Source organism: Sporomusa sp. KB1 (assembly GCF_007830295.1).
Lineage (GTDB): Bacteria > Bacillota > Negativicutes > Sporomusales > Sporomusaceae > Sporomusa.
In genome coordinates, this window is the sequence record NZ_VLKC01000002.1 from 1,242,887 (window position 1) to 1,358,229 (window position 115,343).

The 115,343-nt window shown below is 45.9% G+C and carries 91 protein-coding genes, 1 tRNA gene, 1 pseudogene and 1 riboswitch (1 of these 94 cut by a window edge); of the genes and pseudogenes, 11 read left to right on the forward strand and 82 right to left on the reverse strand.

Going from position 1 to position 115,343, the window contains the following annotated elements; translation table 11 throughout:
- Positions 1-453: 453 nt before the first annotated feature.
- The 7 genes from SALPA_RS09500 to SALPA_RS09530 all read right to left on the reverse strand — a co-directional run bounded on the left by SALPA_RS09500 (position 454) and on the right by SALPA_RS09530 (position 6,436).
- Positions 454-1,716, reverse strand: a complete 1,263-nt coding sequence (locus SALPA_RS09500) for a L,D-transpeptidase family protein (RefSeq protein ID WP_186451003.1) — start codon at positions 1,714-1,716, stop codon at positions 454-456.
- A gap of 167 nt (positions 1,717-1,883) precedes the next feature.
- On the reverse strand, positions 1,884-2,273 hold the full coding sequence (panD, locus tag SALPA_RS09505) for an aspartate 1-decarboxylase (protein WP_145092806.1): 390 nt from the start codon (positions 2,271-2,273) through the stop codon (positions 1,884-1,886).
- A complete protein-coding gene (panC, locus tag SALPA_RS09510; protein ID WP_145092809.1) occupies positions 2,273-3,121 on the reverse strand; it encodes a pantoate--beta-alanine ligase in 849 nt (282 codons plus the stop codon). Before panC ends, panD begins: the two co-directional genes overlap by 1 nt.
- Positions 3,122-3,185: 64 nt before the next feature.
- Positions 3,186-3,986: a 3-methyl-2-oxobutanoate hydroxymethyltransferase gene (gene panB / locus SALPA_RS09515; RefSeq protein ID WP_145092812.1), complete on the reverse strand. Its 801-nt coding sequence runs from the start codon at positions 3,984-3,986 to the stop codon at positions 3,186-3,188.
- On the reverse strand, positions 3,983-4,873 hold the full coding sequence (locus SALPA_RS09520) for a Rossmann-like and DUF2520 domain-containing protein (RefSeq protein ID WP_145092815.1): 891 nt from the start codon (positions 4,871-4,873) through the stop codon (positions 3,983-3,985). Before SALPA_RS09520 ends, panB begins: the two co-directional genes overlap by 4 nt.
- Before the next feature lie 359 nt (positions 4,874-5,232).
- Complete coding sequence (locus SALPA_RS09525) at positions 5,233-5,874, reverse strand: lactate utilization protein (protein ID WP_145092818.1); 642 nt, start codon at positions 5,872-5,874, stop codon at positions 5,233-5,235.
- A gap of 37 nt (positions 5,875-5,911) precedes the next feature.
- Positions 5,912-6,436, reverse strand: coding sequence for a hypothetical protein (locus SALPA_RS09530; protein ID WP_145092821.1), 525 nt, complete (start codon positions 6,434-6,436; stop codon positions 5,912-5,914).
- 260 nt (positions 6,437-6,696) lie between these two features.
- Here SALPA_RS09530 and SALPA_RS28905 point away from each other — a divergent pair, with 260 nt between their 5' ends.
- A complete protein-coding gene (locus tag SALPA_RS28905) occupies positions 6,697-6,867 on the forward strand; it encodes a hypothetical protein (RefSeq protein WP_186451004.1) in 171 nt (56 codons plus the stop codon).
- A gap of 25 nt (positions 6,868-6,892) precedes the next feature.
- Positions 6,893-7,054 carry a hypothetical protein gene (locus SALPA_RS28910; RefSeq protein ID WP_186451005.1) on the forward strand — a complete coding sequence of 54 codons (162 nt, stop codon included), beginning with the start codon at positions 6,893-6,895 and terminating at the stop codon, positions 7,052-7,054.
- Positions 7,055-7,057: 3 nt separating this feature from the next.
- On the opposite strand, the gene SALPA_RS09535 is transcribed toward SALPA_RS28910, so the two are convergent.
- From SALPA_RS09535 to nifB (SALPA_RS09590), 12 genes are all read right to left on the reverse strand, one after another.
- Positions 7,058-7,882 (reverse strand): homocitrate synthase, encoded by an 825-nt coding sequence (locus tag SALPA_RS09535; protein ID WP_145092824.1) that lies wholly within the window; start codon positions 7,880-7,882, stop codon positions 7,058-7,060.
- Positions 7,883-7,895: 13 nt separating this feature from the next.
- Positions 7,896-8,945: a hypothetical protein gene (locus SALPA_RS09540; RefSeq protein ID WP_145092827.1), complete on the reverse strand. Its 1,050-nt coding sequence runs from the start codon at positions 8,943-8,945 to the stop codon at positions 7,896-7,898.
- A gap of 5 nt (positions 8,946-8,950) precedes the next feature.
- Positions 8,951-9,568: a Fe-only nitrogenase accessory AnfO family protein gene (locus tag SALPA_RS09545; RefSeq protein ID WP_145092830.1), complete on the reverse strand. Its 618-nt coding sequence runs from the start codon at positions 9,566-9,568 to the stop codon at positions 8,951-8,953.
- Between the two features lie 19 nt (positions 9,569-9,587).
- Positions 9,588-10,835 carry a nitrogenase cofactor biosynthesis protein NifB gene (nifB, locus tag SALPA_RS09550; RefSeq protein ID WP_145092832.1) on the reverse strand — a complete coding sequence of 416 codons (1,248 nt, stop codon included), beginning with the start codon at positions 10,833-10,835 and terminating at the stop codon, positions 9,588-9,590.
- A 31-nt stretch (positions 10,836-10,866) separates the two neighbouring features.
- Positions 10,867-12,198 (reverse strand): nitrogenase component 1, encoded by a 1,332-nt coding sequence (locus SALPA_RS09555; protein ID WP_145092835.1) that lies wholly within the window; start codon positions 12,196-12,198, stop codon positions 10,867-10,869.
- Between the two features lies 1 nt (position 12,199).
- Positions 12,200-13,552, reverse strand: coding sequence for a nitrogenase iron-molybdenum cofactor biosynthesis protein NifE (gene nifE / locus SALPA_RS09560; RefSeq protein WP_145092838.1), 1,353 nt, complete (start codon positions 13,550-13,552; stop codon positions 12,200-12,202).
- 19 nt (positions 13,553-13,571) lie between these two features.
- The gene (gene nifK, locus SALPA_RS09565; protein WP_145092841.1) at positions 13,572-14,960 is read right to left on the reverse strand and encodes a nitrogenase molybdenum-iron protein subunit beta; all 1,389 of its coding nucleotides are present in this window, start codon (positions 14,958-14,960) and stop codon (positions 13,572-13,574) included.
- Between the two features lies 1 nt (position 14,961).
- Positions 14,962-16,575: a nitrogenase molybdenum-iron protein alpha chain gene (gene nifD, locus SALPA_RS09570; RefSeq protein ID WP_145092845.1), complete on the reverse strand. Its 1,614-nt coding sequence runs from the start codon at positions 16,573-16,575 to the stop codon at positions 14,962-14,964.
- Positions 16,576-16,610: 35 nt separating this feature from the next.
- A complete protein-coding gene (locus tag SALPA_RS09575) occupies positions 16,611-17,018 on the reverse strand; it encodes a P-II family nitrogen regulator (RefSeq protein ID WP_145092848.1) in 408 nt (135 codons plus the stop codon).
- Positions 17,019-17,031: 13 nt separating this feature from the next.
- Positions 17,032-17,358, reverse strand: a complete 327-nt coding sequence (locus SALPA_RS09580; RefSeq protein ID WP_021167799.1) for a P-II family nitrogen regulator — start codon at positions 17,356-17,358, stop codon at positions 17,032-17,034.
- Between the two features lie 33 nt (positions 17,359-17,391).
- Positions 17,392-18,219 carry a nitrogenase iron protein gene (nifH, locus tag SALPA_RS09585; RefSeq protein ID WP_145092851.1) on the reverse strand — a complete coding sequence of 276 codons (828 nt, stop codon included), beginning with the start codon at positions 18,217-18,219 and terminating at the stop codon, positions 17,392-17,394.
- Positions 18,220-18,716: 497 nt separating this feature from the next.
- A complete protein-coding gene (gene nifB / locus SALPA_RS09590; RefSeq protein WP_255451107.1) occupies positions 18,717-19,964 on the reverse strand; it encodes a nitrogenase cofactor biosynthesis protein NifB in 1,248 nt (415 codons plus the stop codon).
- A 404-nt stretch (positions 19,965-20,368) separates the two neighbouring features.
- On the opposite strand from nifB (SALPA_RS09590), the gene SALPA_RS09595 reads away from it, so the two are divergent.
- The gene (locus SALPA_RS09595; RefSeq protein WP_145092853.1) at positions 20,369-20,560 is read left to right on the forward strand and encodes a hypothetical protein; all 192 of its coding nucleotides are present in this window, start codon (positions 20,369-20,371) and stop codon (positions 20,558-20,560) included.
- Positions 20,561-20,598: 38 nt separating this feature from the next.
- On the opposite strand, the gene SALPA_RS09600 is transcribed toward SALPA_RS09595, so the two are convergent.
- Positions 20,599-21,360: a ThiF family adenylyltransferase gene (locus SALPA_RS09600; protein ID WP_145092856.1), complete on the reverse strand. Its 762-nt coding sequence runs from the start codon at positions 21,358-21,360 to the stop codon at positions 20,599-20,601.
- Between the two features lie 81 nt (positions 21,361-21,441).
- The gene (locus SALPA_RS30265; RefSeq protein ID WP_222427936.1) at positions 21,442-21,549 is read right to left on the reverse strand and encodes an endonuclease Q family protein; all 108 of its coding nucleotides are present in this window, start codon (positions 21,547-21,549) and stop codon (positions 21,442-21,444) included.
- Positions 21,550-21,722: 173 nt separating this feature from the next.
- Between SALPA_RS30265 and SALPA_RS09605 the strand changes: the two genes are divergently transcribed.
- Positions 21,723-22,280, forward strand: a complete 558-nt coding sequence (locus SALPA_RS09605; RefSeq protein ID WP_145092859.1) for a guanylate kinase — start codon at positions 21,723-21,725, stop codon at positions 22,278-22,280.
- A gap of 46 nt (positions 22,281-22,326) precedes the next feature.
- On the opposite strand, the gene SALPA_RS09610 is transcribed toward SALPA_RS09605, so the two are convergent.
- Genes SALPA_RS09610 through SALPA_RS09620 form a run of 3 tightly spaced genes read right to left on the reverse strand, consistent with a single transcriptional unit; the run spans position 22,327 to position 23,499 of the window.
- Positions 22,327-22,566 carry a DUF1653 domain-containing protein gene (locus SALPA_RS09610; protein WP_145092862.1) on the reverse strand — a complete coding sequence of 80 codons (240 nt, stop codon included), beginning with the start codon at positions 22,564-22,566 and terminating at the stop codon, positions 22,327-22,329.
- Between the two features lie 15 nt (positions 22,567-22,581).
- The gene (locus tag SALPA_RS09615) at positions 22,582-23,160 is read right to left on the reverse strand and encodes an ECF transporter S component (protein WP_255451110.1); all 579 of its coding nucleotides are present in this window, start codon (positions 23,158-23,160) and stop codon (positions 22,582-22,584) included.
- 45 nt (positions 23,161-23,205) lie between these two features.
- Positions 23,206-23,499 (reverse strand): hypothetical protein, encoded by a 294-nt coding sequence (locus tag SALPA_RS09620; RefSeq protein WP_145092865.1) that lies wholly within the window; start codon positions 23,497-23,499, stop codon positions 23,206-23,208.
- A gap of 216 nt (positions 23,500-23,715) precedes the next feature.
- On the opposite strand from SALPA_RS09620, the gene SALPA_RS09625 reads away from it, so the two are divergent.
- The gene (locus SALPA_RS09625; RefSeq protein ID WP_145092868.1) at positions 23,716-24,000 is read left to right on the forward strand and encodes an SH3 domain-containing protein; all 285 of its coding nucleotides are present in this window, start codon (positions 23,716-23,718) and stop codon (positions 23,998-24,000) included.
- A 359-nt stretch (positions 24,001-24,359) separates the two neighbouring features.
- Here the strand turns inward: SALPA_RS09625 and SALPA_RS09630 are convergent, their stop codons facing one another.
- The 20 genes from SALPA_RS09630 to SALPA_RS09735 form a co-directional block, all read right to left on the reverse strand.
- The gene (locus SALPA_RS09630; RefSeq protein ID WP_145092870.1) at positions 24,360-25,202 is read right to left on the reverse strand and encodes an LPP20 family lipoprotein; all 843 of its coding nucleotides are present in this window, start codon (positions 25,200-25,202) and stop codon (positions 24,360-24,362) included.
- Positions 25,203-25,278: 76 nt separating this feature from the next.
- Positions 25,279-26,301, reverse strand: coding sequence for an LPP20 family lipoprotein (locus SALPA_RS09635; protein WP_145092873.1), 1,023 nt, complete (start codon positions 26,299-26,301; stop codon positions 25,279-25,281).
- Positions 26,302-26,587: 286 nt separating this feature from the next.
- A complete protein-coding gene (locus SALPA_RS09640) occupies positions 26,588-26,851 on the reverse strand; it encodes a hypothetical protein (RefSeq protein ID WP_145092876.1) in 264 nt (87 codons plus the stop codon).
- 167 nt (positions 26,852-27,018) lie between these two features.
- A complete protein-coding gene (locus SALPA_RS09645; RefSeq protein WP_145092879.1) occupies positions 27,019-30,153 on the reverse strand; it encodes an efflux RND transporter permease subunit in 3,135 nt (1,044 codons plus the stop codon).
- 12 nt (positions 30,154-30,165) lie between these two features.
- The gene (locus tag SALPA_RS09650) at positions 30,166-31,302 is read right to left on the reverse strand and encodes an efflux RND transporter periplasmic adaptor subunit (protein ID WP_145092882.1); all 1,137 of its coding nucleotides are present in this window, start codon (positions 31,300-31,302) and stop codon (positions 30,166-30,168) included.
- A gap of 24 nt (positions 31,303-31,326) precedes the next feature.
- Positions 31,327-31,950 carry a TetR/AcrR family transcriptional regulator gene (locus SALPA_RS09655; protein ID WP_145092885.1) on the reverse strand — a complete coding sequence of 208 codons (624 nt, stop codon included), beginning with the start codon at positions 31,948-31,950 and terminating at the stop codon, positions 31,327-31,329.
- 182 nt (positions 31,951-32,132) lie between these two features.
- On the reverse strand, positions 32,133-32,714 hold the full coding sequence (locus SALPA_RS09660) for a hypothetical protein (protein WP_145092888.1): 582 nt from the start codon (positions 32,712-32,714) through the stop codon (positions 32,133-32,135).
- 61 nt (positions 32,715-32,775) lie between these two features.
- Positions 32,776-33,987 carry a nitrogen regulation protein NR(II) gene (locus tag SALPA_RS09665; RefSeq protein WP_255451112.1) on the reverse strand — a complete coding sequence of 404 codons (1,212 nt, stop codon included), beginning with the start codon at positions 33,985-33,987 and terminating at the stop codon, positions 32,776-32,778.
- Between the two features lie 101 nt (positions 33,988-34,088).
- Positions 34,089-36,596 (reverse strand): CheR family methyltransferase, encoded by a 2,508-nt coding sequence (locus tag SALPA_RS09670; RefSeq protein WP_145092891.1) that lies wholly within the window; start codon positions 36,594-36,596, stop codon positions 34,089-34,091.
- An 807-nt stretch (positions 36,597-37,403) separates the two neighbouring features.
- Complete coding sequence (locus SALPA_RS09680; RefSeq protein ID WP_145092896.1) at positions 37,404-37,964, reverse strand: GDSL-type esterase/lipase family protein; 561 nt, start codon at positions 37,962-37,964, stop codon at positions 37,404-37,406.
- Between the two features lie 226 nt (positions 37,965-38,190).
- A complete protein-coding gene (locus SALPA_RS09685) occupies positions 38,191-39,015 on the reverse strand; it encodes a MetQ/NlpA family ABC transporter substrate-binding protein (protein ID WP_145092899.1) in 825 nt (274 codons plus the stop codon).
- 17 nt (positions 39,016-39,032) lie between these two features.
- The gene (locus SALPA_RS09690) at positions 39,033-39,695 is read right to left on the reverse strand and encodes a methionine ABC transporter permease (protein ID WP_145092902.1); all 663 of its coding nucleotides are present in this window, start codon (positions 39,693-39,695) and stop codon (positions 39,033-39,035) included.
- On the reverse strand, positions 39,682-40,659 hold the full coding sequence (locus SALPA_RS09695; RefSeq protein WP_145092905.1) for a methionine ABC transporter ATP-binding protein: 978 nt from the start codon (positions 40,657-40,659) through the stop codon (positions 39,682-39,684). The genes SALPA_RS09690 and SALPA_RS09695 overlap by 14 nt, the downstream gene beginning before the upstream one ends.
- Positions 40,660-40,710: 51 nt before the next feature.
- On the reverse strand, positions 40,711-41,088 hold the full coding sequence (locus tag SALPA_RS09700; protein WP_145092908.1) for a cupin domain-containing protein: 378 nt from the start codon (positions 41,086-41,088) through the stop codon (positions 40,711-40,713).
- Between the two features lie 235 nt (positions 41,089-41,323).
- Positions 41,324-42,154 (reverse strand): helix-turn-helix domain-containing protein, encoded by an 831-nt coding sequence (locus tag SALPA_RS09705; protein WP_145092911.1) that lies wholly within the window; start codon positions 42,152-42,154, stop codon positions 41,324-41,326.
- 1,058 nt (positions 42,155-43,212) lie between these two features.
- A complete protein-coding gene (locus tag SALPA_RS09715) occupies positions 43,213-45,237 on the reverse strand; it encodes a methyl-accepting chemotaxis protein (RefSeq protein ID WP_145092914.1) in 2,025 nt (674 codons plus the stop codon).
- Positions 45,238-45,347: 110 nt separating this feature from the next.
- Positions 45,348-46,709 carry an MFS transporter gene (locus SALPA_RS09720; RefSeq protein WP_145092916.1) on the reverse strand — a complete coding sequence of 454 codons (1,362 nt, stop codon included), beginning with the start codon at positions 46,707-46,709 and terminating at the stop codon, positions 45,348-45,350.
- Between the two features lie 294 nt (positions 46,710-47,003).
- Positions 47,004-48,158 carry a uroporphyrinogen decarboxylase family protein gene (locus SALPA_RS09725; protein ID WP_145092918.1) on the reverse strand — a complete coding sequence of 385 codons (1,155 nt, stop codon included), beginning with the start codon at positions 48,156-48,158 and terminating at the stop codon, positions 47,004-47,006.
- Between the two features lie 41 nt (positions 48,159-48,199).
- Entirely contained in the window at positions 48,200-48,835 is a 636-nt protein-coding gene (locus tag SALPA_RS09730; RefSeq protein WP_145092921.1) for a corrinoid protein, read from the reverse strand.
- A gap of 34 nt (positions 48,836-48,869) precedes the next feature.
- Positions 48,870-49,673 carry a methyltetrahydrofolate cobalamin methyltransferase gene (locus SALPA_RS09735; protein ID WP_145092924.1) on the reverse strand — a complete coding sequence of 268 codons (804 nt, stop codon included), beginning with the start codon at positions 49,671-49,673 and terminating at the stop codon, positions 48,870-48,872.
- A 752-nt stretch (positions 49,674-50,425) separates the two neighbouring features.
- On the opposite strand from SALPA_RS09735, the gene SALPA_RS09740 reads away from it, so the two are divergent.
- Both SALPA_RS09740 and SALPA_RS09745 read left to right on the forward strand, forming a co-directional pair.
- Positions 50,426-52,117 (forward strand): sigma-54-dependent Fis family transcriptional regulator, encoded by a 1,692-nt coding sequence (locus SALPA_RS09740; protein WP_145092926.1) that lies wholly within the window; start codon positions 50,426-50,428, stop codon positions 52,115-52,117.
- A gap of 184 nt (positions 52,118-52,301) precedes the next feature.
- Positions 52,302-53,657 carry an MFS transporter gene (locus SALPA_RS09745; RefSeq protein ID WP_145092929.1) on the forward strand — a complete coding sequence of 452 codons (1,356 nt, stop codon included), beginning with the start codon at positions 52,302-52,304 and terminating at the stop codon, positions 53,655-53,657.
- A gap of 304 nt (positions 53,658-53,961) precedes the next feature.
- Here SALPA_RS09745 and SALPA_RS33220 read toward each other — a convergent pair whose 3' ends face one another.
- The gene (locus tag SALPA_RS33220) at positions 53,962-54,171 is read right to left on the reverse strand and encodes a transposase (RefSeq protein WP_222427937.1); all 210 of its coding nucleotides are present in this window, start codon (positions 54,169-54,171) and stop codon (positions 53,962-53,964) included.
- Positions 54,172-54,734: 563 nt separating this feature from the next.
- Between SALPA_RS33220 and SALPA_RS09755 the strand changes: the two are divergent.
- A pseudogene (locus SALPA_RS09755) lies at positions 54,735-55,019 on the forward strand (transposase); the annotation flags it as partial.
- A gap of 352 nt (positions 55,020-55,371) precedes the next feature.
- Here SALPA_RS09755 and SALPA_RS33225 read toward each other — a convergent pair.
- The 14 genes from SALPA_RS33225 to SALPA_RS28915 form a co-directional block, all read right to left on the reverse strand.
- Positions 55,372-55,476 carry a chemotaxis protein CheW gene (locus SALPA_RS33225; RefSeq protein WP_370516732.1) on the reverse strand — a complete coding sequence of 35 codons (105 nt, stop codon included), beginning with the start codon at positions 55,474-55,476 and terminating at the stop codon, positions 55,372-55,374.
- Between the two features lie 61 nt (positions 55,477-55,537).
- Positions 55,538-57,511: a methyl-accepting chemotaxis protein gene (locus SALPA_RS09760; RefSeq protein WP_255451119.1), complete on the reverse strand. Its 1,974-nt coding sequence runs from the start codon at positions 57,509-57,511 to the stop codon at positions 55,538-55,540.
- An 857-nt stretch (positions 57,512-58,368) separates the two neighbouring features.
- Positions 58,369-59,886 carry a 2-isopropylmalate synthase gene (locus SALPA_RS09765; RefSeq protein WP_145092935.1) on the reverse strand — a complete coding sequence of 506 codons (1,518 nt, stop codon included), beginning with the start codon at positions 59,884-59,886 and terminating at the stop codon, positions 58,369-58,371.
- A 231-nt stretch (positions 59,887-60,117) separates the two neighbouring features.
- On the reverse strand, positions 60,118-61,218 hold the full coding sequence (locus SALPA_RS09770) for a mandelate racemase/muconate lactonizing enzyme family protein (protein WP_145092938.1): 1,101 nt from the start codon (positions 61,216-61,218) through the stop codon (positions 60,118-60,120).
- Positions 61,219-61,323: 105 nt separating this feature from the next.
- Positions 61,324-62,613 carry an MFS transporter gene (locus SALPA_RS09775; RefSeq protein ID WP_145092940.1) on the reverse strand — a complete coding sequence of 430 codons (1,290 nt, stop codon included), beginning with the start codon at positions 62,611-62,613 and terminating at the stop codon, positions 61,324-61,326.
- 906 nt (positions 62,614-63,519) lie between these two features.
- Complete coding sequence (locus SALPA_RS09780) at positions 63,520-64,326, reverse strand: alpha/beta fold hydrolase (protein ID WP_186451007.1); 807 nt, start codon at positions 64,324-64,326, stop codon at positions 63,520-63,522.
- Positions 64,327-64,360: 34 nt separating this feature from the next.
- On the reverse strand, positions 64,361-64,729 hold the full coding sequence (locus SALPA_RS09785) for a hypothetical protein (protein WP_145092946.1): 369 nt from the start codon (positions 64,727-64,729) through the stop codon (positions 64,361-64,363).
- Positions 64,730-64,859: 130 nt separating this feature from the next.
- Positions 64,860-66,149, reverse strand: coding sequence for an MFS transporter (locus SALPA_RS09790; RefSeq protein WP_145092949.1), 1,290 nt, complete (start codon positions 66,147-66,149; stop codon positions 64,860-64,862).
- A gap of 316 nt (positions 66,150-66,465) precedes the next feature.
- Positions 66,466-67,656, reverse strand: coding sequence for a CaiB/BaiF CoA-transferase family protein (locus SALPA_RS09795; RefSeq protein WP_145092952.1), 1,191 nt, complete (start codon positions 67,654-67,656; stop codon positions 66,466-66,468).
- 116 nt (positions 67,657-67,772) lie between these two features.
- Positions 67,773-68,957, reverse strand: a complete 1,185-nt coding sequence (locus SALPA_RS09800) for an acetyl-CoA acetyltransferase (RefSeq protein WP_145092955.1) — start codon at positions 68,955-68,957, stop codon at positions 67,773-67,775.
- Positions 68,957-70,393, reverse strand: coding sequence for a hydroxymethylglutaryl-CoA synthase (locus tag SALPA_RS09805; RefSeq protein ID WP_145092958.1), 1,437 nt, complete (start codon positions 70,391-70,393; stop codon positions 68,957-68,959). The genes SALPA_RS09800 and SALPA_RS09805 overlap by 1 nt, the downstream gene beginning before the upstream one ends.
- A 153-nt stretch (positions 70,394-70,546) precedes the next feature.
- A complete protein-coding gene (locus tag SALPA_RS09810) occupies positions 70,547-72,160 on the reverse strand; it encodes a PucR family transcriptional regulator (RefSeq protein WP_145092961.1) in 1,614 nt (537 codons plus the stop codon).
- Positions 72,161-72,600: 440 nt separating this feature from the next.
- Positions 72,601-73,716, reverse strand: a complete 1,116-nt coding sequence (locus SALPA_RS09815) for an IS110 family transposase (protein WP_255451122.1) — start codon at positions 73,714-73,716, stop codon at positions 72,601-72,603.
- Between the two features lie 735 nt (positions 73,717-74,451).
- Positions 74,452-74,548 (reverse strand) — tRNA-Sec (locus SALPA_RS28915).
- A 357-nt stretch (positions 74,549-74,905) separates the two neighbouring features.
- Here SALPA_RS28915 and SALPA_RS09820 point away from each other — a divergent pair.
- Together SALPA_RS09820 and SALPA_RS09825 are read left to right on the forward strand one after the other, a co-directional pair.
- Entirely contained in the window at positions 74,906-76,321 is a 1,416-nt protein-coding gene (locus tag SALPA_RS09820) for an ammonium transporter (protein ID WP_145092967.1), read from the forward strand.
- Between the two features lie 132 nt (positions 76,322-76,453).
- Complete coding sequence (locus tag SALPA_RS09825; protein ID WP_145092970.1) at positions 76,454-76,825, forward strand: P-II family nitrogen regulator; 372 nt, start codon at positions 76,454-76,456, stop codon at positions 76,823-76,825.
- Positions 76,826-76,914: 89 nt separating this feature from the next.
- On the opposite strand, the gene ltrA is transcribed toward SALPA_RS09825, so the two are convergent.
- The gene (gene ltrA / locus SALPA_RS09830; protein ID WP_145092090.1) at positions 76,915-78,339 is read right to left on the reverse strand and encodes a group II intron reverse transcriptase/maturase; all 1,425 of its coding nucleotides are present in this window, start codon (positions 78,337-78,339) and stop codon (positions 76,915-76,917) included.
- Positions 78,340-78,581: 242 nt separating this feature from the next.
- Between ltrA and SALPA_RS30275 the strand changes: the two genes are divergently transcribed.
- A complete protein-coding gene (locus tag SALPA_RS30275) occupies positions 78,582-78,746 on the forward strand; it encodes a hypothetical protein (protein WP_222427939.1) in 165 nt (54 codons plus the stop codon).
- Between the two features lie 206 nt (positions 78,747-78,952).
- Here SALPA_RS30275 and feoB read toward each other — a convergent pair whose 3' ends face one another.
- The 22 genes from feoB to SALPA_RS09940 all read right to left on the reverse strand — a co-directional run.
- Positions 78,953-80,800, reverse strand: a complete 1,848-nt coding sequence (gene feoB / locus SALPA_RS09840) for a ferrous iron transport protein B (RefSeq protein ID WP_145092974.1) — start codon at positions 80,798-80,800, stop codon at positions 78,953-78,955.
- 51 nt (positions 80,801-80,851) lie between these two features.
- Positions 80,852-81,073, reverse strand: coding sequence for a ferrous iron transport protein A (locus SALPA_RS09845; protein ID WP_255451125.1), 222 nt, complete (start codon positions 81,071-81,073; stop codon positions 80,852-80,854).
- Between the two features lie 162 nt (positions 81,074-81,235).
- Positions 81,236-82,186 carry an ABC transporter substrate-binding protein gene (locus SALPA_RS09850; RefSeq protein ID WP_145092977.1) on the reverse strand — a complete coding sequence of 317 codons (951 nt, stop codon included), beginning with the start codon at positions 82,184-82,186 and terminating at the stop codon, positions 81,236-81,238.
- A 73-nt stretch (positions 82,187-82,259) separates the two neighbouring features.
- On the reverse strand, positions 82,260-83,021 hold the full coding sequence (locus SALPA_RS09855; protein ID WP_145092980.1) for an ABC transporter ATP-binding protein: 762 nt from the start codon (positions 83,019-83,021) through the stop codon (positions 82,260-82,262).
- Between the two features lie 11 nt (positions 83,022-83,032).
- Positions 83,033-84,091, reverse strand: a complete 1,059-nt coding sequence (locus tag SALPA_RS09860; protein ID WP_145092983.1) for an iron ABC transporter permease — start codon at positions 84,089-84,091, stop codon at positions 83,033-83,035.
- Entirely contained in the window at positions 84,088-84,810 is a 723-nt protein-coding gene (gene cobI / locus SALPA_RS09865) for a precorrin-2 C(20)-methyltransferase (protein WP_145092986.1), read from the reverse strand. The genes SALPA_RS09860 and cobI overlap by 4 nt, the downstream gene beginning before the upstream one ends.
- Positions 84,811-84,922: 112 nt before the next feature.
- Positions 84,923-85,109, reverse strand: a riboswitch (cobalamin riboswitch).
- A 157-nt stretch (positions 85,110-85,266) separates the two neighbouring features.
- Complete coding sequence (locus SALPA_RS09870; RefSeq protein WP_186451009.1) at positions 85,267-85,947, reverse strand: energy transducer TonB; 681 nt, start codon at positions 85,945-85,947, stop codon at positions 85,267-85,269.
- 5 nt (positions 85,948-85,952) lie between these two features.
- The gene (locus SALPA_RS09875) at positions 85,953-86,363 is read right to left on the reverse strand and encodes a biopolymer transporter ExbD (protein WP_145092992.1); all 411 of its coding nucleotides are present in this window, start codon (positions 86,361-86,363) and stop codon (positions 85,953-85,955) included.
- Positions 86,350-86,994, reverse strand: coding sequence for a MotA/TolQ/ExbB proton channel family protein (locus tag SALPA_RS09880; protein WP_145092995.1), 645 nt, complete (start codon positions 86,992-86,994; stop codon positions 86,350-86,352). The genes SALPA_RS09875 and SALPA_RS09880 overlap by 14 nt, the downstream gene beginning before the upstream one ends.
- Positions 86,995-87,150: 156 nt before the next feature.
- On the reverse strand, positions 87,151-87,888 hold the full coding sequence (locus tag SALPA_RS09885; protein WP_222427940.1) for a 4'-phosphopantetheinyl transferase superfamily protein: 738 nt from the start codon (positions 87,886-87,888) through the stop codon (positions 87,151-87,153).
- A 62-nt stretch (positions 87,889-87,950) separates the two neighbouring features.
- Complete coding sequence (locus SALPA_RS09890) at positions 87,951-89,339, reverse strand: MATE family efflux transporter (RefSeq protein WP_145093001.1); 1,389 nt, start codon at positions 89,337-89,339, stop codon at positions 87,951-87,953.
- A gap of 24 nt (positions 89,340-89,363) precedes the next feature.
- A complete protein-coding gene (locus SALPA_RS09895; protein WP_145093004.1) occupies positions 89,364-90,491 on the reverse strand; it encodes a Gfo/Idh/MocA family oxidoreductase in 1,128 nt (375 codons plus the stop codon).
- A 66-nt stretch (positions 90,492-90,557) separates the two neighbouring features.
- Positions 90,558-92,069, reverse strand: coding sequence for a condensation domain-containing protein (locus SALPA_RS09900; RefSeq protein WP_145093006.1), 1,512 nt, complete (start codon positions 92,067-92,069; stop codon positions 90,558-90,560).
- Entirely contained in the window at positions 92,066-99,979 is a 7,914-nt protein-coding gene (locus SALPA_RS09905; protein ID WP_145093009.1) for a non-ribosomal peptide synthetase, read from the reverse strand. Before SALPA_RS09905 ends, SALPA_RS09900 begins: the two co-directional genes overlap by 4 nt.
- Entirely contained in the window at positions 99,979-102,957 is a 2,979-nt protein-coding gene (locus SALPA_RS32430) for a salicylate synthase (protein WP_145093012.1), read from the reverse strand. Before SALPA_RS32430 ends, SALPA_RS09905 begins: the two co-directional genes overlap by 1 nt.
- Positions 102,958-102,979: 22 nt before the next feature.
- Positions 102,980-103,126: a hypothetical protein gene (locus SALPA_RS28920; protein WP_186451010.1), complete on the reverse strand. Its 147-nt coding sequence runs from the start codon at positions 103,124-103,126 to the stop codon at positions 102,980-102,982.
- Positions 103,120-103,881: a thioesterase II family protein gene (locus SALPA_RS09915; RefSeq protein ID WP_145093016.1), complete on the reverse strand. Its 762-nt coding sequence runs from the start codon at positions 103,879-103,881 to the stop codon at positions 103,120-103,122. The genes SALPA_RS28920 and SALPA_RS09915 overlap by 7 nt, the downstream gene beginning before the upstream one ends.
- A 16-nt stretch (positions 103,882-103,897) precedes the next feature.
- Positions 103,898-108,277 carry a non-ribosomal peptide synthetase gene (locus tag SALPA_RS09920; RefSeq protein ID WP_145093018.1) on the reverse strand — a complete coding sequence of 1,460 codons (4,380 nt, stop codon included), beginning with the start codon at positions 108,275-108,277 and terminating at the stop codon, positions 103,898-103,900.
- Positions 108,278-108,308: 31 nt separating this feature from the next.
- Positions 108,309-109,487 carry a class I SAM-dependent methyltransferase gene (locus tag SALPA_RS09925; RefSeq protein WP_145093020.1) on the reverse strand — a complete coding sequence of 393 codons (1,179 nt, stop codon included), beginning with the start codon at positions 109,485-109,487 and terminating at the stop codon, positions 108,309-108,311.
- Positions 109,484-111,808, reverse strand: a complete 2,325-nt coding sequence (locus SALPA_RS09930) for a bifunctional Gfo/Idh/MocA family oxidoreductase/class I SAM-dependent methyltransferase (RefSeq protein ID WP_145093023.1) — start codon at positions 111,806-111,808, stop codon at positions 109,484-109,486. Before SALPA_RS09930 ends, SALPA_RS09925 begins: the two co-directional genes overlap by 4 nt.
- Positions 111,805-112,905 (reverse strand): saccharopine dehydrogenase NADP-binding domain-containing protein, encoded by a 1,101-nt coding sequence (locus tag SALPA_RS09935; RefSeq protein ID WP_145093026.1) that lies wholly within the window; start codon positions 112,903-112,905, stop codon positions 111,805-111,807. Before SALPA_RS09935 ends, SALPA_RS09930 begins: the two co-directional genes overlap by 4 nt.
- A protein-coding gene (locus tag SALPA_RS09940; RefSeq protein ID WP_255451127.1) for an amino acid adenylation domain-containing protein crosses the window boundary here: on the reverse strand, positions 112,902-115,343 show its 3' portion. 1,248 nt of this gene lie beyond the right edge of the window; only the last 2,442 of its 3,690 coding nucleotides appear in the window; its start codon lies beyond the right edge, outside the window; its stop codon occupies positions 112,902-112,904. Before SALPA_RS09940 ends, SALPA_RS09935 begins: the two co-directional genes overlap by 4 nt.

The window sequence follows — 115,343 nt, forward strand, 5'->3', positions numbered from 1 at the left end:
CCCGTTCGCCACTAGGAGTTACAAGTAACTCCCCGTTCGACTTGCATGTGTTAGGCACGCCGCCAGCGTTCGTCCTGAGCCAGGATCAAACTCTCCAATAAATTATTATTGAAGCCATTTGTTGGCTCTATAAATCATAGTTAGAAATTGTTTTGGTTTTGTATGTCGCAAGCGACATACAACCGCACATCTGGCTTTTTGATGCATTACTTACATTGTTCAGTTTTCAGGGAACATTTTGTCGTTCGCATTCTTGCGGATTCGACATTTATATATGTTATCACGTTTGTTTCACCGTGTCAACAGTTTTTTATTCAATCCAACTAAGTTGTTAGCTTGACTTGGAATATTTCATCGCTCATCAAGGCGACTTACTTATAGTATCATGCCTTACCGGTTACGTCAACTGTGAATTTATGTATATTATCACCCTACATCCCAACCCAACCTTGCTCAAAGATATTCCTCATCAGGATCAAGGTACATCGAATAATCTATCATATATAACGGATAAGACAACTCCAACGTTTGTGTCTGACCATCCCAGTGGGCTGCCATATTAAATAATTGTCCCATATCATTGACAGTTATAAATGGCTGTCCGTCCACAATGATAATAGGAGCTGCTTTCCCGTGAATGAATAATTCCGGTGTATCTGGCTGCCATTTTAGACGTTCACCCAACACGGCAGCTACGGTCAACGCTGGCACCATCCAGACGGATTTTTGCTGGTAAATGTCGCTTGATAGTACCTGCCCTCCGAATTTGGCCACAGGCAAAATGAGTTCTAGGCAATTTTGACTGTCATTCCATACTTCCCTCCCACCAAATAATGCCGGTAAGTATTCCACACTAACATATATTGAATTACCACGCCTCTTGCCGGGAACTATCTTATTTTGGCGGGATACCGTTTGTTGGTGTTCATCCCATTTTACCGAAGTATTTAGACTATCAGCCAATGCCATAACCGGTATCTGTTTTTCACCAGCTATTGAAATTATGTGTTCTGTACGCATTGTTCCGTTTATCTTGAGCTTGTGAATTTGGGCAAATTCTATTTGTCTGTCAGGAACCTCCTGAATCAATGACTTCAAGAAGGCATCTTCGGCCAAACCATCTAAACCAGCCTTGGCAAGTGCCTGCTTAACACCAGTTAGTGTAATCCTCTGCCTGCCATAGACATCCGGATAAATGCCAATAGAGGCTCTTCCGCTGGCGTCAACCCGTACTTTAACCCGTTCATACTCTATCTTAACCGGCGTATCACAAGCAACATACTCAAATAACTCCTCCACATCTGCTTCCTGCATTCGTATACAACCATTCGATACAGCTCCCCCAATCGACCAAGGTGCGTTTGTTCCATGAATGCCGTACATAGGTGCAATACCCAGCCAGCGATATCCTAGGGGATTATTCGGCCCTGACGGCACTACAATTCCTTTGCCCGGAGGGTACCAGCAGGGATCCACTTCTTTTTCTATTATTGAAAACTCTCCCGTAGGCGTAGGGGAAGACGGTTTACCAATGGCAATCTGGTATTCCTTAAGTAGAGTATCCCCTTTGTATAATTCCAGTGTATGGCTGGGAAGATTGATGATAATCTGTGGTAACAAATCTGGTACCACGGCCTGTGCATTGCCAGGCAAAATAGTCATGATAAAACCAAGGATTACCCCAAAAACCTGTCTGTATACCCACTTTTTATCCATACAGCCATCCCCTTTTAGCAAATGCTTAAGACAATAACATATATGAGGTTGAAGCGGCTGATATGCGCTAATTTGTCGGACAAGCATAAAAAAAGAAAGGAACTGTGTTTTTCTCCAGCACCCTTCTCTATTGAGCAACTTAGACGGCATAGACTCTGGCGGAGGACTTACCGTGCGGCTGTTTGACCATGGAGTTCACCCTGCCTTATTTCCGCAATCCGATTAGCCTTGTCAACCATCACTATTTTTGGCCGATAATTTTTCTGCTTTGCTTCCGTCATCATCGCATAAGCAATGATGATAACCACATCCCCGGGCTGCACCAGCCGGGCGGCAGCCCCATTTAAACAAACGATCCCTGAATTTCTCGGCCCCATGATTACATAGGTTTCCAACCGGCTACCATTATTGTTATTTACAATCTGAACCTTTTCATTAGGTAAAATACCTGATGCTTCTAACAACGCCTCGTCTATCGTAATGCTGCCCATATAATTCAAGTTGGCTTCAGTGACAGTAGCACAATGAATCTTTGCCTTTAGTGAAGTCAATAACATCAGGTTGCCTCCAGAATGGTGTTATCAATCAGCCTGGTTGTACCAAACCTAACTGCAAGTGCTAACAATGCTTTTGTTGATAAAGTGCTGACCGACTCCAGCTCAGGATAGTTGTAAATTTCCACATAGTCTAGGCTAGCTAACGGTTGCTCAGTGATAACACTAACTACCGCTGTACGAATTTTCGCTATATCCCGCTCGCCATCATGAACAAGCTGCTGTGCCAGCGAAAGACTCTGTGACAAGACCATCGCCGCGCTGCGTTCCTCAGTTGATAAATATCTGTTGCGTGAGCTCATCGCTAAACCATCATCCTCGCGCACAATCGGTACCATTTCAAGCTGCACATTCATATTCAAGTCACGAACCATCTGGTCGATCACCAACACCTGCTGGGCATCCTTCTGTCCAAAAAACGCCTTATCCGGCTGTACAATGTTAAATAATTTACTAACAACAGTTGTAACGCCACGAAAGTGTCCTGGACGGGAAAGTCCGCATAACTTAGCTGTTATTTTTTCGACATGTACATAACTGGCATACCTGTTAGGATACATCTCCGCTGCAGTTGGATGAAAAATGGCATCCACGCCCACACCATTTGCTTTTTCACTATCACCTGTCAAGTCACGCGGGTAACATGCCAAGTCCTCCTGCGGACCAAATTGAGTAGGATTAACAAAGATACTAGTGATCACAATATCACACTGTGCTTTGGCCCGCCGCATCAGCGTCAAATGGCCTTCATGCAATGCCCCCATAGTGGGAACCAAAGCGATGCTTTTCCCTTGTCTCCTGGCAGCACTTACAAAAGCACGCATTTCTTGAATAGTTTCTATTACTCGCATTGCCTACATTCCTCTCCTTACCACAATTCAATCAGTACAATTTTTCCAGCATAGTGTCAGCCATTTAAAAGCTATACTCTGGTGCAGGAAATTGTCTTTCCTGCACCTCTTTGATATACCGTTGAACAGCAGCCCTGATTTCCTGGTGCAAATTTGCATATTTTTTAGCAAACTTCGGAAATCCTGCATGTAAACCTAATAAATCATGGCTAACCAGTACTTGTCCATCACAAGCGGCGCCGGCACCAATGCCGATCATGGGGATGGCAACCGCCTCACACACTCTCCTGGCCAGCCCATCAGGTATACATTCCAATACCAGCGCAAATATTCCCGCAGCCTCCAATGCCCGGGCATCATCCAACAGCGTTTGCGCGGTTTGCTCATCTCTGGCCTGTACCTTAAAGCCGCCTAATTGGTTAACTGACTGCGGCGTTAATCCCAGGTGACCTACCACCGGAATGCCTGCTGTCACAATTGCTTTCACCGTATCGGCCATGGCTGCGCCGCCTTCCAGTTTTACCGCCTGCGCGCCGCCCTCCTGCAGCAAGCGTCCCGCATTCTTGACAGCCTTTTTTATCGATACTTGATAAGACATAAACGGCATATCGGCAACCACCATCGCACGTTTAGTACCCCGGCATACGGCTTTAATATGATGCAACATATCGTCCATCGTTACCGGCACTGTAGAGTCATAGCCCAATATGACATTTCCTAATGAATCACCTACTAAAAGCATATCCACTCCGGCTTCATCCAAGAGCTTAGCCATGGAATAATCATACGCTGTCAGCATAGTAATTGCCCGGCCTTCACTTTTGTATTGACGCAAAACACTTGTCGTTATTTTGTTATGGCTCATATTTCCCTCCAGCATTTATCGCCCAGCATTTCGCCCATTGTCTCAAGCTGTGCTATTTCAAGACTGCCAATTTGTTGTACTAGCAGCAAAGTATGTAAACCTAATTGCCTGTATAATTTCTCACTGTTATTATCCTGTCGCGCCAACGCTTGGAGATGAGCAGCCACGGTATTGGCATCCCCTCTTACAATCGGCCCGGTCAGTGCTTTAGGAGTCCCCTTATTGACCAAATTATCCACCGTTCCCTGCAAAAGCGGCAACAATGCCGTTGTCGCTTCCTCTGCAGATAGTCCGAGTTGTTGCAACAAGCTAACCGCATTATGCACCAATACCACCAAATAATTTGACGCTATACAGGCAGCTGCGTGGTAAAGCACTCGCTGATCTGGTGGTACAAGAAAACTATCCCCGCCCATATCCCGCACCATAGTTTTAGCAAGATTAACCGCTGCGTGGTCACCGTCTACAGCAAAATATACGCCAGACAGGCAACCGGTTTTATTTTTTATGCATGCAAATGATTGCAATGGATGCAGGGCACCAATAAAGGCCCCTTGCCGTTTGGCAGCTGCTAAGGTATCGGCTGGCAAAGCCCCGCTGGCATGATACACATACTGTTCTTCATACCAACCGCCATTTTGTGCAATCTGCCCTGCAACATCTCCAATATACCTGTCTGATGTAGTGATAAAGACAACCTTTGCCTGTTGCGCAATTTCTACCGGATTTACCGACCACGGTACAGCAAAACGTTCAGCCAGCATCGCAGCTGACGCCGGGCTCCTACTCGCAACTCCGGTTAATCTGTAACCGCATTGGCACAAACTTGTCGCGAGCGCGTCTCCCACCTTACCTGCTCCAATAATCGCAAAACTTGGTTTTTCCATTTCTCACTCCCTCCCGCTTACGCCCACGCCGTAAAGAAGCAAGTAATATAAAAAGCCTTCCGGCACGTGTCCGAAAGGCATAACTCTCCCTTGCTACCTCCCGTCTCAGTCCTGCGGATCTAAGCGGATTATTTAACTATGAAAATTTGGCCACATCCATTTTCTTTGTTACTTAGTGTGACTCCTCTCGGATGCCACCTAAAAAATGATGGATGTAAAGCAATTTGATGATAGCATACTATGTAAAAAGAAAGCAAGCGTTTATTTATTTTCAAGGCATTTATATTATCGCTGATTGGCACTAAAAAAGCGTCCCGCAGGACGCTTAAAAAATTCAATTCTTACCCCATAAAAGATCATTAAAAACCTAATTCTTCCCCGATGATAATTATCTCAACATCGGTAGCTGATGGCTTTTTATGCATAACAGTAGTGACATTGCATATCCGGGTTGGCCCCTGGCAATCCATACATTCTCCTGTCACGGTACAAGGATTCGGGCGATTTAGCCGTTTATTATTAATAGGAGCAGCAACCAGCTCAATCCGGTCCATTGCAGCCTCAAGGTTTGTAACAATTTTATTAACACCAGTAATTACAATAACTTTCTTGGGCCCGAAGATCATCGCAGCCACCCGATTGCCTGCGCCATCAACGTTGACCAGCTCACCCTTTAGGGTCAACGCATTCGTGCCTGTTAAAAATACATCACTAGTTAGTTCCTTACGGCGCACCGCCAGTGACTCTTCCGGCGATAAACCCGGTTTATTATGATTAAATACGGTATTGCCCCGTTCCTCAAGCAGCGTGTCAATCCCAACTTCTTTAATTGTCCATGAGCCACCAATACCCACAGTAGCATCAATAGGAATAAGGGTAGCCAGTTTGTCTAATGCTTCTTGTTTGGTATTTACATAGCTGGCAGTAAAATGATTCTTTTGCAAAGCTTCAACCACTTTAGCTGCAATTGTTTGATTGTGCCAGGTTTTTAATTCGCTCATGATCATTTCTCCTCTCAATTAAACACGCATTATGGTATTAATTGCTGATATTCATATACGAGGTAGCCATTTCTCGCATTTCCTCAGCTGTAGACTGATTGTACACCATGTTTATATGCTTGGCATAGGATAAGCCGTTAAAACTACCATTGGCTTGGATAGTTATATACTCATTAAGTTGACTAGCAAATTCCGCAGTTAGTGGGATTTCCCGCACTGCTTTTACAAGACCATCAGTTGCCTCCACCAGCACAACCATAAGCGTATTATCCTTTAGAGCTTCCTGCGGATACACACGAATACCTGACGGCACAGTATGCCAGGAGTATGGCGCATCATTCCATTTGCTTGTTCCAAACTTAAAGAGCAAAAAAATAATAGGACCATCAATATATACGCCTAACTCAACTGCACCACTCTTGATATCCTCAATTTCCTGATCGGTAATTTTTGTTTTGACAATCAGCAAACTATGCCCTTCATTATCCAAGCGATACCTAATCTTTTCTTCCAGCTTACCTTGCCCTGGTATATATGGCTGCCCAACCTGGTCTGTTTGCACAACTTGTCACCACTTTTCGAATATAGCTCTATTTTTTATATTATATCATTATCCATATGGATAATCAAAGTAAGTAGCCTTTGTGCTGTAATTTAACCAAATCGTAAGGGAAAATATTCATTTATTCATTTGTAATAAATTGCTGCTGTTTGCGGGAAACTATCTACAACGCGTTAAGCCTTTACAAACTTCTTTGATGCAGGAATATATTGTACGTGTTGAAATTTTTACGTTCAATAATTTATCAGGAGGTGATTTTTGTGCTGCAGCACAAATCAAAGGGATGCGACGATTGCATCGAAAGCAGCTCTTGTGAATTTTCCTCAGAATTCTGCCCTAAAACCGTGCTTGATCACAATCTTGATAGCGATTTAACCGCAGATCCTGTATTTAAAAAATACCAGGAACTTTACCAGCGTCTAAAAAATTAGCAATTACTATACTAGGAGGTCTGCCGTGAAAACGAAAATAAAATATTCTCACGGTAAAGGATTTAGTAAAAATCTCTCCTCAGTTACCATCGTAACCGGTGCTCGCACCAGCCCGGAAATCCAGAAAAACATCGAAAAAGCCCGCCCAGAGCGACAGAGTAACGGGCAGGCTCACCAAGTATTTTAGATTCTATGAAAACCCACGTCTACTGCTTATGGCTGCCACTTGGCAGCCTATTTTTTTGGCCGCAGCTAGATTAGTACCTTCTGGTATAATGTCAGTCTCTTCAAGAACCGCCAGCACCTCTTCCAACGCAGCATTACCTGCCCGTTCACCAATACCAGTGGCAGTTACACTGGCAAATAATGCCCCACTTTGTAAGGCAGCTACCGTATTGGCTGTAGCCAGACCAAAATCATTATGGGCGTGAAATTCGATTGGCAGTGAACAGCGGGCAGCCAAATGACTCATTAAATTCCGCGTGGTAAACGGGTCTAACAGGCCGACCGTGTCCGCATAACGAATGCGTACAGCCCCCAAACGCTCACTTAATTCAGCCAATTCCAGAAATTGATCAGGATGGGCCCGCGAGGCATCTTCGGCCCCCACAGATACACGACAGCCATGGCTCTGGGCCAAGGAAACAGCATTGGTAAGCTGCTCGTACACCCATTTTCGGCTTCGCTTTAGCTTATGATAAATATGCAGGTCAGATACAGGCACAGAAATATGCAAAAACTCAAAACCACAAGCCACGGAAGCTGCAATATCTTGGTGACAAGCGCGGTTCCAGGAAAAGGCAACCGCCTTTAGTCCAGCATTCAGGATGAGCCGCATGGCCTCAGCCTCTTCCTGCCCCATCACCGGGGTACCTGCCTCTATCCAAGTAATACCGGCATTATCCAAAGCTATCGCAATTCCCAGTTTTTCCATAGCAGAAAATACAACCCCGGCCGCTTGTTCCCCATCTCGCATCGTAGTATCAATAAGAAATCCGGGTTTGAGTTCTGGCATAAATCGGCTCCTTTCAGCCTGATAGGTATAATCTCCGGAGTTCATCATCGCTTATGGCTGTTTTCTTACGAACAGCTAACGCCCGTACTGCGGCCAGCAAATGCTTACTCTCATCTTCCTCCAGACAAATACCCCAAGCCGCAAATTTTGTTCTAAGCGCCGCCGTTCCGGAGTGTTTGCCAACAATAAGCTGTCTGCTTAGCCCCACCAATTCAGGGGCAAATGGCTCATAAAGCTTCGGAGCTTTAGTAATGCCGTCAACATGCAGACCTGATTCGTGGGCAAAAATAGCGGGGCCAATAATAGCTTTGTTTACCGGCACTGTCAGACCCAGCATAGAATAAATCTGGTGACAGCCTATTGCAAGCTTAGGTGGCAGCTTAGTGTTGATCTCCAAAAGTTGTCTGGCAGCCAGAAGCACCTCTTCCCACGGAGCATAGCCGCCAATCCCGCCTACTGATTCCACCACTTGTGTGGCACCAGCCTTTAATGCTGCCAGAGTATTGGCAGTTGCCAAACCATAGGCATTGCCAGCTGAAATGCCTATGGGGCAAGCCAAGCTACTTTTCAGGAGAGTTATTTGATCAAATAAAGCAAACGGATTTCCCTTACCAGTTCTATCCTGGTATATGACGGCAGCAATCGGATATTGTTTTATACTAGCGATAAGGCCTGACAACGCTTCTACCGTAAGAACGTCTATCCCTTCAACAAACAAAGAAACTACCAAGCCCAGCGTGCAAGCCTCTTTCATAACCTCCCGTAATCTGGTGCCAAACTCCACTTGGTTTGTGGCATCACAAACCAGAACAACTTGCTTTATACCTGCTCGCTCGGCCAGTGACAGTTCACAGCCTAAAAGGTTGAGTAACCCATAAAGCTTAATCTGGGTTTGCACCTCAGCCAACTCCGGACGATCACACTGCCATTCATCAAGGTGAATAACTGCCTGTTGTATCCCCAAAGCAGTTAGCACACCAACAAAATCTACCAGCTTTTGCGCGGCAAACTGCTGTCTGATAGCGATATTCAAAGTCTGGTCTAACCACATAATTTTCTTCATATTGATCACCCGCAGCTTTGTTTTCTTATCACCAGCTTGACACCATTTTCCAAGCGCTCTGATTGACAGTCAAGACGGCCACTTTCCTTTTCGGCCTCCAGCCAAGGCGGGATATGACTGCACAGCACCTCCACCTGATAGTAATTTCCCGTTAATAATGGCTGCAATACTTGCTTGGAGGTTAACCCACTGCCATTTTGTTGAATATCCTTGAGCGACACCCTGAAACAACCCGGCCCAGTCTCAACAATAGCTGGAGCTGTAGGTTTACCTGTTTCACTCTCGCGGGCGGCCAACTCCTCCTGCACTAAAATGTATTCTAAAAAATCTGCCGGACGACCACTAAACTCCCAAATACTAAACCCATTTTGTTCTAATTCTTTGTATAACAGACCAACTACTGTCTGCGCGACAAATACACGGCATTGGCCCAACCATTGAATTATGTCCGCTATTTGCCGCCGTACTCCAGCCATACCGCTTGTACGGTCAAGTTGAAATGGCAAGGAGTCAGATAACCGCCACTTTCCCTGCTGACGGCGATAAACAACCACTTTTCCCGGTTCTTCCAAGGACGCTGCATTGCCTTTATCCCCAATAAACACCGCTATGTCCCGCGCCATTTTCCTTCCTCCTTCACCGCTACACGGCAGCTGCCTTTAATTCCAGCTGTTCAACAGCATAATACAGACCGCTCTCCACGGTATAGCAATATTCCACCGACATAATACCCCGCTTTAACAAACGTTTTTGGGCCTGATAACCGATCCGCATCGTCAATACAGCATCACAATCACTTAACGCTGTCATTATAGCCTCTCGTCGCTTATCTTCGCTATCACAGTCCTCATTACCAGTACAATATTTTTCCAGGCAGCGCGTTTCCACTAGCTCATACCGGCTATTATTTACCTGATAAATATCAAATTTATCGGCATGACCAAAGTGCAAATCAACCAGTTTCCCGGCTTGGGAGGTAACCGCCACTTTGTAATAACCGGCAAGCGGCAATGGTTTACTCTCAGCTGCTTCAACCAGCGTGGTAGCAGCACAGCTTCTAAACTCACTGTTACGATCCTGACTCAAAAGACCAATGGCATCTGCCCGGCACTGGCGGCAATGGGTCATCTGTTTCAGTTCAACATTACAAGCTACCCGCATGGCCGTAACATCGTGCATATTGGTTTGCGGCAACCCGGAAAACACACTGCCCTGTGTGGGAAGAAAGGGCATAATATTGGTCAGACTAGCACCCAATTGCTTAACTTTCTTGACCACAGTAGGTATATGCCTGTCATTCACCATTGTAATCATTACAATGTTTACCTTGACAACAACACCATGATCGGCTAAATACCTAATGCCTGCCTGTTGGTTGTTCAAGAGAATTTCTGCACCTTCTGCGCCAGTATAACGAGTACCTTGGTAGTTGACAGCTCCATAGATCTGAGCACCAATGACCGGTTCAGTACAGTTAACGGTCACCGTGACGTGATGTACACCAAGTTTAACTATTTCCGGGGCGTATTCGGGCAATAACAGCCCATTAGTTGACAAACAGAATAGCACGTCAGAGTCTGCTTTTTTTATAAGCTCAATGGTCTCACGGGTTTTATTCCAATCAGCCAGGGCATCCCCCGGACCGGCAAATCCAACCACACTCAGATTGGGGATGGCAGCTTTCACTTTTTCAAATTTTGTAAAAGCCTCTGCAGGTGACAGCACTTCACTAGTTACTCCAGGGCGGCTTTCATTAACACAATCAAACTTACGGCTGCAATAGTTGCAGCTAATATTGCACTGCGGCGCTACCGGCAGATGCATACGGGCATATTGATGTTGAGCTTCACTAGAAAAACAGGGATGTTTATCGGTAAGCACGCTCGCCATAGAGCGGTCACCTCCTTTCTTCAAGTAAGGGTTATGATGATTTACTATAATATTTCTGGTACATATTCTGACGGTAGTATTGATATTTTTCGGCTAGAAGGGTGTTGGTAATCCTGTCTAGCAAGTTCATAGAACCAGTATACCCTATTGACAACAGCCTCTGTCCACCCACTCGGTCATGAATGGGAAATCCTAAACGCACTAGGGGAATATGATCTCTTTCGGTAAGAAAGCGCCCGTCCGAATGGCCAATAGCAATATTAGCCGCGCCCGCCTTGGCCTGTTGCTGAACTAAATCAAAATCAGGGTCTGATAATACAACCGTTTCGGCTGACATCTCTGTTTTGGGCAAAAGCCGCGACAAGTTGCCGCTTTTATCCCCAGTTACTACTACTGGACGAATACCGTTTTCCAGGCAGAGCTGCGTCACAGCATAGACAAGTTCAGGATCACCAAAAATGGCACTGCGTCCGGCAAAATTATATTTATGAGAATCAATCATGGCATCAATAAGCCGTCCCCGTTCGTTCTCAATGTCCGCCGGTCGTTTCCTACCGTTAATAGCCTCGATCGCGCCCATAAAGGCATCCGTGTTTTGAATACCAATAGGCAATGGTACAGAATACAGTGGTACACCAAAGGTATCTTCCAGATACTTTCCGGGTGATACACTACCATCTAAGGTAACACCCATTTCAATGGTTGCCGGCGCACCGCCCATGCGGTAAAGATCCGCAATAGGCGTGCCGCCCGCAGGTAATTTACTATAGTTATTAGCAAGGTATGGCCGGTCAAGAGTGTCCGCAATATCAGGACACAACATATATTCCAAATCCATGGCAGTAAGCAAACGCTTCAGTTCTCGAATGTCGGCCGGACTAATGCTGGGTATAATAATATTTACTTTGTTATGGCGTTCGGTGGCGGTTGCCAGCGTCTCAACCAAACGCCTGACAGTCAGCCAGTAACCCTCACTATGATTGCCGCCATAACCGGGAGTGTTGGCTGTAACAATCGGCATAATAAGCTTGCGTTCCTGCCGATAGTCAGCTACTATCCTAGCTATGTCTTCCCCAATGGTTTCAGCCAGACAGGTGGTAACAACACCAATCAGTCCCGGTTGATAAACTTTATTAATATTATCAAGGGCTTGGCGCAAATTAGCCTCACCGCCATACACTGTCCCTTTTTCATTGAGCGAAGAGGACCCAACATCAATCGGCTCATTAAAATGTTCAGCAATATGTCGCCGCATATAGGTACTGCACCCTTGTGAGCCATGAACAATTACCATTGATCGTTCAATACCTTTAAGCGCCAATATTCCACCCATCGGCATGCACATGTGACAGGGATTTTCCATATCAGACACCTCCTTGACGAGCGGTATATTGCCATACTGGTGAGCACACGGTAGAGTATACTTCCTGAGCAAAGTTAACGGCGCCATCAAAACCGCTTAAAGGATGTTTACGGTTGTGATTGTGGTCAATGAACGCGAGTCCCAGCTTGTATGCCAGTGGTCGTTCCTTGACCCCGCCAACCAACAAATGCGCTCCTTGGCCGGTCATAAACCGTTCCAGTTCTGCCGGATTGGCATCATCTAAAATAACAGTACCGTCACTCACAAGCTCGTTAATGGTGTCATATTCCTCCGGGCGCCCGGTCTGCGTACCTACCATTACTACTTCAATGCCAATTTCCCGAAACTGCTTGATCAGCGAGATGGCCTTAAACCCGCCACCAACATAGACGGCTGCTTTTTTACCTGCTAGTTTTTCTCTGTACCCTTTAATAATGGGTGCCACCCGGTCAGTTTCCCGACGAATGAGTACTTCAGCCTTAGCCCTGAGTTCACCGCCGCCCATGGCCTCAGCAATATTGCGCAACGATTGGGCGGTATCATCAAGCCCCAGGAAAGACACCTGCTGGTACGGAATACCATACAGTTCCTGCAGCTTGCCTGCTAAATAATACATTGAACCCGCACACTGAACAATATTGAGTGAAGCCTTAGCTGCTCCCTTAATGGTGGCGCTAGTCGAATCACCGGTAAATACAGTGTTGACTTGCACCCCCATCTGCTGGAGATAGTCTTTAATAATCCAGGCTTCACCTGCCAGATTAAATTCTCCCAGGTAGTTGATGGTTCTACTAGCGGCTTCGCGCCGGTCAACCGGATCGATGAGCTTTAATAGCGCCTCACAGGCAGCCCGGTAACCAGCTGATTTATTGCCAATAAAGCCACTGGATTCCACAGGAATAACCTCAATATTATGACGGCTGGCCGCCGCTTTGCACACAGCCGTCAAATCATCACCGATTACCCCGACGATACAGGTCGAGTACACAAATACCAGCTTGGCTTGGTATTTAGCCACAAGTTCATCAATAATCCGGGCCAGCTTCTTTTCGCCGCCAAAAATAATGTCTTTTTCCCTCAAATCAGTAGTAAAACTGTTACGGTAAAGTTCGGAGCCACTGGACAGACTGCCGCGAATATCCCAGGTGTAGTTGGCACAGCCAACCGGGCCATGCACCAGATGGATTGCATCTGTAACCGGATTTAAAACCACTCTGGCCCCACAGTACACACAGGCTCGTTGACTGACACAGCCGGCAATACTGTCAGCATCGCACTTTATCGTGTTTTTTCTTCGTCCTTTGGTAGCTATAAATTGTTCCCGTTCCGAAATAGCCGCAGTCGCCTCGCTCATATCTTTACCTCCTGTCAAACTACATAACTAACTCAAAATCCGCATCAGCAGCATCCCTGTCCGCCCTGTCTAATAATGCATTGCTGATACTCTCAATCAGGCGCATAGCGCCGCGATAGCCAACAATCGGCAAATAGGAATGGACACTGCGATCCAATACGGGGAAACCAACTCGTACCAGCGGGATATCTTCCGCACGAGCTATATACTTACCGTAGGTATTACCAATAATCAAATCAACTGGTTCATTCTTGAGCCATTGATGGAAAGTAAATAGATCGCCACCTGACTTGATATTGGCTGTCACACCCGCGGATGCCAGCATAGCTTGAATCTCTTCTTCAAAACTTCCAGTAACTGATCCTTTGGCCCCGCCCGGTGTACCTGTTAAGATATGGACTGGCTTCATTCCCAGACTCAGAACAAGTTCCGTCAAACCGATAACAATATCCGGATCACCAAAGATACCTACCTGTTTGCCATGAAAGTGAAAGTGAGTGTCAGTCATAATGTCTACCAATTGACCACGTTCTTCTTCCAGTTCGTATGGTACTTCTTGCGCAAACGCCCGGCGCAAGGCTACAAGCAAAGCATCGGTAGCCTTAATTCCAATCGGTGTTTTCAAGGTAGTTGCCGGTACTTGACATTTTTGGACCAATAACTCGGCCGCATCACTTGAGGCAAAACGTCCGAGAGCCAATGTCAGTTTAGAATTTCCGCTGTCTTTGATCTGCGCCACAGTAGCACCGCCCTGGGGAAACATGGTGAACTTGCCTGTCATTGGCGCATCCAACACACCAGAGGTATCAGGGAACATGATTGACTTAATTCCCATGACCTTAACAATACGTTTAATCTCCCGCATATCGCCAGGATTAACGAAACCGGGTATGATATTGACCTGTTCTCTTTTTACCGGCAAAGTGGCTTCTGCCAGATAACTGACCATCCCCTTGGTCATGTTGGAAAAGCCGGTAATGTGTGAGCCTACATAACTCGGCGTATTGGCATGAATAACGATCTTGCCTTCAGGAACCTCGGTTGATTTAATAATATTGGGAATATCATCACCGATGGTCTCGGTCAGGCAGGTAGTGTGCACTGCCATAACCTCCGGGTTATAAATAGCAAATACATTTTTTATGGCGGTTTTTAGGTTGGCACCGCCGCCAAACACCGAAGCTCCTTCGGTAAAGCTCGAAGTAGAAGCCATGGCCGGCTCCCGGAAATGCCGGGACAAGTGCATGCGATGAAACGAACAGCAGCCTTGCGAGCCGTGACTGTGCGGCAGACAACCATGAATCCCCAGGGCAGCATACATGGCCCCAAGAGGCTGGCAGGTTTTAGCCGGGTTAATCGCGCCGCCGCTATTACGTTCTTTATGTTCTTTAGGTGTACAATCCAGCATATTAGGCCACTCCTTCCTCAGTTACAGTACCAGTTAACAGCGGTTCATCCTGCCAAGGCGGAACTATGAAGTTCCAGGTAGGAGAAGCAAACCCCATACTCACGTCACGGGCAAAATTAACTGCGCCGTTAAAACCGGCATAGGGACCACTGTAATCATACGAATGAAGCTGTTTGGCCGGGATACCCATTTTCTGAATTACGTATTTATCCTTGATACCGGAGGCAAAAATGTCCGGTTTGAGAATTTTAATAAACTCCTCTGTTTCAAAGTGGTTGAGGTCATCAACAATGACACTGCCGTCCTTCATGGTCACAGCCATACCTGCATAGTCGCTTAAAGGGATTTTCTGTTTAAGTTCTTCCATTTTTTCCGGAGACACTTTGAGGCGAAAACGCTGTTCATCTGCATTCACATGCAATTCGGGAATATTTTTCGAATCGGCATCTGTTTTAATTGTCGGGATAACCTGTCGGCCTTCATAATCGTCTCTGTGAGCAAATTCATAGCCTGCTAATACTGTTTCAATCCCTATCTCAGCAAATAGTCCTTGGTAATGATGGCCACGCGAACCGCCAACAAAACAAAACGCCGTCTTGCCATCGCAAATCTTCTTGTACTGCTCAATGAGTGGTTCTATTCGCGTCACTTCACGTGCAATTACTTCTTCCGTTTTAGCAATGAGCGCTTTATCACCAAAGTACAACGCCATGTTTCTGAGAGATTCACTCATGCCTTGAACACCAATGAAATTGACTTTGAGCCATGGCGTACCATACTTCGTCTCTAACATTTCCGCGATATAATTTATCGAACGATGACATTGAACTAAATTGAGTTCTGCCGTGTGGGCATTCTTTAGTTCTTCATACGAGCCATCACCAGTCATGACAGATACAATGGTATAACCGATCTCCTTCAAAACTCGCTCTATTTCCCAACTATCGCCGCCAATATTGTATTCCCCGAGAATATTGATGGGATATTTGCCAGCAGCCTTCTCGGTTTCGCTGGCCCCAATAACCCGCTCCATCAAGATGTTGTTGGCAATATGGTGGCCGGCCGACTGGCTGACGCCTTTATACCCTTCACAACTAAAGGCAAGAACAGGAACCCCATGGCGGGACTCAGCAGACCGGGCAACGGCACTAATATCATCGCCAATCAGTCCAACCGGGCAGGTAGCCGAAACCGTTATCGCCTTAGGATGAAAGATGTCCATCACTTCGTCAATGACCTTTGCAAGTTTTTTCTCGCCGCCAAAGACGATGTCGCTTTCCTGCATATCAGTTGATACACAATAGTTAAGGAAATTCTGGGTGGGGTCATCTGATTGGGCTTTATTGCGGCGAGTTCCCCAGGTATAGTAGCCACAGCCAATAGGGCCGTGGGTGATGTGAACCATATCTTTAAGCGGGCCGAGCACAACGCCTTTACAACCGGCGTAGGCACAGCCGCGATTAGTAATAATACCTGGAATCGTTCGGGTATTGGCTTCAATTACCTGCGCACTTTCTGCTCCATCTTTAATGAAGATGTGTTTTGTACGGTTTTTTTGGACTTTAGATGGATATTGGGCAAGTATCTCTTGTAACTCCTTTTCAGTAACAGCCATGCTGCTTTCCCCCTTTGCTTCCTAATTAATCAAGCTTATACTGCGTCTTCGCCGGCTTCACCAGTACGAACCCTAATAGCATCCAGCATGGGCATAATAATGATCTTTCCGTCCCCCACCTTATTTTCGGTGCGGTTGGCCGACATAATGGCTTCCACAATCTTAGGTACATCTTCATCATGGGCTAAAATCGTAAATAATCGCCGTGGGAACAACCGGTGTCCATCGAGAAAACCATCAATCAACATTTCAGCATCTGCCTCGTCAGCACCAGCCATACTCATCATTTTGTCTTTTCGTTCGGCTACAACGGCCGGATCATCAACCAGTTTACCCCGCCCCATGACTTTGAAGGCTGTGAATCCGGCTACCCCGGCTTCTACCAATGCTTTCTTGGTAGCACTTGTTTTATTCATGCGCACTATGGCTAGAATCTCTTGCATGGTACAGCCTCCTTTACAGTTCTTTCATGCCGCTTGACACGGTGTATACCTCAGAAACAGGCGTTATGAATATTTTTCCGTCGCCATAGGCACCCTTTTCTCCCGTTTTGGCCGCTTCCATTATTACCTTAATAATTTCCTGTTTGTATTCGGCCCGTACTGCCATTAAGAGCAGCGTTTTGGGGATTTCATCATAAACGACCCCACCAATTTTAATGCCTTTTTGTTTGCCGCGGCCCACAACGTCAACGACAGTAACAGCGTTAAATCCGGCTTGTGACAGTTCGGCCAGCACTTCATCTTTTTTATCTGGTCTAATAATGGCTCTGATTAATATCACAACATTCACTCCTTCATTTTTCGTCGTTTAAGCTTAGGCAATGGCGTCAAGGAAGCCATGTTGCATCATGAGTTCTTCCAAACGGTCTTGCGTCATGGGCTTAGGAATAACAAACATTTTATTGTCGTCAATGGCTTTTGCCAAAGCACGGTATTCATTGGCCTGATCGGCTTCAGGATCAAAATCAATGACTGTCTTTTTATGAATTTCAGCACGTTGAACCAGGTTATCCCTTGGTACGAAATAGATGAGCTGAGAACCAAGTTCTTCAGCGAACGCTTTCAAGAGCGGCAATTCATTATCTACCTTCCGGCTGTTACAGATAATGCCACCCAACCGAACCTTGCCTGTTGCTGCATATTTTTGAATACCTTTGGCAATGTTGTTAGCCGCATATAAAGCCATTAGTTCTCCGGAAGCTACAATATAGATTTCTTCGGCTTTGCCTTCTCTAATTGGCATCGCAAAACCACCGCAAACAACGTCGCCAAGTACGTCATAGAACACATATTCAAGTTCGGGTGTATAGGCTCCCAGCGATTCCAACATATTAATTGAGGTAATTATGCCACGGCCAGCGCAGCCTACCCCTGGTTCAGGACCACCGGATTCCACACAACGGGTATTTTTAAAGCCTTCTTTTAAAATAGCATCAAGTTCAATATCATCACCTTCGTCACGCAGTGTATCAAGTACTGTCTTTTGACAAAGTCCATTTAGGAGTAACCGCGTAGAGTCAGCCTTAGGATCACAGCCAACTACCATAATATTTTTTCCAGCTTCAGCTAACGCCGCAACTGTGTTTTGCGTTGTAGTCGATTTACCGATACCGCCTTTACCATAAATAGCAACCTGTCTCATTGTTAACTTCCTCCTCTTTTTATAACGATAATTTTGGCATGGCGGGTTTATCTGTTGAAAAAAGTTAGTGTGTAGAATATAATAATAATAGGCATGATCAATAAACCCTTGCTGCCCGCTTGGGATTGCGATTTGCTGTGGCTTCACGTGTATTAGTAGTACTCGTGAAGCCTTTTATTTGTATGGAAGATAATCACCCCCCTTCCTGATCCTGCTTTTAACAAAGTTAACCTTTTGGTTGGATAACAAGACAAGGCTTACCACAGTCAATAATTGTGGTAAGCCTCATTGCTTGTTAAAACTATTAAACTATCTGCAGAAATTTACGCTGCCATAAAAACATAAAAAGCTATAAGCAGAATTCTCTACTTCATAGCTTCATCGCTGAAAACCAATATCTATTAAACACACTATACCATAGATGCACCCCATCCGCAACACTTCCGAATAATGTTCGAAAATTAAGTTTTCTGCATGCAACAGTAGCTTCCAAACCTTTATCTGGCAGCTTCCTTTAATTCAAGTTGTTCGACGGCATAATAAAGCCCACTTCCCACGGTATAGCAATATTCCACCGACATGATACCCCGCTTCAACAAACGTTTTTGCGCCTGATAGCTAATTCGCATAGTCAATACAGCATCACAATCCCGCAGTGCCGCCAGCGTGGACTCCCACCGCTTCTCTTTGGCATCACAGTCCTCATCGCTAATACAATTTTCCTTCAAGCTGCGCGTTTCCATTAGCTCATACCGGCTATTATTTACCTGATAAATATAGAATTCCTTGGCTTGGCCGAAGTTCAAATCAACCATTTTGCCAAATTTGGTAGTAACCGCTACCTTGTAATGACCAACAAACGGCAATGCTTTGCGTTCAACCAATTCAACCGGAGTGGCAGCTACACAATTTCTAAACTCACTGTTACGATCCTTAGCTAGAAGACCAATGGCATCTGCCCGGCACTGGCGGCAATGGGTCATCTGCTTCAGTTCATCGTTGCAAGCCACTCGCATGGCCATAACATCGCGCATATTGGTTTGCGGCAGCCCGGAAAATACACTACCCGGCGTGGGAATGAAAGGCATAATATTGGTAAGGCAAGCACCTAATTGCTTGACTTTTTTGACAACAGCAGGCATATGCCAATCATTAACCATTTTAATCATTACAAGATTTACTTTGACAGCAACGCCATGCCCCGCTAAGTACATTATTCCTTCCTGCTGGTTATTCAAAAGAATCTCTGCACCTTCTGCCCCGACATAACGAGTACCTTGGTAATTAACAGCGCCATAAATCTGTGCACCAACAATTGGGTCAGTACAATTAACAGTTACCGTGACGTGACGAACACCAAGTTTGACTATTTCCGGAGCGTATTCGGGCAGCAGCAGGCCATTGGTTGACAGGCAAAATAGCATGCCCGGGTCTTTTTTCTTAATAAGCTCAATAGTCTCACGGGTTTCATTCCAATCAGCCAGAGCATCCCCCGGACCAGCAATCCCAATCACACTAAGATTGGGGATAGCAGCTTTCACCTGTTCAAATTTGGCAAACGCATCTGCAGGTGACAACAATTCACTAGTTACTCCAGGGTGGCTTTCATTAACACAATCAAACTTGCGACTACAATAGTTGCAGCTGATATTGCACCGTGGCGCTACTGGCAGATGCATGCGTGCATATTGATCCTGGGCTTGACTGGAAAAGCAGGGGTGTTTATCGGTAAGCATGCGCGTCATAAAACGGGCCACTTCCTTTCTCTAAGTAGGCTTATAATAAGAAAATTACATTTACACTCCATTAAAAGGCTTACCCCAGTAACTAACCGTGGTCAGCCTCATTACTTACTAAAAATAGTAAACTGTCTGCAGAAAATACTCTCCATAAAAACATAAAAAGCTATGAGCAGAATTCTCTACTCAATAGCTTCATCGCTAAAATTCATTATCTTTTGAATTAACTATACCATAGCTATAAGTTACCCGCAATAGTTCGGAGTATTTTGAAACATTTAATTTTTATGTAATTTCAGGTCAATTTTGACTTATTATTGCATTTGCATAAATATCGGGCTATACTTTTAATAAACTACAATCTACCCTCAATCAGTAGATTGCAAATCCCCGAAGGGAGACTTGACTTTATGGAAACTTCTAACGATGACGTACATGAACTGCTGGCAGCCTTAGTATCTTCCCTTAACAACACCCTTTACGATCTCTCAGCTGAGAGCGAAAGAAATAACAGTAAAGTAACTGCCAAACGCCTGGAGTATTCCCGGCAAAAGGTTATGAGCGCTTGGGAAGTGTATACCAAAAAACGTGCCAACAAATAAAAGAAGCTTAATGGACTCTCCTGTCCATTAAGCTTCTTTTACATTCTATCAAAAACTATGTCTTTTACTACTTCCCCCGCAATAATGAGGCCAGCCACTGACGGTACAAAAGCAATACTGCCGGGAATTTGGTGGCGCGATGTACATTTGCGCGTTGTTCCCTGCGGACAAATGCAGCCTTTGCTGCAGCTAGAACTCGCCGTCTCCACCGGGGTAAGCGGCACCTCTTTTGAATAGACTACCTTAAGCGAAGTGATGCCCCGCTTTCTTAGCTCCTGACGCATCACCTTGGCCAACGGACACACTGAAGTACGGAAAATATCAGTCACCTCAAACTGTGTTGGGTCCAACTTATTGCCAGCCCCCATGGAGGAGATCACCGGAATATTTTTAGCTTTGGCCCTGACAACAAGATCAAGCTTACCGGTAACGGTATCAATGGCATCTACGATATACGTATAATCGTCAGCAAGCAGTTTGTCTGCCGTATCTGGCAAATAAAATTCCTGAAAAACAGTGACTTCTGCCTTGGGATTTATCTCGAGAATACGTTCCCTCATAACCTCAACCTTAGGCTTCCCGATCGTTTTTCTAGTAGCATGCAGCTGCCGGTTAATATTAGTCAGGCAAATACAATCATCATCCACCAGCACAAACTTACCTACACCTGAGCGCACCAGACCTTCCACAACATATGTCCCAACCCCGCCGATACCAAAAACAGCCACCTTGCTTTTTGCTAATTTACTCAGGCCTTCTGTGCCGATTAATAATTCTGTCCGGGAAAATTCATGCAGCATCTATTGTCACCCTTTATTAACTAAAGTCTATGCATTTTATTAGTGTAGCAAAAATCCCCAGGACAGTCAACAAGTCCTCGCCTATTTACGGGATATACGGGGCTTAATGGTTTTACCACATTTCGGGCAAATATGATTGCCCTCTTGATCCACTTCCATTACGGCCCCACACTGAATATGCACCAGCATCCTGCCACCTCCTAAATTAGTACCACAATAAACAGTATATGATGTTTCTTAAAAAATAGACCAAAAAATATATCTAACATTGATATAGCTGTTTAGGCAAAGATCTTCTGGGAGTAAACTCAACGGCTTTTTTTTACGATATATTAGTATCAACACCGACAAGGAGGTCTTTTATGAACAAGGTCTATGCCCTTATTGGTCCCCCAGCTGCTGGCAAAAGCAGTATCTTGCATGAGCTTGCCCAATATGCCATCCCCGAAATGGTCAGCCATACTACCCGTAAACCCAGACCCGGTGAAGAGCATGGTGTTCACTATTATTTTGTTAGTAAAGATGATTTTCAAAAAACCGAGCTTATTGAGCGGGTAGAATACTCAGGAAATTTCTACGGACTGAGTAAAGCAGAGGTATTAGACAAAGTCAAACTTTACCCAGTAAGCTTAGTAGCTGTTGAAATGCAAGGGCTTACCCAGTTAAAAAAATTGCTGGCCAATCGCCTTGAATCCATATTTCTTATGACCGACTATGATACTCTCATAACCCGCATGCTGGCCCGCGGTGATGCTGACGCGCTTATCAACCGTCGTATTGAATACGCCAAAAGCACCGGTGAGTTCGATAAGTGGCAAACTGCCACTTATGTAGTAAAAAACACCGGTTCACTGGAAGTCGCCGTGCGCCAAATACTGGCAATCACCGGCAATGTCACCCTGCCGGACAAACGTGTATAGCAAAAGGCCGCTCAAATTGGCGGCCTTTATACCCTTATTCTTACACTTAATTGTCAACTTCTACTTCCAGGGCAAAGCGTGGGACCTCCTTGCCATCAAGTACAATATTTTCAAAAAACATAGGTTTCGGACGTACCCATAACCGGTATTCCCCATACAATGCCCGGTAGACAATCAACGTCTCCCTAGTTTCACTATGAATAGCCTCACCGACAACATGATACAGCTTTCCTTTATAATGACGATAAATTCCAGTCTTTACTCTAGGTGTCTTTTTTTCAGTCATCCTCTTCTCCTTATATTAATGCAAAATTGGGGAAAGCTTTTTGTAGACCAACAGGGTAATTAGCGAAATAATACTACCCTTGATTAAATTAAATGGCACAATAGCAAAAACAATAAAAGTCTTAAGATCAACAATTAATGGGTTCGCTACCCTCCCCATAGTAACTATAGCCTCAAGAGGAAGATGTAATGCTGATTGATATAGTGGAATTAAAACCCAATAATTTACTGCCGCCGCCATCAGCGTCATAGAAACTGTTCCGGCAGCAAGAGCCAGAATCGCCCCGGTACGATTCTTTTTTTGACGATAAATAACAGCTGCAGGTACAACAAAACCTGTCCCAACAAAAAAATTGGCCATCTCTCCAATACCTGCCGTTTGTGTACTACTTACATGCAGGATGTTTTTCAGCATCACAATCAAACACCCCGCCAATGGCCCTAGTGCAAAGGCGCCAATAATAGCCGGTATATCACTAAAATCCAGTTTCAAAAAAGGCGGCATAAAAATAATTGGCAGCTCCAGCAGCATCAAAATTGTGGCTGCACTTGCCAGGATTGCCACCCGCGTCATATAAACCATATTTATATGCACTTACTCCCCCTCCTACCAACTCGGTACAGCTATATTTCATTTACATCAATGCAGCACTTGTGGATTGTCTACTGTAGCGTTATGCAAGGCCGCAATAACAAATTCGACCAGCACGGTTTCTATTATCGTTTCATGAACAGCCATAACCTCTTCCATTTCTAAACCATGGCGCAGGTTCATATACTCAAACACCCGAGCTAAGCCTTCCGCATATACTTCCTGAACCTCGGCCGGCATCTTACCTCTAAGAACATCATAATAAAGTAACCCGTAACGCTTGCTGATATCCTCCAAATGCAAGGCAAACAAGTACTTATAATCCTCTATCATATCCGTCATTGGGCTTCTCTCCCTTTTTTAACTCTGTGAAGTTTCTCAGCAACACATTATAACATACTTATTTATTCGCAACCAAATGCCAAATCCCTACATGTTTTTTCAGATAATCCTCATCATAAATAAAATTGTCTACAAACTTAGGGCTGACACATAGGATTTATGTTTCAACTTGGTGAATTCTATTTTCATTAGACTTACCTGACTGGAGGAATTACCTTGAAAAAAATTCCCTTCTTCCCAAAACTACTCCTACTGCTTATGCTGGTTACTTGCATGGTTTTGCCTGTACAAGCTGTCTTCTCAGCAATAACCAACGTCGATCAAGTCAAAGTCTTCGCTGAGCCAACCCCCTCAGCGCCAGTTATCGAAACGCTAAAATTAGGCGACGTAGTCCGGGTGTATAGCAAATCGGACGATGGCCAATTCTGGCAGGTAGAACACAAAAACCACCGTGGCTGGATTATATTTAGCCAAATAAGCCCCAAAGATCACAGGTACTAGAGTTCCTAATCACAAAAGGGGCGGTTCTGATTAAAATGATAGCTTCATTCCAATCAGAACCGCCCCTACTATCCGTGATTGTAAACATCACCATTTGTCACTTCTAAATAAGTTATCAAATAAAACCCTAATGATACCGCTAAAGCACAGAATCAAAACACCAAAGGCACACAATGTAAACAAATAATCAAGCATTTGTCACAGCCTCCCCCTTATGCTTTAGTTTCTTACTTTAAGAATAACATACTATGTAAAACAGTTCCAGGGACAAAAGTCCTATTTCTAGCTACATACAATACGATGGAGCATTACAGCAAAGGATCCACGAATACTCGTGGATCCTTAAGTATTTATACTAGCTATTCAATAAATACTACTGAACAGTTACTAAGAAAACCAGTCGCTTGATTTTCAATTAGAACACGATTCGCATCTTCCACTGAAATAACCGGATTGCAATTTTGACCAGCTAAGCGCACAGCTTTCACTACTAGGGGATTACTTCCAGCCTGGGATAAATCATTAACACCATCTGCCGAATAAACAGCCATCCCACGACTAACTACTTTATCATAATCTAGATTTTTATGACCATAAATGGGTTTATCATTATTATCCAGAATTACCGGTGACATAACCCTTTCTAAACCGAAACCACGGCAATCAATGATAAGTCCCGTATATCCATGGGAAGATGCAGGTATGCTTGGTGTAGCAGAAATGGCCTTAGAATATGTTGGATTTACAGGTGCAGGAAATGGTTCAACTACACCCGTATCTTGCAGGACTACACCCGCCAGACTATCAGCTCCACCATACATAGGGATTTTTAATACCACCTGATAACTACCGTCAGAATTGGCTTGTTCAGATACCACTCTGGCACCCCTGACTAACGTTGACATTTTTGTTTTTACAACATCACTTTCCACGACCATGTCTTTTACGAAGGTTTCCGAATCAACACGTACGCCCTCCACAAATTCACCTAAGTTTCTGTAGGCATCAACAATAGCGGCTCTGCGTGCCAGGGCTTTTGCTTGTCCGGGATTTCTAGCTGTCGCTGGTGCCGCGCCATAACCTTCGGCTGTAATATCACCATTACCCCAATCTGCATTACCACTGGCAAATGCACCAGCACAAAAAATAACAGATAATACAATCGCCGAAATCATAACAAATAACATTTTACTTCTTTTCATCTTCTCTTCCCCCTTGTCTTTTTATGGTGCTTAATTTTTTACCACTACTTTAATGTATCAGCTGCCAATCCGAACATTAATCTTTTCTCCCTTGATGCCAGTTAAGTCCCCAATTATATGCATTATCCATTGCTTCATGTCCGCTGAAATAATCGCCCAGTTTAGTGATTTTATACTGACTGTCACCATTTTTTTCAATGACAGCAATCGCGCACATATTTTTTCCAGCATCAGGTTTATCTAAGCGAATAATGATATCTGGCTTTCCGCTTTGTTTTACGGTAACCACACCATCTAACTCTGACCACTGATTAATCCCCTTATAAATATAGGAATAAATCAATATTCGCTTAAAATTATTAATCCTCTGCCCATTTATCAATAAATTTTCTCCAGATTGAGCATTACCTGATCGATCATCAATATCAATACTGATATATGGTGTATTTTTATAATCGCCAAACTGCTTATTTAATGCATCCATGACATCTTTATGCTGATAAGTTTCATAGAAACAACCAATATCCAAATCGACCTTTTTCCCTGCAGCTACTTTATTTTTAGAGCCTTGATACCAATTTAAGTTCGTATTAATATCATCAATAACTAAGTTAGCCGTATCACCTGTATTGTCTAAAATAACACGTGATGTTTCGAGATTGAATTGTTCTGTATCAGGCACTATATTTACAATTGCTTGTAGCCCTTGAATTCCATATAGCGGCGCCCGCATAATGACACGATAAGAACCATCATATAACATATCAGCTTTAATAACTTGTGCCCCCTTGATAAAGCCGGAGACTTGTGTACGAATGGTATCATTTGCGACCATCATATCTTTAACTGTTGTTTTCGAATCTACTTTTACCCCGCTGACCATTTCCAACATATTTCTATAACAATCGCTTTTAGCAGCCCGCAATGCTAATAAACGTGCTTGCGCTGCAGAATGTGCCTGTTCAGCGGGTACTCCATAACCTTCAATTTCTACAAATCCAGCTCTCCAGTCTATACCATTTGCTAGCCCAGCAGACGCATTCGCCATTACAATTACTAATGTACAAAAAAGAATAGCATATTTTTTTAGCTTACACATTTCATCTAAACCTCCCCCATATAATCCAAAATTATAGGCATTACCAGGATAGCAATTCCTATAGTCTTATACAGTAAGCATCCTTGGCGATATCCATTGCAAAATTAAGTTCCCCCATTTGATCATATTTCGCAATTTTCGCTGCACTTCTATGAATTTCCTGCTATAATTAGCATAAAATTCATATCCTGACCCGGCTTGATAAGACAAAAACTACCAGGAACAGTCCTTAGCTGGCTGTTCCTGGTAGTTTTTCCGTGTCTTATGCCTAAAAACTCATCCCTATTTACCTTGTATCGTCCCGCCGGATAGCGTCTTCCATAAGTTCGCTCCACTTTTGATTATTCTCATCTTCCTGACAAAACCGCAAATATAAATCAGCTACAGCCATGGCCGCCTGCTGTTCACGTATCGTTAAGCCAGCTTTAGCTACCATTGCCGCCACTTCCATTCCGGCCCGTTCCACTAATGCCTGTCGTTTGGCTGCCAGGATTCCGATAATGGCCGGCACTGACTGTGCAAGTTCGATTTGCCTAGATTTTATCTCCATAGGAAGACCTCCTATCGCTCATTTAACGCCACCATCAATTCTCTTTATTCACTTTACTATTAAAATGTTTTTTTTTTGTTTGAACCAAGAAATCTACCCTCTTTTTATTGCAAATAAAAAGCCGCACAGATTAATTTTCTGTGCGACTTTATTATTTTACAATACTATCAATTGGTACGATTCATTTTAAAAGCCTTTATTCTAGCAGTCCCGTATTCAATTACCACAAACAATACAGGTACCAAAAAGATACTGAAACTAGTAGCAAACAGCATGCCACCGACAACCGTTGTTCCCAGTGCTGAACGGGCAGCAGAACCGGCACCTGTTGATACCGCTAACGGAATACAGCCTAAAACGAAAGCCAGTGATGTCATCAAAATCGGCCGTAACCTAAGCCTGGCAGCTTCCACTGCCGCTTGCACCGGTTCCATGCCTTTGTCTGTCCTGACTTTAGCATATTCCACAATCAAGATCGCATTTTTGGCTGCAAGACCGATGAGCATAACCAAACCGATCTGCATATAAATACTATTTTCAAATCCCCGGGCATAAATGGAAAGAGCTGCACCTAAGATGCCTGTGGGAACAGATAAGAGTACGGCAAAGGGGATATTCCAGCTTTCATACAAAGCAGCCAGGCACAAGAACGCAAACAGTAGCGCAAAGCCGAAGATAATCGGTGTATGCCCGCTGGAAAGCTTTTCTTCCCGACTTGCATCAGCCCATTCATAGGTAAACGTTTGTGGTAATACCTCGGCGGATACTTCCTCCAGTGCCTTCATTGCTTGACCGGAACTATAGCCGGTAGCCGCAGTCGCGTTAATTTGCATGGCCTGGTAACCGTTATAGCGTTTAACCAATGTCTGGCCGCTGGTTGAAACTGGTTTAACCAATGTGTTAAGCGGTACCATGGTACCGGCGGAGCTCCGCACATAGAAGAAGCGGGTTGCATCCACGTCGACACGGAATTCCGGTTGTGCCTGCAACATAACCTTATAAGTACGGCCAAATCGGTTAAAGTCATTTACCTGAACACCACCCAGAAAGGTTTGCAAGGCTGTAAATACATCCTGAACAGGAACTCCCAAAGCTTTCGCTTTTTCCCTGTCAACTTCGTAACGGTACGAAGGCGTATCAGCCCGGAAACTTGATTGAGCCATGCTGATTTCCGGACGCTTACGGGCAGCTGAGATGAACTGTTGGGAGACATCATTCATTTCTGCCATAGTCGCGGCACCTCTATCCTGAATAATAAAGGTTAAACCGCCAACAGTACCAATACCTGGCAAAGCAGGCGGAGTAAAGGCGAAAACAGTAGCTTCCGGTATATCGCTTACCTTAGCCATGGCTTGCCCAATAATAGCTTTCAATTGCGTATTAGGTGTTGTACGCTCTGCCCATGGCTGCAAGCCAACAATAACCATCGCGCCATTTGGCTTTTGCCCACCGGCCAATATATCATAACCGGCTACTGATCCAGTCATTTCTACTCCCGGCAGCGAATGAAAGATTTCGCCGACATGTTTGGCAACAGCCTTGGTGCGGTTCATGTTGGCGGCTTCCGGCAGACTAACAACAGATAACATAAAACCCTGATCTTCAGTAGGAACAAACGTGGAAGGAATGATCTTGAGCATCCCCCCGCACAATATAGCGATTATTACTAACCCTATACCCCATAGCCTGGCCCGGCGTATAGACTGCCGAACACCAGCGGAATATTTTTCAGTAATACGCTCAAACCAAGTGTTGAAGCGGCTAAAAAATCTTACCATCAATCCGGTACGTTTTTCATCAGTATACGGCTGCAGCAACAGGCTGCATAATGCCGGCGTCAGTGACAACGCCACAATAGCTGACAACATCATGGAAACAGCAATTGTCAGCGCAAACTGTTTATACAGAATACCAGTTGTCCCGCCAAAAAACGCAACTGGTATAAAAACAGACGCAAGCACGAAAGCAATAGCGATAACCGGACCGGACACCTCTTCCATCGCCCGAATAGTCGCTTCCCTGGGGTTGAGGCCTGAATGGCGCATATGATGCTCAACCGCCTCAACAACGACAATAGCATCATCTACTACTAAGCCAATGGCCAGTACCATGGCAAACAAGGTCAGGGTATTGATGGAAAATCCCAACACTACGAAAGCTCCAAACGTTCCAACCAGGGAGACCGGCACCGCCAGCATAGGAATCAAAGTGGCTCGCCAATTTTGCAGGAATAGATATACAATAACAAGTACCAGCGCAAGGGCTTCTACAAAAGTATGGAATACCTTTTCCAGGGATTCCCGGATATATTTGGTACTATCGTTAAGAATACGGTATTCCATGTCTGGTGGAAAACGCTTTGATGCACTCTCAATAACTTGCCGTACACCACTGATTGTCTCCAGCGCATTGGCTTCTGTTGTTAATTGGACTGCAAAAACAACAGCTTCCGCGCCATCAAAGCTACTCTTAAAAGTATTATCTTTGGCACTTAATTCAATTGTGGCTACATCACCTAAATGAATAGCCGAACCATCTGACTGCGAACGAACGATAACTTTTCTAAAATCTTCTTCGGTAATCAAACGGCCCTGGACACTGGCCGTATATTGGAATTCCTGTTTTGCCACCGACGGAAGTTGGCCAATTGTACCAGCTGGCGCTTGCACATTTTGTTCTTTTATAGCGCTAACAATGTCGGCAGCAGTAATTCCCATCTGTGCCAATTTATCCGGTTTGAGCCAAACACGCATACTAAAGTCAGAACCATATTCGCTAACATCACCTACACCCTTAACCCGGCGAATGTCATCAATAATATTGATACTGCCGTAATTCTTGAGAAACACACTGTCATAGCTGGCATTCGGTGAAACAAGACTAAAAAACAAAGCCGTATCGGGTGAAACCTTGCGGGTTGTTACCCCGGTAAGCTGCACATCCTGAGGCAAACCGGCATTAGCCTGCGCCACCCGGTTTTGAGTGTACATCGTCACCATGTCAGGATTTTGTCCCAGTTCAAATTGAACATTAAGTGAATAGCGGCCGGTATCGGCGCTAATTGAGGTCATGGATACCGCGCCTTCTACACCATTAACCTGTTGTTCGATGACTTGAGCTACTGTCTTTTCTACTACATCTGAGTTAGCACCAGTATATGAAGTACTAACGCTGACCTGTGGCGGCGTAATCTGCGGATATTGGGCAATTGGCAGGAAAAAAGCAGCAATACCACCTGCCAGCACAATAAGTATGGATATGACGATCGCGAAGATTGGTCGATTAATAAAAAACTTTGCCATGAATCCGCCCCCCTACTTCGTGCCTGGAATAGTCAGATCGTTAAGGCCGATCATGGTAATTTTGAGCGGAGTTCCCGGCTGGGTTTTGGCAAACCCTTCCACAACAACAACATCCTCGACGGTAAGGCCTTCTTCAACAATTTGCAAATTGCCAATTTTAGGTCCTAATTTTACTGGTTTAGTCACTGCTTCGCTATTAGCCCCCGCAACAGTAACAAAAGTTTTGCCAAGCAATTCCTGAACAGCACGCTGAGGAATAAGCAATGCCCCCTGCCTGGTTTCGCCGTTTGCCACAATCCTGGCAAACATGCCCGGTACCAGCAATTGCTGCGGGTTGCCGAAAGAAGCTTTCATCGCCAACGTACCTGTTTGGTTGGCCATTCCCCGGTCAACCTGCTCCAGACGGCCAGTAATCGGGTATTCACTCCCATTGCTGAGAACCAGCTTAAGGTTTTGTCCCCAGGCGTCAGGCGAATTGCCCATTTGGGCGAATTTTAGATATTCATTTTCACTCATACTGAAGCGAACCTGCACAGGGTCTACTGTGGAAACAGTTGCCATCACTGTACTGCCAGCCTGAACATAGCCGCCGACACTTAACTCACCTACACCAATCCGGCCATTTACCGGCGATACAACTACCGTATCTGACAAATCATTCTGGGCCTGGTCCAATTTGGCCTGATATGCGCTTACCTGCGCTGCAGCCTGTTCGGCCTGTGACTTGGACGTATCCAAAGTTTGAACAGCAATGCCGCCTTGATCAGCTAAATTCTGATACCGCACAACATCGCGTTGGATGTTGCTCAGCGAAGCCTGCGCTTGTGCGACCTGAGCCTGCGAATCGGCTACTGTCGCTACATATTTGCGCCGATCAATTTCATACAATGGTTGCCCGGCTTGAACCGTGTCGCCGCCATTGAATAGTTTGCGGGAAATATTGCCAGTAACCTGCGCTTTGATTTGGACTTCATCTTTTGCTACAATTTCGCCAACAAACTCATATGTAACAGGTGTATCCTGCTGCATAACCTGCATAGCCTTGACTGCTACTTCCTTCGGTTGACCGGTCGCCTGTTGTTTGCTGCAGCCTGCCGTTACAATTAGAAATAGTACAGCAAGGCATAGGATACTTTTTTTATTCACCATTTTCCCCTCCCATTTTTGCTGTTTTTAAGAGCGCTTGGCAACGCCATTTAAATAGATTTCAATGGCCTGTGACATATACTCCGCAGCAATATTTTGTTTGCTTGGCATCAATTCTTTAAAAAGATCCTGAGCCGTAAAGGATAAGTTCAATATTTTCAACAGCGACATGGCAGCAAGATCTGAATCAATATCTGATCTAAATTCACCATTACTTTTCGCTTCTTCAATACAACCCTGCAAAAAAAGATGCGAATGATGTGTAGCGCTTTTCACCAGACTGTCAAAATATTTGGTCGGACTGAATACTTCCGTGAAAAATAAACGGTCTATGTATGGATTTTTTTTATTAGTGACAAGCAGTATCTCCGCAAATCGTCTTAGTTTCGTAACAGCTGAAATCTCTTCTTTGCTGATAGCATCAATGGCATCTCTTAGTATCGCTAATTGGCTTTCTAGTACAAATGCATACAATTTATCTTTCCCGCCAAAATAGTATGAGATTAGTGCAATATTAACCCCGGCAGCATCAGCCAACTCTTTTACTGAAACAGCAGCTAACCCTTTAGTTGCAAATAAAGGAATGGCCGCTTCAATAAGTTTATTAACGGTTGGCTTATCTGTGCATATCTCTTTTTTCGTTATATTCACATCCTTTCCCTAACTTATTTAAAAATACATTTTAAACGTACTTTTAATTATATTATATAATATTTTCCCTGTCTACAATATGCAACCGGAAAAAGCATTGTTTAAACTGAAAAACACCTAATTATTTGTTCATAACTAGGTGTTTTTCAGTTTAAAGCCAAATTTCTCCATCTCTCGTCAAACTACACTCGCACTTCAAAGTGTTTTTCTGCTTTAGGTGCTGTCGTCTGTGGCGATACAACTATATCTAGGCCCTCTTTATTAGTTACCGTGGCTGTTTTCTTAGCATAGTCACTCAGCGTACACTGTTGTGTTGGTTTCTTTTTAAATAAGCGTAAACCCACTAAAATCACGGCAGTAATTGCTACTACCCCAATAAAAGGAAGATAGTTCAATCCAGACGGCTTGCTGCTTACCACTGGCGGTTTCGCCGGAACAGCAGTCTGCGCCAAAACCTCAGCCTGAGAATCAGAGCCTGCGGCGGGAGCTGCCTTTATACTATTTGTTTTGTTTGTCGTAGCTGCAGCAGGTGCTGACTTTTCGCCATCCTTAGCCGGTGCTGACTTTCCCTGAAAAGCCTTTCCTAATTCATCTAGTTTCTTGGCCGTGCCTGAAAGTTCCGTACTCACCGGTTTACCCGAATTCGGGGTTGAATTACCCGAAGAAGCCGGCGCAATATCAGACCCTGTATGGGAGCCTGTCGGAGTAAGCGTAGGTGCAATAGGCGGCGTGGGTTTTGTTGGCGGAGTAGGCGCTATTGGCATAACAAGACTCCTTTTTCTATGTTTACTATACTATTTGCCAGTTCACTCTTGTTGCAACATATCACGGTTGGTTACGCGGAAATTTTACCATAAAAGTAGTCCCGGAGTCTCCGGTCTTAACCTCTATTTTTGCATTATGCCGATTGGCTATGCTGAAACATATCGGCAACCCCAGTCCGGTGCCATTTTCTTTCGTTGTCACAAAGGGCGTACCTAATTTCTGCTCAATTTCCTGTGGAATACCGATACCCTGATCTTGGATATATAAGACCACCTGTTCAGCTTCCGCAAACGTGCCAATCGTCAATTGTCCTCCCGGCAACATGGCTTCCAACCCATTCCTGACAAAATTGAGAATTAGTTGACGCATTTCCTGGGCATCCAGAAGCAAATCAGGAATATCGACCGACAACTTCGTAACAATCCACTTCTCATTAAGCAGAGCATCTGACTCCAATAGTGGCAATAGCTTTTGGACAATCGTATTCAGATTCTGCAGCGACTGATCAAGCAGCTTATTCCGGGCTAGAGAAAGATACTCTGTAATGATGGAATTTGCTCTGTCCAGTTCGGTAATCATTAAATTGAGCCGCGAATCAAACTGGGAAAATTCGGCCTTTCGGAGGAAGAACTGTAGAAACCCCCTTACCGTTGTCAATGGATTCCTGATCTCGTGGGCAATACCAGCAGCCATTTCCCCAATCAGATTTAACCTTTCTATGCGGGACATCTCTTTTTCCATGAACTTACGTTCGGTGATATCGGAGATAACTGACCGATAATTTGATCCATAACCACCCACACCCGTCAGTGGCACACTGATAATTTGAGCATAGATAATCGCATTACTTTTTGATATTATTTCCAATTCGGTAATTACTTTTTTACCAGTCAGCCTGCATGAATGCAGATGATCAAAAAAAAGCTTATAACTACCTTTATCGAGAAAAACAGTCATCGGCATGCCTAGCAGGCGTGATCGCTCTATACCTAATAAAGCCGCGCCAGCAAGATTAATCTCTTTGATACAGCCTTTTTCGTCAAAAGTCACGTAACCTGTCGGTGCAAAATCATAAAGATCAGCATAGCGGTTGCGGGATTCCTCTAACTCCACGAGAGCCTCTTGCATCGCCTGGCACTGAATCTCCAAGTCCCATTCCTTAGCCTGCAATTTTGCTCTTAGCTGCTCTAGTTCTTCTGTTCCATCCGAAGATAGAACCGGTTTCTCGATAGCAAGGGCTCCCCGCTTTTCATTATCATCTGAGCTGGTCATATAGCTTCCTCCTGACCGGGTACATTGTTCCCCGGTTTTTCCAGGCATCCCTGGCATTATCCTGACATTTACTTGACGATTTTGTTTTACCGTTATCCTAACTATGAGACAACAATTTCAAAAGCCATCAGAATCAACTTGGTATTGTCGTGTGAATTTATAATCCGGCGGGCATTAATCAACATGGTACATTTTCCGCTATCAGGGAAGTCGCTGGTAACCGCAAAGTCTTCGAACGCTTTATCCTGATCCAAAAGTTCAGTCAATCGGGTACGCAGTTCTAACAAATTCCACTGGTTGTTTTTGATTTGGAAAATGGATTCACCAGTCAATTCTGCAAGCGTCATCCGAAAGGTATGACAAAAAGCCTTGTTGGCTTTTTGCAGGCGCATATCGCCGTCAAGTACCACCATAGGGTGCCTTACAGTTTCCACAATAGCTTCAACATACTCCCTGGATTCCTGGGCAACTCTAATGCTTTGCTTAATGACATCAATATCGGCAAAGGTGATAATAACACCATCAATTTTATTATCTGTAGTCCGATAGGGACGTATCAGCATAGAATACCAGTGCTCCCATCGATCCTGAACTTCTTGTTCTATACTGTTTAACGTGTCAATTACCTTGAGACTCATTTGCTCCAAATCAGGAACATCAATGTTCGGCTTAATATTGCTAATCGGCCGTCCGACATCGGTGCCAATCAAGTTAAATACCTTTTCAGCAGCCGCATTGAAACGCCTGATACGCAAATCACTGCTAAGTATCAAAACCGGAAGCTTGATACTACGCAGCAGATTGATCATATCATTGTTAACATGGTTTAATACCATATTGCGGGTTTCCAATTCTTCATTCAGGGTCATTAACTCTTCGTTGGTCGACTGCAGTTCCTCTTTGGATGTCTCCATTTCTTCATTCATGCTTTGCAATTCTTCGTTACTTGATTGTACTTCTTCGTTCGCATACCGAAGGTCTTCATTGGCCGCTTCATGCTGATCAATGATCGACTGCAAGTATTCCTTCGTGGCGGCAACTTCCTGTTGCAGACGCAGGATTTCATCGGCAGCCCTCGCCTGTTGTACCAATTCCGGTGCCGCAATGGCACTGTTAGCCCTATCAGGCAGTGGCTGTGATACACCATCCCGAAACAATACCAGAAAATATTCTCCTTTTGAAAACGGCCCCGTGATCGGAACAACATCAACGTTAACCGGAAATGACTGCCCGTTCTGGAGAACATGCAGGCCTTCCCTTTTAACCAGTATATTTTCTTTTTTAGCCTGATTCACAGCTGCCCGCAGTCCAGCAAACAAACCGTCCCGGGCCATCTTCAGCAGGTTTACGCTCGGTATTCCTGATGCCGGTTCAAGATAAACACCAGTCCGGCCCCGGAATTGAATAATATCCAGTTGGCTGTTGATAACAACACCGGCCGGAGCGTATTTGCTGAGAACAATCCTATCAGCCTCTTTTTGCACATCCAGCCAAGAACCACTGCTCAACCCGTCTGTCTCGTCCTTGCTGCGGTTTTGAAACGCTATCGCATGTTCAGCAGCCAAAAAATCCAACATCAGCGGTGTGGCTACCGATTTTTTTGTATAAATCCTGCATTTTTTATCCACCAGGTAAAACAGATCGGCAAATACACCGATAGATTCCGACGCTCCCAAAATTAGAAAGCCGTTAGGATTCAAAGCATAATGGAAAATCGGAAATATTCGCTTATGCAAGGCCAACCCAAAATAGATCATCACATTGCGGCAACTGACAAGATCCACCCTGGAAATAGGCGGATCTTGACCAATGTCCTGCCTAGCGAATACGCATATGTCACGAATCATCTTGCTGACCTGATAGCCCTGCTCCACTTCAATAAAAAAACGGCTAAGGCGTGCTGGACTAACATCGGTCATGATTGTCTTAGGGTAAATTCCAACTCGTGCTTTGTCGATAACCGTTTTATTAATATCGGTGGCAAAAATCTGGATTTGCCTATCAACATTGTTGTCCTCTAAAAATTCCAGCAAAGCGATAGCCAATGAATAGGCTTCCTCACCTGTTGAACAGCCAGGCACCCATAGTCGGATAGGCACGTTGGTTGCGGCCGCGCTTACAACAAATGGAAATACCGTCTTTTTCAAAGTTTCGAATGCCTGTGGCTCACGAAAAAATTTCGTGACATTGATCAACAGGTCTTGCTGCAGAGCGATAAGTTCTGCACCATTTTTCTGCAAATAAGCAACATAATCTTCAAGCTTGTCGAGCTTAAGCAAGCCCATCCGTCGCATGATCCGCCGTTTTATTGTTAGCTGCTTGTATTCAGAGAAATTAATACCACTGGTTTTGCATAACAAGGCAATAATTCGATTAAATTCCATGGTTCCGTCCGGGAACAACTCGTCGTCAGCTACAGGGCTTGCAATAATCCGGGATTTGTCTCCCCGCGAAAGTTCAGCAGTGATTGGACAATCCTGCCGCTGTTCTTGCTTACCGTCGGTATGTTCTGTTGTCAAGACAAGCCTAGCGGCTTTTGCCACTGATGCAGAAGATTCCCTTCCAGATTGCTGGTTATAATTTTTGTCGCCAGAATTATTCTCTTTCATTTTTCCTTCTCCTTCAATAACTAGAAACAGCAATATGCTTTATTTGCAATCTTGTAGTAGTCATTCCCAGCAACTAATACAATAAATGGCTATTTTTGTTACGTCTTCTATCATCTTACACCCTTTTCCTGCCGAAAACCTAATACAATTATCTAAACACCAAGTATATTACTTTTTGCAACATTCCTATACGCCATCACAAGAAAACCTTTCTGTCCCCCCAACCGCTTTTCCTGCCAAACATAGCAAAATCATAGCATACACCGAGCCATTTCTACAAATGAAAATGCATATACCATTCGTATGTCTGCAAGCTTTGGAATTGCTGAATATGTGTTTGGAGAAGATGTGGTCACATATACTATATTATTAGTTGGGATGAGGTGTCGACATGAACAAAATCTCACTTTCTAGAGCAGAGTCAATGATCAGTCCTGATATTGGCGACGAGCTCGAAATTTTTTTATATACCAACCTTAGTGCCCTAGTTTCGTCTAATCCGGATGTGGTATTAACACCCAGTTTTCAAGCAGCATTAACTTCCGCTTTAAATAGTATCGACGGTCGGCACAATATCACTACTTTACCAAGCGACCTTACTAATATATTGGAGGTGTTTATAATAATGAACGCAAGCAGAATCGTTTAACTGGCTCTGTAGCTTAGTCGATGAGCTAAGACTTCCGCCGCTATAGGCGGCGTTATTTCAGACGGGGTAGAATCCCCACGGAATATGAAACGCCCCCAATACTTTTAAAGCACCGGGGGCGTCTCTGCTATGTCTCATTTTTCCTCTGCTTTTTTGTATTAGGATTTCCTAGACATTTGCGTTTGTAATGCTTTGACAGCAATCCCTGCCATAACTTTATAACCGTGTTCGTTAGGATGTAGCACATCTGCGTAGAATTCCACTTGTGGTCGCTTACTTTTCAAAAAGGCTGTATAAAAATCAATTGCAGTTAACTTATTCATGAGCGCATACTCCCGCATGTCTTCGCGGTATAGCCCCAGAATATATTCATCTTGAGGATACATACAAGGTATTGGTAAACCAATCAGCGGCGTTATTCCATATTGCAAAGCTGTTTCTACCATATAACGAATATTATTATGTACTTCTTCCGCCTCAACTTTGGCGCAAGCATCGTTAGTACCACCCATTATAATTACATGGGATGGCAACTGGCTGATAACGTCAAAGTCAAACCGTTCCACCATTTGTGAACTAGTGTTGCCATTTACACCTTTGTTAATTATCGAAAGGCCTAACTCCTCACCGGCTAAATGAACCCATGACAAGCATGGTAAATAAGGAAACCCATAGGTGATAGAATCACCTATGGCAACTATCTTTTTCTCATCTGACATATTTTTAGCACTCCCGCCAGATATGTTTCCGTTCCGGCTATTTCACTTTGAAACTGCTTTTGAAAGCCATGTCTGGCTCGATCATATTTTTTATTATACCACCACGCATAGCTTGTAGTGAACTGCACCCTGTCAAAATTGACAGGGTGCAGTTCACTATAAAGGTTGAGACCTTTTTTCGCCGTTATCAGTGATACGTTCAAGCAAATATAATGTACGGAATATATTAGAATGCCGGAAGTACGGCACCTTGATATTTTTCTTCTAAGAATTTCTTAAGTGTTTCTGATTTCAAAGCTTTTTCCAATCTGGCAGCTATTGCTTCATTATGTTTGTCCTTGTTGAGAGCAATAACGATAGCATATTTATCGCTTTCACTGGGAGCTTCTGTAGCAATTGCTGATTTGGGATCCAGTTTTCCATTCGCCGCTACAACTGAAATAATTGTTGCACAATCAACATCTGCTAAAGAGGTAACCAGTTTTAATACATCCATTTCAACAATATTTAAATTTTTATTGTTCTCGACAATATCTAATTTTGTTGGCAGATCTACCCCCTCCTTAATTTTGATCAAGCCATTAGCCTGCAGTGCCTTTAAGGCCCTGCCCCGGTTGCTGGGGTCGTTAGGAACTGCTATTGTAGCTCCATCCTTTAATTCATTAACATTTTTTATTTTGCTGGAATAAATACCCATAAAATATTTTACGATACCGCCATTATATTTAACTAAATTTGTGCCCTTATTTTTATTAAATTGATCAAGATAAGGCTCATGTTGATAGAAATTGGCATCAATACTTCCTTCTTGCAGAGCAATATTAGGAGTTACCAAGTCATCAAACACCTTAACCTCTAAAGTATAGCCATCTTTATCAAATTCGTCTTTTACAGCTAGTAAAATATCTTTAAAAATTGGTGAAGTTCCTACAATAATGTTCTTTTTTTCCGGCTGCTTTGTACCGGCCTGATCTTGTGTCTTGCCGCAACCTACTAGTGATAACAAAGTTCCAATGACTAATACGAATACAATTATTTTTTTAAAATTCATCGTACATCCTCCATTTTTTATTTTAATACTTTGTATAAAAAATTACCCAACGATTGAATTATTTGGACGAAAATGATGAGCACAAAAACCGTCCCGTACATAATGGTGTTATCGAAATTTGCGTAGCCATATGTTATGGCTACAGCTCCCAGACCGCCGGCACCTACAGCCCCCGCCATGGCTGTGCAGCCTAGAATGGATATAATCGCTAAGGTTATGCCTGAAATCACAGAGGGTATGGCCTCTGGCAGCATGACCTTAAAGATAATTTGAAAATTACTGGCACCAAAAGACTTTACAGCATCAATAAGTTCTTTATCCACTTCCCGTAAACTTGCCTCAATAATTCTGGCAATAAAGGGGGCACCCGCGAGCGTCAAAGGAACGATGGCTGCTTTTTCTCCAATAGAAGTCCCTACAATGGCGCGAGTCACAGGAATAATCGCTACAATTAATATGATAAAAGGAAATGAGCGAACAACATTAATCACTGTAGTTAATATTTGATAGATATGTTTATTGGGCTTTAATCCTTCTTTATAGGTAACGATTAATATAATGGCTAATAAAGTACCAATGATTGACGACAGCAGCGTGGCAGCAACAACCATATACATCGTTTTTGAAAATTCAGGGATGAAGATTGTCGAAAAAAGTTGATACAGCTCACTGTGACTCATTGTTTAAAACCTCCCACCTGGCCCTTAAACCGGTTAAATATTCGCCGACAACCGGCACATTGGCTTCATCAACATTGATAATCACCCACCCTAAGACCATATCACGGTATTTTTCGGTTTTAGCCCAAACCAGAGAAAAGCCAATACCCAGCTTTTGCGCCATATCGGACAAGACTCTTTCATTGACACTCGCTTCGGTATAGGTAATTTTAATGTTGGTACCATTGAGAGGCAAAACTTCTTCCTCGTCATCACCTAAAAGGTTCTTTAAGGATTGCGGTCGCTTCATAAAAATCTCACCTACGGCCCCCTTCGCCGTAATTTCGCCATTTTCCAGAATACACATCTTGTTGCAGACCTGTCTTACTACCGACATTTGATGGGTAACCAAAACGACAGCTATTCCTAAGGTTTCATTAATTTTCTTAAGAAGCAGTAATATAGACTGTGTGGTTTTTGGATCCAATGCAGAAGTGGCTTCGTCGCAAAGCAGAATTTTTGGATTTAGTGACAAAGCTCTGGCAATAGCCACTCTTTGCTTTTGCCCACCGCTTAATGAACGTGGCCGTTCATTAATTTTATCTTCAAGGTCAACAATTTTTAATAGCTCTTTTACCCGTTTATCAATCTCCTTTTTAGGATAATTCCAACATTCCATCGGTAGTGCGATATTTTGATAAACTGTCTTTCTCTCCATTAACGAAAAGTGTTGAAAAATCATGCCAATATTTTTTCTAAACTGCCTTATTTCCTGAGCACTATGATCTTTAATTTCAAAGCCATTAATTTTTAAACTGCCAGAGTCATACTGTTCCAAGCCATTCATGCATCTTAATAAAGTCGACTTACCTGCACCGCTTCGGCCAACAAGTCCATAAATTTCGCCATCAAGAATGGTTAAATCAATATTTTTTAGAATTTTCGTATTATCATATGATTTTTGCAAATTATATATCTCGATCAAAATGGCCCTCCTCCTTCAGGTGCAACGATGAACTACCAATTCCTTGTAGATTTAGCCGCATTGACACGAAAATGTACGAGTACCTTTAGGAACGACACAGATAATATCCAAAGTCTCTTCTAATGAAGTGTTGATAATTTGATGCGGTTCGTTAGGCAACAGCAAAACAGCATCATTGGCCTTTATCGCCGTTTCTCCCTGTTCAGTTTTAACCTTTCCTGTACCTTTAACAACAAAAACTTCATGTTCCCACTGATGATCATGATAGACTGTATACGCGCCTACCGGAAAGGAAAGATAGCGTAATTCATAATTAGGTGCTCCTTCCGGTTCACCCAAAAGCCACTGTACCGATACAGGGATTTGATCTGCCTCTAGATTTGCCGGTGTAGCGGCTGGTTTTGTCTTTTGTAAGTTGGTAATATACATCTGCTTTTATTCTCCTTTTATTGATAGAATTTTCAAAATAAAAAATGAAGGTAAGAAATATCAATTGATATTTCTTGCCTTCATTTTTATGATCAGCTAAAATATTGATATTATTATCACACATGTAAACTACCTTGTCAATCATTAGTTGTAAATTTGACGGGTATAACAGTGAATTTTTATCAGCTATGGCCATATTTTTTGTTTTTGAGGAAAATCCACAATTCTGTACTTCTTAGGCTTCTATTTTTCTAGTAATTATGCTATTTACCGCATGCTGATGTGGTATTCCTGCCGAATTACAGTCTATAATTTGTTCCTCACACCAAAGGATTTCCCAGTCATAATAATACTTAGCAAGATCACCAGACAAATAGAAAAACTCGTTTTTTTCCCAATCAGGCGCGGTCTTTATAAACGGCTTTTCAACAAATAGTAAATGTGCGTTAAGTCCGCCAATATTCGTATACCGTTTATATTTGTCAAAATGATTCTGCCGTTGCTCCAACGGCAAAAATTGAAGTGAACCATGAGAATAAATTACGTCATAAGCAACAGCAAGCTCATATCCGATCATATCGGCCTGAAGAATATTGACCTCATAGCCAGCTGCCTGGCTATACTGCCTGATTTTTTGGGTACCAGGAGTTGAAAATTCCAATGCATCCACCTGGAAACCGCATTTAGCAAAATAGACAGCATCCCGTCCTTCACCGCTGCCAATATCTAATAAGCTCTTGTTTACCTTATCCTGCATGATTTTTACAATTTGCTCAGCAAGCAGGGAATGCTGAAGTCCCCAATAATATTCTTCTTTCTTATATTCACCATCATAGGGGCTTACTTTTTCCTTTAGGCTACCGCCTGTCAGCAAGCAATCAATTGATGTCCCAAGCACCTTCGCTAAAAGCGGCAGCAATGGGGTATCCGGCAAAGCATTGCCTTTTTCCCATTTGGAAACCGCTTGTGGTGTGACATTCAATGTCAAACTGATTTGTTCTTGCGTATAGCCCCGTTGTTTTCGTAACAAAGCAATACGCTGACCGATAGTATTATCATTAGACATAGTTTTTCTCCCTTTTCGATTCTATCAGACTGACACTACCATTGTATCGTTGGTTGCTGTCAAAGTCTACCTAGCCGTAGTTGCAGACATCTGAAAGAAATACAACCACTGGTTGATTTCACTACCAACATGTTTACACCCCTACTTTGTACTTGGTGACACAGATATTGGTACTGAACCTAATGAAGCCTTTCATTATTGGCAAACAACATAAAACAGGTAGGAAGTTTGACCTTCCTACCTGTTTTTACTCGCATCCATCCCTATAGCACTAAACTATACACGACAATCTCAAACAACCTATTCCAAACTTAACATGTTGATTCTTCCGTACCCTGTGAGATATAGACCAGAAAACCAGATAAACCACTACAAACCAGATGAAAAAACTTGTTTCAAACAGTCACTTACTCAACTTCAATACTTAGGGGTCAGATGATTAAATTGTAACTAAAAAACACAATCCTGAGCCAGATATACTAATCGCTTGCAACAACGAAACTGAAAGTTCCTACCTCTGCAATACTTAGCTGAATCTAGGTCGCTATAAGGATGGTGCTTGATTAGATAATAACATAATAATAATTATTATGCAACTCTTTTTTTGACCTATTAAGCAGTTTCATTTCTTTAAAAGCTCTAGGAAGCAACAGGACGTTCTTTTTGCTTCTTTGCTTATATCTTAAAAACTTAACTTTCGCAGAGGCAAAATCGTCCGAACACCTTGAGGTAGTTAACAGCAAGCCAATAAAATAATCATTCTTGACAATGGAAAAACACCCCAATGTCTGGTAAAGTGAAGTTTCTACTCAACACTACCATACAGAAGAGGTGTCTCCCATATGACAATAGAGATCGACTTTCAGATTCTAGTTGAGGCTGATTTCCTAGTGAATATCTTCGAAGATAATTTAAACCGGGTAGATACAAAGTATCAGAGACAAGTATTTTAAGACAACTGCGGGGAAAGGCTATTTGGATAGTATGTATGGCGGTGAGGCGTAAGCCGAGTGAATGCGCCTATGAAAGTGGCATAACCTTTTTATATATTTTGGTCTTTAAATCTTGAAACAGCTGACGGCTTTCTGCAAATCAGCCGCCATCTTAGCCAGCTCCTGACTGGAAGCGGCAATTTCCTCCATTGACGCGGATTGCTCCTGCGTGGCGGCTGAAATGGACTGGGTCTGGCCGGCGGTGTCTTTGCTGATTTCTTCGATTTTCTCCACGGCTGATACCATTTGTTCACTATTGCCTGCCATTTGCTGTATAGTAGCCGAGTTTTCCCTGATCTGTACCGATACGGCGTCGACTAGCGAGACAATCTCCTGAAAAGCCTGTCCGGCGTTATGAACAACTTCGGTGCCGGCTGCAACTTCAGATGTCCCTTTCATCATGGCCAAAACCGCCTGATCGGTATCGCTTTGAATATGATGAACCAAGTCAGCGATTTGTTTGGCCGATTCCTGGGATTGTTCTGCCAGTTTACGCACGGCTTCGGCAACCACGGCAAAACCACGGCCCTGTTCACCGGCCCGGGCGGCCTCGATAGCCGCATTGAGGGCCAGCAGATTGGTCTGTCCGGTAATATCGGTTATAGTTTCCACAATCAGTTCGATCTTTTTGGAATTTTCCCCCAATTGTTTAACAACCTCCGCCGAAGTGGTCACGGCCTGCTCAATAGCAGCTATCTGCATAATGGCCGATTCTATGGAATGAGTGCCGTTCTGAGCAGTATGGGACGCTTTTTCCGCCATATTTGCCACCGCATCGGCTTTATCGGCGACTTGGCGGATGCCGGTAGACATCCGTTCAACAGTCAACGTCGCTTCGGTCACGACATTGAGCTGATTTTCAGAACCAGCGGCTATGGTGTTTATTGTTCCGGCAATCTGCTGCGTTGCCTGGGCCGACTCGTCCGCATTGGCTGTCAGCTCTTCCGAGGCGGCGGCTATCTGTTCGGTTGTCTGGGCAATGTGGCGGACTAAATCGGCTAGACTTTTTGTCATGTCATTAAAAGCCGTCGTTACTCGCCCGACCTCGTCCTGGGATTTGGTTTCAATAAAATTGTTCGCCAAATTGCCGCCGGCTACTTCCTGAGTGTAGCCGACTAACGCCTTAAGCGGCTGGGACAAGCGCCTGGCCAAAAGCCAGATGACTGTCAAGAGTACGGCCATTACCACACCAAGGGCAATTCCCAACGTTTTCATAATGGTAGCCTGTGGTGCGAAGAGTTCGGTTTCAGACATAGTGGCGGCGATTGCCCAGCCTGTAACGGGGATCGGGTGATAGAAGGCTATTTTTTTCTCACTATTCACCGTATAGCGATATATGCCCGGACTACCGCCTAACATGAGCCTGCCTAGTTCACCGGTACTCTGATCCGTATCGGTTATTTTCTTTTTCATTACCATTTCTTTATCCGGGTGCTGAATAAAAGTCCCATCCGCTGCAATCATAATTCCGTAACCGGTGGTGCCAAATTTGAGGCTGTCCGCAATTTGCTGAACGGTTGTCAATGAAATGGCCGTGCCGACCACCCCCTGCGGGATGTTGTGCTCGTCTTTTATTGGCGCCGCCATAAATACGGCCGGCAGTCCTGTCGATAAGGAAATGAGCGGCGGTGTGATCTGAGTAGAACCACCAGCCATAATTGCCTTAAAGTAACCACGGTCTTTCAGATTGCCGGCTACAATCACATAGTCACTGCCTTTTTTCTGGGCGGTGTGAAAATCACCGCTGCGATTGACGGCATAAACATATTGATAAAAACCAGGATACTTTTTGTCCAGGAATTTGTACCAGTTCATATTTTGTGTATCAATCTGCGTAAAATCATTATTGATTGTGGTGGATGACACCAGTGTTGTGGCCATTGTTTCCGGCTCCAGCTTATGCGCTTCCAGCCAGGTATTAATGGTGGCCGCTGTTTGGCCGGTTGCTGTCAGCATACTTTTGCTCAATTCGTGTTCGATAAGATTGTTAATGCCCAGATAGGCAACGGTGCCTACGGTCAGCAGTCCGAGGACTACGGTTGGTATGATGGCCAGCATCATTTTTGCCTGGTAAGACTTAATTTTGAGCATAAATATCCCCCTAAATCAATGACTCTTGAATATTTTCGTACGACGCAAAAAGAGGAATACCTCGCCTGCGGCCAATCGTCGGCTGTAAGTGTTCTGTTGCAGGAAGTACTTTAACCCGATATGTTTTCCAGGGATTTTCCTTTGGTTTCTTCACCCAGTATAACTACCGCCACTGCCGCGACAGCGTAGCATACGGCGCCCAAGGCAAAGACTCCTTCGATACCCGTATGCGGCAAAATGACTCCCACCAGATAAGCGCCCACGATCGCCCCCAAGCGTCCGACTGCCGAGGCAAATCCTGACCCGGTTGCCCGGGCTCGCGTAGGATATAGCTCAGGTGTATACGCATACATACAGGACCACATACCTAGCATAAAAAATTGCATAATAAAACCAAAAATCACCAAACTGGTTAAGGTTGTCGCCGTCCCGTAGAGATACGACCCCAATGCCGCTCCAAACAAAAAGATAACGTTGGTGGGCTTGCGGCCCAAGGCTTCAACCAGATAGGCAGAAGTCAGGAACCCCGGAATGCCGCCAAATGAAATGGCCACCGTGTAGAAAACCGATTTTGTTACCTCAAAACCTTTCTGTTGTAATAATGTACCCAGCCAGGTGGTTAATCCATAATAACCGAGCAGGGCAAAAAACCATAAACTCCATATCATAACCGTGCGTTTGACATAACCCGGCGCCCACAAATCGGCAAAGGTGGATTGGACGGCTTGTTTGTCGGGCTCATACGGCCGGGGTTGGACAACAGGCAATTCGTGCCCTCCCAGGGCTTTTTTGACCCCTTCCTCAAAATCGGTGACTACCTTGTCCGCTTCCGCCAGCCGCCCCTTATCCTCCAGCCAGCGCGGCGACTCGGAGATATAATATTTGACCACAAAATAATACAGCACCGGTACGGCTTCTGCCAGAAACACCAGCCGCCAGCCACCGAAGGGAATCAGAAAATAGGCAAGAATGCCGGCACAAATAAAACCGATAGGCCAGAAGCCTTCCAGTATGGCGATATAGCGGCCCCGGTCTTTGCTGGGAATGAATTCGGACACCAAAGACATGGCCGGAGGAAAACCCGTGCCTAAGCCAAAGCCCACAAGAAAACGGAATATACCCAGTATTTCCGGCGTCTGGGCCAGAGCGCACAGGATGCTGGCGCCGCTATACACCAATATGCTATTCTGCAGCATCACCTTCCGTCCGAACTTATCACTTAAGATGCCGGAGACCGATGCGCCGACGGCCATGCCGATAAAGCTCATTGTGGCCAGCAAGCCTGCCTGCTGCGCTGACAGGCCAAAATCCGTTTTAATCGAACCCAGGATAAAAGTTAGCATGGCAAGATCTATAGAATCAAACAACCAGGCTGCGGCAATCAGTGCAAAAATTCGCTTTTGATAGCCAGTGAGCGGCAATCGTTCAAGCCGGTCGGGTACACTTACACGCAGTATCTTATTTTTATTCATACCGGAAATCCCCCTCTGTATAGTGTCTCTGTGCCAACCAAGGTGATCTGTTACCTGTCCACTATTTGCAAAAGAGGGGCAAGAGCCTCTTTTGCCTGCTTCTGCAAAGATATATCGCAATATAATAATTGTAGATAATTCAGATAATTTATGTTAATTTTGGATATCTTTGTAATGTTACTGTGGATGCAATTGACTCTCGGATAAATCTGTATAAGGCCAGTGATTATGAAGCGGGGGGAAGTCTCTCGACTTCCCCTGGTTCATAATCATCCAGTATTTTCTGAAAAATAATCAGTATTTGCAATTGGCCTGGAACGTTTCCCACATAGCAATGAAATTCTCAATAGGCACATCGTCCTGAATATTATGCACTGGCGAGAATACAAATCCTCCGCCCGGAGCGAAGATGTCAATATTCCGTTTGGTTTCTTCCCGGACTTGTTCAGGAGTTCCGTTTGGCAAGGTTGCCTGAGTATTAATGCCGCCGCCCCAGAAGGTAATCACCTTCCCGAATTCGTTCTTTAAGCGTTCAGGTTCCATATTGGCGGCGGCAATCTGTACTGGGTTCAGGCAATCATAGCCTGCTTCGATAATGTCACCAATTACCTCATATACCGAGCCACAGGTATGCAGCGTGGTTTTAATGCCCGGTTGCGATTTTTTTATAAATTCATTAAGTTTTTTATGATAGGGAAAAATCAGTTCCCGCAACACTCGCGGTGAACAGAAGGTTCCGCGTTGGGTGCCAAAGTCATCGGCTTCCGCGGTTACATCAAGCAGTCCGTCGTATTCATCAAAAAGATAGCCGTACCATTCGATTTTCTTTTCATATAGTTTCTCAATAAAAGCTGTACAACGCTCAGGTTCGGCAACCAGCATGGCAAGCCAATTTTCATAACCGTAGACCAATGGTCCGGTTTGCAGAAAGCCATTCCCAAACACCTGACAGGTTGTAGTTAGGAAGCCCGCTGCGCGGTAATCCTCAAGTTCTTTTCTCGTACCGGGCACAAGCCGGTTGGGACAAGGCCAGATATACTTGGCATCGTCTTCTTCGTCTTCCGCATTTCCCAGGGCAGTGTCATACAGGTCATAGTACAGACTGTGCTTGTGGGGCATGCGATAGGTTGTGCCAAAGTCATTCGTGAAATAAGTGTAACTTTCATCTTCCCATTCTCTGACATAAGGGCTTACATGATCTTTTACATATTTTACTCTGGCATTGCGGACATCGCAGCCGAGCAGGTCCATCACTTTATCCGACGCATAAACCAGCTGATAAGGTTTTTGAGCGATTTCAAGGTTGTCCTCTTTTAAGCCAAAGTAATCAAGCAACTTCAGATAAAAGTATTTTGTAAACTTACACGCATGGCCTGAACCTAAATCAAGCGGTATACGGTCCGGTTCCTGATGATTCAGGGCCATCTGCAGTCTCTCACGGGAATTCATATAGTAACCCCTCCCTGTATTGTTTGTGTTGCTTTATTTGGTTAAGCGATAAGTTTTTTGGAAATGCTTGCGGCCGAAGCTGCATTTTCCGCATAACCGTCGGCGCCGATTTTATCGGCAAATTCCTGGGTTATCGGCGCGCCGCCGACAATAATCTTAACCTGGTTTTTAAGGCCGGCTTCCGCGATGGCACTGACAGCGTCTTTTAAGGCCGGCATAGTAGTGGTAAGCAGGGCGGTTAAGCCGACTATCCGGCAATCCGGATTGGCTTTGATGGCATCAATAATTTTTGCCGACGGAACATCAACGCCTAAGTCAACCACTTCAAAGCCCGAGCCTTCCAGCATCATGCCCACGAGGTTTTTGCCGATATCATGCAAATCACCCTCGACCGTGCCGATAATGAATTTTCCCAAAGTAGCGGTTACTCCGCCGGCAAGATGGGGCTTAAGCTTTTCCACGCCCTTTTTCATCGCTCTGGCGGCAACTAACATTTCCGGAACATAGATTTGGCCGTCCTTAAACTGGTCACCTACAATACTCATCGCGGCGATCAGACCTTCATTCAAAATGTCAGTGGCGGCAATACCTTCCGCTAATGCTTCGTCAATAAGGCCACCAACAATTTTCATTTTGCCGCCCGCAACTGCGGTTGCGATTTCCTGAATCTTTGACATGTTTCATTCCTCCTGGTTTAATATTATCTATTTGTTATTTTTGTTGCCCGAATTTGTTTTCCCGATAGGCCCCGATATATTCGATGCAGTATTCGTCCATGCCCAGGAGCGCTTCGGTGGCATAAATCATACCCATCAAATCCCGGTTTAGCGGGTCAATGATCGCGCTATCCATACCCGCGTTCATTGCCAGGACGAGGAAAGCCTGATTTACCAGTTTTCTGGCAGGCAAATTAAAGGAAATGTTGCTGCCACCGCCGGTAACATGAATATCCGGATATTGTGTTTTGATGGTTTTAATTACTTCCGTAACGGTATTGATTCCGTCTTCCGAGGTGCAGAGCATTTGCACCAGGGGATCAATATGCAGGCGGTTCGGAGCAATATGGTATTCTTTTGCTTTTTTCATAATAGCGGCAAATACAGCCAGACGTTTTTCGGCATTCTGGGGCAATCCCGTATCGTCGCATAAGAGCGCGGCGCATTCCCATTCTGTATCGGCAATTAACGGGAAGATGACATCAATCTTGTCGCCTTCCATGGATACCGAATTAATAAGACCAGGCTTGTTGCAGAACTTCATCGCCGCGGCACAGATACGAACATTGGGGCTGTCAATGGCAATGGGGGTATCGGTAACTTCCTGCACCAGTCCGATAAGCCATTGCATGGTTTCTAGTTCGATATGGTTGTCAACCGACGCGCACACATCGATAAATGCGGCACCGGCATTTGCCTGCACTTTTGCAAGGTTACGGATAAAATCCGCATCCTTCCCGGTGATTGCCTTGGCTACGGAGGGAATGGATCCATTAATTTTTTCACCGATAATAATCATTTTTTATTACCATCTCCTCATGTGTGTTATTGCAGGACGTTATGCGTCAACAAAAAATCCGTAAGTTCTAACAGGCTTTTACTGTTTTCACCTCCTTTGGACAAGCTGCGCCACTCAGCCGTCTTAGCGACCTGGATACTGGATTTAAATTTTGGATTTTAATTCTGGATTGGATGATAAAATTTCGTTTTATGCCTAATGCAACATTTATGCCAATCTTCGCAAAATTAATAGATTATACACCTTGGATGTTTGGATATAATGGCATGGTCATTGCTTGTGATTTTAGTTAGGAAGTATTGAAAAACCGCTCAGCAGGATGCAATAACATTATTTTTGAGCTTGCGGCTGGAAATAGCCCTGGCTATACTTCTTGTATTGACAAAAAAACATTAAAATTTTAATAATTTTTTGATATTTCACTAAAACCGTCATTGCTTTGCGTTAAAAAATGACTGCTATGAGTTGTTTTTGCATCAGTTTTAACCGAGAATGCTGCCAATCAGTACGGTATGTAATATTTTCTTTGAAAATGACAAGTTGACATATATTTGATAGAGAGCTATAAGCATATGAAAAACAGCCTATTTTTATAGTGATTCATTTATGATTCGGTACGGTGAAACATTTATTGGCAATGTTTTAAAAACACGTATACTTTAAAGTAATTTGAGCGTATTATTAGAGTGATTCAATAGTGAATCATAAAATTTAAATATTGCAATAATTTCATAAACAAGGAGACTGAGTGGGTGAAAACGTTAGATAAGGCAGAATACGTTATCAATAAAGAAACTATCATTGTAACTATTTCTGAAAAAAGAGAAATTTTATATTGGAATAAAAGTGCCGCATGTATTTTCGGTGATGAGGCCGGTATAGTTTCTTTTTTAGAAGGCCTGAATATCTCGGAAATCTTTGACATGGTTATAATGGATGGCGCGGAACAGTCTCTGCGCTGCACACTTCCCAACAACCACTGTTATGAAATGTTCATCTTCCCGTTCCGGCCGGCGGAAAACCAGGTAAATATCACTATTTTGTGGCATTTATCCGAAGCCTGGGAAAGTTGGTCCAACTGGGACGAGAACATTATCGCCCTGACCCAGGAAATCATTGACGCCGTAGCCGATGGGATCATTATTGTCGATGCCCGGGGCATTGTCCGCCAGACCAATAAATCCTATGAGGCCATGGCCAATATCCGCAAGGAGGACTATACAAACGTACACATTGACGCACTGGTGGAAAACGGCTTAATTCACCAGGGTCTGTCACCCATGGTTGTTGACAGGAAAGAAACCATGTCCATAGTTGATTTCCGGAATGGCAAGGATATGTTGCTCACAGGCACTCCCGTGTTTGGACGTACCGACGAAGTCATTTGCGTTCTGTGCAACGTGCGCGATGTAACTGAACTTAGGAATTTGAAAGAGCAACTTTCGGAAAGCAAACGACTTCAACAGGATTATTTACAGAAGCTCAGCCAAATCATGTCACCCAATATCTACGCAGATTTTCACACCGAAAATTCCAAGATGCAGCATATTGTCGAGCTGGCTATGCGGGTGGCGCCATCCAATTCCACGATTTTGCTGCTGGGTGAATCCGGCGTGGGCAAAGGTGTTTTTGCAAATTTAATCCATCAGTCGAGCAAACGCAATGCTAAACCCATGATGGAAATTAATTGCGGCTCCATTCCTCCCAGCCTCTTTGAATCAGAACTTTTCGGCTATGAGGCCGGTGCCTTCACCGGCGCCAGCAAAGGAGGAAAACTGGGAATATTTGAGCTTGCCGACAAGAGCACCTTATTTCTGGATGAAATCGGCGATTTGCCCGGCGATATGCAGGTCAAGGTTCTCAAAGCCATTCAGGATAAAAAAATCATGCGTATCGGCGGCAATAAAACAATTAATGTCGATGTACGCATTATTGCCGCAACCAACCGGAATTTAGAGGAAATGGTAAAAGAAAAGACCTTCCGGGAAGATCTTTATTACCGGCTGAATGTTATTCCCATCCTGATTCCACCTTTACGAGAAAGGCCGGAAGATATCTTTGCGCTGACGCTGCATTTTATAAAAAAGCTCAACAAGGAATACAGTATGAACAAACGCCTCCATTCCCTGGTACTCAATGCCTTTTTGGATTACCACTGGCCCGGCAATATCAGAGAATTGGAGAATACAGTGGAACGCTTGCTGATAACCAGCACCTCTTCCGAAATTCCGCTCGCAAGCTTTTATGAAATTAAAGGTATTCCCAACAATAATGACGGTAACACAGCAATACCTTTGCAGGAAATTGTAGATCAAAAGGAAAAAGAGATTCTTCTTTCAACCTACCAAAGCACGAAAAGCACGCGAAAAAGTGCTTCCATATTAGGTCTAAGTCAGTCGACCTTCGTGCGAAAAGCAAAAAAACACGGTATAATCCTGCGTTAATTCCTGTTGTTTTTCACCTCTTTTGTTCACTGACGCAGCAAATTTATTTGGCACGAAAATTGCATTAATTAAAAGCAGGATTTAATGGATGATGATTCTTGTCTGGATTGGAACCAAAGCTGCTTTTACCATTACGCAATGGGATCGCCACATGATTCATGAATACTGCGAGGAGGAGTAAATAATGGGGGAAAGATTTGAGAACAACATAGCCGGCCGGCTGGACAGACTGCCGTTATGTTCAGTTCAGTGGAAACTATGGCTTGTGCACGAAATATGTTGGATATTAGGGTCTGTTGGTCTGGGTACGGCAACTTTTGTATTGGCTTCCATAGGCAATGAATTTACTCTTACATCCACAACCAAGGGGCTTGTGGCTTCATCCACCTACCTTGGTATGTTTTTTGGGGCTAGCCTTTCCGGATACCTAGGCGATAAATTCGGGCGAAAAAAAATGTTGGTGATATCTATATTTATTTGGAGCTTGGCCAGTTTGGGGTTGGCCTGGAGTCCCAATATCACTGCCTTCTGGGTTTTCCGGTTTTTTCTTGGCTTAGGAATGGGCGCTCAATTCCCCATGACGCAGTCCATGCTTTCCGAGCTGTTTCCTGCCAATAGCCGGGGACGGGCGATTTGTCTTATGGAGGGTGGTTTCCCGCTGGCCTGCATTTTAGCCGGTCTTATTTCCTGGGTTGCTCTTATGTATGTCGACTGGCGGTATGTTTTCTTTATACAGGCGTTAGGCGGACTTTGTGTGTTTATGGTGATATACAAAATTCCGGAATCAGCGCGCTGGCATGAATCTGTAGGTCAGCTTGACAAAGCAAAAGAAATAGTGGTGGCTATGGAAGCGCAAGTAATTAAAGTAACCGGAAAATCGCTGCCGGAAATTCCTGAACCGATTATTGACGAGAAGGACTATTCGAATAAATCGAAGCTTGCTCAATTGCTCGAACGTAACCAGATTAAAAAGACACTTACCCTTTGGACGCTTTGGTTCTGCGTATTGTTTGGCTTTTATGGCTTAAATACCTGGATTTCGGCCTTGCTGGTAAACGCGGGTTTCAGTGTTGTCAAGTCCAGCGGTTTTGTTCTATTAATGTATTTACCCGCCATACCGGGCTATTTGTGCGCAACGTACTTTGTTGAAATATACGGCCGCAAAAAAATGATTTTCTCGTATTTGATACTTGCTGCGGTATTCTGTTATTTTTATGGTCAGTCGAAAACACTTACAGAACTATTTGTCTTTGGCTGCTGTATGCAATTCTTTATGTTTGGTATGTGGTCGCTTATTTACACCTATGCGTCAGAAGTATTCCCGACAAGAATTCGTTCAACCGGCTGCGGTACGACTTCCTCCGCAGGCAGGATGGGCTCACTTATCGCCCCCACACTGTTTGGATTGCTGCTTCCTTATATAGGCAATGCCGGTTTGTTTAATCTTGGGGCCGCAATATTTTTCATTGGCGGCACAGTAACTCTTATTTTTGGAGTAGAGACAAAAGGAAAACGCTTAGAGGAAATCCGCAGCCTGTAAGTTTGTTGACGGAAACAATAAGGAGGGGCGTGTCGCTAAACGTTTTAAAAAAAACGCAATGCGACACGTCCTTTTTGCGTAAAGAAAAAGGAAAACTCGCTGGAAGAAAGAAAAAAAGGAAGCCCCAGACGATTTATAGGCATAACAAAACAGAGGAAGCCCATTCCTCTAAAAAAACTCTGTATATAGTTATCAGGCCGCTTTGGGAATATGCAAATAGGTTCCACAGCGACCACTTTGGATTTTGTTGTGGAGTTTGTTTAGGTTATATCCCATACACAGCAGCAGGAATTCGGTCTGCACTTTAACTTTGGCCTCGCAACAGAAATCGCCGGAAGCCCATGTCCTCTTTAAGGACTCCGAACGCTCCCTCTACCTGAATGGAGCGGTTCATGCGCAACAGGACACCTTCCTCGCTTTGAATGCGCTCCTGCATTTCTTGGCGCTGCCTGAGAAAGGCTTTGGATACATGCAGGTTCTTGCTCCGTTCTTCTTGCTTGCCCCCTTGATGCATTGCGCCTTATGCGGGCAGCCGGTGCACTCTGTGCAGGTGTATACCGTTGTCACGATTGCGTAACCGGCTTTAGAACGGGTCTTTTTCCCCATGTGACAGAGGTAGCTGTCGCTTTTGGCATCGTAGGGCATGTTCTCCCGTCTGCCAATATCACTTTTGTATTTACGGGTTTTTCTCGTGTCGTAATTAGCCGGCTTGATAAACGCCGTTTGTCTATGTTCCTCGCACCAAGTGTAATTTTCCTCACTCTCGAACCCTGCGTCTGCTACAGGTTTGGTATACCCCAGTCCTTGCCATTCCTTTGGCACTGGTCGTTTCGATGTTGAATGTGCCCGAATAATTAGTAGGAGTAAAATCTGAAGTTAATGGTGAGCCGGATAGCTCATCACGACTCCGTAATGAATCAGCGAAATTATACCCGTTCCTTATATGTGGCGGATTATTTATTAACATGGCCTTATCAAATAATGTTCGCATTTTTTGAAGGTTTGTTTGCTATACCCTTTTTTAGTACAAGATTTTTTTAGTTTAGGGCTTGACTTCAGTCAGTTAGCTGGTCTTTGTTAAAACAGTGTACACGGTCTAACTCGCATAAGAAAGTTCTCACCTGCTACGTAGGGCAAGAGATCCGGGAATGGGTTCACCAAAATCGACTTACCCCAGAAGGCAAGATGTTGTATAAAAAAAGAAAAGAAACTATTGAGCAAAGCTTCGCGGATTCAAAACAACTCCATGGGCTTCGCTACTGCCATTTCCGTGGTCGCGAGCAAGTACAAGAGCAATCACTCATGACAGCGACTTGCCAAAATAATAAGAAGATCGCTAACCACCTGGCCAAGATGATCTAAGATGGGAGCGATCTTCTTATTATTTCTTGATGATTTCTGAAACCAAGCGTCAACTAACACGTTCTAAACCTTTTATTGCGGTAAATTTATATTATTAAGTGGGTTTCTCGACACTCTGAAGTGTTTTCCCTCGGGAAAACACTTGATCAATGTATCAGATCACGTTTGATGTATTGTAATGGCTTGCACGTTTTTTGTATTTCTTTGAACTCTTCCGTTTTTGCCAACTGACTTATTCATAATATTCAGAGGCGTATACCCCTACTTTAAGTACTCTTGCGCGGGTTCTCTCGCCAGCGCACTCTGCTCGCCTGCCAAATCAATAAGAGAAAGTACTTTGCCCCGAAGACTTCTAAATTCCGTCCATATATTTGGTCCTATTAGGCAGTTTAGTAGCGCCGTTATAGCGAATAACTTCTTTGACCTGCGATATCGGAAGTGCATATTCTTCCGCCACCAACTAAAAACAACTACTTGTTCAGATGCCACGATATCCCCCCATCCTTTCCATACAAATACTAAACCCGGAAATAGCCGACAGCTGTCTGCAGATCCTGGGCCAACTTTGCAAGACTCTGGCTAGATGAGGCAATTTCCTCCATGGAGGCCAGTTGTTCTTCCGCCGCTGCCGAAACCCCCTGAGCTTCACCCGTCGACTTTTTGCCGAGCTTGTCGATTTTTTCGACCGAACCCACAATTAGCTGGCTGCTGGCCGCCATTTGCTGCATAGCCGCCGAAGCCTCTTTAACCCGACCTGACACCTCAGTCACCAAGCCGACGATTTCTCGAAAAGCAGCCCCAGCAGCGTTGACAACCTCGGCCCCTGTCTCGACTTCCCGCGTACCGTCGTTCATCGCTACGACCGCTCTATCGGTATCCCCCTGAATTTCTCCGATCAGCCCCGCGATCTTCTTGGCCGCCTCCTGAGACTGCTCAGCCAGCTTCCGCACTTCTTCGGCTACCACCGCGAAACCCCGGCCCTGTTCACCGGCTCGCGCGGCCTCAATAGCGGCGTTGAGGGCTAAGAGATTGGTCTGACCGGCTATGCCGGAGATAGTGGCAACAATCTGTCCAATTTCCTTGGACCGTTCGCCCAGCTTAGTTACCAGTGTGGCCAAGGTATGAACGGTATAACTAATCTGATTCATCTGGACGATCGCATTCTCCACCGCCTGACCGCCGTCTTTCGCCTTGGCAGCCGCTTGAGCCGATTGATCAGCCACCTGATTGGTGTTGGCTGCTACATGCTGGATACTAGCCGACATCTGCTCCACCACTGCCGAGGTTTCATTGGCAACCGCCAATTGCTCGTCGGCACCAGCGGCCACGGTGGTAATTGCAGTGGCGATTTGGTTAGCGGCCTGTGCCGACTGTTCCGAACTGGCGGTCAGTTCCTCTGCTGAAGCCGCCACTTGCTCTGTAGCACCGAGGATTTGCTGGATGAGATTGCGCAGGTTTCGCGTCATCTGCTCAAAGCTCTGTCCCAACCGCCCGATCTCGTCGTTGGAGGTGATCTTCAGCTCGGTAAGTGATACATCACCGTCGGCGATGCGATTGGCCGCCACCTCCAGTTCCTTGAGCGGCTTGGCAATACGGCGCGCGAACCACACGACGACTAACGCCGTGATAATGAGTACGACCACTATGGTCACCAATGATATCATTGTCAAAGCTGACAGAACATCCGTTATCTCTGCCACCGGCGCTGCCACTGCCAACGACCACCTGACACCCGATACTGGCGCAAAAGATAGCATTTTATCGACGCCATTCCATTCGTAGCTGACAAGGCCCGTATCGCCTTTCACCATATGCCCGTATGCTTCTTTGAGTGCAGGTGAAGAAGTGCTATCTTGCAAAGAATTGACCTTCATCACATTGTCTTTATTTGGATGAATAATAGTCAGTCCGTCCCCTTGCACTACGTACCCGTAACCCGTCTGACCCATCTTTACTGACATAACTTTTTGTGAGAGAGCTTCCATGTTGATGGCTCCGAATAGCACCCCAGTCACCTTGTCATTAACCTTGACCGGAACAGCTACCACCGTCACCAAATGTCCGGTGTCCTTTGACATCAGAGGATCGGAAATAAAGACTTCTCCTTTCACCGCCCTCTGGAAATATTCCCGGTCGGCTGCATTGTTTGCCGTTCCTAACGAGGTCACATACGCGCCACTCGGGTCAACGTAGCCGATGGTATCATACTGCTGATTCGCCTTGGCGACATTTACCATGAAGGGGATAATCTTCTCACGGTCACCGCTCTGAACCACCGCCGACACTGACATAATCGCCATCTCGGCTTTGCGAGCTTCCAGCCAGTCGGCAACATCACCTGCGCCTGTTTTCGCCTGTACAGCCATGTCATGTCTAAGATTCTCGATAATAATTTCCTTAGCCTTCCAATAATTAAGCCCACCCAATACACTAAGCGCTACAAAAAAAATAATGAGAATACTAACCGTCAATTTGGTTTGAATGCTTTTCATATTTTTTCTCCCTATCATTTATAAACTTGTAAACAGAAACGTCAACGCAAGCGTTGACTGCCAATGTGCGTTCTTTTGGACGCTCCAACTTGCGATCCGTTCTCTTGACAGTTCAAAGAATCTGACAAAAATCCCGGATGTTCGCTAGAAACACCCTACCATGATCGGGTCCAATTTATAATTTATGTCATCGTCTCTACTGCAAAAAAAATGTGACATTTGCGATTGATATACCCTTTCGTTGGTCATGGCACCAAACATATATTTTTAAGTATTTATGCATTGTTTTTTATAAAATCCCTTTTTATAAAAGGCTTTATTAGCCTACTCTTTAACTTTGCTATGAATTTGCAAAACCATTTACGCTTTTTGCAGGACTGGTACATCTTATGGAGATTAACTATTAAACACCCCGTAACATAGACGCTGCGGGGTGTTTAATAGTACAACAGGTACTATGCAAATTAACACGTTATAGAGACAACCGAAAAATCCATCTGCTGGAAAGTTTTATTCACGCTGTAATATCGAGTAGACGCCTGTTAAGAAGTTTGGTTTTCTTTTTCAAATTTGTGACAGCCTGGGCTAAAGATTTCCGCTCGTTCCTAGTCGACATTATTGCCAAAAGCCGCTGTTCCTTATGAAGCTGTTTGTATCTATAACATCGTTCAACATAATTCTTAGAGTTTTTTATTGTGGGTATTTCATATTCGGATAGTAAATAAATCGCGCTTACAAAAGCAGACATTTTCTCAATAGTCTGGGCAATTTTACGATGATTTCTTCCAGTGTTGCATATTGCCCAACAAATCTGTCATCGTCATTCCCATGATTTAATGTTCCACTGCTGCCTGAGCCTATTTGAGATAGCCACAAACGCCAATCATCTTGTTCATAGCATTCACGTAGGCCCGTGCACTAGCTTCAATTACATCAGTACTAATTCCTCGGCCGATAAAAATCTTATCATCATGTCCCAGCCAGACAGTCGCCTCACCCAAGGCATCTTCGCCAGAGGTAACCGCTTTTAATTGATAATCTTTCAGGCATACTGAGAATCCTACTGTTTTTTCAATAGCCTTAAATAAGGCATCCACGGGACCATCGCCGCAACTAGCTTCTTCCATCATTCCGGAATCGGTTTCAAGCCGTACGGAAGCAGTAGCAACCATTTGATTGCCGCTTACTACCTGGTGGTAAAGCAGTCGGTAACACTCATCGGTCATTTGTTGCCTGTCGGCAACAAGCGCTTCAATATCACGATCATAGACCACCTTTTTGCGGTCAGCCAGTTCTTTAAACTCCTTGAATAGGACATTAATTTTCTCTTCAGGTAAATCATAGCCCAGTTGTTGGATACGTTCTTCAAAAGCATGTCGCCCAGAATGCTTCCCAAGTACGATAGCATTTCGGCTGCCCACCATTTCCGGATTCATAATTTCATAGGTTAAGGGATTGTTAAGAACTCCATGCTGATGAATCCCTGATTCGTGGGCGAAGGCGTTGTCGCCTACGACAGCTTTATTGGGCGGAACCGCTATGCCGCTGAGAGTGCTAACCTGGCGTGATGTCCGGTAAATCTGCCGAGTATCTATCCGTGTAGTAGCACGATAATACTCTTTCCGAGTAGCCAGAGCCATTACCAATTCTTCCAGTGATGTATTACCTGCCCGTTCTCCAATTCCATTAATGGTGCACTCCACTTGCCGTGCCCCGTTTTGCACGGCAGCGAGCGAATTAGCAACCGCCATACCCAAGTCGTTATGACAATGGGCGCTAACAATAGCCTTATCAATATTAGGCACGTTATCACAGATGTAGCGAATAAGAGCACCGAATTCAGACGGCGTTGAATACCCCACTGTATCAGGTATGTTAATTACTGTAGCACCAGCAGTAATGGCTGCTGTATAAATTTTACATAAATAGTCCCAATCTGACCTAGATGCATCCTCCGCCGAAAACTCGACATCACTGATAAACTTTTTAGCATACCGAACAGCCGCTTCGGCTTGGGCTAGCACCTGCTCTCTCGTCAGTTTTAACTTATATTCCAAGTGGATATCACTAGTTGCAATAAAAGTATGAATACACGGGTTCTCTGCCTTACGCAAGGCTTCTTTGGCGGCATCAATATCCTGAGTATTAGCCCGGGCTAGCGCCGCTATAGATACGCCTTTTACTTGCGCCGCAATCTCACTGACCGCAGCGAAGTCACCTGGAGAAGCACTAGGGAACCCAGCTTCGATGATATCAACCCGCAGTTTAGCCAGTACCTGGGCAATTTCCAACTTTTCCCTAGCTCCCAGGCAAACTCCCGGGGTTTGTTCCCCATCCCTAAGTGTTGTGTCAAAAATTTTTATACCGGTTTCCATGCCTCTTCCTCCATTTGCTCTTTACTATTTCAGTCTGGACAGCATCGAACACAATTCTTTTCCCGCTATCTCAATTTGATGATTCGCTTTTTCACCCGCATACCAGAGCAATTGGGGCGTCTCATCTCCTTTTCGGCAATCAACTTCTTGGCAAAGGTACTGTCCTGCACTTCACCTAGAATCTATTTCATGTCCTTGAGGGTAGCCTCTATAAGCAAAATCAACTTCCCTCTATCCGATTTTTATCGCATACTTGTGCACTTTTTCCCAATCAAGCTCAACTCCCATGCCTGGTCCTTCGGGGAGTTGCATAAATCCATTCTTAATGACAAGAGGTTTTTGTAACAGACTGTCGCCCATATTATCCACATAGTACGATACCTCACAAGGCAAACTGACTTGCTTATGTGCGCACGCAAACTGAATGCATGCCGCATTCCCGTAATCAGTTTCGGCTTGTAAGCTGACTTGAATGGGCATATTGGCTACTTCCGCCAGATGGACAATCTTTGTGGATAGCGTAAAACCTGTCCTTGGAATCTTAATACCGATTTGTTTCAGTGCTCCTAACTGAATCTGGTGATAAACGTCAACAACTGTAAACGTACTTTCATCACTCAATATAGGGGTGTTTACCCGATTGGCCAAATCTTTTCTACCTTCATTATCCCAACTAATCAAAGGCTCCTCCAGACTTGCCAATACCCCTTCCAGTGCTTTCATAACCCGCAGCGCATCTTGGCGGCTATATGCCATGTTGGCATCAATATAGAGTCTGACATCATCAGGCGAATTCTCTCGCATCAATTTGAGCACCTTAATATCATTATCTGGATGCGGTCCGCCTTTGACCTTGAAGGTTCGATATCCTTCTGCAATTTTCTGTTTCAGTTCATCTAGCATTTCTTCATTTGTGCCAAACCCAATCTGCCAGGAAATCGGAATTTGCGTCCTGTAAGGACCACCCATTAATTTGTGGACAGGAATATTGAGCAATCTGGCGTTCAAATCATACAACGCCACATCGATAGCACCTTTTGCTGCTGGATTCCAAACAACCTGGTCTAATTTTTCCCATATTTTTTGCAGAGCAAAAGAATCTTCACCAATAATTAGAGGGGCCAGATACTTGGTTAACGCATAATACATGCCTTCTTGCGTTTCCCCATAAATCATCGGACGGGGTACAGCTTCTGCAACACCATAAGTACCGTCTTCTGCTTCAATCTTTACAATGAGATGCTCTGCCGCCGGCAATGAGCCAGCAGCCCAGAATACCTCTCGTTTATTGACAATCTTAAAAGGAATAACTTCAATTTTTTTTATTATCATGATTAACACCCCTTATTTTTTTATTCCAAACTCAAAAATTATAGTTCCTGTCATATATTACTATGAATCCGTATCCTCTAATTCATTTGTCTTTTCCTCCCTTTGTCACTGCCCGATAGTCGGGCTTGTTATTATATCTTCTAGGCGTTTCTGTGCTGTTTCAGGTCCTGTAAAGATGGTTGGTACCATCAGCCAACCGATACACACAGCGACAAGTACGCCAGCAGAAACCGAGTATTTTTGCGCAATAACCCCTAATATAAATGGTGCTAACATTGATGTTCCTTTGCCCACAGCCACAGCAAGTCCAAGACCCAAAGACCTTACATGCGACGGAAATATCTCACTGCTGTAGCTAATCAACACAGTATGAGCACCCATGCCACAGCCAATCAATGCTGCAATAACATAAATCGCAGATAAAGGCACTCCGGGAATAGTTTTCAAATAGTTTATGAAGCTCACACAGATCAAGCTAGACGTTACAAATATTGTTAATGTTGGCTTTCTGCCAATTTTATCGGAAAGCGGCCCTGCAACTACATAGCCGATAGTGGCAATACCCCACATGAACATCGTTATGTACGAAGTTGTCAATTTGTCAATGTTGAAATCTAACATTAGTACACTTGGAAACCATAGCACGAGGCCCCATGAGTAAAATCCGCCAAAAATATGGAGCAAAGTCCCAATGATTGTGAACTTACGGTATTCTGGCTTGAACAGTTCCCTGAAGCTTACATTGGCTTTATTGCGGTCCAGTTTTGCTTCTTCTCGCCCTTTCAGCCACCGCTCACTTTCTTTCAGTGTCATAAGCACCCAAAAACACATTCCAGCGGGAATCAGCAGTATAAAGTAACAACCTCGCCACCCTAGATTCAACCCTACAAATCCCGCAAAAATTGCTGCTGCAAGAAAGTAACCGACGGGGTAGCCAGACTGCATAAGCCCCATGGCAAACCCGCGTTTTTTGGCTGGAACTACCTCAGACAAGTACGCAGCTCCAATTGGCCACTCACCGCCAGTCCCGCTTCCAGTGAAAAACCTTGCCAGTGCCAAATGATAAAAATTTTGAGCAATCCCTGTAAAACCAGAAAAAATTGAATATAGACCTATGCATCCGGCCATACCCCACCGTCTTCCTTTACGGTCTGCTAAATAAGGTAGAATAATCGACCCAATAACTGCGCCTCCAAGAAAGATGGATCCAACCATACCCATTTGCCACAGTGAAAGTCCAAATTCTTCGCGTATTATAGGCAAAGTTAATGCATAAATAGTCCCGTCAGCAGCATCAAAAACCCACGCAAAAAATACAAACCATAGTACTTTCCATGAATAAGGAGTCATTTCCAGGCTTTCTTGCGCCACAATTTTTTGATTCTCTTCCTGCATCAACCTACTCACTCCTTTTATTTCTAGATTTATTCTGTTCACATTGACCGTATAAGCCTCTCCTGTCTACAATGCATAGTTCACCGCCATGCCCCACTAGGATTGCCCAATGCGATTGGCCCCTAGCCATGACCTGGATTGACGATACGCCGCCAGCGATTAGCCGGTATCTCCGGTTGCACGAAGGCGAGGTGAGCGCATGGTTTCTAAGATGACGACTCATTTTCTAAAAGAGCTACGGCTATCCGGCGCTGCCAACGGTTACCGGCCCTATGGAGGCCAAAGGCTCGTCTCACCTTGACTTTTGCTCTGCTTTGCTCAAACAAGAGATGGATCACCGTGAAGAGACCCTAAGCGCTCGCGGAGAAAGCAGGCCCATTTTTTCTCACACCAAAACCCTTGTAATAAAGTGAATTTATTATTGCGTTTCAATATTCGGATAATTAAAGCTTTAATGATATTCTAATTTTCCTAATAATCTATAAAACAGACTTGACATAAGGCATGGATATCTTCATCGTAAAATAAAACCCTACTATTATGCACGACTTTATCCTCAACAAGAATAGGTTAGCAAATACCCTGACTGAATTATCTTTCGATTTGAAATTGAAACCGTTCTTAAACGACTTTACTTAAATGACTCTGACTATCTCTAACTACTTTCGATAATTCTTTCGATGTTAACAGCTGATGAAGCCAATTGCTGCATAGAAGCCGTAATTTCGCCTACCACAGCGGCTTGGCGCTCTCCAAAAGCCGCAGCATGATTAATAGTAAATCTCGCATATATTTAGCAGTTATTTTTGTGTTTTATATATTCAAGTTTTTTTAGCACACCTTTGTTAGAAGCATCTAAAGTACTGGATGTCAGCCCCTGCGCTCGCAGGGGCTGACATCAGCCAATCAGTCAAGTTGCGTGATAAATTCGTCCATGTATTCGCAAACTTTTTCCGGATTTTCTACTAGAATAAAATGACCGTAGTCCGGAATTGGTTTGTAAATTAGTTTCTTGCAATTGGAAATACGCGCAATGGTGGCCTTTGCCATCTCCTCGGTAGCAATCGGGTCGTCAAGTCCTTGAATAACAAGTGTCGGGCAGGTAACCTTGTCCATTTTGTCTCGGACATCAAAGCCGTTGTACTGCGTCAAATCCCCTTGTTTGGTAATACCAATTTCCGACATAACCCCCCAGAGAATGAAATCTTTCCTTTCCTGTGTAGTAGCCTTTCCAATCAGGCATTCAGAAAATTCTAAGTGGGAATGCTGGCAACTGACATAAGGATGGTTCAACAGTTCCAAAATACGTTCATCAATAGTAGGAGTATAATCGGAACCCTGCATCGAAACAATTGCGCGAACAGGATATTCCTGGGCTATATGATAGACAATGTTGCCGCCCATTGAGCAGCCAATAACGATTGGATTTTCTACTCTAAGCTCCTGAATAACAGCCCAAACAAACTTACCATAGTCTTTATAGTTATTGATAACCTTATTACCCGGCAGTGGCCAGCTTTTACCATGAGCCGGCATATCGAACGAAATCATCTTATACTTCTTAGCAAAAATATTCATCATATCATGATACTGCCTATTTTCACGCCCTGCTGTATGCAGGCAAATGATTGTTGCCTTGTCATCGGGTGCATTATTGGTTTCGCAGTATACATTAATGCCATTCACCTTAATATAAAAGCCTGTAATTGACATAGTGATTACCCCTTTCTTGTCGCTTATATAATTGTTAGCAGATACCGGCATATACCCGAATCAGTTGCGCCACAACATTGAAATTTTGTCTAAAACGAATGGCGCCGCCCATAGTAGTTAGATTATTGGTATTTCCTCTATTCGTAGCTACACTGAGGGATTTATGTGTCCGAAATTTTTCCCAGTCCTCTTTAGAACCGGACACACCAATGTCCACACCTGTGTTGGGAATTCCCTTTACAACACTAACGCATTCTCCTAAGTGAAAAGAAAGCGTACATGTTTCACCGCTGTCGACAATGGTAATATCACCCGTAAAAAACTTTCCATAATAAAACTCCCGGAACTTTTCTGCTTCTGAGCCGTTAATAAGCGCTTGAAGCCGCATCATTTTCTCCAACATTGATGATCCTCCTTTTAAATTTTATATAGCAAAAAGTCCTGCGACTTTAACTATTAAGAAGCACAGTATGTTATGCCGTAAAACTTCATTGCAGCCCGCTCTTACACTTTCTTCTGCTGGACGACATCAGCTAGTCGATGATATCGTCCAGATTCCGTCTAGCAGTTTCCTGACCGAAAAGCCAGACAATCGGAACCATCAGCCAACCACCAAATGCCGCAACCAATTCCGCCGTTGTAGCGGAGGAATTCTGAGCAATATAACCAAGTAAAAGCATAGTAAAGACGGCAGATGCACGCCCGGCGCCGATTGAAATAGAAGTACCTACAGCCCGAATGTGAGATGGAAATATCTCACTCGAATAAGCTATCAAGACAGAATGTTGACCCATACCGAATCCAAGCATAATGGTTGCTATATATAAAAGCATACTACCCTGTGAGGCTAACGCTGCGTTGCCCTTCGAAGCAATATATAGCAATATGCAGGAGATCACTGTCAGCGAACTGGCAAGCAGCATTCCTTTCTTGCGACCAATGATGTCAGAAATCTTACCCATAATCGGATACCCCAAAATAGCAGTTCCCCAGAGAAGCATATTCATTTTACCACAAGTCACAGCGTCAAAATGGAAGTCTGTACGCATGGCAACAAGAAACCACGTCATATTTCCCCACGCCCAGAATGCTCCAACGATATGCAATGACATCGCAATCAAAGTGTTTTTTCGATACTTTAGCTTAAATAGCTCGGACAATGAGATTTTTTTCTGGGTAGGATCAATCAAGCCTTTTTGCACATCTTCTCTATATTTAATCCATTGAGGGCTCTCCTTGAGCATGCCCATAACAAATGGAATCAGGATAAGCCCGAACGAACCTACATAACAAAACTCTCTCCAGCCCCAGCCCCAGCCGGATACTAGCGCGAACACGCCGGAGCAAAGAAATGTACCCACTGGTGTGCCACTCTGCATCGCACCTAAAAATCCTCCTCGATCTTTGGCAGGAACCATTTCGGACAGATAGGATGCACCTATTCCCCACTGACAGGTCTGTCCATGTGCTGCAATAAAACGAAGTCCGAATACCTGAAAAATATTATTAATCAGCCCCATACCACCGTTAAACAAAGCGGCCGCCAGGATACTCAAACTCATCCCCAGGCGTCTGCCTTTTCTATCCGCTAAAAGTGGCAACCAGAGAGAACTGATAAACCCTCCCGCAGAATAGACGCTGGCTATAATACCAATCATGCCAATTTCAAAATGAAGCTCCTCAATCATAAATGGTGAAGCAAGCGTATAAACGTTGCTGAAATTAACCAGCGTCCATCCCAAGAATACAAAAATAAATACTCTCCAGACTTCACTGGTTACCGGCTGATCTGCTGGAGTGACCACATTCGCTTGACCGTTCATATAATATACTTTCCCTCCCTTAACTATATTTAGATAATCGTTGATTCGCCACAATTAACCATCTGTTGGCTCAAAATGCATACAACTTATTCATCTTTCTCAATAGAAGCCTCTGTCAAACTAAAAATTGATCACCCACATAACAGACAGTCGGGGTTGCCTCCACTATCTCATTTCCCCGGACTACAACTAAATACGATCAACGATTTTTTTGATATTAACAGCCGATGAAACCACTGCTGCATAGGAACCGTACTGTCACTCGCTGCTGAGGCCTGACGTTCTCCAAAAACATCAGGATCACATCTTAAGTTTTTTAAATTACTCTCTCATTACGAAAAGCTGCTATCTCTTCTTCGGTAAAACCAAAGACATCTTTATATATCTCATTATTATGCTGTCCCAAGGTAGGAGACGGCATTTTGACGCATGCATCAGTTTCACTCATTCGTATCGCTGAATTCGTGACTTTCACTTTCCCCGCGATCGGATGGTCGAATTCGACGAACATGTTTCGAGCCCCGGCAATATGCGGATCATTACATACCTGGGCAATATTATAAATTGGCGCCGCCGGAATGCCAGCATCAAGCAAAGTTTTAACCAAATCAGCTACCGTCCATTTCTTCGACCATTGTTCAATATATTCTTTGCACGGTTTCCGATTTTGAACGCGCTTGTGAACGGTTTCAAACTCAGGCATTTCGAGAAGCTTAGGCATTTCCATCAGGTCAACCAATTTATTCCACATTTTATCATTACCAACAGCAAGGACTATCTCTCCGTCACTTGCTTTGTAAGACTCCATCGGAGCGCCCGATTCGTATGAATTGCCGCGACGTTGAGGTATCCGCCCATCAACTAAATAATGCTGATTAATGGTTGCCATAATGGCAACCGTCGAATCAAGCAGCGAAATGTCAAGCATTTGCCCAACGCCCGTCTTGTTACGGTATTGCAACGCAGCAAGTATTCCAACACTGGCTGTCATTCCGCCGACAGCATCGCAGATAGGGCCGCCCGTGCGGGTTGGTTCTCCGTCTGCCTCCCCGGTAACGCTCATAATGCCGCTCATTGCTTGGGCGATAAGGTCATAACCCGGCCATTGGCTGTAGGGCCCGGTTTGCCCGAATCCCGATACAGCTGCATAAATAATCCGCGGATTAACTTTTTTCAGTTCCTCATAATCTAACCCAAGCTTCTTCATTACTCCGGGGCGGAAGTTTTCAACCACAACATCTGCACTTTTGACCATTTTCAAAAATACGTCTTGGCCTTTTTTCAGGTTTAAGGTAATTCCCCGTTTGTTGCGGTTCATATTCATATAGTACGAGCTCTCACCATTTTTGAATGGGTTGAAAAACCTTGCATCATCACCTGTGCCTGGTTGCTCAATTTTTATGACATCGGCTCCCATGTCCGCCAAAAGAGCGCAACAATAGGGACCGGCCAATACCCTAGTCAAATCCAGAACCTTCAATCCTTCTAGCGCACCTTTTTGTGCCATCACAAAATCTCCCCTTTTATATTTTGCCGAGTACGTTTTATTCCACGATGCAAATCTGAGCGTATATACAAAGCCTAAATTCTATTTCCATGCGAAACCGAACTTAGCAATAGCTGTTAGCCTGGTTCGTTGCCAGCAATAAACACGCAGCTCAACTGTGGTCCCCCGCCAAAGGTGTGTGAAAGGCCGCGGCTTACATCCTTTACCTGACGTTTGGGATTGTCCACCTTATACTGAAGCTGCTTATAGATTTCATACGTCATCCGCAGTCCGCTGGCTCCGACTGGATGCCCGAAACATTTCAATCCTCCGTCGACATTGACCGGCAATCCTCCGTTCAGTTCAAAAAAGCCTGCATCAATATCTTCTTTAGCCTTTCCTCTAGCGCTAAAGCCAAAATCTTCATAAATCAGCATTTCTGTGATTGTGAAGCAATCGTGAACTTCTGCCACGTCAATCTCGGTGCGCGGATTTTTGATACCAGCCATTTCGTAGGCTTTAGACGATGAGGTTTTCAATGCGTCAAAACTTGTCCAGCTAAATCCTGGTCTTGTATGAGGAAGAACCGAATCCATTGACATGCCAAACCCCTTTACATAAATAGGATCTTGGCGCAACTTCTTTGCGGTGTCGGTTCGGGTGATGATGGCGCATGCCGATCCATCACTGTTGCCGCAGCAATCATATAGACCAAGCGGCGAAGCAATCATCGGAGCTTTCAGAACTTCTTCGATGGTTATTTCCTTATGAAAGTGGGCCTTAGGCGATAACATGCCATTCCTATGATTTTTAACGGCAATTTTGGCAATTGCCTCTTTTCCTTCTTCCGGAGACAGGCCATACTGTTCAAAGTATCGGGTACCAATCAAAGCAAATGATCCTGGAGCGGTTCTTCTGGCTTCGTAAACAGGGCTCATCCCTCGCCCAGCTCCCAAACCTGGAAATCCAGTATCCTTAAGTTTTTCTACGCCAATCGCCATGACAACATCATAAGCGCCGCTGGCGACAGCCATAATCGCGGAAATCAGAGCAACGTGGCCCGCACAGCACCAGTTCTCGTTTCTGATGACAGGAATATTCTTAAGTTTCAACGCATCAATAACTTGAGCGCCCGCCAGACCACCCACGGGGGCATAACATTGCCCAACAAACACAGCCTGAATGTCTTTTGGACCAACTCCCGCATCTTCATAGGCTTCATAAGCCGATTCAACGACAAGGTCACTCACTCCGCAGTCCCAGCGCTCGCCAAATTTCGAGCATCCCATACCAGCTATTGCAATCTGATCTTTAATTGACATTACTGGTCACCTCCGTTTCTTACTGGACGACATTTCCAATAGTAGTTAATGTAATTGCCGCCTTCATAGATCTTCCGGAACGTAAACTCTACTTCCATACCGATCTTTACTTCTTCATTATTAAAATCAGTCATTAACAGGTAATAGCGGAATCCCTCACTGTCATCAGCAACTGTCTGGACAACCACCGGGTCGTCACCACGCCCCGCTAAATTATCAATGGAATAGGTAAATACTTTTGCATGACGGTCAGAAAGTCTAACTTCCTTAAACTCATCTTTTGCGCCGCAGGAAGGACAGATTCTGTTGATTGGGAAAATCCCTTGACCACAACTTGTACATTTGCTGCCATAAAGACGCAAAATGCCTTTTTGTTCCCGCCAGTAGGCAGAATTAGAAGGAAAAGTCCGGAAAGGCTCGCCGGGAACAGTCTCAAGCAAATCTCGGAAAGACAAATATCGACTATACGATTCAAGCGTTCTTTTGGTTTCCAAAGCGTATTTAACTGTCGGTTTTTGTTGGATTTTATGCACCTGATCAGTAACTTGGAACAAAAAAGCATCTGCACCGTTTCCATACGCGGCCAGCAATATGAGCTCACCAGGCTTAGCTTCTTCCAGCGCGGCTGACAGCAACAATAACGGCTGAGCAGTACCGCAGTTTCCAATTTGCAGCATGTAGGAGTCTTGAATTTGTTCAGGAGTAAAGCCGGTTTTTTTGGCAACGGCGGCATTCTCTTTCATGCCCGGAGTAGACAATACTACCTTTTGGACATCTTCAGGTTTCTTCCCGGCTTTCTTTAAGATGCCTTTTACAGCCTGCGTCATGGCGGTCATGTAGCCTTTATCAGTGATGAAACGTCCTTCACCATGATTTACATATCGTTCGCTAACATTTCGCCATACATCAATAATCTCAGTGTTTACCGAATAGCATTCAACGATCTCTGCAACTAGGTCTTCCGAACCAACCACCAAAGCAGCTGCTGCGTCGCCAAATAGTTGTTCTTGATCGGATTTCGGAAAACCATTACGGCAGTCAGCCGCAGTAACTAGTGCTTTTCTAGCTGATTTTGCTTTTACCGCGTCAATTGCTGCTTTCAAAGCGCTCGTTCCAGCTTTCGTCGTATTGGAAAAATCAGCTGTGACAAGATCATTCTTCAAATCACATACGACAGCTATCATGCTTGCAATCGATTTTTCTGCATATGGCGCAGTCGTTGAAGCATAATACAGTGCATCAATTTCCTGGCGATCAGAATTCTGAAGACAAGCAATCGCCGCTTCAACCGCCATTGTCAAACTGTCTTCATCCGTATTTGCTACGCTTCGTTCCCCTTTGATTGCGCGTCGTTCCCATGCCCGTGCTATAGTTTCCCGTTTCAGGCGGTAATACGGCACATATGCACTCAATGATGATATGCCTACATTCATCATAAAGCCCCCCTTATATCTGTTATTTGACTACACTATTTGATTTCTGCAAAAAAAAAATAGAGCCTTCGTATAAAGACTCTAAAAACGTATGGCTATTTTCCTAATTTTCTACGAATACTATTAAATCAGATAATTATTAGTCGAGCATTAATACTATAGGGAAACCTCATGAATTGCGTCTGAATCCAGCTTCGATAAAACATAGGCCATTTGCAAGACAAATTTTCCCTCCGGCAAAAAGAAGTTGGTACCAGTTATGTCATGTATTCTCTGTAATCTATAACGAAGAGAACTAGCGTGTATATGAAGTGCTTGAGCCGCTTTCTCCAAAGAGCCACTGACAAGACAGGCTTCAAGAGTTGCCCATAATTCTGCATTACACTTTTTATCATATTCCCTAATTGGATCTATAATCGTTCTTGCCATCATGTTGTACTCGTTGGTACCCAAACTGTGAAGCAGTAATCCTTCCTTGATGAACTCATCATAACAAAACAAATTAGATTCAGGTTTAAAAATTCTCCCTAACCTTACAGCCTTATTAGCCTGTTCATAACAGTCCGGAATTTTCCTTAAATCTGCAACTGACATACTGTACCCTAAATCAAATTTATTATTTTGCTGCACTTGCTCACTTTTCATAAGGGTCGTCATGGCTCGTTTTATAGTTTTATGGTAAGCCGTCAGCGATTGGTCAGGTAATGAAACAATCGCCACAATCTCTGTCGATCTAAAAAAAACGGCGCTATGGGTAAATACCGTTCGCAATCGCGTAAGCAACTGATGACTTGTAAATTGAAGCGAATCGTTGGATTCTGTATTACGAAAGGAGATAAATATAACAAAATGATATTTTTGAGGAGTTAATCCTAAGAGCTTAATTCGTTCCTGCAACAAGGCTTCGTTTTCATAACGTTGAAAAAGTATCTCATCGGCAATAGCAGTTATCATACGTTGCTCTGTTTCGATAACGAGATGTTTCTCTAATAGTTTTATTGACAAGAACACCACCATCTGCCTCACGAAAAGTAATTGACTGTCACCCATTTGGTTAATGCCTTTTAATACGAGATACCCCATAAACTGATCACGCGCCAAGCAGGGAAACAAGTAATCATCATTTATTTGCGTATATCCCAAAAGACTTCGCCGTGAATTACTGGCCTCATTAACTAATAATTCAACGTCCTCGTCCCCGCCTTGCAATTCGGAGGAGGCATAATGAGCCAGCATTTGTCCTAGCGGTGATACGCAAGCGCAATAACAATTTAGACCCTCTCCAAGACACTTAACGAATACCTCAATTTTATCTCCTTTTAAAACGGAGGATAGGAGATATTCATATTGCTTGTTCAAATCTTTAAATGTATTAAACTGACTGTCAATTATTTCTGCAGATATCGTACCAATAGCCTCGCGGAAGGTTATATTTTTATCCATAGAGAATAATGGCAATCCATAATTATTGGCAGTCTCAATCACATAAGATGGTATTTCTTCAATAAAACGCCCTACTTTTATTGCCAAAGCCGCAATCTTCTTGTTACCAAGTTTAGCAATAATTTCACTCAAAAGATTTGTATCTTCTTTAAGTGCATATAAAGTAGTAAGCACAAAGACATTCTCTTGCATATACTCGGCAAAGTCGGGAACTTCCATAACGGTAACCTGCCCGACTTCTCTGTTCAATCCTTCGGCGCCGGCAATTAATTTAAATCCTTTCATAAAGAGTGGTAATGTGGAAAGTTTCGCTACGGTTATATTCACATCCTTACCCCTTTACCTCTATTTTCTGCCCAATCTTCTTCTAGAATGTTCCTAATATTCTTCTATAATCGACACAATATTACCTGCTGCAACTTGAATGCTTAAAAATACGCCTAAGCAGTTAAGTTTGTACTCCACCTTATATGATAAAATACCAAAAAATTACATACTCCAACTTATTACGGATTAGACCGCGCCCGGGGGTATGGTCTTAAAAGTATGAGTATGCAGACCAAGCTTACTGCTTTGGCGGTGAACTTAAAAAGGATAGCAGCTCTGATATCCTTTTGTCTCAATTATTTAGTCTGAGACCAGCTAAGTGAAGTCAAGCCCTTAACTACAATTTTTGTTTATGGAAAAATAAGTATAGCAAACAAGCCTCTATCAATATCGAACGATATTGATAGAGGTATAATGTAATGTTTTGTTTTTCGTCTTCGTTAAGCCGCCTTTTGCAGGTGTTTTTGATACAGTTCAACCTGCTGATCAGGGGTAATCAAACGAAATGGCTGCTTATTCTTTAATACCGAGAATATGATACGTAGTAGCTTGTTCATAGCAGCGCCTAAGGCTTGTTTCTTGGTTTTCGTTTCGATTTTCCGTTGGTAATACTCATAAATCACCGAGTTAACCTGCGAACCTTTAGATTCCTTACGGATAGACGTCGTAGCAGCGATATAGAGTGCATGTCGGAGAAATGGTGATCCCCGTTTGGTTACTTTATTCTTTGTCCCTACAAAATTCCCCGATTGTTTAACCGAAGGGTCGATACCGCTAAAAGCCACTAATTGCTTAGCGTTCGCAAACCGTTCAATATCACCAATTTCGCCCAAAATGATAGCTGCTAATGTATCACCTATGCCCGGAATGCTTTTTAGGAAAGTGATTGCCGGTAACTGTTCAGCAAGTGCTTTAATCTGGTCATCGAGTAAACTAATTTGTGCGTCTAAAGATTGCACAATGCTAGCATAGCATTGTATTGTGGCGGCATAGGCCGACAAGGATATGCCAGTAACTTGGGCATCATCGGCGCAAGATAACAAATCAGCATATTTTTGCTGAGCATATAATCTACCCTTACGGGATACCGTTTGCAGCATGTCCAGTATGACATGCTGATTGGCTTTCTTGCTCCATTCACAGGGTGTGGGAAACTTATTTACTAGAGTCAATGCCGTAAGCGATCCCGGGTTAAGGATAGTAGGAAAAAGAGGAGCAATTTGTTCAATAGCACACTGTAACTTATTGAGCAAATTGGCTCGTTGTTCTACCAACTGCCCCCTTGTTCTTGCTAAGACCTTCAAATTGGCCAGCTGTTCTTTAAGCATAGTTGTAGGATAAAAAGCATGAACAAATAACAGTCTGGCCAATTCAAGTGCATCAACCCGATCTGTCTTAACTTTCCTTACAACAGAATTTTTGATAGAATGGGAGATAAGGGGATTGATGTGGTAGACTTCAAAACCCTGTTTCAAGAAAAAGTGGACGATGCGCTGAGAGTAGTGACCCGTGGATTCTAGGGCGATGAGCGGTTTACTACTAAATGCTTCTTCCACTTTTCTTATTTGCCCTAGAACAAATAAAAGCCCTTGCTTAGTATTTAACGCTTTAAAGGTTTCAAAAAGGTAGTACAAGTTGGAGATACTGCTGCATAAGAACAAAAATTTTTGGCTACATCAATGCCAATAACCGGACGATTAGTCAACACCGCTGACCTCCTATAAGATAAATTGAAGGGTTATCCATTCCAAGCTCAAAGATTACCGCCTTGCACGTGAAACGGGAATAAGCTCCCAACCAGCTAAAACGTAAATGCTTTGGAAATGGATGAATTGTCTGTAGGCATGGGTATAGAAAAATCTTCCCTGGGACGGGGCCATTCATATCCTTCTTCCTCATTATACCTAGAAACTGATTGTTCGGAGTTTTTCTATCCCAAAATGGATAACCCTTCTGTACTATATCTTACAGGGGACGGGGTTGCTGACAACCTATCCATGCAATAAAATAATATTTCAATTAATACTCAAATTCTTATAACTTCCAACGTGTTGCAACTTCCTTTTGTTTGATTTCGGCAGTGTATAAGTACCATTTTTGCTTTTTTAAGTAAAACTTATTTGCTTAGTGGAACTATCCAAGACCTTTCAAAAAGTACACAGCAAAAAACCCGCAAAATTCGCGGGTTCAATTTATTTTCGGATTTGCATGGTCGAGGCAAAGCACTTCGTATGAGATGTGGTATACAATAGGATTTTAAGGTCAAATGCCATAAACCCTTGATTTCTCTATGGCGGGAGCGTGTAGGAATCGAACCCACCATGGACGGATTAACGCCCAACGAACAGTTTTGAAGACTGCAGGAACCACCAGGCCCCATCCGCTCCCATATCAACTTTACATATATAATATAACATAAGACTTTTTCTTATTCAAGGTACATCTCAGTGAGACATCATTTCCAAATTCCGCAATATAAATACTTTTTTGCTTAAAAACCAAAATTCTGCTTGACACTGGTCTGTACCATTTGTTATAGTAACTACATCAAGTTAATCATTTAGGCAATGAAGCCTTCGCAACTAGTTGCGAAGGCTTTTGTGTCTACGATTCCGGACAATGGCGTCCTGAAGGGGTATCCCTTTGAGGCGCTTTTTTTATTTCCGGATATCGCAAGGGGGGGATGTACTTATTCAAAAATACACTTTCATTCAAAAAATATTAAGTAAAGGAAGGGATGTACAAATGAAAAAGCTCTGGACTATTTTTACGGTATGTTTATTGTTAATGCTCGTATTTGCACCTGCTGCCTTTGCTGACGGCGAGACGCCAGCTGAAGCAGCCAAAATTGATACCGGGGATACAACTTTCGTTCTAATCAGCGCCGCACTTGTTATGATTATGACTCCAGGTTTAGCCTTATTCTACGGTGGTATGGTAAGAACCAAAAATGCTTTAAGCACTCTTATGCAAAGCTTTTTTATCATTGGATTAGTCACTGTGCAATGGGTATTATTGGGTTACTCCCTGGCCTTTGGACCAGATGTCAACCATTTCATTGGTTCGCTTGACTGGGTTGGCCTGAGCGGTGTTGGAATGGAACCTAATGCCGATTATGCCGCAACCATTCCGCATCAGGCTTTTATGATCTTCCAAGCTATGTTTGCAGTTATAACTGCTGGCTTAATTACCGGTGCCTTTGCTGAACGAATGAAGTTTGGGGCTTTCGTAGTTTTCACCTTGCTTTGGACCACCTTAGTATATGATCCTATGGCTCACTGGGTATGGGGTGTAGGCGGTTGGATCCGCGAACTGGGTGTACTGGATTTCGCAGGTGGTACTGTTGTTCATATTATCTCTGGGGTCTCAGGCCTCACGATTGCCCTTATGATTGGCAAACGCAAGGGGTATGGCTCTGAAGTCATGATGCCTCATCACCTGCCAATGACTGTTATTGGCGCTTCCCTACTCTGGTTTGGTTGGTTTGGATTTAATGCCGGCAGCGCTTTATCTGCCAACGGTCTTGCTGCCAGCGCCTTCGTAGTTACTCATGTAGCCGCTGCTGCTGCCACAGTTTCCTGGGTATTAACTGAATGGTTATATCATGGCAAACCCACCATTTTGGGCGCTGCTTCCGGATGTGTCGCCGGTCTTGTCGCTATTACCCCAGCCGCTGGCTTTGTCAGCCTTATCCCGGCAGTCATCATCGGTTTGTCTGCTGGCGCTATCTGCTTCTTGGCTGTGGCTGTCCTGAAACCTAAGCTTGGTTATGATGATTCCCTTGATGCCTTTGGCGTACATGGCATTGGTGGCACCTGGGGTGCTATCGCCACAGGTTTATTTGCCTCCAAAGCCGTTAACCCGGCTGGTGCTGATGGCCTGTTCTACGGCAATGCCAGTCAATTAACCACTCAACTTATTGGTGTTGGCATCAGCTGGGTATTTGCCGCCATAATGACTTTCATTATTCTCAAAGCCATTAGCTTGTTTATCGAAGTTCGCGCTACTGCTGAACAAGAAATTCAAGGCCTTGACATTACTGAACATGGTGAACGGGGCTATGCTTATCAAGATTTCATGACAGGTTCACCAATTGCCTTTGGTTCCTCTGCAAGTGGCGTCCCGCAAGAATTAGTTGCGAAAAAAACGACTCTCGCGTAAACTGTAACTAATATATGCTATATATTCCGATTAAAGACATTGTAGGTGCAGGCAGATGGTGTAGTAGTACCAACTCCCATCTGCCTGCAAAAAGCTTTAACACGCTGTATATAGAAAAAGGAGGAACTTATCATGAGACCGATTACGAAAATTGATATTATTACCCGCCCTGAAAAGCTTGAAGAATTGAAAGAGGAAATGAAAAAAATTGGCGTCACAGGTATGACCGTAACACAAGTCTATGGCTGCGGCCTGACTAAAGGCCACACTGAGGTATACCGAGGGCAAGAGTATAGCATTAATCTAGTTCCCAAAGTAAAAATCGAAATTGTCGTTTGTGAAGTACCGGTTGAACGAGTGCTTGAGGCTGCTAAAACGGCTTGCCGAACCGGAAAAATCGGTGATGGCAAAATCTTTGTTTATCCTATTGCCAATGCCGTCCGCATCCGTACCGGCGAAGAAGGCGACATCGCTATTGCCGACCCGGCTGATATGTCTAAGTAAAAGTAATCGGGTAGGAGGCTGACCCTTAGTGAGTCAGCCGACCTCCCACCGAACCGTACGTACCGTTCGGTATACGGCTCCTCCTATGTTTACGCACAAACAGACTCGTAGTAATCAAGAAAATTGAAATATCCTGCCTTCTTAAGTCTCTCGGCAGAGATGGCTTTGGCAACAATCGGGTTACGGGCAACATGCCAGTACCCTTTTCTTATGTTTGCACCTTCCCATGCTACCCAGTCCACTATTCCCAGTTTCTTAAGCATAGCGTATCGCGTCCTTATCCTTTTCCACTGTTTCCAGACAACCATCCGGATACGTCTCCGTAACCACTGATCTGTTGTTTTCAGTAGATTCTTCATATCTGCAAGTTTAAAGTAGTTCACCCATCCAGTTACAAACTGTTTGAGTTTTTCCTTCCTCTGCTCATATCCCATTCCGTTGCTTCTTGATGTAATTTCGCGAATCCTCGCTTTCATCTTTATAATGCTTTTGGGGTGTACTCGCAGACCCACATTTCTGTTCTTGTTGATATAGAACGCGTAACCTAAGAATTTGACCTTGCCTACGTAGGCTACTGCTGTCTTTTCCTTGTTCACTTTGAGGAATAATTTCTTCTCTATGAACGGGATTAGATTTTCCAGTGTCCTTTGGGCCGCTCTTTTGCTTTTGCAGAAGATGAGCATATCGTCTGCATAACGGACGAACCTGTGCCCTCTTCGTTCAAGTTCCTCATCTAGCTCATTCAGAAGGATATTTCCACAAATTGGACTTAGAGGTCCCCCTTGCGGTACTCCTAGTTCCGTTTCCTCGAATCTGCCCACACGCGTAATAACTCCCGCTCTGAAATATTTATGAATTAGAGATATGACTCTCCCATCCTTTATACTCCGTGACAGTACCTCTATCAGCTTGCTTTGGTTCACAGTATCAAAAAATTGTTCCAAATCCATATCCACAACGTACTTATACCCGTCGCAAATATTATTCTGACATGCTTTGAGAGCATCATGGGTGCTTCTTCTTGGTCGGAATCCGTAGCTGTTGTTCGAGAACTTTGGCTCATAGATTGGCGTCAAAACCTGCGCTATTGCCTGCTGTATGACTCGGTCTACGGCTGTTGGTATTCCCAACTTTCTCATTTTCTTCCCGCCATCTTTGGGTATCTCCACCCTCAGTACAGGTTGAGGTCGGTATTTTCCGTCCTTGATGGTTTGCCGGATTTCCTCCCCGTTGTCTTTGAGATATGATAGAAGATCTTCCACCTGCATCCCATCGACTCCGCTTGCCCCTTTGTTCTTCTTAACCCGCTTGTATGCTTGGTTAAGATTATTTGGGGCAAGGATTTCTTCCAGCAGTCCACATTCTAGTCTGTTGGCATGGGTGCTGTTATTTTCAGTTATCCCTGAACCAGTAAGCGCTCCCGCATACTCTTTGTGCTCCGCACTATCCCTTTGCGGCCAACCACCTTTGTCACAGTGTTTTCTGCTATTGTTCCGATTCCTGGTAACATTCATTTACTAACACCTCCAAGGGTTCCGCCCTTCACAGTATCGTCGACGGTACTGCTAGTATGGCTTCATCTGACTCCTCACGACAAATCTTATTTCAACCGGCTTTCGCAAATATGCTTCCACCGTCCGTGAGGCCTCCCCGGGTAAGAACGCAGTCTTTCGCTCCATCTACCTGCCGCATTTACACAGACTGATTCCGTGTAGTTATTGGACTTCGACTTGTTTAGCAGCCTTATCCTCAATTTGTGCCTGATGCGGTTTCTGTTCGTCAGGCCAGAGATTTGCCGCCGCCTTCCTTCACACTCCATCTCACGATGGACGCACTTGGCCTTGGCTATACACTTCCCACTACCGGGCGTGTTCGGGACTTTCACCCGTTAGACTGCGCCCATGCCGGGCGCACTAAGTAAGAAAAACCCCAGAGTTCTGAATTGAACTCTGGGGTTTCTTCTATCCGGAACATTTATTTTTCCCCTTGCACTTGCTGCAATTCCCATTACACTGAGTTAAAAGCAGCTTGTTACATCGGGGGCAGCGTATCTTCCCTGAATCACAGATCATCTTGCATTGGGGACAAAGTTGCTGTTCCAATACGAATCACCTCTGCTTTGTTAGATCAAATAACAAAGGCCGCTACAATAGCACCAATGAGGAATGCAAACACCCACGAGCTAAGCCAAATTAAAGCGCCCTCTTTATTGCCCCGTTCTTTAAAAATCATAATGACAGTGGCCACACATGGCACAAACAGCGTAATGGTTACCAATGCTACTAAAGTCTGTGCCGGTGTAAGTGGCATATCATTTAAACCAGCCGCCCCAAAGTCACGGCGGATAAGACCCATAATAAAGGCAGTTGCTGTTTCTTTTGGCAATTTTAGTAACCCTTCTGTTACTGGAGCTAAGGCTAATTGAATACTTTCCAACAATCCGCTAAGCTGCAGCACTGAAATAATAAGTGCTCCCAACATAAATAGCGGTGTAGCTTCTAAGAGAAACGCATACGACTTGGTTACCGTCTTTTTCAATACATTTTCGCCGCGTGGTAAACGGATAGGCGGCAGATCAATCAAGAGATCAGAAGACTCTCCTGGCAATACCTTGTGGAGAATCTTGCCTGTTATCCCTAATACCAGCAAAATAACCAAAATGTAAATCGCAATAAATTTGGTGCCAATGCCTGCTAACATGCCGGCAATAACGCCAAGCTGTGCCGAACAGGGTATAGCCAGACCCAGCACGGCTGTCGCAATTGTCCGCTCTCGCTTGGTTCCTAAAATTCGCGTCGTGATAGTCGCCATGGTTACACAGCCAAAACCTAAAATTAAGGGAATAATAGCCCGTCCGTTTAAGCCAATACTGGTCATAACACGGTCAACCAGTGTAGCTAGCCGCGGCAGATAACCTGAATCCTCCATGATTGACAACGCGAAGTAAAAACCGACAACTAAGGGCAAAAGCAGTCCCAGCACATAGGTTACTGTCATCGTTAATATACCAAATTCACCAATTAGGATCGTACCAATTATCGATTGCTCACTAATAAAGCGTCCAACAAAATCCCGTACTACCGGTTCATAGAGGCCCTGCATGACGGTTTCCTCAGTAAAGCCAACAATATCCTGGGCTACAAGAACGCCAATCAGATAATACATAGCGTATAGTACTAAGGCAAAGATGGGTATACCTGTCCAGGGCCGCAACATATACCGGCCTAATATAGTACCAAATGCCGCACCTTCTCTTGTTTCGGTTACTACATGCTTGACGATATCATTCACACGGTGACGGCGGTCGTGATAAATCTCCTCCCGCAGTTCACCCGGCGGTACCCCATGGCGCTCAGCCACATGGGGATCACCTTCAAGTACAAGTAAGGCTTCACCCCAGGAACCAATCCGGTTCATCATACCTTCCAGTCTATTTTTCAACTGTGAAGGTATAATCCCGGTACGAGCTTCAAAGATCCGGTTCTTGACCTCAGAAATACCTTTGCCCTTAACTGCTATTGTCGCAATGACTGGTACACCTAATAGATCCTCAAGCAAATCAAGATCTATTTTAAGCCCTTGTTCCTCAGCCTCATCCATCAGGTTTAGGGCAACAATGGTAGGAATACCAGTATCAATAACCTGCAGCGTTAGAAATAAATCACGTTCCAAATGCACAGCATCGACCACATTTAAAATTAAATCAGCAGACAAAATAACATCTCTGGCCACCGTTTCCTCGTCATTAAAGGAAGAAATACCATATACACCGGGCGTATCGATGACTATATCTTTACCGTAACGGCCATGCGATATATCAACAGTGGTCCCCGGGAAATTCGACACATCCACATACATGCCTGTTAATGCATTAAAAAACACTGACTTTCCCACATTAGGATTACCCACTAGAACTATCTTCTTAGCTCCCTCAGGAATATTTATATGAGTTAAGTTATTATGACAATGGTCCATTTTCTCCTCCACTGGCTACCTGAGAGCCTTTCTATTATACTATTTCATCCACTAAGCTGGCTGCACCTCAATGTTTTCGGCTAAACGGCGCCCAATCGCAATCTCTTGCTTGCCTCTGCCGATAACAACTGGACCAGCAGGCAATTTCTCATAACATTCTACTTCGGCGCCTTCGGCAATACCGAAGCGAATAGCTTGAGCCCTGATAGTCGGATTAGAAATGGCAGCAATTAAAAGACGTTGACCACGTTTGGCTTGTGAAAGTGTCATCATGATATCCACCTCTCAATATTGATAATCATTATCAGTAATTAAGTAAAAAATTTGCGTCATTTTGATGTTGACGCGTAACTGATATTTATTCTCAACATTATTATATGAATTCAATGACACCTTGTCAAGCAGGACTTTTACACTCTTGCCATTTGATTTTTCTTATTGCCCATTATAAACTTCGGGATAAATCAGTTTAGCCAATTGTTCAACACCTTCAGCCAGCCGGAAGGTAGGACTGGAGACAAATCCTTCGTCAACAATATAGACTTTACCCTCTCGTACTGCCTTTATCTTATCAAAGCCTGGACGCTGTTTAATACTATCAGGTGTAACGCCTGGATTCATCGGGCCACGTTGTGCCAGAAAAATATCAATTTCCTCAGCCTTCATTAATAAACGTTCACTGCCGTAGGCAGCAATACTGCTTGCGGCTTTCAATGGCTGCGCATCGGCGGCCGCATTTAATCCTCCAGCCAGTTTAAGCACTGTCCCCGGCATGCTGGCAGGCGTAATTGTCCGGTATTCGGTTGCTGTGGCCTCAAAATATACCTGTTTTTTAATCGGCGCCTTAGCTGTATGCTCGGCGACTTGGTTGAGCTTAGCATGAAAAGCAGCCAGTTTATCGTCAGCCTGCTGCTCTTTGCCTGTCAGTATGGCCAGCTTTTTAATATAACTGTCAAATTCCTCAAACTTCTCCGGATAAAGACAAACCACTTTGATATTAGCCTGCTCCAGAGTCTTGACAAAGTCGGGGTGACTTTGCTTAATAAATGGTCTAATAATGACCAAGTCAGGCTCAGCCGCCAATACCTTTTCCGGATCGGCCCGATAATCAAATACTGGCTTGTTCTTGGCCGCCGGATCAGATTCTGCCGGACTGACGCCGATGATCTCAGCCTCAAGACCCAATGCTAATAGATTTTCGGTATGGGCGGAGTATAGAGAAATAATCCGTTTGGCTGGCTGCTTAAGGACTATGGTCTGATTTAGGTCATCGGTAATTTTTATTATACCCTCGTTAGCCGTGGCAGCAGGTTTAGAAGTACCGCAGCCAGCTACAATTGCCAGCAAGAGAAGAAGAACAACCAAGTAGAACGCTTTACTTTTCATATACCATTTCCTCCAGGAATTTCTTGTTCAGATGGGAAGGTCCCCTAAAGAGTACAAGCCAAGTCTTTTCTTATTACAGATTGGAGAGGACGGCCAAACCTGTCTCACCCGCCCGAACCACTTTGATGTGGAATACTTCGCCGATAAGTTCAGGGTCAAGTACAGTCGGAGCCGAGCCATACTTAACCAGTTGACCCGCCTTTAAAACAACGGCCTCAGAACAAAAGGTACTGACAAGGTTAAGATCATGAATAATTGACACCACTGTCAGCCCTTGCTGAATACATAACTCTTTCAACAAGCTCAGGCACTTAATGCTATAGTAAATGTCCATATTGGAAAAGGATTCGTCTAAAAATAAAACTTCCGGCTGCTGCGCCAGGGCCTTAGCAAATAGTACCCGCTGTCTTTCCCCGCCGCTGAGTTCCGTGACCAGCCGTCCGGCAAAATCGAGTGTATCAGTAAGCCGCATGGCATTTTCAATAATAGCCATGTCTTGGTCAGTCAGCCCTTGCAGCCTTGTTTTATAGGGAGTGCGCCCCATGGCAACAATCTCCAGGCAAGTATAGGGAAATTTGATATCCATATTTTGCGGCATAACAGCAATATGGCGGGCCAGTTCTTCAATCCGGTAAGAACCGATATCCCGCCCCTTAATGCTAATATTGCCGGAAGTCGCCTGCAACTGCCCGGTAATAAGATTTAGCAGTGTTGTCTTGCCTGAGCCATTGGGGCCGACAATGCCGCAGAAGCAACCTTGCCTGATATTCAGGCTGATGTCTTTGAGCACAGGTTTGGCCGCATAGCCAAATTGTATATTTTCTACTTTTATCATATTTAACGCCCCTACCCAAGCGTCTTGTTACGCATCCTAAAAATATAAACGAAGAACGGGCCGCCCAAAAGGGTCGTCAACACACCAACAGGTATCTCGACATTGCCCACCGACCGCCCAAAAGTATCGGCAGTTAATAATAATATTCCGCCTGTTAAACCACACAGTGGAATGAGCACCTTATTATCCGAGCCTGTCAGCATCCTGACCATATGTGGTACAATCAGACCAACAAAGCCAATAATACCGCCAATAGCCACACATACTGCCGTAATTAGCGCACCGGCGGCTAACAGCACTATTCTAAGACGGGAGGCATTAATACCCAGACTACGGGCTTCCCGATCCCCCAAAGATACGATATTCAAATCTTCGGCATAATAGTAGCAAAGAAAGCAGGCCGCCAGGATCAGCGGCCAGCCATACAGCACATGCTCCCAGCTTTTAGCCGCCAGACTGCCAATAAGCCACGAGACAATAGCAGATACCTGCTCGCCGGCCAGGCTTTTGACCATACTAATAGCCGCCGATAAGATGCTGCTGACAATAATCCCGGCAATTATCAGATTAGCTGATGATACATAGCCACCTACACGAGCCATAGACATAACAATAAGTAATGTCGCCACCGCTCCGCCAAAGGCAAACAAGGTTACCGGCAGACCGCCCTGCGCAAAAATATTGAGATAAATAGCCACACTAGCGCCAAATGCCGCCCCTGTCGATACTCCCATGGTGTACGAATCAGCAAGTGGATTCATTAACAGTGCCTGAAAAACAACACCAGCAACTGCCAGTCCCCCGCCAACTATAATGGCAGCTAAGATACGCGGCAGACGGATATCCCAAATAATGGCCATCTTAGCTGCATTGATATGGGCGTAAGCCTCCGGGTTGCCTGTTAGTTGTCCATAGATTACATTGGCGGTATCAGCCATGCTAATATCTGCCCGGCCAAACCCGATAGCAGCCAAGGTGAATAGCACCATAGCTGCCAACAGCACAAGACCCGCCACGCGCACCTTGGCTTGTTTACGGCGGAGCAGCGGTGTTAACGAGCTAATGCTCATGCCAGTGCGTGTTTACTCACTTTGGAGCGTTTCGTTAGAATGGTTGACAGGTAATTCACTTTTTTGCTGCCATTAGATTCCAGATCATGGATGATTTCTTCACCTTCCAAACCACATTTCGAAACCATCACAGCGTTTTCCACCATGCCGTGTTTATTTAGTTTTTCAACAATCTCGGTAAAGTTTTTATATACTTTCATAAGTACAACATTGTCAGATACAGCCAGCACTCTTTCTAACCGTTCATCATTAATAGTTGCCGGTACAATGCTAAGAATGTCGCCCCCCTCCGCGAGTGCCATACCCAGGCGGTTGCCAATAGCAGAGAAGGAGTTCACTCCCGGAATATTGACAATCTCATGACCCGAGTCTTCCAGCAAGCGATGCACATACATATAGGTACTGTATAGCATGGGATCGCCCAATGTCAAAAAGGCCACTTTTTTACCTGCATCCAAAAGTTCCAGGATGGTCTTTTTATTGTTCACCCAAGCATCAGACAGCGCCTGTGCATTATAATTCATCGGAAATACCAATTCCAAAATCTCGCTGCTTTCCTGAATATAAGGACGGGCGATAGACATTGCCGTGCTTTCATCCTTTTTCTCTGTCCGGGGAGCAATAATTACATCTGCTGTTTTAATAGCGTTAATCGCCTTCAAAGTTAGTAATTCGGGATCGCCAGGCCCTACGCCGACACCATAAAAAATTCCTGCCATATACTAAACAACTCCTAACATAAATAAAATCTCTGTCACCATTCAATGGAGATAACAGAGATTGCTTGCCTAAAATCGGCACACAAATCCCCTCCCCATCGCTCGTAGGTTAAACGGTGATTGTTAAACAGGCAGTTCTTCTGACTTAGGATCATCGCTAGTCTGCGCCTTCCCAAAATAATGTTCTATTTCAGTGGCTTGTTTGCAAACCGGCTCCCCATCACAGCGGCGGGACCGTGCCGGCTTCTAACCGGCTTCCCTATTAAGCCCAATCGGGCACCTGTTCCCTATGTAATTAATTAGATTGTATGATTAAAGGGGAAAAAAGTCAAGTAATTTATCCAATCCCAACTTGCTCAATTACCGAAAACAACGCCCATCTGTTCCCCTTGCTTCTCTCAGAGCTGATTAGAGAGATGTCCCACCAGATTATATTCTCAGCAAAAGACGCTGTTATTAACCATTTAAACGGAAAGACACCGGAATGGTAGTAATACATACCATTGTCCGACCGCTGTCCTTGTCCCGGGCAGGGACAAACCGCCACTGCCTCATGGCAGTTATGGCCGACTCATCCAGTGATGTATCCCCTGATGACCGGAAAAGTGTAATTTTACCAGGTTGCCCATTCTCCAGGACCTGCACTTTCAGCACGACTGTTCCACCGATACCGGCTTGGCGGGCCGATTGCGGATAAACTGGTTCTACTTTGGCTAAAATGCCGGGTGGCGCTACCCCACCACTGCTGACATTACCGGCCGGACCACTGGCACTCGACGACACTACCGGCCTGACTTCATTGCTATTATCATCTGAAACACCGGTGACCGAGGTTGCCGTAACCGGTACAGAGCCGGTATCAACCGCCGCCGTCTGTGCCTGTGGTGCAACCCGTGGTTGTGGGCGTGGTTCGGCAGCGACTGCCTGTGGTTGCACATTGTTTGGCGCAGCCGGTGCCAGACTACTTTGCTCAGAAGTAATCTGAGGTTCATTTTGGAAAGCCAGTTCAATATATGGTTCACTCAAGGCTGGTGGGGGGAATAACCCGATTGCCAAATAACCGGCCCCCGCAAACAACAAGCTATGAACAACGACCGAGGTCGCAGCCGCCCGCCGCCAGCGTACGTCAATCGCCATAGCCATTACCTCTCTTTCACATCAGCTGCTACCGCCACCCGGCGGGCGCCGGCCAGTTTCAATTCATCCAGAACAGTAATTACCTTGCCGTATTCCACCTGTTTATCAGCCCGCAAGACAAATACTTTATCCGGCTGGTTTACCGTTTCAATACCAACCCGCTTTTTTAAGAGCGCCAGGGGTATCTCTTCCTGATCAAACATCACCCGCCCGTCCTGCGTTACAGTAATATTGATATTGCGTTGGGTATCCTGCTGTACAGCCGCGGCCTGCGGCAGGTTGACCGGCATGGTATGCTGCTCCACCATATACAATGTGCTCATCATGAAAAAGACCAATAGAAAAAAGATAATGTCAATCATCGGGATAACCATAAGTTGCGGCTGTTCAGCTATCCGCATACTACGCAATTTCATGATTTTCCCTCCGTACAGGCCATGTCCGTAGAGAAGCGACAACGACCGCACAGGTTTGTTCCATATCGGTAACCAGATGATCAAGGCGTTGAGTAAAAATTATATTAGTAATAAACGCCAACACAGCTACACTCAGCCCAGCTGCCGTCGCTACCAACGCTTCCCCCACACCGCCGGTAATGGCCATCGGCTGCCCGGACTGGATATTTAGTACGCTAAAGGACTGAATCATGCCAATTACCGTTCCCAGCAAGCCAAGCAATGGCGACAATGTAACAATGCCACTCAGATAATTCAAATAGGATCTGAGCCGAGCCGCTGTCAGTATGGCCGTACTCTCCAACGCACCTGGTACGTCACCATCTTGTTGGTAAGCCTGCAGCCCTTGCAGCGCTACCTGAGAAACTGCTGCCGGCATTTGTTCACACAGCTGTATGGCCGCACTCAGATTACGCTGCTTCAACAGCGGTTTAAGCTTTTCAAGAAATGCTACCCCATCAGTGGACATCCCCCGATAATACCAAAAACGTTCCACAGTAATTGTCACTACCACCAGTGAACAGATAGCCAGCAGATACATTACCGGTCCACCCTTTTGAAATAAAGCTAAACTTTGATTAAATAAATCCATTGTGGTATCCTCTCTCCTTACCTTCGCCGGAAGCAGATATCTTCAACATAATTGAGCACCCACGTTCCGAACGTTAAAATACAAATTAGCAGCACTGATGTCTTTGTCTGCTCAGAATCAACTTTACCTTATTGGGAATCCGAAGCCGGCGCTGTTTCATTGCCTATTTGTTCCTCCGGCAGGTACTTTTCCCATTAAATGTCCACTTTCTTTCAGAAGAGAAGTCCTTGCTTCGAACGCAACAGCGCCGGTGTAATCCCAGGCAGGAGTGAACGACAGGAGGTTCCAGTCTGCTGTTATTATCCTCTCTCCGCCTATGCCAAGCATGCCGCCTTGCTTAACACTGCCAATAGAGGTGAAAAAAGAATTAAGGGGGCGACTTAACCCCTCCCCTGTCGCCTTAACAAAAGCCTCCTTGCGCGTCCAGTAGTCAAAGAACGCCTTCTCTCTTTTGCATAAAGGGACGCTTTGAAAGGCCGCTCTTTCATTTTCATGGAAATAGCAATCTGCAATCTGCTGAAAGTCAGGCATGGGCCGGATGTATTCCACATCAACGCCAAGATTGGGATACCGCGAGAATGCCAACACCACCAGTTGATGAGAATGGGAAAGATTGAAGGAAAAGGATTCAGCAGTGCGGTATTCGGCCAGTTCAGGCTTTCCATTGGACTGCTTCCGGAAATTGACCAGACGGGGCGGAATATTCAGGTATCTCCCGGCAAGTATCCTCAATGTTCCATGCGCAACGGCAAAACGCGTCCGGTCTTTTTCAAAATAAAACCGTTTCAGCTGATCGCTTTCCTCGCCGGAAAGGAGTTGGTTTAACTTTGGGCCCCGGGACTGGAATGTCTGGGTAAAAACCTGCCAGAGATGGACTTCACCGTCTGCCAGCACTAGCGGGGAATCTGAAACAAAGTGTGCCTCTGTAAATTCCGTTATGCGTATGTGTGACATCACTACGCACTTAAAGCAACTGGCTGATTTTTTGTTCTCAGCACCGTAAATTCTTTTTTCACCAGTACTACAGTCCATAAAACAATCATTACATCAATCGCCAGTGATCCAAAATAAATGCCGGGAACGCCAATCATTTTCGGTAAAAGCAGCATAACTGGTATATAGAAAACCAGTTGTCTGGCAATACCGATCATCGCTGCCGGTTTTCCCTTATTAATCGAAGGGAATAAGGTCATTGCCATAAAAATGGCCGATAATAATGGCAAAATAACCATATAGATCCGGAAATACATCAGTTGATTACCGGCGAAAACCTGATCAGGCAGCATCAACCCTAACACAAATGCAGGCGCGGCCATGCAAATAACCCAGAAAGGCAGCGTCAGCGCCAGCGCCGCCACCGTAAATATTTTATAGGAGCTGATGACACGCTCATATTGCCCGGCGCCATAGTTAATGCCGATGACCGGCTGCAGTGCCCGCATTAAACCAAAAATCGGCGTAAGCATAAAAACAAATATCCGGTAGACCACGCCATAAAAGGCAATATCGAGCACCGTACCATACCGGGCCAGTGCGTTAAACACGACAATTCCCTGGACCAGGCTCATGACAATCATAATAAACGATGACATCCCCAGACTCAGAATGGCCTTTACGGTAGCGCCATCCCAATAGAGCGCAAATGCTTTGGTTTTAAAGGACGAAAAATCTTTGCCAAAATAAATCCAGCCCAGCAATGTATAGATGAACATGCCGATATTGGTCGCCCACGCAGAACCTGCTACGCCTAAATCAAGGACTGCGACAAGAACATAGTTTGCAACAACATCAGCAAGCAGCCCAATCCCCATTATCACTGCCGCCGACTTCATCTTTCCTTCGGCTCTGACAATCATATTAGCTGCCAGTCCATAGATCCAGAAAAATGCACCCAGGACAGTAATCTTAAAATAGATATCGCCCAACAATAATACGTCGCCTTCTCCCCCCATCATCGTTACCATCTGTGTGGAGAAAAACAGCCCTACTATCATATAGACAACCGTTACAATCAGAGAAAGAACATTAACATTACCCAGCAGCCGCTCCTGGCTGCTCTTATCCTGACGGCCAATGGCAATGCTTACTACAGAACCTGCGCCAACACCAACCAGAGAACCTATCCCGATGCTGATTTGTGTTAACGGATAGGCCACCGAAACCCCCGCTAGCGCAGTTTCGCCCACGAACCGGCCGACAAAGACAGCGGAAATAACGGTGTTCAACCCATAGAGAACCATGGCAACAATGGCCGGCCACGATAATTGGGCCATTACTTGCCACAGATTCTCATTTAAAATAAGCTGCTTTTGCTTTTCTTTGTCACTTACCCTTGTCTGACTCAAAAGAATCACCCCTAACTTATCGCATCATGATTTTTTACTTACAGCTCTACCTTCTTTATTATTTTCACTGCCAGCCTCCTGGAAACCGGCCAATCCTAATGGGTTCGGACTCTGACCGGCAATGATCCGCGCCGGACCCAATTGCAGACCGATATCCTGCCAGACCTGGCAAGCAGTCAACTGGTACTGGGCTAGTTGCTGATCCTCCTTCCCAGCAAGAACGGTTTCTCGGAACCGGCGCAGAGAGCGCTTAATACCCTCGGTCCACAAGCCGTTGAATACTGACGTAAAGGTAATATTCTTAATAGGCGTCACCGGCTCTGTTACAGCAAGACTGAAGAAAGGGTCAGAACCATCCAAAGCAAGAATACCATCCGTTTCCCGCTCCACATGCATCCGCGGGTTCCATAAAACAAACCCATGTGTATCGGTCAGCATCAGGCTGCCGCTGTTGGTTCCCAGAACAATGCGATGCAACAAGTGCGTATGATTATCCGGATCAGCAGGATTAATCTGGTTTTGAACCCTCAGGCTGACTGGAATTCCCCTGATTTGCCCGCTTAAAGAACAAAATGGATCCTCAGAAACCGGATTTGACGCCAGTAGAAACGACCATGGCCGAAAACCGCCAAGCGACTGCCCCAAAATATCCACAAGGGGAAAAAGCACCTGGAGACTGCAAGCAGCATCAATATAGACGGCTTTACTTTTTTGCAGCGCCTGACGGGCTGTCAGGATGAAACTACGCACAGTATCAAGTTCAGGATAAAAACTATTGATGCGGTAGCTGCAAGTAGCTTTACGGGCGCTTCGCAGGCATTTGACCACATCATTATGATGGACCGGATATTCCTGCAGCACATGAATTCCCCGCAGTAATAAATCATTCGCCAACTCAGTGCCTGCTCCGCCTCCCACGGTAGACCTGACAACAACGCAGGCCATATCAACACCGACATTTGCCAGTTGATCAATGTCTGTATATAAAGGGACATGATATTCTTCTGCACATCTTGCTGAATGGCTGCTGCCCCGGGCAAGAATGCCGGCTAATTCAAACTCCTCCGGCATTTGCGCAATACCGCGCAGATAGACCCGGCCGAAAGTCGTGCCGCAAACGACGACCCGCAAAGGTTTTTCCAGTTTGCTCATCTCATTCCCAGTCCCCTTCTCTCAGGGATATTTCCCCAGTGTTGTCTCAACCACTTTAAGGCAGCGTCAGTTTTCCCAGACACGTTCACTGCTGCCGGCCATTTCCTGTAGCAGCTGGGCAAAAGCCGCAAAAGCCGCTTCAATCATTCCTGCCGGAAAAATCCCGCTTCTGACATCCCAATTCACATGCAGTTCCCCGAATCTTTCGGCAACCTGACAATCAATCCATACCTGAGGCGTCTGACTTATGCCATAAGTCAGACTGGCGCCGCGCAGGAATTCACCGTCCTGGCGGCCGGCGCTTCCTGCACCAATCGTACTTGTATACACGACAGGAATAATGACACTCTTGTTGCGCCGGCGTCTTAATTCACGCAGAACCTCAATGCCGGAAAAAGAGCCATGCTCCAGATCCTGCCACAATCGCTGCTGTAAAGCCTGCGCCTGTTCAAAAAAAGAACTGCCTGGTTTCGGAGAAACCTCCAGCACATTGACCGTAGTAAAATCACCTACAATCCGGTCAATCTGCGGATGTAGTTCAGGCCGGTTCAGGATGGTAATGTTGATACAAAAGCTTGCATTCCGGGACCATTTGCCAATCACCCCGGCAAAAGCGGCAAGCACAACACCTGAGGGTGTTATTTTTTGCCCTTTTGACTGCTGGCAGAGAGAATTCCACTGGCGTTGCGCAAGCCGAAACCCGTATCGCTCAAAAGAAACCTTTTGTTGGGTTTTGTCGCACTCAGCCATAGGCAAGTCCGGCGCTTCAGGCATTTGATCAATTCTTTCCAGCCAGTATTGACGGTCCCGCGCTCTTTGGGCTCTCCTGGCTGGTTGTTTCTGCTGCGCCTGTTGAAACAAGAGGATATCCCGGTAGGCCACTTCCGGCTTTGACAATGGCTTTTCGGGGTGATGATACAAATGATCCAGCTCTGCCAGTATGACACTGATACTCACAAAATCAGCAATCAGCATATCAATGGAAAAATGCATGATACTATTTTGATCTGTTGTTGTTAAAAAAAGCTCATAGAGCGGCCATTGATCCGGCTGGTATTGCCGGGTCGAAAGCCCGGTCCTCACCTTTTGTATGGCCGCCTGGACCTGAGCGGGATTTTCTCCCCGCAAATCCTGTGCTTTTACAGGCAAAAGACTGAATTCTTTCAGAACTTGCTGATAGCCTTTGGTTGAGATCATGGCCCGCAGCATATCATGGCGCGCAATAACCGAATGCCAGGCCTGTTCCAGACGCCCCCTGTCCAGCACAGGCATAGTCAATTCCACATACCCGTGGCAGCCAACGCCCCCAAGTTCATAATCATTCTTTCTTCCGATCAGATAAGCCGCCTGAATATCAGTAAGCGGGAAAGGCGCATATCGATTGGCCAGGTCTGCTGTTACAATTGAATCTTCCGTTTCGTTCAGATGCCTGATCAGCGCTTCTTTATGAAAACGCAGTTCCTGCAGGCATTGTTCATTGAGAACTCCGGCAGGAGCCCGGAAACGCAATTGCCTGTTATCCAGCCAAAGCTGAACACCTAAGGCATCATATTTATGAACAAGCTCAGCCACTGTCATAATATCCCCTCCTCAACCGCCTGCTGTTGAGGCTCATGCTCCATGAAGGAAACCTGTAAAACGCGAATCTCGGCTGCCAGGGCGGCAATTGTCGGGGTGGTGAATAAAGTCTGTAACGGCATTCTCACCGGCGAAATCCGCTGTTTTTGCAATTGGCCAATAATGCGCACCGCTTTTAAGCTGTCACCGCCACACAAAAAGAAATCATCATCCCGGGCAAAGTTTTGAGCACCCAGGATATCTGACCAAACGGCAGCTATCTGCCGTTCCAAGTCATCACACGGCGCTTCAAACGAATTGTTTGCTGCGTCCTGATGCTGTCGCAAACTTTGCTTAACCGCAGCCCGGTCGACTTTGCCGTTGTCATTGAGCGGCAGCCGCTCTACCGCCTTTATGTTATTGGGAACCATATAGCCTGGCAGTTTCCGGGCCAGAAACGTCCGCAGGTCTTCACCGGCATCCCGCTCCTGCTGGGTTAAAGCGCCTGCGCCGAATACTACAGCGGCTGCTAAAGCAGGCGGCTGGTCTTGTACAATAACTACCGCACTCTGCACCCCGGGGTAAGCTGCAATCGCCGCTTCAATTTCACCCAATTCAATTCGATGGCCTCTGATTTTAACCTGGAAATCCTCTCTTCCCAGCAATTCTATATTGCCGTCAGGCCAATAGCGGCCCAGATCGCCTGTGCGATAAAGGCGCTCGCCGGTATGCGGATGAAGACCGAAACTGGCTTTTGTCTTTTCCTCATCACGCCAATAGCCCCGCGCCAGGCCAGTCCCGCCGATATATAACTGACCTGGCGTCCAAACAGGGCAGTCGCCCATAAATTCGTTAAGTACATAGAAGCGCTGATTGTCCAGGGGACGCCCGTAAGGAATGCTCTTCCAGTCTGGGTTTACTTCACGGACCGGATACAGATTAGACCAGATTGACGCCTCCGTAGCCCCTCCCAGGCTGATTACCCGGATGTTATGAAATTTAGCCTTCAGCCGGTCCGGCAGGTCCAGGGGAATCCAATCACCGCTGAGCAGCGCCAACCGCAAGGACTGCGGCGTCACTTGATCTGCGCCGGCATGTTCCACAAGCATTTGCATAAATGCCGGAACAGTGTTCCATAACGTGACCTGGTACTGCTGCAGCAACTCCAGCCAATGGGCAGGGTCTCTGACTTTATCCGCCGCCGGCAGGACGATGGTTGCGCCGGCGGCCAGAATGCCAAAAATATCATATACTGAAAGATCAAAATTCAGGTTGGAAAGGGCCAGTATCCGGTCTGCCGGTCCCACAGAGAAACGCCGGTTGACATCCAGAATGGTGTTTACAACGCCCTTGTGCTCAATCATCACTCCCTTGGGCGTACCCGTAGAGCCTGAGGTATAAATGACATAAGCCAAATCTTCCGGCTGACCCGCATGATCTGCAAAGCAGTCCTGATCCGCCGACATCACCTGGTCGACCAGTATGCGCTCAATACCTGCCGGCCACTCAAGCTGCTCCTCCAGCCAGGACTGCGTCAGAGCCACGCCGACATTACCATCCTGCAAAAGCTGCCTGCGCCGCTCCTCAGGATATGCCGGATCAATAGGCAGATAGGCGGCCCCGGCCTGAAGAATGCCAATCGTTGCCACAACCTGCTCCCATCCTTTCTCCATCACCACCGCAACCAGCGTATCAGGGCGCACACCCTTGGTGCGCAAGAGCCTGGCGACAGCATTGGCACGGCAGGACAGTTCCCCATAAGTTAATGTACGGTCAGCAGCAATGACGGCTGGATGACCGGGCTGAATGCCAACCTGTTTGGCAAACAGGCTGGCAAGCGTTTCCCCTGATACAGGGGCGTCCGTATTGTTGGCCTCGTTTCGCTGCTCCAGCCGGGGAACCGTAATCAGACTTGGTGCAGCCTGCAGCCAGGCCGTTTCATCACCGGTCAGACGCTGCAGCAGCTGATAATAGGCACTGAACATATCATCAAGAAGACCTTCCGGGAAAAGCCCTGCCACTGCATCCCAGATTAGAAGCAGTTCACCCTCTTGCTCCACAACCTGGTGATCCAGCCAGACTTGCGGCGTTTGGGTAATGTTATAGACCAATTTACCCAGCCATTTTCCCCCAGAACTGCCACCACTCCATTGGTCAACCCCCAGCGCGCTCGTAAACACAACCGGCATCACCACACCCTGATGGCCTCCGTACCGTTTCGCCAATTCGCGTTGTATCTCTACACCGCCAACATAAGGATGGTCTAAATCCTGCCAGAGCTGCTGCTGCAGCTTCCGGCCCCGCTCAAGAAGATTTTTCCCTGATAAATTATCCACAGCCAGCAGGGTAAGTGATGTAAAATCACCGACAAGCTCATTCACCTGGGGGTGCAGCGGCAACCGGTTAAACTGTGTCAGGTTAATGGTAAACCGGGGCTGCTTGCTCCAGACACCAAGCACTTCAGCATACGCGGTCAGCAGTATTCCGGAGGGAGTCAGCCCCGCCTCTGCGGCTTGCTGCTTAAGCCGCTGCCAGGTTTCGCGGTTTAGCCTGGCGTCCAGACGACTAAACCGTTGCTCTAGAATGGCTTCCGGCTTTTGCGCCAAAGGCAACTCCGGGGCCGGTGGCAAGGTCGGCAAACGGGTAAACCAATAGTCCCGGTCACGCTGATATAATTCCGATTCTTTAAGCCGTTCCAGGGCCAAAACATAATCCCTGAAGGATAAATCAAGGGTTGGCAGCACTGCGTCAGGTTGACGATAGAGCCGGGTCCACTCGCTGAGAAGATGAAACATGCTCCAGCCGTCAAAAATCAGGTTATCAAAGCTGATATGCAGCCGAACGTGATTTTCACCAAAACGGGATGCCCGGACATCAAACAGTGGCCACTGGCTGGTAGCGAGAACCTGATGAGACATTTCTTCCCGGATGCTATTCAACCCAGACGCAACAACCTCAGCCTCTTTCCCCCGCAAATCCAGCACTGCGATTTTGTACGGCGGGACGTATTCCAGAATTCTCTGGTTCTGACCGTCAGGCATAATGACGGCCCGCATCATCCCATGCTGATCAATCAGACGCTGCCAGGCCCTGCCGAGCTGTTCAATATCCAAATCAGTGCCTTCAATCTCAAAATAGCAGTGAGTGGATACATTCCCCAGGGAATAGACACCACTCCGGCCAACCCAGTAGGCTTGTTGGATATCGGTTAGAGGAAAAGGCAGCCAGTGCTGATCAGGAGTGGTAACAATTTGCGGCAAGAGAGCGGCAGAACCGGCATGCTCCTGCTTTGTTTCTATAAGAAGCTGAATATGTTCAGCCAGTTGGGCAATGGTTGGCCGCTCAAAGATACTGCCCAAAGATAGCTCAACCGCAAACGCACTGCGCACCATAGCGCTCAGTTTGGTGGCCAGCAGCGAGTCGCCCCCCAATTCGAAATAGTTATCGGCAATACCGATTTGCTCAATTTCGAAAATACCACCCCAGATAGCGGCCAGAGATTTTTCGACCGGCGTCTGTGGCGCTGCGAAGGCTTTTTCAGTATTCGCTTTGTTCATAGCATCAGGGGCTGGCAATGCTTGCCGGTCAACCTTGCCATTGGCCGTAAGCGGCAGCTCATCCAGAAGGACAAATGCGGCAGGGACCATGTACGCGGGCAGCTTTTGACTTAAAAACACCGGCAGGGTTTCCGGTTTAAAACGGTTAACGGTATTGCCCGCCCGGGCAACGATGACATGCTGGCCAAAGCTACCTGTTGAATCGCCTGTTTGGGGGAAGACCGCAACCTCAGCAAAATTTTTCGACTGCAATACCTGCCGCCACTTCTCCGCAGACAACAGCGGCAGGTTCTCTGCCTGCCTTTCATCTTCAAACAGGCTAAAGCCTTCTTCCAGAAAAGCGGTGCTTATCTGCTGCAACCGGCTGTTGCAGGTCATCTCCAGGAGCAGCAACAAACCACCGGGGGCCAGCAGTGATTGGAGATGAGTCAGGGCGACACCGATATTTCTCGCACGATGCAGTGAGTCTGATGCAATAATGACATCATAGCTATAGGCATCATATCCCTGCCCTTGGGGATTTTGATCTATATCCAGCAGCCGGTATTCCACAAATGCATAATTTTTGTAGCTGCTCTTCGCTATATTGGTAAAAAAGCTGGATTTATCGGTGCAGGTATAAACAGCTTCGCCGGGTTTCAGTAAAGCCAGCAGAGCGCCGGTTAGGTTGCTGCTCCTGGCTCCAATTTCCAGCACCCGTAACGGTCTGAGTCCCGGCTTCCCCTCAGTGGCTGTTTTCAAAAGCTTTACGGCAATGCTATTTCTGTAATCAATGCCAGGCAGGTTTTGCATAAGCTCCTCAGGTGACAACAACAGCTCCTCGGAAAAGAAAAGTTCCAGCGGGTCAGTATCGCCGGTTAACAGACTGACACTATATTTGTCAATCTGCTGCACATAACGCAAAAGGCCCTGCACATAATTTTCCCATGCCGGAGATATCCCGCTTTCCGCCAAGCATTGGTTTATCGCTGACCGGAAAGGCTGACTGCTGGTAAATGCGCCTGTTTCATCTTTTTCCAGAATCCCTTCATCTGCTAAAACCTCAAGCCACTGCTTTACCAGTTCGCAATAACGTTGTTGAAATTGGCAATGGTTCATCAATTCTTCAGGCGTATACCGCTCTCCGGGTTTCAGAAAAGCGCCTGCTTTTTCCAGCGCGCGGCAGATATACTGGAGGCTCAAGTGCTCCAGGTACGCCCAGAATTCAGGTAATTCCGCAAGTCTGATCCCTTCCGGCAACGCCTGGCGGCTCTGCTGGTCACCCGCCTTGAGCAACTCAGTCCATAGGGTTTTTACTTGTTCTGCATCAGCGCTTTCTATTGCAAATAAAGACGACTGGTTTTTCCAATCCGGAACCACATAGCCCACAAGCTGCTTATTCCCCCGGGGAGGGCCTGCTGCTGCGACCACAGCAGCACGAATACCAGGATGCTGCTGCAATGCCGCTTCAATTTCGCCCAGTTCAATGCGGTGGCCCCTAATCTTAACCTGAAAATCTTTACGACCCAGGAACTCAATATTGCCATCAGGCCAATAGCGCCCCAAGTCACCGGTACGATACCAGCGGGAGCCCTGCCAGCTTACAAAACGTTCTGCAGTAAATTCCGGATCTCCCCGGTACCCTAAGGCAACACCGGCTCCGCCAATCCACAACTCTCCGGCTACCCAGTCAGGGCAATCCCGCCCCTTGCCATCAACAACCCGGTACTGCTGATTGGTCAGTGGACGGCCATAGGGAATGGATGTCCATTCCGCCGGCAGCGGCAGGGTAACATCAAAATAATTGGACCAGATGGAAGCCTCTGTGGCGCCTCCCATAGCAACCAGCTGACAATGTTCAGCCACGTTTTTCAGCCTGGATGGTAAATCCAGGCCAATCCAGTCACCGGAAAGCATGGTCAGGCGCAGCGGCAGATCGGCAATACACGCATTTTCCGCAGCTACCAGCAGCATCTCAAGCAGAACAGGCACCGAATTCCAAAGGGTGACCTGATACCTGCCGAGCAGCTTTACCCAAACTGCAGCCTCACGCCGTGTGTCCTCAGTAAGTAAAACAACCGAACCTCCCACGCTCAGCACACCGAATATATCATATACGGACAGGTCGAAATCCAGAGCTGAAACAGCCAATATCCTGTCTTCCGGACCAACTTGATAGCGCCGGTTGATATCTGTTATTGTATTCCATGCCCCATAATGACTGATTTCTACCCCTTTAGGTTCTCCGGTGGAGCCTGAGGTAAAAATGATATAAGCCGGACGCTCTGGGGACAGTTTGACAGGCTTAGTCAGAGGATTCAGATCTGCTGCATCCTCAATCGGCAGTAGGATAACCCCGTCAGGCCAGTCTATGGTTTGTGCATATTCACGGCTGGTAAGAACATGCCGAATTGCCGCTTTATGATGGATACTGTCACGCCGGGCAGCCGGCTGCTCAATGCTGACAGGCACATAACACGCCCCCATTGCCAGAATGCCAAATGCCGCAGCGATTTGTTCCATGCCCCGCGGCAGGGTGACAGCAACAACGTCACCTGCCTCTATGCCTGTTTTTTTTAGCAAAGCCGCCACCCGCAGCGCATGCCCGGCCAGTTCGCCATACGAAAAACAAGTATTGGAAGAACTTTCGATCAGTGCGGTCGCCTGCGGCTGCCTGGCGGCAAAATCAAAAAAGCAATCATGCAGGCATAACGCCGGCGGAGAACTGGCTACCCCATCATCCCTGACCCGCCTTTGCGGTCCTGAACCGGCGAGAACGTCCGGCGAAAGCCGCCAGTCATTGTTTTCGGCCACCAGCCAGTGAATCAACTCAGTATATGCAGTAAACATCCTGTCAATTAAACCAGCAGGAAACAGGCGCTCAACCGCGTCCCAGGCGAGCAAAAGGCCGCCATCCATTTCATACAGCTGAAAATCGAGCCAAACCTGTGGTGTCTGGGAAATCATGTAAGACAGATTTCCCAATGTTTCCCGGCATTCATCATTAATAAGCGGCGAACCTAAATTGCAGGCAAAAACGACTGGTGCAAAATCCCGTTCTCCCTGGCGGACACGCGCCAAATCACGCTGGACCTGGACTCCGGAATAGGCAGTATGAGCCGCGTCCTGATGAAACTGCGCCTGAATGCTCTGTACCCGCTCCACAAAGGATTGCCGGGATTCGCAGTCAACAGCTAAGAGCAGCAGGTTGGTAAAATCGGCAACAACCTCCTCCAGACCGGCTTCCCCTGTCTGGCGGTCAAATAGCGGTATATTAATGAGAAACCGTGAATTTGTACTCCATCGGTCAAGGACCTCGGCATAGGCAGTTAGCAGTACCATTGCAGGCGTAACCTGGTGTGCGGCAGCCCTTCTTTGCAGTATCGTCCAGTCCGCTTTATTCACAAAATAGGTCCTGCGCTTAAACACTGGGCCCTTAAGGGTTTCGGGCTTTACCTGTAACGGTAAGCCGGGAGCCGCCGGCAGGGTCGCCAGCCGCTCCTGCCAATATTGAGCAGCCCTTGCTTTATCGGCTGCCCGGCACGGCGCCTGCTGCGCCAAATATTTGCCGAAACTCCAGTTAATCGGTGCCGCCGGCAGGCAGTCACGGGCATAAGCGGCAGCCAAATCCCGCAAAATGATATGCAGGCTTTGCACGTCAGCCACAAGCAAATCAATATCAAAATGAAGCCGGGTATGACCTTTAGGCAGTAAACTGAGCTCAAGGCCGGCAACCTCGCCTTGCTCCACAGCAAAACGCCGGTGGGATAACCGGTCACGTATACGCTGTAGTTCCAGCCCAAGCTCATCCTCCGGATAAAAACGCAAGTCATTTACCTGCAGTGTTTTTGTCGCAGGAGCATCCGCTATTTCCTGCCGGCCGTCTGCCAGGAATCTCGCCCGGAGCATCGTATGATGCATCAGCAGTTTTCCCCAGGCCACATCCAACCTCCCGGGTTCAATGCCCCTGCCGTCTATCTCCAAATAGGCATGGCAACCCACGCCGCCAAGTGGTTGGTCATCCTGACGCCCAATCCAGTAGGCATATTGAACATCGGTAAGCGGAAAAGGCCCTTGCACCGCCCCCGGATCTTCAGGTTTTTCTGCGCACCCGCTTACCGGTTGAGCTGCTGTTTGATTTCTTTGTAATAAAGACCACCAGTCACCCAGGCAGGGCGCGGCGATCAACTCAGCAAACGTGACCGCCCATCCCCGCCGCCGCCATTGGTTAACCAGTCTCATAATTTGCAGTGAATCCAAGCCGAGTTCAATCAGGTTGTGATTATCGTCAAACTCTGCAGCCTTAGGCAGCATAGCGTTAATTTGCCGCCGTACTTCTTCATAGCCTGGAGATTTATGGACTGAAAAATCTGTGCTGTTTGCCCGATTCATCATCACACTAACCTCTGAAAGGATACCAACTGCCGGGAAACGCTGCTTAATTTTTCACGCGTTTCTTCTATCTCTCTTGCTGGTACAGACATCTCAACTATGCCTGCCCCGGCATGGAGCCATGCACCCTTATCTTTCTGAAAAATTGTCCGCAAAACAAGGGCGGCATCCATTACGCCGTCACTGTCATATGTCATTACGCAGCCGCTATAGAGGTTTCTGGCGTGTGTCTCGAATCTCCCGATGGCATCAATTGACTCTTTTTTGGGAATGCCGGACGCCGTTACGGCAGGGAAAAGGGCATTAAATGCATGCCATGAGTTATAGCCGGGCTTAAGTTTTCCTATTAATCTTGAAGCAATATGCTGAACTGTCCCCCGTTTTACCACTGACATGAAATCACTCACGGCACTGCTTTCAGCATCACAAATGCTTCGCAGCTCTTCAAACGCCAGTTTTACAGCAACTGCATGCTCAGCAATCTCTTTCGGATCATTTAGCAGCTCACCCCTAAACCTGCGGTCTTCTTCCTCGTTGCAGCCGCTTACGCGCGTTCCCGCAAGCGGCAGGGTGCTTACCCAGCCCTGACGATCAACTTCAACAACCGTTTCAGGGCTAAACCCAGCAGCCTGCAAATCATCAAGGCTTAGAAGAAATGATCTCGCAGGAGAGTTAACCCTTCTGCCCGCAATATAACTGGCAACCATATCAAGCTTCCTGTTAAGCGGGATTTTTCTGGACAAAATCACTTTCTGATATTTGCGTTCCTGAATCTCCTTTACCGCATCGGCCACGATTTGCATATATTTTTCGGCGTCATGCGTATTTACCTCCGGGACTTCCAGTTTCTGCGCCCCCAGTCTTTGGACCAAACTGTTGGCAAAACTCTTGTCCTGGCCAGCAGCAGTAATCTTCCTCACAAGCCGGCCAAACTCCTCAAATACATCCTCTCCCAGAGCTCTTACAAGGATTGCCCCGTTGGTAAAACGCACTTCGGCTTTAGGAATAAATAGTTTGAGAAGGCATGGATCTTCAGACAGCAGGTGCAGATTCTGGTTATAACGGGCCAGTCCGAAATTGGCAATGCCATAAGCGCGCCAGTTTTTCAAGCGAACTGACGCAAAAGCCTTGTCTATGGTTTCGCTTACTACCGCATTTTCAAACTGTAGTGTTTTATTATCTGTTTGTAATGTTGTATTTTCCGGATTAACAGTTAGCAGGGCATGAATTCCCAGCCCCACACTCAACTCTTCCCCAGTTTCGTACAGGAGATAGTTTCCAAAGAGACCGGCTTCGGCAATTTGCGCTGCGGCTAGATGAGCATCTCCCTCAAAACCAATTGTTTCTTCAAGATAGGCGATTGGGTAAACCTCGACCTCGCACTTAAGCCCTGTCGCCATCTTTTTAAGCTTTGTTTTATCCACCTTGCCAACACTGGTCAGTGGCCAGAAATCGATGATTTCGATCTGGTCTGGCAGTTTATAGCGCGCAATTCCCCTGTTCGTTAAAAATTGATGAATATCCGCAAGACTGATTTCGCTAGTATCGGTGAGCAAATAGGCGCAACTTCGCTCACCAAGGTTTTCATCAGGAAGGGCAACTACGGCCGCGTCTCTGATCTGGGGATGTGCGCACAGGTAAGCTTCTATTTCCGCCGGCATGATTTTTTCACCAGCCCGGTTAATTTGCTCTTTTATCCGACCGCCGATTTGAATATTCCCTTCTGCGGTCATTCTCGCCCGGTCCCCGGAACAATAGAAGCCGTCAAAAGTAAAGCACTTACTATTCTGTTCCGGCGCCTGGTAGTAACCGCTGATGGTATAGGGTCCTCTCACAAGAAGCTCGCCATATTCTCCTGCTGCGACATCATTGCCGTCCTGATTAACAATCCTTATCTCATCATCAACCGAAAGCGGACGCCCCTGGCAACTGAGGATAATATCCTCAGGATCACCAAGGGAAGTGCAGCAAATAAGTCCTTCCGCAATACCGAAAACCTGCTGAAGTCTGCAGTGCATTTCTGGGGCTATGCGTTTGGCGATATTTCCATCCAGCATCGAGCCGCCTACCTGGAGAACCTCAAGACTTGAGATGTCGCTGTAGGTATCCCACTCCAGGACCTCAAGCCACAAATTAACGATGGCGGGAACAAGTGCGGTAATTGTCACCTGCTCTTTTTCAATCAGCGGAAAAGCCTCCTCGCAGCTGGTGGTTTTGCACAAAACAACCCGGCCGCCGACTGACAGTGTGCCAAGGATTCCGGGGCAGCACAGGGGAAAGTTATGGGCCACCGGCAGAACGGCAAGATAGACGCTTTGAGAATTGAGTTTGCAGCACGCTGCAGAGGTTTTGGCATTATAAGCGTAATCGGCATGCGTTCTTGGAATCAGCTTAGGTGTACCGGTCGTTCCCCCAGACAGGAGCAACAGTGCGGTATCTTTATAGGAGGGTAACTCCAGTTGCACTGGAGGACCGCTAATATTGGCCAGGCTCGCGCCGCTTTTGTCTTCACCATCGGTTATGATGAATTTAACCGATGGATGTTTTTTCACCAAATGATCGGCCATCTTTTTATAATCAAAACCCAAAAATGTATCAGGAATAATATACGCAACCGGTTTCGCAAGACTAAAAATCCCGTCCAGTTCGGCTTCCCTGTGGGCAGGCAGTGCCAGAACCGGCAGCGCACCAATACGAAACAGGGCAAAACAAGTCAGTACGAAAGAAATGCGGTTCGGCAGCTGTACAACCACATTGCAGCCTTTCTTTATCCCCATATGAAAAAATCCGGCAGCAAGCTCATCGGCCCTGCGGTCAAGTTCCCGGTAAGTAAGTCTGGTTTCACCTTCAACAAGTGCAATGTTGTCTGTATATCTTTCCGCCCATACTGTTAACTGCTGACCAAGAGTCAGCGGTTCCCAATAACCGGCCTGTTCATATCTTTTTGCAGCATTTTCAAACCATTCCCTGTTTACTTTCATTTCACTGCCCCCTCCCATTCTATTACGTCTTAACCAGGCAAACCTGATCTGCCGTTTTTTCCTGTTCCCGTTCCAATTGTCGATAGTCAGCTACCGGCAGATCCATCGCCACTCTTCGGCCATCCATCTTAACAATCTTGGTTGGTGAACCGATCACTGCTGTCAGCATAACGCAAAGTGCCGGAAAAGTATTTTCCTGACAGATTGCAACAGCGCCTTCTTTTGCGTTTGCAGAAAAAAATGATTCCCGTTCAGCATTTCAAGCGTAAACTCATTGCACGTATGTCGTGACCACGCTCTCAGCTCTTCTTGATTGGCCTCCGTATCCTCTATACCGCCAAATCCCGAAATTGGGCAGGATAGTGGCGCATCCACCGAATAAACATAGGTTTCATCCACTGTAAAATCCGCCCGTAAAATCGGAATAAATAACTCCATAAGTTCTTGGCTCCGCAAAACCGATTCCGGTGTGCCGGAAAAGCGGCGCAGTTCCTCTACAAACGCCTCATCAGGCAAATGGTGAAGCGGCTTTGGTTCCGGTATGTCAGGAGCACGGCTTCCGGACACAATCAGGCGACTGGGCTGAATTTTCCATTTCTTGCGCAGATGCCGGGCAATTTCGAAAGCAATCCGCGCCCCCAGACTATGGCCGAAAAGAATAAACGGGCATTGCAGGTACGGAACGATTGCCTCGGAGATTGCACCCACCAGTCTGCTCATGTCACATAAAGGCAGTTCTGCTATCCGGTTTTCCCGGCCTGGAAGCTGTATGGGATATATGCCTGCCGCTGCGGGTAAGGCTTTGGCCCAGCCCCGGTAAACAGACGCGCCGCCGCCTGCATAGGGCAGACAGAAGATACGGATTTTATCTTTAGCGTCAGGGCATCTAAGCAACCATGGGGTTCTTATTTTTTGATGATTCATGCTAAACTCCTGTTGGTTATTTTTTTACAAATACCTCGCCAATCACCTTGGCAAGATCGCTTACATTCGATTCGGCCTCAATACAAGTGAGGTGATTGCCGGCAATCTCTTGCACTGCAACCTCACCGAGGCAGATTGCCTGCCAGAAATCAAGCGTCGTTTCATTGATGCCGGGTAAAAAATCATATGGTTCACGCGCCATCAAAAGACGAATATCTCCCATATAGGCCGGCGGTGTAAAGCGGGCCGCTTTAAAGTTTTGTCGATAAACCTTAAATAAGCCTTCAGCTATCTCGACCGGCATTGGCTCGCCATTGAACTGGTCAATTGCTTTGACATAACTAGTGAAACGTTCGCGCATACTGAGGGTCGCCAGTCTTCGGCAGAGATCGCCCACTTTATTGAGGCTTTCGTGTCCGCCAATTGTGCCTGAGGACCCTTGGGGAACACAATTGCCATTATTCTTCATGATATACAGACCACCCCGTACTAAATCGGCTTGATCCACTCTGCCAAAACCGGCCTGCTCCAGGGTGATATTGAGATGAGGCACAAACATTGTTTCCAGCAGGATATCATCATCAACAGCAGGCGTTGGGGGAACTTCAATCAAAACCAGATCCAGAATATGTATCCCCCGCTCAAGCAGACGTCTGGCAACTTCAATCGCAATGAGTCCTCCAAAAGAATAACCGATAAGCTGCATCTGCATGTTGCCTGTCTCCAATAAGCGTCCGGCATAATCATCGGCTACTGTTTCAATCAGTTCCGCTGATTCAATTATGCAGTATTGTTCAATGTCTGCTATGGTTATTCCGACAACCGGTCCTAATTTCTGAGCTGTAAGCTGTTTTAAGAGTGGGCGGAAACTGTCCATGGTGCCTAAAACGGCATGGAAAACCACTCTGAGCGGACCGGTCTCTTCCCCGCCGTAAGAAGTAAGTACGGCGTTATTTCCTGTTTTGCCCTGATTCCCTGCAGTTGGGACATCCGGTGTGCTTTCTGCTTCCTGACGATAAGATCGGATAAATTCGGCCAACGCGGCGACTGTCGGGTAATTCAACATTTGCCTGAATAACGCATCAAAGGGAATTTTTACCTGTAAAGGACCCTCTGCCATCTTATCGCGCAATTTCCCTGCCACCTGAGCCATAATGAGCGAATCAGCGCCATGATCATAAAAGTTTTGTAATTTCCCAATCCGGGGAATGGACAATGCCTCCGCCCATAACCGGGCAATTTGCGCTTCCAGAATGTCGAAACTTTCTTCATCTATTGCCGCTGTGGGATGCTTCGTAATTGCCTTGGCACTCCATTTCGCCAGTTCGCGCCGATCAATCTTGCCATTGCCGGTCAGCGGCAGTGCATCAACAATATGCAGACGGGCAGGAATCATGTGAGCAGGCAGCCGTTTTGCGAGGAAATCGGTCAATTCAGACACCAGCGCCGGTATGCAGTCTTGTTCAAAGCAAGTCATCTCCACAATGCCGGTCAACGCTTTATTATCGCTTGCACCCTCTACCACAACCACGGCGGCAGTTACAGCAGAGTGCTTTAGCAGTGTTGACTCGATTTCCCCCAGTTCGATCCTATGTCCCCTGATTTTTACCTGAGTATCACTGCGGCCGAGAAATTCAATTTCACCGCCAGGTCTATACCTTCCCAGATCGCCGGTACGGTAAAGCCGTTGTCCATCAACAGGCTGGAGGAGAAAACGGTCTTTTGTGGTTTCTTTATCCGCGAAATAGCCTTCAGCAAGACCAGTACCGGCAATATAAAGCTCTCCCGGCGCCCACACCGGACAATCCCGCAGCTTTTCGTCCAGCACACGGAATGCCTGATTGGCAAGCGGCCGCCCATACGGTATACTGCTCCAGTCTGGCTGCACTCCTCTATAAAGATGAAAAATTGACCAGATTGACGCTTCGGTAGCGCCGCCAAGGCTGACGACCTGCGCGGCAGGCGCATATTTGGGTACCATATCAGGCAGAGTGAGCGGTATCCAGTCTCCGGATAACATGACAAGCCGCAATTTTTTCAGAAAAATATTATGGTCGGAATGCAGGCAGGCAACCAGCATTTGCATCAATGCCGGAACCGAATTCCACACCGTAACCTCATGATCAACCATCAGTTTCGCCCAGTGAGACGGATCGTTCTGCTTGTCGGCAGACGGATAAATCAAAGTTCCACCTGCCGACAGAATGCCAAATATATCATAGACAGATAAATCAAAGCTCAATTGAGCCAGCCCCAAAAGCCTGTCATCCGGGCTGATGTTAAAACGGCTGTTGATGTCTGTAATGGTGTTGGCGGCAGCACGGTGTGTAATTACAACTCCTTTAGGCTGGCCGGTCGATCCTGATGTGTGTATGATGTATGCCGGCAGATCAGGATCACCATCGCTTCTGAGCGTATTTTGCCTGTGCGGCTGAAGCTTATCGACTTCAATGGCCGTAATGTTCTCCGGCCATTTGATCCTGACTGCCGAGCAGGTTAAAACATGACGGATTTTTGTTTTTTCCAGCATAGCCATGCGGCGCAAATCCGGCTGTGCAACGTCAATCGGAACATAGACCGCTCCGGCTGACAACGCTCCCAGCACTGCCGCCACCTGATGCACCGACTTATCCATAATGACCGCAACCCGGTCCTGTTCCTGGCAGCCGGTTTCTTTCAGTTTTTCAGCCACTGCCGAAGCACTCAACATCAGTTCCCCGTAAGTCACCCGCCCCTGGCTGTCAATAACAGCAGTCCGGTCCGGGGCTGCCTCAGCCTGGTTTAGGATTTTGCTATGCAAAAGCTCCTCCGGCAGCGGCGCTTTCGTATCGTTTATCTGCTTCCGCTCGTTAAACTGCCATGCAGGTAAAGGTACGACTTCTCCTGAATCCCACGCCTTATCTGTATCGGCCAACTGGTGCAGCAGCCCCGCAAAGGCATCAAACATATCATCTGGCATTCTGTCCGGAAAAACGCCTTCCCGGATATCCCAGTTGACCTGAAGGCCGGCTGGTCCATCCATGGCCTGGCAATCAATAAAGACCTGAGGCGTTTGGCTGATTCCCCGTCCTTCAAACATCCCCTTCAGTTGACTGCCTTTTGTTGCCCCGACAAGACCAATGGCACTCGTAAACACAATCGGCATTAACGCGGCTTCCCGCCCGCGCCTGCGGGAGATTTCCCTAATCACCTCGACACCGGAAAAGAGCCGGTGATCCAGATCGTCAAACAGTTGTTTACTCATTAATTTTGCCTGCTCACCAAGCGAGTTTCCGGCATGCCAGTCCACAGCAAGCAGACTGACTGATGTAAAATCACCTACGATATCATTAACTTGGGGATCTAAAGGAAGTCTGTTCAATACGGTGAGGTTCAGGCAAAATTTTTTATTGCGGCTCCATCGCTCAAGAACAGCCGCATAGGCTGCCATCACCGCAGATGTCGGCGTCAGGCCGCGTTGATGCGCTTTTTGTTTAAATCGGTCCCAGCTTTGTATATCCAGTTGAAGAAACCATCGGCTAAACCGCGCCTTTCCGGAACTATTCCTGATTTTTGTCAATGGAAGTTCAGGCGCCGGCGGCAAATCATCAAGCCGGCGAAACCAGTAATCCCTGTCCCTTGCATAAACATCACTTTCCCGCAAACCGCGCTCGGCCAGAAGGTAATCGCGGAAACTAAGCTGGAAATCGGGTAGTTTTTGCTCCGGATGGTAGTAAAGCGATTCAAATTCCGAGAGAAGCCGCCAGATACTCGCCCAGTCGGCAATAAGAAACTCTATGGAAAAATGCAGCACAGAATGATCCGGAGTTTTCGTCACGGCCACGCCGAACAACGGCCAGCAATCGGTAGTATAACGGCGATGCCCCATTTCCTCCCTGATTTCTTTCAGCTTAGCTTCCGCTCTGTCTTTTCCCCAGGCTCCTGCATCGGTATAGGCCACCTCCAAGCGAGGCGTCTTTTCCAACACCTGCTGATAGCCGTTCTTGTTAATAATTGCCCTTAACATATCATGACGCAAAACTAATTCATTCCAGGCATCCCCCGTACGGCTGTACTCCAGTTCCGGGTAGTTAAGCTCAAGATAAATATGACAGGCAACACCCCCGTATTCAAATACCTCGCTGCGGCCAAGCAAATAAGCGGACTGCACATCGGTTAAAGGAAAAGGTTCATACCTGGCTTCTAGATGATACTCAACTGGCGCTGGTTTTACTTTTGCCTGAAGCAAAACCAGGATATCTTCCTTATACTCTTTCAGCTTCTGCAAGTCACTGTCGGCCAGCATTCCCTGCGGCGCCCGGTACCGCAGCTTACCGTTTTCTTCCCACAAAGACACACCTTCTCCGCGGATACGCGCCACCAAATCGCTGGCATTTGCTTTGCTGTTCAGTGTCATAACTTTCTCCTCCTGTGTTATACCAAATCCGTTATTTCTTCCTCACGGCAAAAAACTTTTGTCCTAATGGAGTTAGTGGATGAGCTTCATCCGGCAGCGTCAGAACTTCAGCCGCTCCGGCTTTGCGAAAAACATCCAACCACTGATCCACAGACATAAATGTTGTTTTTGTATTTTTTCTGTCATCCTCCGGGCGGCTCATCATGAAAGCCTGCGAAATTAGCATTTCCGGAAATTCGCCAGTTGGTTCCGTGATCAGCATCCAGCCTCCCTCCGCCAAAATGTGCATAAGCCCTTCTACCGTTTTGTCTGTATCGGCAGCATTATTCAAAATACCGGCGGCAATGATGATATCCGCACATTTCGCCTTCAACCCCTGTTGAACAAAATTTTTATCAATATCAACAATTTGAAACCGCATCCACGGATAGTCTTTGAAGTTTTCACGTGCAGCCAAAAGAAAGAAGTTAGAGATATCGGTAAACAAGTATTCTATGCTAAGCGCGCCGACAGCTGCTTTTAACCTTGGCACTACTACAGCCGTAGTAGCACCTGTACCTGCGCCTATCTCCACAATGTGCAGCTGTTCTTCGCTCTCTGCACCCGTCAGTTTTTTGGCTGCAACAATGCGGCTAACTGCTTCCGCCGTAGCTTGGTTAAGATAACGGGCCGTTATCGACTCACGGTACAAAGCATTGGCATAGTCCATTTTTCCTTCAGGAAACAGCAGCAGCGCAGCCTGCTGTTCCCCGCTCATTAATTGCGGAAGTCGTCTGACATTGCTGATGAGATAATCCATTGCCAATGGCGAACCAAGCCTGCCGTCCCAACTCTTCCTTGCCGCACTCCAGCACTGGTCCAGCATTACCTTTGATACAGCGGCTGCCCCATAATAATTATCCCCGCGGAACTTCAGCCAATCCCGTTCGGTTAGCAGTCTAAGCCAACGCCTGATCAGGCACTGATGCTGCGGCGCAGTATTAAAAACAGACAAAATCTTGGTAAGGCTGTACTCCCTTTCCCGGTTAGTCAGAACGCCCTGTGTCTGAAATGTGTGGATCATTGAACTGAAAACAGCTTGCTCCAGCTGCCTAACGAATAAAGTTATATCAGCTGCGCTTATTCCACCAAGGTCGCTGTCAGCAGCTTTTGAGCAAAACCGTCCAAACGCAGAATCACACACTACCGTATGAAAATCTTCCTGTTTCATACCTCACCCTCCACCACCTGCGGCAAATCATCGACTAAGGCTTGCGCAAGCTTACGCCGGTTCTTCCTTGCTGCAAAAAGTTTTTGTCCTAAAGGAGCGAGCGGATGCTCCTCACCAGGGAATGTCAGAACCTCCGCCACGTCTGCTTTGCGAAAAACATCCTGCCACTGCCGGACAGACATAAATATAGATTTTATGCGTTCTCCGCTCTCCACCTGATGGGTCATCATAAACGCCTGCGAAATCAACGTTTCTGGGAGATCATGAACAGGTTCAGTAATCAGCATCCAGCCTCCGGGCTTCAGAATACGCATCAGCCCATTTACCGTCTTATCTATATCAAAAGAGTTATCCAGGACGCCTGCGGCAATGATGATATCCACACTTTCCGCCTTCAGTCCCTGCTGAATAAAATCTTTGTCAATATCCACAATTTGAAACCGCATCCACGGGCAATCTTTGAACCGTTTACTGGCAGCAGTGAGAAAATAATTAGAAACATCTGTGAACAAATACTCTGTTTTACCATTTTCGGCAGAAGTTTTTAACCGCCGGACCACTTCATCGGTAGTAGCGCCCGTACCTGCGCCGATTTCCACAATGTGTAGCAGTTCATCCTTTACTGCGTCCACTGCCGGCTTTTTGGCCAAGCCGATGCGAATAACCGCCTCTGCCAAAGTTTTGTTGAGATACCTGGCCATAACATCGCGATAACAGGCACTGGCGTAGTCTATTTTGCCTTCAGGAAATAACAGGAGTGTAGGCTGCTGTTGCCCGCTCAGCAATTGCGGCAGTTGCTCGACATTCCTGATGAGGTAATCCATGGTGAGCGGCGGCCCCAGTCTACTGTCCCAAATTTCTCTTGCCGCTTGCCAGCGTTGTCCCAGCATTTGTTTTGATACAACGTCAGCGCCATAATAATTATCCCCGCGGTGCTGCAACCATCCCCGTTCGGTTAATAGCGCAAGCCAGCGCCTGATCAAATACTGGTGCCGTGGCGCAGTATTGGAAACAGACAAAATCTCTGTGAGGCTGTATTCCCTTTCCCGGTTGGTCAAAATGCCCTGGAGCTGAAAGGTATATACCATTGAACTGAAAACAGCGGCCTCCAGTTTCCTAACGAACAAAATTACATCATCTGAACTTATGCCAGCAAGCTCACTGTCGGCATATTCCGTGCAAGTAGAAAGTTCGCTTGCGCCACAATAGTCTGCAGCGTTATAGCTACCATTGTCATCCTGAATTTTTCCGGCGGCCTCCTCCAGAATACTCACCGGCAGCGGCTGATGGCTGCAGCCGGGACGCAAAACGGGATATCCCAGTGCAGCAGTCATCTCCTGCCATTGCCGGGAACACAAGAGCTCCTGCTGGGCTCTCATCACCTGCCCGGAACTTTCCCGGATCATTTCTCGCATTGACGACAAGTCCCGGGCAATGGCCTGCGGCCATTGCTGTGTGAGAATATCCCTGTAATTTGACGAAGATGACGGTCCCAGCGTTGCTATGCTGTTTTCAAGCATATATTCAATATTCGCGCCCGCAAGCTCGCTCAGGGTATTCAGATTTTCCGGGATATGCAGCCGGGGCTGCCAAAGGACAGGGCCATGGGTATCGGCAAGCGACAAGCTCCCGCCTTCGCAACCGATTGCTATACGGTGCAGCAAATGAAGATAGTTATCAGGATCGTCCGGATCTACTTCATTATGAACTCTCAATATTGCTGGAATCTGTCCCAGCCTTCCGGTCAGAACATGGAACGGCCCCCCGTCCCTGCTTACTGCGCCGGTCTTCCATATGCGGATTGACGGCAAAGCTTCCAGTAAAATATGCATCATCGGATAGGATACCTGAGAGGCAAACGCCGCATCAATGTATAGCGCCTCCTGCCGTTCCAGCAAAGCTTTGGCACACACAATAAACCGTCTGACAGCAGGTAAATGGACATAGAGATCGCCTGTCCGGAAAACCGCATTGTTTCGGTGCGCGGCGCTAAAGCAGGTCATCATATCTTTGTGATGAACAGGTTGTTCCTGAATAACATGAATCCCCTGTTCGAGAAAATTCAGTGACAATTCTGTGCCTTTGCCGCCTAGTACTCCTGAACGCAGCACAACGCAGGCAAGATCAATATCATTCGGCAGTTGGCGGGCTTCCGTGTACAATTTTATCCCGTAATGTTTTGCGCATTGTTGCGATCTCTCGCTCCCCCTCGCAAGCAATCCGGCCACTTCAAACTGCTCAGGCAGCATATGTAAAGCTGCCAGGTAAAACTGCCCGAAGGTAGATCCACAAACTACGGTACGCAATTTTCCCCCTGTCATAGTTCACCCTCCACGGCCTGCAGCAAATCGTCCACCGGACTTTCAAAAACCCTAAAACGTTTGATGCACCGTGCCTGGTCCAGCCGTTCAATTACTTTGGCCGGCTCAGGGATTTCGGACAGAGAGCGCACACCGGGAGGTATTTCATCCTCCAGTATTGCTATCCCGGCCGCAGCGACCGCCGAACCGGTTAGAACCGCCGGCCTGCCGGCCTGCAGAATTAGCGTCCGCGTTATTTCCGCACCGTTCTTGCTGCCACTCAGTTGCATAACAAAATTGATATATTTCTGATGCCCTGCCGAGTCCAGCTCGGAGGCCGCACAAAGACGCTTTACCGCATTTTTGCTGTCAAGGGGAAACTGCAGGCGCACTTCGTCAAGGATTGACGGCACATGGTTACCATCACCGGCAATATACCATTCGCCATCGCGAAGCGATAACGCAGTCGCTACAACTTGCGCTTCGGCATCAAAATACGGATATAGGGTCACTTCACGGGGAAAACAAGGCAGCTGAACCCTGTATTTACGGCGTAAGACCGCAAGCCGGCAAGCGCCGTTTTTCCATGCCGCCAGTGGTTTGTTGTCTTTTCCTGCTGCACCGGCGAGATAGTCCTCGGCGGCAGAATCTGTAAACTTATCCATAACGCCGGTATAGTAAACCAGGGAATCAACTCTATCAAAAAAGTTCCCCAGCCAGCGCGGCAGCAATCCTGACAACCCAGGCGTCGCGCCTGCTGCATAGAGTACCACTGTACTTTGTGGCGTTCTCCGCAGCATTTCCAGGTTTTGGTCCACGCCGGCGTCCACAAGCGGGCAGCCCTTGGCCAAGCACACCCCGGCCACACGCGCCGTTGTCCGGTGAGACGGTCCCGCGCAATTGACAAGCAGTTGGCAGCCATTTAAAAATGACTCCAGACTCCGGTCAGCTTCAATATCAACCTGAACCCATTCGGCCTGGGGGAACTGGCCGCAGAGCTTTTCCTTCGCTGCCCTGGGATTCCTGCCTCCCAGCCGCAGCGGCTGTTTCCCCCAGTCGCGCAGCATCTGCGCCGCCTGCAGTCCAACATCCCCGTAAGCGCCAATGATACCAATCATATTTCCCCTTCCTCCATGCATTCCATGGTTCGGTCCACTTCAGACAATTTGCCTTCCAGAGCAGCGGCCACCTGCGATAATGACGGAGCTTCAATCAGCTGCCTTAGCGGCAGCTCAACCCCGAACTCTTCTTTTACTGCTGCAAGGAAACGCGTTGCCAACAGACTATCCCCACCAATTTCAAAGAATCCCTGATTACGGCCAACAGCATTAATATCCAGCAGAATTTTCCATATTTCAGCAATTTGCCGTTCCATTCCCGCAGGCATTTCTTCGCCGCTGGTCACTTCGGTTCCAGACGTAAATACTGCGGCAATGGCGGTGCGGTCGATCTTGCCATTAGCGCTTAACGGTATCCAGGGCAGTACTTCAATTTTTTCCGGCAGCATATGCGCCGGCAGATGCTTTGCGGCAAACTCCAGTATACTGCCGGCATCAAGCTCTGTCCGGGACGTTGGGCAACTCCCCTCAATAAGTTCAGTAAAAGAACCTTTCACAGAACTAGAATTCACATGATGAAAGCCGGCCTTCATCAACATTTTTTCCCATCTCCAGGCAGGCAGCATTGGACTATATGCCTGCCGGCGTTCAAAATCAAAATCAGCAAATGCTTTGTCCAGCACGGCAGCTGTTACTGCGGCGACTGGGGTAAGTTCGCTATGCTCCAGGGCAAACACCCTGCCGCCCTGCCTCACCAGCAATGAGGCAACGGCAATGCCCTGATTCGGGTCCCGGTAACAGTGAAGTGAATTTATGGCCAATACTACATCAAAAGAATAACGAAGCTCAGCCGGAATGTGACTATCCGGCAGCCTTTGGCAGGTGACCGGATGAAACAGCGATGACAGACGCCGTCTCGCAGCTTCAACCATTGCCGGTGCAGAATCAAGCAGTGTAAACCGGATATCACCTGGATCAAGCATTTCCAGCAGCCTGAGCGCCAGGATACCGCTTCGTCCGCCAATTAGCGCAGCTTTTATGGGCTTACCGGCAGCTTTTGCTAAATGCTTTATTTTTTCAGCAATCAATTGTATGCCCTCAATAGTTCCCTGGTCCCTGGCAGCCAGACTTTCAGGCGAAAGAATATCATCATCAAGAAGAATTGCGGCTGAAACCTTGCCACTCAGAATTCCCCGATACATATCCAGGCGTTCAAATAAACGCCGTCCTATCTGTAAAACATGGGAATTATGCTCAGTCACTTCCTGTGGATGCGAGGTACCAGTTTTAAGACTTTCGGCATATTGCAGCGCTTCACGGATTGCCGGACCGGCAAGTAAACCGCCTTGCTGCGCGTTTATCACCTGACGCTCGTCAAGCCAGCAGAGCCACATCTGCAGCAAGGGCCTATACCCGTCAGTGATCTGCAGCTTCTCAATGATGCTCAGATTTTTCTGTGCATCTTGCCCCAATTCAGCAAGACTCAGTATTTCAACCATCAGGGCTTCCACAATTTTTGCCTGCATTTCCCGCGATAAACTTTTCATAATACGCGAATCAGAGCTCACTGCTGAAACGGGATGAATCTGTACTGGCACAAACTCGGCGACAACAGCGGCGACAAGCTGCTTTGAACCGGCATTGGCAGCGATAGCCGCAGCCGCCTGACTTACTTCCGGATACTGGCGTAACACTGCCTCAATCTCACCGAGCTCAATACGGTATCCCCTCAATTTCACTTGTTGATCGGCCCTGCCGAGAAATTCAATATTGCCGTCAGGCCAGTAGCGTCCCAGATCGCCTGTACAATACCAGCGGCGATCCTCCAGCTCAATAAAACTCTTATCCGTCAATTCAGGATTTCCCCGATACCCGCGGGCCACCCCTATCCCGCCAATCCATAGTTCACCGGCCACCATATCCGGGCAATCACGACCGATCCGGTCCACGACACGGAAGTATTGGTTGCTCAAAGGTTTTCCGTAAGGAATGGATGTCCACAAAGGATCAATAAACGTAACCTCGAAAAAATTTGACCAGATTGAAGCCTCGGTCGCGCCGCCGAGCGCAATAAAACGACAAATAGGGGATTTTTTCATCAGGCGGCCATAAAGGTCCAGACCGACCCAGTCTCCGGATACGAGCACAAGGCGCAATGAATCCGGCAAAGCCTTCTCGCCGGCGGCGATCATCAACATATCCAAAAGCGCTGGTACGGAATTCCAGACTGTCACCTTCATTCTGCCGATAAGGTCAAGCCAGACCGGCGCTTCCCGTCTGGCACTTTCATCCGGCAATACCACCCCGCCCCCTGCAGAAAGCAAACCAAATAAATCATAAACGGAAAGATCAAAATCAAGAGCCGATACGGCAAGCACTCTATCAGATTGATTTACGGAAAAACGCTTGTTTATATCCAAAATCGTATTAAAAGCAGCTTTGTGGGTAATCTCCACACCCTTTGGTTCCCCGGTCGAACCTGAAGTGAAAATAATATA

Excerpts from the sequence above, each read along its gene's own strand:
- SALPA_RS09500 (WP_186451003.1), bottom strand. The coding sequence starts at position 1,716 with ATGGATAAAAAGTGGGTATACAGACAGGTTTTTGGGGTAATCCTTGGT.
- panD (WP_145092806.1), bottom strand. The coding sequence starts at position 2,273 with ATGTTATTGACTTCACTAAAGGCAAAGATTCATTGTGCTACTGTCACT.
- panC (WP_145092809.1), bottom strand. The coding sequence starts at position 3,121 with ATGCGAGTAATAGAAACTATTCAAGAAATGCGTGCTTTTGTAAGTGCT.
- panB (WP_145092812.1), bottom strand. The coding sequence starts at position 3,986 with ATGAGCCATAACAAAATAACGACAAGTGTTTTGCGTCAATACAAAAGT.
- SALPA_RS09520 (WP_145092815.1), bottom strand. The coding sequence starts at position 4,873 with ATGGAAAAACCAAGTTTTGCGATTATTGGAGCAGGTAAGGTGGGAGAC.
- SALPA_RS09525 (WP_145092818.1), bottom strand. The coding sequence starts at position 5,874 with ATGAGCGAATTAAAAACCTGGCACAATCAAACAATTGCAGCTAAAGTG.
- SALPA_RS09535 (WP_145092824.1), bottom strand. The coding sequence starts at position 7,882 with ATGCCAGAACTCAAACCCGGATTTCTTATTGATACTACGATGCGAGAT.
- SALPA_RS09540 (WP_145092827.1), bottom strand. The coding sequence starts at position 8,945 with ATGAAGAAAATTATGTGGTTAGACCAGACTTTGAATATCGCTATCAGA.
- SALPA_RS09545 (WP_145092830.1), bottom strand. The coding sequence starts at position 9,568 with ATGGCGCGGGACATAGCGGTGTTTATTGGGGATAAAGGCAATGCAGCG.
- nifB (WP_145092832.1), bottom strand. The coding sequence starts at position 10,835 with ATGGCGAGCGTGCTTACCGATAAACATCCCTGTTTTTCTAGTGAAGCT.
- SALPA_RS09555 (WP_145092835.1), bottom strand. The coding sequence starts at position 12,198 with ATGGAAAATCCCTGTCACATGTGCATGCCGATGGGTGGAATATTGGCG.
- nifE (WP_145092838.1), bottom strand. The coding sequence starts at position 13,552 with ATGAGCGAGGCGACTGCGGCTATTTCGGAACGGGAACAATTTATAGCT.
- nifK (WP_145092841.1), bottom strand. The coding sequence starts at position 14,960 with ATGCTGGATTGTACACCTAAAGAACATAAAGAACGTAATAGCGGCGGC.
- nifD (WP_145092845.1), bottom strand. The coding sequence starts at position 16,575 with ATGGCTGTTACTGAAAAGGAGTTACAAGAGATACTTGCCCAATATCCA.
- SALPA_RS09575 (WP_145092848.1), bottom strand. The coding sequence starts at position 17,018 with ATGCAAGAGATTCTAGCCATAGTGCGCATGAATAAAACAAGTGCTACC.
- nifH (WP_145092851.1), bottom strand. The coding sequence starts at position 18,219 with ATGAGACAGGTTGCTATTTATGGTAAAGGCGGTATCGGTAAATCGACT.
- nifB (WP_255451107.1), bottom strand. The coding sequence starts at position 19,964 with ATGACGCGCATGCTTACCGATAAACACCCCTGCTTTTCCAGTCAAGCC.
- SALPA_RS09595 (WP_145092853.1), top strand. The coding sequence starts at position 20,369 with ATGGAAACTTCTAACGATGACGTACATGAACTGCTGGCAGCCTTAGTA.
- SALPA_RS09600 (WP_145092856.1), bottom strand. The coding sequence starts at position 21,360 with ATGCTGCATGAATTTTCCCGGACAGAATTATTAATCGGCACAGAAGGC.
- SALPA_RS30265 (WP_222427936.1), bottom strand. The coding sequence starts at position 21,549 with ATGCTGGTGCATATTCAGTGTGGGGCCGTAATGGAAGTGGATCAAGAG.
- SALPA_RS09605 (WP_145092859.1), top strand. The coding sequence starts at position 21,723 with ATGAACAAGGTCTATGCCCTTATTGGTCCCCCAGCTGCTGGCAAAAGC.
- SALPA_RS09610 (WP_145092862.1), bottom strand. The coding sequence starts at position 22,566 with ATGACTGAAAAAAAGACACCTAGAGTAAAGACTGGAATTTATCGTCAT.
- SALPA_RS09620 (WP_145092865.1), bottom strand. The coding sequence starts at position 23,499 with ATGACGGATATGATAGAGGATTATAAGTACTTGTTTGCCTTGCATTTG.
- SALPA_RS09630 (WP_145092870.1), bottom strand. The coding sequence starts at position 25,202 with ATGAAAAGAAGTAAAATGTTATTTGTTATGATTTCGGCGATTGTATTA.
- SALPA_RS09635 (WP_145092873.1), bottom strand. The coding sequence starts at position 26,301 with ATGTGTAAGCTAAAAAAATATGCTATTCTTTTTTGTACATTAGTAATT.
- SALPA_RS09640 (WP_145092876.1), bottom strand. The coding sequence starts at position 26,851 with ATGGAGATAAAATCTAGGCAAATCGAACTTGCACAGTCAGTGCCGGCC.
- SALPA_RS09645 (WP_145092879.1), bottom strand. The coding sequence starts at position 30,153 with ATGGCAAAGTTTTTTATTAATCGACCAATCTTCGCGATCGTCATATCC.
- SALPA_RS09650 (WP_145092882.1), bottom strand. The coding sequence starts at position 31,302 with ATGGTGAATAAAAAAAGTATCCTATGCCTTGCTGTACTATTTCTAATT.
- SALPA_RS09660 (WP_145092888.1), bottom strand. The coding sequence starts at position 32,714 with ATGCCAATAGCGCCTACTCCGCCAACAAAACCCACGCCGCCTATTGCA.
- SALPA_RS09665 (WP_255451112.1), bottom strand. The coding sequence starts at position 33,987 with ATGACCAGCTCAGATGATAATGAAAAGCGGGGAGCCCTTGCTATCGAG.
- SALPA_RS09670 (WP_145092891.1), bottom strand. The coding sequence starts at position 36,596 with ATGAAAGAGAATAATTCTGGCGACAAAAATTATAACCAGCAATCTGGA.
- SALPA_RS09680 (WP_145092896.1), bottom strand. The coding sequence starts at position 37,964 with ATGTCAGATGAGAAAAAGATAGTTGCCATAGGTGATTCTATCACCTAT.
- SALPA_RS09685 (WP_145092899.1), bottom strand. The coding sequence starts at position 39,015 with ATGAATTTTAAAAAAATAATTGTATTCGTATTAGTCATTGGAACTTTG.
- SALPA_RS09690 (WP_145092902.1), bottom strand. The coding sequence starts at position 39,695 with ATGAGTCACAGTGAGCTGTATCAACTTTTTTCGACAATCTTCATCCCT.
- SALPA_RS09700 (WP_145092908.1), bottom strand. The coding sequence starts at position 41,088 with ATGTATATTACCAACTTACAAAAGACAAAACCAGCCGCTACACCGGCA.
- SALPA_RS09705 (WP_145092911.1), bottom strand. The coding sequence starts at position 42,154 with ATGTCTAATGATAATACTATCGGTCAGCGTATTGCTTTGTTACGAAAA.
- SALPA_RS09715 (WP_145092914.1), bottom strand. The coding sequence starts at position 45,237 with ATGCTCAAAATTAAGTCTTACCAGGCAAAAATGATGCTGGCCATCATA.
- SALPA_RS09720 (WP_145092916.1), bottom strand. The coding sequence starts at position 46,709 with ATGAATAAAAATAAGATACTGCGTGTAAGTGTACCCGACCGGCTTGAA.
- SALPA_RS09725 (WP_145092918.1), bottom strand. The coding sequence starts at position 48,158 with ATGAATTCCCGTGAGAGACTGCAGATGGCCCTGAATCATCAGGAACCG.
- SALPA_RS09730 (WP_145092921.1), bottom strand. The coding sequence starts at position 48,835 with ATGTCAAAGATTCAGGAAATCGCAACCGCAGTTGCGGGCGGCAAAATG.
- SALPA_RS09735 (WP_145092924.1), bottom strand. The coding sequence starts at position 49,673 with ATGATTATTATCGGTGAAAAAATTAATGGATCCATTCCCTCCGTAGCC.
- SALPA_RS09745 (WP_145092929.1), top strand. The coding sequence starts at position 52,302 with ATGGGGGAAAGATTTGAGAACAACATAGCCGGCCGGCTGGACAGACTG.
- SALPA_RS33220 (WP_222427937.1), bottom strand. The coding sequence starts at position 54,171 with ATGCATCAAGGGGGCAAGCAAGAAGAACGGAGCAAGAACCTGCATGTA.
- SALPA_RS09760 (WP_255451119.1), bottom strand. The coding sequence starts at position 57,511 with ATGAAAAGCATTCAAACCAAATTGACGGTTAGTATTCTCATTATTTTT.
- SALPA_RS09765 (WP_145092935.1), bottom strand. The coding sequence starts at position 59,886 with ATGGAAACCGGTATAAAAATTTTTGACACAACACTTAGGGATGGGGAA.
- SALPA_RS09770 (WP_145092938.1), bottom strand. The coding sequence starts at position 61,218 with ATGATAATAAAAAAAATTGAAGTTATTCCTTTTAAGATTGTCAATAAA.
- SALPA_RS09775 (WP_145092940.1), bottom strand. The coding sequence starts at position 62,613 with ATGCAGGAAGAGAATCAAAAAATTGTGGCGCAAGAAAGCCTGGAAATG.
- SALPA_RS09780 (WP_186451007.1), bottom strand. The coding sequence starts at position 64,326 with ATGTCAATTACAGGCTTTTATATTAAGGTGAATGGCATTAATGTATAC.
- SALPA_RS09785 (WP_145092946.1), bottom strand. The coding sequence starts at position 64,729 with ATGTTGGAGAAAATGATGCGGCTTCAAGCGCTTATTAACGGCTCAGAA.
- SALPA_RS09790 (WP_145092949.1), bottom strand. The coding sequence starts at position 66,149 with ATGAACGGTCAAGCGAATGTGGTCACTCCAGCAGATCAGCCGGTAACC.
- SALPA_RS09795 (WP_145092952.1), bottom strand. The coding sequence starts at position 67,656 with ATGGCACAAAAAGGTGCGCTAGAAGGATTGAAGGTTCTGGATTTGACT.
- SALPA_RS09800 (WP_145092955.1), bottom strand. The coding sequence starts at position 68,957 with ATGTCAATTAAAGATCAGATTGCAATAGCTGGTATGGGATGCTCGAAA.
- SALPA_RS09805 (WP_145092958.1), bottom strand. The coding sequence starts at position 70,393 with ATGATGAATGTAGGCATATCATCATTGAGTGCATATGTGCCGTATTAC.
- SALPA_RS09820 (WP_145092967.1), top strand. The coding sequence starts at position 74,906 with ATGAAAAAGCTCTGGACTATTTTTACGGTATGTTTATTGTTAATGCTC.
- SALPA_RS09825 (WP_145092970.1), top strand. The coding sequence starts at position 76,454 with ATGAGACCGATTACGAAAATTGATATTATTACCCGCCCTGAAAAGCTT.
- ltrA (WP_145092090.1), bottom strand. The coding sequence starts at position 78,339 with ATGAATGTTACCAGGAATCGGAACAATAGCAGAAAACACTGTGACAAA.
- feoB (WP_145092974.1), bottom strand. The coding sequence starts at position 80,800 with ATGGACCATTGTCATAATAACTTAACTCATATAAATATTCCTGAGGGA.
- SALPA_RS09845 (WP_255451125.1), bottom strand. The coding sequence starts at position 81,073 with ATGATGACACTTTCACAAGCCAAACGTGGTCAACGTCTTTTAATTGCT.
- SALPA_RS09850 (WP_145092977.1), bottom strand. The coding sequence starts at position 82,186 with ATGAAAAGTAAAGCGTTCTACTTGGTTGTTCTTCTTCTCTTGCTGGCA.
- SALPA_RS09855 (WP_145092980.1), bottom strand. The coding sequence starts at position 83,021 with ATGATAAAAGTAGAAAATATACAATTTGGCTATGCGGCCAAACCTGTG.
- SALPA_RS09860 (WP_145092983.1), bottom strand. The coding sequence starts at position 84,091 with ATGAGCATTAGCTCGTTAACACCGCTGCTCCGCCGTAAACAAGCCAAG.
- cobI (WP_145092986.1), bottom strand. The coding sequence starts at position 84,810 with ATGGCAGGAATTTTTTATGGTGTCGGCGTAGGGCCTGGCGATCCCGAA.
- SALPA_RS09870 (WP_186451009.1), bottom strand. The coding sequence starts at position 85,947 with ATGGCGATTGACGTACGCTGGCGGCGGGCGGCTGCGACCTCGGTCGTT.
- SALPA_RS09875 (WP_145092992.1), bottom strand. The coding sequence starts at position 86,363 with ATGAAATTGCGTAGTATGCGGATAGCTGAACAGCCGCAACTTATGGTT.
- SALPA_RS09880 (WP_145092995.1), bottom strand. The coding sequence starts at position 86,994 with ATGGATTTATTTAATCAAAGTTTAGCTTTATTTCAAAAGGGTGGACCG.
- SALPA_RS09895 (WP_145093004.1), bottom strand. The coding sequence starts at position 90,491 with ATGAGCAAACTGGAAAAACCTTTGCGGGTCGTCGTTTGCGGCACGACT.
- SALPA_RS09900 (WP_145093006.1), bottom strand. The coding sequence starts at position 92,069 with ATGACAGTGGCTGAGCTTGTTCATAAATATGATGCCTTAGGTGTTCAG.
- SALPA_RS09905 (WP_145093009.1), bottom strand. The coding sequence starts at position 99,979 with ATGATGAATCGGGCAAACAGCACAGATTTTTCAGTCCATAAATCTCCA.
- SALPA_RS32430 (WP_145093012.1), bottom strand. The coding sequence starts at position 102,957 with ATGAAAGTAAACAGGGAATGGTTTGAAAATGCTGCAAAAAGATATGAA.
- SALPA_RS28920 (WP_186451010.1), bottom strand. The coding sequence starts at position 103,126 with ATGCTGACAGCAGTGATCGGTTCACCAACCAAGATTGTTAAGATGGAT.
- SALPA_RS09915 (WP_145093016.1), bottom strand. The coding sequence starts at position 103,881 with ATGAATCATCAAAAAATAAGAACCCCATGGTTGCTTAGATGCCCTGAC.
- SALPA_RS09920 (WP_145093018.1), bottom strand. The coding sequence starts at position 108,277 with ATGACACTGAACAGCAAAGCAAATGCCAGCGATTTGGTGGCGCGTATC.
- SALPA_RS09925 (WP_145093020.1), bottom strand. The coding sequence starts at position 109,487 with ATGAAACAGGAAGATTTTCATACGGTAGTGTGTGATTCTGCGTTTGGA.
- SALPA_RS09930 (WP_145093023.1), bottom strand. The coding sequence starts at position 111,808 with ATGACAGGGGGAAAATTGCGTACCGTAGTTTGTGGATCTACCTTCGGG.
- SALPA_RS09935 (WP_145093026.1), bottom strand. The coding sequence starts at position 112,905 with ATGATTGGTATCATTGGCGCTTACGGGGATGTTGGACTGCAGGCGGCG.